The sequence below is a fragment of the Embleya sp. NPDC059237 genome (assembly GCF_042754105.1).
Lineage (GTDB): Bacteria > Actinomycetota > Actinomycetes > Streptomycetales > Streptomycetaceae > Embleya.
On record NZ_JBHZAE010000007.1, the window covers coordinates 389,636 to 504,978 of the forward strand.

The window sequence follows — 115,343 nt, forward strand, 5'->3', positions numbered from 1 at the left end:
GGCCCGCCGCCGCGTGCGTCTCCGCCCCGGCCCGCCGCCGCATGCGCCTCCGCCCATGGTCCATGCCCCGGCGGCCAACACCCCATCGCCGCCTCCCCCCGCGCACCACAAAAGCGCCGCCCCCCAGGTGGGGAGCGGCGCCCTTTTAGGTGTGCTGAGCGCGGTGCGCTCGGGTGTCACGCCATGGTGACCGGTGTTGCGAGTCAGGCCTTGGCCGTCGCGACACGCTTCGCCAGGGCCGACTTCTTGTTGGCGGCCTGGTTCTTGTGGATGACACCCTTGCTGACGGCCTTGTCGAGCTTGCGGGCCGCGAGGCGGGTCAGCGCCTCGGCCTGCTCGACGTTGCCGGCCTCGGCGGCCTCGCGCGCCTTGCGCACGAAGGTCTTCAGCTCCGACTTGACGGCCTTGTTGCGCTGGCGCGCAATCTCGTTCGTCTTGTTGCGCTTGATCTGGGACTTGATGTTCGCCACGAAAGAGCCTTCTGAGTACTAGGTCGGGATCCGATCCAGGGAGAGGGCCCGTCCGGACGTTGACTTGCGTGGCAGAGACACGTACGCCACACGCGATCCATCAGATTACCAGCAGCCGGCGGTCGGCAAGGACACGGCCCACATTCCGACCCCGCCCGGACCCCACCTCGACCCCGCCCCGACCCGCCGAACACCCCCGACCCCCGCCGCCAACGCGGCGTACCCATGCCGCATGGGACGATATGGAGGACACCTGTGCTCCGGCGCGTGATCCGATCACGATCACCCGCGGCCCGCACAGGGCACTCGCGACATCCGAGCTTGACCTTTGCTTGACCTTCGCCCGACCCTCGCCAGTCCACCCGATCGAGAATCTGGAAGCCCGCGTGCCCGCGACCCCGCCAGTGAACGTGCCGGAGCCCAGCCGTACCGACCCGGCGCTGATCCGGAACTTCTGCATCATCGCCCACATCGACCACGGCAAGTCGACGCTTGCCGACCGGATGCTTCAGATCACCGGCGTGGTCGATGCGCGGCAGATGCGCGCGCAATACCTCGACCGCATGGACATCGAGCGTGAGCGCGGCATCACCATCAAGTCGCAGGCGGTGCGGCTGCCGTGGACGGCCCCCGACGGGCAGATCCACATCCTCAACATGATCGACACCCCCGGCCACGTGGACTTCACGTACGAGGTGTCCCGCTCGCTCGCGGCCTGTGAGGGCGCGATCCTGCTGGTCGACGCGGCTCAGGGGATCGAGGCGCAGACGCTCGCCAACCTCTACCTGGCCCTGGAGAACGACCTCCAGATCATCCCGGTGCTGAACAAGATCGACCTCCCGGCCGCCCAGCCCGAGAAGTACGCGGCGGAGCTCGCGCACATCATCGGCTGCGACCCCGAGGACGTGCTCAAGGTCTCCGGCAAGACCGGCGTGGGTGTGCCCGAGCTGCTGGACGAGTGCGTACGCCTGGTGCCGCCGCCGATCGGGGTCAAGGACGCGCCGGCCCGCGCGATGATCTTCGACTCGGTGTACGACTCGTACCGCGGCGTGGTCACCTACGTCCGCGTGGTCGACGGCGACCTGAAGAAGCGCGAGCGCATCCAGATGATGTCGACGGGGGTGACCCACGAGCTCCTGGAGATCGGCGTCATCTCGCCCGAGCCCAAGCCGTCCGACGGCCTGAGCGTCGGCGAGGTCGGCTACATCATCACCGGCGTGAAGGACGTTCGGCAGTCCCGTGTCGGTGACACCATCACCTCCCTGCACAACGGCGCCACCGAGGCCCTCGGCGGGTACAAGGACCCGAAGCCGATGGTGTTCTCCGGCCTGTATCCGCTGGACGGCTCCGACTACCCCGAGCTGCGCGACGCGCTGGACAAGCTCCAGCTCAACGACGCCGCGCTGGTGTACGAGCCGGAGACCTCGGTCGCGCTCGGCTTCGGCTTCCGCTGCGGCTTCCTGGGGCTGCTGCACCTGGAGATCGTCCGGGAGCGGCTGGAGCGCGAGTTCAACCTGGAACTCATCTCGACCGCGCCGAGCGTGGTGTACCGGGTCGTCATGGAGGACGGCACCGAGCACACCGTGACCAACCCGAGCGAGTTCCCCGGCGGCAAGATCGCCGAGGTGCACGAGCCGGTGGTGCGGGCCACCATCCTGGCCCCGAGCGAGTACATCGGCACGATCATGGAGCTGTGCCAGACCCGGCGCGGCGTCCAGATCGGGATGGACTACCTCTCCGAGGACCGGGTCGAGCTGCGCTACACGCTGCCGCTCGCGGAGATCGTGTTCGACTTCTTCGACGCGCTCAAGTCCAAGACGCGCGGTTACGCGTCGCTCGACTACGAGACCACGGGCGAGCAGCAGTCCGCGCTGGTCAAGGTCGACATCCTGCTCCAGGGCGAGGCCGTCGACGCGTTCAGCGCGATCGTGCACAAGGACAAGGCGTACAACTACGGCGTCGAGATGACCAAGAAGCTGCGCGAGTTGATTCCGCGTCAGCAGTTCGAGGTGCCGATCCAGGCCGCCGTCGGGGCGCGGGTGATCGCCCGCGAGAACATCCGCGCGATCCGCAAGGACGTGCTCGCCAAGTGCTACGGCGGTGACATCAGCCGTAAGCGCAAGCTGCTCGAGAAGCAGAAGGAAGGCAAGAAGCGGATGAAGATGGTCGGCCGGGTGGAGGTGCCGCAGGAGGCCTTCATCGCGGCGCTGTCCACCGACGACAGCGGCGGACGGAAGTAGGGCCGGGGTAGGGCTGTGGGTCGGCCTGTGGTCAGGGTCGTGGTTGTGGCTGCGGTCAGGACCGAGACAGGGCTGAAATAGGACATCCGGGCGACCTCGGTCGCCCGGGAGGAGAATCGATTACTCGATTCAGCAACTGATCCGAAAAAGCTACTACCGCGTAGCCCTCGAGCAGCGTACGTTGCGGGTGCATCGGGCAGAATCGATGCACCCGCTTCGTGTTTTGCCCGCGCTGTACCGAACCTGTCGGCCGAGCCGCGCACCCGAACCAACCACGCTCCATCGTCTGATTCCTTCATCGACATCTTCCGCAGACCGGTTGGTCGGTTTCGATGCTCACCCCGGTCACGCGCATACCGGTACCGATACGGGTATGCGATCGCGACACCGCTCGGCACCACCACCACACCCCGGAAACCGCCCTGGACACGGAGGCCGAAGTGAGTTCAGAGTCCGCCGCCATCGAGAACCGTTCGCCGTCCATCGCAGTGGACTTCCTGGAACGGATTCGGGCCACGCCCGACAACGAGGCGTACCGCCACCCGGTCGCGGTGGGCGACGGCGACCGCGAGGAGTGGCGTTCGGTCACCTGGGGGCAGGCGGGCGAGCGGGCCAAGGCGATCGCCGCCGGGCTGGTGGCGCTGGGGGTCGAGGCCGAGGATCGGGTCGCGATCGTGGCCGAGACCCGGCTGGAATGGGTGCTGGCCGACTTCGGGGTGATCTGCGCCGGCGCGGCCACCACCACCGTGTACCCGACCACCAACGCCGACGAGGCCGCCTTCATCCTGACCGACTCCGGCAGCGTGATGGCGTTCGTGGCCGACGACATCCAACTCGCCAAGCTGCGCGGCGCGCGGGCCGACCTCGCCGCGATACGCAAGGTGGTCGTCTTCGACCCGCCGAAACCCGGGCCCGAGGGTGAGCCCGCCGACGACTGGGTGATCACCCTCGCCGAACTGGAGGACCTCGGCCGCGCCCGGCTGGTCGAGGAGCCCGACCTGGTGGAGACCCGGGTCGCCGCGATCACCCGGGACCGGCTCGCGACCCTCATCTACACCTCCGGCACCACCGGTCGGCCCAAGGGCGTCCGGCTCTCGCACGACACCTGGGCGTATCAGGCCGCCGCGCAGGCCGCGATCGGAGACAACGACGCCGACGAACTCCAGTACCTGTGGCTGCCGCTCGCGCACTGCTACGGCAAGGTGATGGTCTGCGGACAGATCCGGATCGGCTATCCGACCGCCATCGACGGCCGGATCCCCAAGCTGATCACCAACCTCCCGATCGTGCGGCCGACGTTCATGGCCGCCGCGCCGCGCGTGTTCGAGAAGGTGTACAACTCCGTGCACATGACGGTGCGCGCCGAGGGCGGCCTCAAGTACCGCGTCTTCCGCTGGGCGATCGGCGTCGGCCGGGAGATGTCGCAGGTCAGGCAGGCCGGCCGGACCCCGTCCGCGGTGCTCGAGGCGAAGTATCGGGTGGCCGACCGGCTCGTCTTCGACAAGCTGCGCGCGTTGTTCGGCGGTCGGCTCAAGGGCTGTATCTCCGGCAGCGCGGCGCTCTCGCCCGACGTCGCCGAGTTCTTCGACGCGATCGGCATACCGATCCTGGAGGGCTACGGTCTCACCGAGGCCAGCGCGGGCAGTTCGGTCAACCGCTTCGACCGGCACCGGATCGGTACCGTCGGCCCGGCGCTGCCCGGCTCGGAGATGCGCATCGCCGAGGACGGCGAACTGCTGGTGCGCAGCCCGGCCGTGATGCAGGGCTATCACAACAACCCCGAGGCGACCGCCGACGTGCTCACCGAGGACGGCTGGCTGCGCACCGGCGACATCGCCGTGATCGAGGACGGCTATCTGCGGATCACCGACCGCAAGAAGGACCTGATCAAGACCTCGGGCGGCAAGTACGTCGCGCCCAGCGAGATCGAGGGCCGGTTCAAGGGCCTGTGCCCGTTCGTGAGCAACATCCTCGTGCACGGGGAGGGCCGCAACTTCTGTTCCGCGTTGATCACGTTGGACCCGGACGCGCTCCTTGGCTGGGCCGCGGGGCAGCCGGCACTGCGGGGCAGGTCGTACGAGGAGCTGGTCGGCGCCGAGGAGGTCCGGGCGCTCGTCGCGGACTACCTCGACCGGCTCAACGCCGACCTGCAGCGGTGGCAGACGGTGAAGAAGTTCGCCATCCTGCCGCACGACCTGAGCGTCGAACGCGGTGAGCTGACGCCGAGCCTGAAGGTGAAGCGGCGGGTGGTGGAGAAGGAGTACGCGGCGGTCCTGGACGACATGTACAAGGGCACGCTGGTCACCTGAGGGCGGTTGCCCGCGGCGGGTCGGTCGCGTGCTCGTGGACAATGGGGAGATGCCCTCCGCACCCCCCGACGGTCTGCCCGTGCCCGAAGACGGCTCGCTGCCCGCGTCCGCGCTCGCCGAGTTCGCCGGCGCGAGCCGTCCGTTCGGCTTCTATGTGCACGTGCCCTACTGCGCGTCGCGCTGCGGCTACTGCGACTTCAACACCTACACCGCGACCGAACTGGGCGGATCGGCCTCGCAGGGGTCCTACGCGGACGACGCGATCGCCGAGATCCGGCTGGCCCGGCGGTTGCTGGGGGACGTGGATCGGCCGGTGGAGACGGTGTTCTTCGGCGGCGGTACGCCCACGCTGCTGCCGGCCGCCGACCTGGCCCGGATCCTGGGGGCGATCCGGGACGAGTTCGGGCTCGCGGCGGGGGCGGAGGTGACCACCGAGGCCAATCCCGAGTCGGTGGATCCGGCCTACCTGGACACGCTGCTCGCGGGTGGGTTCAACCGGCTGTCGTTCGGCATGCAGAGTGCGCGCGAGCACGTGTTGCGGGTCCTGGACCGGCGGCACACCCCGGGGCGGCCCGAGCGGTGTGTGGCCGAGGCGCGCGCGGCCGGGTTCGAGCACGTCAACCTGGACCTGATCTACGGCACGCCGGGGGAGTCGGACGACGACTGGCGGGCCTCGCTGGACGCGGTGCTCGGTGCGGGGCCGGACCATGTCTCGGCGTACGCGCTGATCGTCGAGGACGGTACGCGCCTGGCCGGGCGGGTGCGGCGGGGCGAACTGCCGATGCCGGACGACGACGTGCTCGCCGACCGCTACCTGATGGCGGACGAGGCGTTCGGGGCGGCGGGGCTCGGGTGGTACGAGGTGTCCAACTGGGCGACCGACGCGGCGGCGCGGTGCCGGCACAACGAGCTGTACTGGACCGGGGCCGACTGGTGGGGGGCGGGGCCGGGGGCGCACAGCCATGTGGGGGGTGTGCGGTGGTGGAACGTGCGGCATCCCGCCGCGTATGCGCAGCGGTTGGCGGCGGGTTCGTCTCCTGGGCAGGGGCGTGAGTTGCTCGGCGCGGAGGATCGGCGGGTCGAGCGGATCCTGCTGGAGCTGCGGCTGGTGGAGGGGGTTCCGCGCTCGCTCCTCACGGAGGTGGGGAGAAAGGCGGCGGATCGGGCGGTGGCGGATGGCCTGCTTGTCCGCGACGCGGGGGATCGGGTCGTGTTGACCTTGCGGGGGCGGCTGTTGGCCGACGCGGTCGTGCGGGATCTGGTCGACTAGCGACCGTCCGGCCGGCGGGGTTGGTTCGCCTCAAGCGCCGGCGGGGCTGTTTCGCCTCAAGCGCCGGCGGGGCTGTTTCGCCTCAAGCGCCGGCGGGGCTGTTTCGCCTCAAGCGCCGGCGGGGCTGTTTGGCCTCATGCGCCGGCCGGGCTGTTTCGCCTCAAGCGCCGGCGGGGCTGTTTGGCCTCATGCGCCGGCCGGGCTGCTTCGCCTCAAGCGCCGGCGAGGCTGCTTGGCCTCAAGCGCCGGCCGGGCTGTTTCGCCTCGAACGTCGGCGAGGCTGTTTTGCCTCCAGCGCCGGTCCGGCTGCTTGGCCTCAAGTCCGTGCGGTTGCTTGGGCTCGAGCGCCGGCCTGGCTGGGGCTGCGGGTCGTTTACATGGCTACGTCCATGATCAAGTCGGCCAAGGACTCGTCTACTCGGTTCAGTTCCTGGGCGTAGCGGCGCATTTCGGTGCTTTCGCGCTTTGCGTCTGATTCGCCCTGTTCCTTCGTGCGCAGGGCCGCGCCGACCTCGTCGCGGATCGACTTGATTTCCGCGTCCAGGCCCTGGGCGATCGCGTCGCGCATCTTGCGGAGTTGTTTGACGACCTCTTCGCCCAGGTTGGTGACGTCGGTGTCGGCCTGCTTGCGCAGTTCCAGCTGGACCTGCTCCGCCACCTGTTCCTTGAGCCGGCGGTTGGCCTTGTTCAGTTGCAGCGCGCCCTTGAACACGGTCGAGCCGAGTACCGCGCCCAGGATCACGAACGGTCCGAGGCCGACCAGGAACGCCGCCGTGCCGACCGCGATCTGCGGGAGCAGCGCGGTGAGCATCGAGCGCAGGTTGAACTTGCCGCCGGAGATCGCGGTCGCCGGGTCGAGCACGAAGCTGACCGCGTCGGCGAGCAGTCGCTCGATCGGCGTCGAGGGTTTGCCGTCCTCCTCCGTGCCGACCGGGCCGGCGGTGAGCGAGGCCCGGATCTCGTCGATGCGCGTGACGAACTGCTTCACGTCGTCGTCGATCATCCGCTCCATGTCCTCGACACGGCGCGCGACGAGCGGTTTGAGTTCGTTCTCCTGCCACTGCGCGAACTCGACCTGGACCCGCCCGGAGAGGTGGTCGGTGATCTCCTTGACCGCCGCCTCCATCTTCTCCCGCGCGTTGAACGGGTTGGCGCCGATGGTGTTGCTCGGGTCGTATTCCTGCGCCCAGGTCGGGATGTTCGCGGCAACCCGGTCCATGAACCGCCGGGTCGCGCCCTCGACCTCGCCGCGGGTCTCGCGCAGGTGTTCCTCCATCTGCGCGACGATCACCCGTCGGTTCTGCTCCAGGCGGGTCAGCGGACCCTGGACCCGCTCGTAGGTGGCGCGCAACTCCTCCACGTCCTGGGTGAGCAGCGCCTCCTTGCGGTCGATCTGCTCGCGCGCCTCGATCAGCAGATACTTGAGCTCCCGGGCGGGGGACAGGATCTTGGCCCGTCCGCGCTCGCGGGTCAGGAACTCCTCCAGGCCGCGTTCGAGTTCGGGCATCCCGGACCCGGCCAGCAGGTCCGGGTCGCCCTTTTGCCGACCGGTCAGCGCGGCCCGGGCGTTGACGAAGAAGACCCGGTCCGGGCGGGAGAGGTAGGGCGAGAGGCGCTTGCGGATCTCCCGCTGCACGTCCTCGCGTTCCTCCTCCTCGACCAGGTTGATCTTGTTGCCGACGTAGAAGACGTCCTCGTGGCCGCGCGCCTTGACGTGCACGTCGAGGAACAGCTGCTCGCTGCGCGACATCGCGGCCTGACAGTCCACCACGAACACCAGCACGTCGGCCTGTTCGAGGTAGTTCAGGGTGACCTTCTCCCGCTCCGGTGCCTCGTTCAGGCCGGGGGAGTCGACCACCACCACACCGTTGCGGCACAGTTCGAGCGGCCAGCGCACCACCGCCCGCTCGTACGGGTTCGGAGTGTTGTCGTCGTCCGCGCCGATGGTGACGTAGTCGGCGATCTCGTCCACGCCGACGGTCAGCGGCTCACCCGCGCTGCCGTCCGCCTCCAGCGGGTAGATCAGCGCCGAGCGGGTGTCGCCCCACGTCACCTCGTTGATGATCGCGGTGCACGGTCGGGCGAAGGAGGGCAGCACCTTCTCGCCGAGCATCGAGTTGATCACGGTGCTCTTGCCGCGCTTGAACTCGCCGACGATCATCACCTTGAACGCCTCGGACGCGGCCCGCTGCTTCAGCGAGTCCAGCTTCTTGACGCCCGCGCCGATGCGCAGTCCGGCCACGATCGGCGTGAGCCGATCGATCAGGCCGACCAGGGTCTCCTGCCGTGCCCGCCACGCGCCGTACCCCGCGTAGGCCCCATCGGCCGCCCCGTGACCCGTGTCCACCTGACCGCTCCCCTCCTCGACGGCTGCCCGATGCCGGGACCTGTTCCGGTCCCGGCATCGGCGTCCGGCACTAGCCTCTGGCGCCCAGCATGGTGTTGAGCTGAACCCCGAGCTGCTCGCTGCGCGAGACCAGATCCTGCCATGCGGGTCCATCGGCGCCGACCTTGGCCAGCGCGGTCTGCCGATCGGTGCGCCAGGCCCGCTGGCCGCGCACCGCCTCGTCCATCACTCCGGCGTACAGCGTGTGCAGCCGCTTGGAGACCTCCTCGGAGAAGCCGCCGAGGACCTCCTCGACCATCGGCTCCAGGGCCTTCATCGCCTGTGCGCGCTGTGCCTCGGTCAGCGAGGTCGACTTGACCTCGCCGAGCACCATGCCGCCGGCCGACGCCGCCATGCTCGCGCCCATCGGCAGCGCGGCGACGCCGCCGGTGAGCGGGATCAGCAGCGCGCCGAGCACGGCGAGACCGGTCGGGCCGATCCGCCAGGCCAGCTTGCGGCTCTTGAGGTCCTTCAGGCCCAGCGACTCCGCCTCGCCGAGTTCGAACTCGGTGGACAGCTGCTCGACCTTCTCCAGGCGGTAGCCGCTGCCGCGCCCGAAGTGCAGCTTCATCTTCGCGTCCAGCCACTGCACGTCGGCCTGCACGCTGGAGTGCAGCTGGGCCTCGAACTTCTTGGCCAGCGCGGTCAGTTCGCGGCGCAGTCGGAACGGCAGGTCGCGCTCCCACCAGGTCCGGGCGTCGGGCGCGCGCTCGAGTTCGTAGCGCAGCGTGTCCAACAGGTCCCCGCGCGAGAGTTGCAGGTGCTCGCGGAACTTCTCCGACGTCTGCGTGCGGCGCTGCTGGAGCTCGACCCGGACCCGGCCCCATTCGCCGGCCATGCGGTCGATCTCCACCTCGGACTCCTCGACGGCACGCCGCCGTTCCACCTCGCCGAGCGCCGCGGTGGCCAGTCCGTCCCGGCCCAGGCCCGCCATCTCGTCGAGCAGCGCGAGCAGTTGGCCCGCCGTCTGGCGCGAGCGCATGCTGCGCCGGCCGCCGGAGGTGGTGTATTCGGTGATCCGCGCGTACACGCCTGCCGCGGGCGAGGCATCCTCGCGATGCGGGCCGGCCAGTACCTGCAGGGTCGGCGAGATGCGGCGCACCCGGCCGCCGAGGTAGTCGACGATGTCCTCGCGCTCGTCCTCGTCGACGGTGTCCAGCTTGGACACCACCACGGTGATCCGCGGCACGTGCCGGGCGATCACCTCCTCCTCCAGGAACGCGGTCTCGGACAGGCCGAGCGGCGCGCTCGCGGAGACCACCATCAGCACCGCGTCGCTGGCCGCGACCGTACGCCGGACCAGGTCCTCGGTCCGGCGGTCCAGATCCTCCGCGTCCTCGCCCTTGCCCCGACCCGCGTTGACCCCGGGGGTGTCCACCAACTCGACGTCCAGGCGGGCCAGTTCGGGTTCGGCCACGAGCACGCGCACGCCGACCAGGCGGGGTGCGTCCGAGTCGTGCTCCTCGCTCAGCCGATACACCTCGTCCCAGGCCGCGGCCACCGCCGGACGCGGCTCGGCGCGCCCGTCGGCGAACTGCAGCTCCAGGCGCGGCTCGGGTCCGGCCACGACCACCAGGGGCACCGGGGTGTGCCGGCCCTCGGGCAGCACGGGGGCGCCGAGCAGCCGGTTGATCAGCGACGTCTTGCCGCGGCCGAACTCGCCGACCACCGCGATCCGCAGCCCCGGTCGGCGCATCCGCGCCCGCAACCGGTCCAGCTCGGCGGCGATCGCGTCCAGGCCGAAGTCGGTGGCGATCGTGTGTGCGTCGTTGATCCGCCGGCCGAGCGTGGTCGCCGAGGGGGCCTGCCGGACCAGGCTCGTCACCGAGCCGGGAGGCGTGGCGGCGGGTGCTGCGGCGGGAGCGGGGGCGGGCGGCGCCGACACCGGTGCGGCGGAGGCCTCGGCGGCCGGCCGCGGCGCCGGCGGCCGAGGCGCGACCGGCGCACCCGCGCCGCCCGCGCCGGGCCCACCCCCGAGGCGCCCCGCCCACCCCTGGTTCGGCCCCGGTATACCGGAAGAGTCGTCGCCCGCCGGGCGCGGACCCGGAGCCGGGGCCTGCCTCCGGTCCGCCGTCTGCCCCGACGGGCCGGGTCGGCCGCTGGGCGAGTCGCCCGAGTCGCGCCGCGCGCCCGCCTCACGCGGTGCGCCCGCGCGCAGCCACGAGGCGGTCGACGGCACCAGCCGGTGATACGCGGCCACCGCCCCCACGGGCATCACCCGCGCGTAGAGCCCGGCGAGGATCTTCGGTCCGCCGCGCGCGTCCGCCTCCGGGTCGGCCAGGAATCGGCCCAGCGACTGGAAGAAGCGGGCCCGCTCCGCCAGCGCGTCCGGCTGCATCGACAACGTCCAGGCGGACACGTCCGAGATGGTGCCCTCCACCGATGCGGCGACCTCGGGCAGCTCGCTCAGCTTGACGTGGCGCAGCACGTTCTCGCTCGGCCAGGCCCACTGGACCGCGCCCCAGACCGGGTGGATCGGCAGCTCCCGCCGTCCCGGGGTGGCCTTGCCGACCCCGATCAGGCTCCACAACGTCCAGCCGTCGGCGGTTCGCTCCGGCACCGGCGGCAGTGCCACCGACTCCATGGTGATCCAGCCGCGCAGCTCGTCGCTGCGGTGGATCCCGCTCAACAGACCCGCGACGCCCGGACGGCGGCGTGGTTGTACCTGCGCGGCCTGGCGCAGCACGTGTTCACGATCGAACGACATGTGTGGTCCCTACTCCCGTCGAATGTGTGCTGGTGTCGAACGATCAGGCGTGCGTGGGGTGGGCCACGATCATCGTGGTGTCCCGGTCCTGCCACGCGTTGACGAAGTCGGCGAGCGGAATCGGCTCGACCTTGCCGAACGGCGCGCCCGGGTCGTTGAGCAGCACGTACGTCGACCCGTCGGGCCGGGTGTCGACGCCGGTCACCCACACCGCGTGTCCCATCGTGGGGTCCTGCTCCAGCGGCGCGCCGGTGGTCGCGTCGTGCAGCGGCGACCAGATCTCCTGCGCGTCGAGGGCGACGATCACCTGGTCGCCCTTCTGCAGGGCGTCGAGCATTTGGCGCATGTCGGCGCCCGGGACCATGTCGGTGTCCACGCCGTGCATTTCGAGCAGCTTGCCGATGTCGCCGGTCATGGTGCCGTTGGCGGGGTCGTAGATGCCCGCCTGCTGGGCCTCGGTCACCAGCGCGTTCTCGTCCATCGGGATGCCGGTGAGCTTCTCCAGGATCATGCCCTGGGAGACCACCGCGCAGCTGGTGTTGCCGGCCTGCTGGTGCCAGTACTTGGCGTCGCCGACCGGGTCGCCGGTGCCATGGAACTGCTCCGGAGCCCAGTCCGGCGCGTGGTAGGTCCAGTTGCCCTGGTCGTCGTAGACCGCGCCCCATGAAGCGGGCGTCGCCTCGGCGTAGGTGCTCGGGTCGTACGAGGCCGGGTCGGCGTACGGGTCGGTGCCGTAGGGGTCGCCGTACGGATCGCCGTACGGGTCGCTGCCGTACGGGTCGCCGTAGGGATCCGTGAACGGGTCGCCGTACGGGTCCAGGTACGGGTTGTTGACCTGGTCGTCGTGCCACTGCTGACTGGGCGTGGGCTGGTTGCCGTCGGTCGGGTCGAACGCCTTCGGGTCCCACGCGTCGACCTTGCCGTCGCCGTCGCTGTCCGCCTGGAACGGGTCGTAGTTGGGGTCGTGCAGCGGGTCGAAGTTGGGATCCGTGTACGGAAGGGTGGAGTTCGGGTAGGTGCCGATGGATCCGCCGTTCGCGTCGGTCTCCCACAGTGGTGCCGCCCCGACGCTTCCCCCGTCGGCGGTGTCCACTGTGTCGATGGTGTCGTCGGAGACCACCGCGAACAGGTCGTCGTCGTGCGTGTAGTCGCTCATCTGCCGAAATCCCCCCGGTGCGTGAGGCGTTCGCGTTGGCTGTTCACCGTGGCGCGACGCCGTTCCGTCTGCCTGTCCGCGTCCTGCAACAGGTTTCTGCGAGCCGCGAGAATATCCTCACGGCGTTGATGTTCGGCCACCAGTTCGGCGACCGTCGCCTCGTAGGTGGCCCGGTAGCGGTCCACGTGTTGCGAGACGTCCTGCGAGTAGTGCGTGGTGGCCGTGCGCACGGCCTCGTCGATCTGTCCGGACAAACCGTCCGCGACGGTTCGCAGTGTCTGATGCATTTCGGTGCGCGCGTGGTTCCGCAGGGCCGTCATGTCGGTGGATGACAACGAACCGGCCACTTTGGCGATGAATCCGCCGAATCCGATCCGTCCGGGAGGGGCGCCCTGGGAGCCGTTGCGGGTGCCGCCGAACCACTGGTCCAGAGCGCCGCCGATCCGCGCGCCCGGGGTTTTGGGCGCGGTCGGGTCGAGTCGGACGGCCCGGATCTGCTGGGTCACCCCTGTGACGGAGTTCTCGTACGCCCGCATCGCCGCGTCCGCGAGTTGATGCCCGGTCAGCACCGTGACCGCCTCCGATCCGGCCGGTCGGGCCACCGCGCCGAGGCGGGCGTAGGCGGCGGCGAACGCGGTGTCGGCGGCGGCGCGCGCGGTCTCGGCCGCGGTCGACAGCGCGCCGGTGACCGCCTGTTGCACGATGTCGCCGATCCGGGGCAGGCCGCGCCGGATCAGTTCGGGGGCCTGTTCGGCGAGCACCGCGCGCAGTTCGTCGGGGGTGTTCGCGCGCTCCAGGGCCCGATCGATCTCGTCCCGGGTGTAGCCCCACCACTGCGGGGCCATGCCGCCGACCGCCTGCTGGGCGCGCTGGGCGCCGGCGCCGAGCAGGCGCGCGGTCTCGCCGTGTTGGGCTCGGACGAAGGCGGCCATGTCGGCGATCCGCGCCTCGGACAACTCCGCCTCCTCGGCGTCGAGCCGCTGTTCGGCCAGCGTCACCTCGCGGCGCAACTCGTCGAGCAGGTCCTCGAGGAGTCGCAGCAGGTGGTCGGAGACCGCGACGATGCGCTGGCGCTGCATCAGGTCGCGCAGCCGGGCCACGGTGCGCGGAAACTCCTCCGCCCAGTGCTCCTGTTCGGGGCCGCGCAGCGGCCGTCCGGTGGCCAGTCGCACCACCGGTTCGGCGGCGACCGGTTCCAGGACCGGGTCGGGCACACCGAGCATCCGGGCGAACCGCTGTCGGACGTGGGCGAGCAGATCGTCCCGTTCGTCCTCGTCGATGTGGTCCATCTTGGTGACGAGGATGATGCAGCGGCGCAATTGCCCCGGATCGAGCGCATCGGTGAGGAATTCGGTCAGCGACACCGGCGACGGCGACGTGGACGCGGTCAGTACGGCCGCCACGTCGGCGACGTCGCGCATCACCGCGCGCGTGATCTCCGTGTGACCTGCCCGAGCGTTGGTTCCGGGCGTGTCGATGATCACCAGGCCGTCGCGCAGCGCCGGCGCGGGGTGGCGGACCTCCAGGCTCTGCACCCGCGGGGCGATTGCCTCGTCGGCGGTGAGCAGGCGCAGGATGCCGGCGGTGTCCTCGGGGATCGGGGTGTCCGGCGCGAGGTGCGTGAGCATCCGGCCGAGCGGGCTGTCCGCCCCGGTGTAGCGCCCGGAGGGGTACACGTAGCGGATCCCGTGGCCGGTGAATCGCACCTCGACGGAGAACTCCTCCCCGTGGGTGATCCTGGTCGCGGCGCCGGTGGTCGGCAATGCGGAGGTGGGCAGCAGGTCGTCGGCCAGCAGCGCGTTGACGAAGGTGCTCTTGCCGGCCGAGAACTCGCCGATCACCGCGAGGTAGTAGCGGTCGTCCCGGAGCCGGGTCTCGATCTCGCGGATGCGGGCGGTCAGTTCCCCGAGCCGTTCCTGGTCGCCGACGATGCGGCGGACCATCGCCAGTGCGAAGTCGAGATGGTCGGAGGTCTCGGTGAGTGCCTCGACCACCTCGCGTCGCCTCGCCCGATCCCCGGCGATGCCCTGTGAATCCACCACCGCGCGCCCCCTCTCGACGGTGCCCTCCCCGATGTACGGGCGATCCTGTCACGCGGGCGGGAATCGCGTCTCGATCTGTGGACGGTGCATTTGGTGCGGCCGTCTGCACTCCTGTGCCCCTTGTGTGACGCCCGTCCGGATGATGCGATAAAGGCGTCGAGGCGATCCCTCGCAGCTGATTTCCGTTGCCGTGGCCCCCGACCCGATCGGTCTGAAAGGCATGAAAACGGCGCATACTGGTTGCGTGGGTGCCGCGACTTGTCCGGCGAGTCGATTCCGATGCGATCAGGAGATGGCATGTTCGAGGAGGCCCAGTATCTGGCCCCGGTCACCCGTAGGGCCGACGGCGGAGTCGAGGTCGAGCTGTCCCGCAGCCACCCGGGGTTCGCGGACGAGGTGTACCGCGAACGCCGGAACCGGATCGCGGCGCTGGCGCTGGACCACCACCGCGGCGACCCGATCCCGGCGGTCGAGTACACCGACGAGGAGCACGAGGTCTGGCGCCTGGTCTCCCGCGAGTTGTCCGCCTCGCACGCGGAGTACGCGGTCGCCGACTACCTGGACGGCGCCGCGCGCCTGAAGCTGCCGACCGAGCGGATCCCCCAGTTGGAGGAGGTCAGCGAGGCGCTGCAGCCGCTCACCGGCTTTCGCTACCTGCCCGCGGCCGGCCTGGTTCCGCTGCGCGACTTCTACGGGTCGCTGGCCGACTCCTACTTCCACTCCACGCAGTACATCCGCCACCACAGCGTGCCGCTGTACACCCCCGAGCCGGACGTCGTGCACGAGGTGATCGGCCACGCCAACATGCTCGCCTCGGACCGCTTCGCGGCGCTGTACCGGGTCGCGGGCGAGGCGGCCCGCCGGGTGGAGAGCCGCGAGGCGCTGGAGTTCGTTTCCAAGGTCTTCTGGTTCACCCTCGAATTCGGCGTCATGCACGAGGGCGGCGCGCTCAAGGCCTACGGCGCCGGGATCCTGTCCTCCTACGGCGAGATCCGCGAGTTCCGCACGGTCGACATCCGCGACCTGGACCTGGTCGCGATGGGCACCATGCAATACGACATCACGCACTACCAGGACATCCTGTACGCCGCCCACTCGATGACCCAGTTGGAAGAGGTCGTCGGCACCTTCTGGGCGGACTGCACCGACGACTCCATCGCCGCCCTGTCGGCCTCGGCAAAGGCCCCGTAACGCCGCTTCACGTAGTCGTTCACCCGTGCGGGTGACCGGAACGGAAACGTTCGGTCACCCGCACGACGCGTCCCTATGCTCGCCTCGACTACGGAAGGGGTTGAGAATGTCTGTCATGGCACACGAGATCCCCGCGCAGGAAGACGTCATGCTCGACGGCTTCCTGGCGTTGGACACCCCCTTGGGCTTCCGCGCCGAGTTCATCGAGGGGGACATCGTCGTGACACCACCGCCGATGGGGAATCACGAGCGCATCATCAGTGCCGTGGTTCGCCAGATCCTCAGCGGATCGGCCGTGCCGATGGATTTCTCCGGCGGCAAGGGATTGGTGGTGGCCACCGGTGGGGGACTCGCCCGCAACCACGTCATCCCGGACGGCACGTTCGCGCCCGAGGACCTGGACCTGTTCCTGGACGCCGAATCGTGGATGCCGTGCGCCGGGGTTGCCCTGGTCCTGGAGGTGACGTCGTATCGCGCCGGTTTCGATCGTGAACAGAAACGACGGGCCTATGCCCGCAGCGGCATTCCGCTGTACCTGCTGGTGGATCGAGAGCAGAGCAAGGTCACGCTCTTCCTGACGCCGAAGGGTGACGACTACCTGGAGGGTCACACCGGTCCCTTCGGTAAGCAGATCGATCTTCCCGCGCCGTTCTCGATGACGTTGAGCACCAGCAGATTCGTCTGACGAACCATGGGCTCGGGCGTCACCGTTCGAGTGGCGCCGTGTCGAAGCCGACGGGTTGTTCGGCGCGCCCGGGCGGATGCCCTACACCCGGCGGACGAAGACCCGGCCGAAGTCGCCGCCCGTGGCCAGGAGGGTGCCGTCGGCGGAGAAGGCCAGGCGGCGCACGCGTTGTTCGTCGTGGCCGGGGAGGGCGACGGCGTCGCGCTCGCGCAGATCCGCGTCGTACACGCGCAGGGCGCTCGTACGATGACCGCCCACCGCGATCCGCCGGCCGTCCGGCGAGTAGGCCCACGCGTAACAGGTTGCCCAACCGTTCGGGTGATGCGGATCGGCGAGGTGCCAGGCCGGCTCGCCGGTGTCGATCGAGATCGCGAACGGCCCGTGCACCCGGCCCCGGTTGACCAGGAGCAACGTCTCGTTCGGATCGAAGCCGAGGTCGCCGATCTCCCACTCCAGGGGCACCCGCGCGACCGGCCGGCCGGCCTCCACGTCCCACACCTCGACCTCGTTGGTCGGATCGGCGCTCGCGTCGCGGTGCCCGTACACCAGCCCGCGACTGACCCGCCACACCGCGAGCAACCGACCCGAGGGGGACAGCGCGGCGCCCCGGCACTCGGTGGTCGGCGATCGGGTGGACACCTCGCAGACCGGGGCGCCGGCCGCGTCCAGGACCCGCACCCGGTCGTCGGCGTCGAAGACCACCAGGCGCCGCCGGGCCGCGTCCCAGGCCGGCTGCACGGTGTGCGGATTGAACAGAGCGTTCTCGAACTGCCGGTAATCGGCCAGCGGTTCCTCGTGCAGCGTGCCCAGGTTCAGTCGCCGGGTCGAGCCGCCGACGGTGTAGACCACGGCCGATCCGGTCGCGTCGAACAGCGCGGTGTCGATGCCGGTCAGCCGCTCGGCCGCGGGCACCGCGTGCACCGTGCGGCGGACCCCGGTCGCCACGTCCACGAGCCGGATCGCGCCGTCGTAGGCGATCAGCACGGTGCGGCCGTCCGGATGCAGGTCCATGGCCCGGGACGAGGTCTTGCCCGGCGGCATGAACTCCAGCACCACCGGGTCCTCGGCCCCGCCCAGACGCACGAACCCGGCGCGCATCGCCTTGCCCACCTCCCGGCGCAGCGCGATCACGGCGGCGGCCGGGTCGGCGAAGTCCTTGCGCGTCTCCCGTGCCGCCCCGTCACCCGAGCGGGCGGACCGGACGAACGTGGTGTCGAAGACGCCGAACGTCCGATACTTCGGTCCGGCCGAGTCCGGCAATACGAGGGTGATCTCTTCCTGCGCCATCGCCGTACGGTAGCGCCGCAGGTCGCGCGGTGAGGGCCGGCCATCGCGTCGACCGGGGCCTCACCCCTCGGGCGGCGCCGTCACGAAGTCGATGAGTTCCTCGACCCGCCCGAGCAGGGCCGGTTCCAGGTCGCGGTACGAGTCGACCGCCGCGAGGATGCGGCGCCAGGCCGCGGGCGGGTTCACCGGCCAGCCGAGGGCCGCGCAGACGCCCTCCTTCCACGGGACACCGCGCGGGACGTCCGGCCAGGCCGCGATGCCGACGGAGGCGGGGCGTACCGCCTGCCAGACGTCGATATAGGGGTGTCCCACCACCAGCACGTGGTCGCCGCTCACCCGGCCCGCGATCCGGCTCTCCTTGGAACCCGGCACCAGGTGGTCGACCAGCACGCCCAGGCGGCGACCCGGGCCCGGCGCGAACTCGCGGACCACATCCGGGAGATCGTCGACGCCCTCCAGATACTCCACGACCACGCCCTCGATCCGCAGGTCGTCGCCCCACACCCGCTCGACCAACTCGGCGTCGTGGCGGCCCTCGACGTAGATCCGCCCGGCGCGGGCGACCCGGGCCCGGGTGCCCGGTACCGCGATCGAGCCCGACGCGGTGCGCCCCGGGGCACGGGCCGGACCGGGGGCGGCCGGTCGGACCAGGGTGACCACCTCGCCGTCGATCAGGAACCCGCGCGGATCCATCGGGAACACCCGCAGCCGCCCGTGCCGATCCTCCAGCGTGACGGTGTAGCCCTCGGGGGTCTTCTCCACCCGGACCACCGCGCCGCAGAAGCCGGTGGATGCCTCCTCCACCACCAGGTCGCGGTCGGCCGCGACCTCCGGGACGGGCTTGTCCTTCTTCCATCCCGGGATCAGCGACTCGGGTCCATAACTGCGCATGACCACGACGCTAGCCGGGTGACGGTACGTCAGTCCGGTACGACGCGCCCGGCGGCCACCTCGGCCAGCCAACGGTTTTGCCGGATCACGAACTCCTCGTCGACCACCGCGCCGTGTCCGGGCAGCCAGACACTGGCGTCCAACGCCCGCACCCGGGCCAGCGAATCACTCCACTCGGCGGCGAACGCGTCCGAGCCGAAGACCGGCGGCCCGCTCTCCTCCACCATGTCCCCGGCGATCAGCACGCCGCAGTCCGGTACGTGGACGACCACATCGTGGTCGGTGTGTCCACGACCGGGCGCGAACAGCACCACCTCGCGCCCGCCCAGATCCACCGTCACCGGCGTGCCCGTGGACACCGGTCGGGTCGGCGGCACGATCCGCGCCGCGCGCATCAGCTCCGGGTCGAACCCGTGCGCGACGCCGCTCGCCCGACCGGCCTCGGCCCACCGCTCCAGATACCGCGGCAGGTCCGCGTGTCCCCAGATCTCCGCGTCGGGGAAGGCGCGCAGCACCTCGTCGTTGCCGTAGCAGTGGTCGAAGTGACCGTGGGTGTTCACCACCGCGACCACCCGGTCGGGCAATCCGTGCCCAGGCAGTTCGCGGGCCAGCGAGGCCAGGATGTCGGCGGCCTCGTGGTCGTGCGAACCGGTGTCCACGAGCAGGATCCCCTCCCGCCCCGTGACGACCGCCACATTCAGTTCGAGGCCGGGCAACCGACGACGCAGTACGCCCGGCCCGATCGGCTCCCATGTGGCGTGTTTCGGCTGTTCGGCGCGTAGCATGCGTCAACCTTGGCACGGACTCAGGGGTACGGTCCGGATCGGGTGACCCGTACACTGGCACTCGGCGGGACGGAGTGCCAACCAGTGGGACGAACCACCGCCTACGCGACACGGCAACGGGTGGAAGAACGGGTCAGGGAGGTGCGCACCATGCTCGACGATCGGAAACAGGACGTGTTGCGTGCCATCGTGCAGGACTACGTGGCGACCCAGGAGCCGGTCGGCTCCAAGGCGCTCGCGGACCGACACAACCTCGGGGTCTCCCCGGCCACCATTCGCAACGACATGGCCGCGCTGGAGGAGGAGGGCTACATCACGCAGCCCCACACCAGCGCCGGCCGGGTGCCCACCGACAAGGGCTACCGGTTGTTCGTCGACCGCCTCGCGGGCGTCAAGCCGCTGTCCGGCGCCGAGCGCCGGGCGATCCAGACCTTCCTGGCCGGCGCGGTCGACCTGGACGACGTGGTGGGCCGTACGGTCCGGCTGCTCGCGCAGCTGACCCATCAGGTCGCCGTCGTGCAATACCCCTCGCTGACCCGCTCGACGATCCGGCACGTCGAGCTGCTCACCCTCGCGCCCACCCGGGTCATGTTGGTGCTGATCACCAGCACGGGCCGGGTCGAGCAGCGGGTGATGGACACGCCGGGCCCGGTCGGCGAAAACCTGCTCGCCGACGTCCGGGCGCGGCTGAACAGCCGCATCACCGGCAAGCGGTTCGCCGATGTGCCGTTGCTGGTCCAGGATCTCGCCGAGCCGTTCACCGCCGAGGAACGGCCGATCGTGGCGGGCATCCTGGCCACCCTGCTCGACACCCTGGTCGAGCACAAGGAAGAGAAGGTCGTCCTGGCCGGGACGGCCAACCTGACCCGTTTCGGCATGGACTTCCCGAACACGATCCGCCCGGTCCTGGAAGCGCTCGAGGAACACGTCGTATTGCTGCGGCTGTTGGGCGAGGCGACCGACCCGGGCATGGTCGTGCGGATCGGACACGAGAACATGCACGAAGGACTGGCCGCGACCTCGGTGGTCGCCGTCGGATACGGCAGTGGGCAGGAAACACTGGCGAAGCTCGGGGTACTCGGGCCGACCCGGATGGACTACCCCGGAACGATGGGAGCGGTGCGCGCCGTGGCACGGTACGTCGGACAGATCCTCGCGGAGTCGTAGAGTTGGCTACCGATTACTACGAGGTCCTCGGGGTACGGCGCGACGCCACCCCGGAGGAAATCAAGAAGGCCTTCCGCCGGCTCGCTCGGGAGCTGCACCCGGACGTCAATCCGGACCCGAAGACGCAGGACCGGTTCAAGGAGATCAACAACGCCTACGAGGTCCTTTCGGACCCGCAGAAGCGTCAGATGTACGACCTCGGCGGCGACCCGCTGTCCTCCGGGGGCGGCGGGGGCGGTGGTGGCTTCGGCCAGGCCGGCTTCGGGTTCAGCGACATCATGGACGCGTTCTTCGGCCAGGCCAGCCAGCGCGGACCGCGCTCGCGCACGCGCCGCGGCCAGGACGCGATGATCCGGATCGAGATCACCCTCGAAGAGGCCGCTTTCGGCACCACCCGGGAGATCCAGGTGGACACCGCCGTCACGTGCAACACGTGCAACGGCGAGGGCGCGGCCCCGGGCACCACGGCGCAGACCTGCGACATGTGCCGCGGGCGGGGCGAGGTCAGCCAGGTCACCAAGTCGTTCCTGGGCCAGGTCATGACGTCGCGGCCGTGTCCGCAGTGTCAGGGCTTCGGCACCGTGGTCCCGCACCCGTGCCCCGAGTGCGCGGGCGACGGCCGCATCCGCGCGCGGCGCACGCTCACCGTCAAGATCCCGGCGGGCGTGGACAGCGGTACGCGGATCCAGCTCGCGGGCGAGGGCGAGGTCGGCCCCGGCGGCGGCCCGGCGGGCGATCTCTACGTGGAGATCGTCGAGGTCGCGCACGCCACCTTCCAGCGGCGCGGCGACGACCTGCACTGCACGGTCACCATCCCGATGACGGCGGCGTCGCTCGGTACGAAGGTGCCGCTGCAGACGCTGGACGGCACGGAGGAGATCGACATCCGCCCGGGCACCCAGTCGGGCCAGTCGATCCCGCTGCACGGGCGGGGCATCACCCACCTGCGCGGCGGCGGCCGAGGCGACCTGGTCGTGCACGTCGAGGTGCAAACGCCGAACAAGCTCGACCCCGAGCAGGAGGAACTGCTCCGCCGCCTGGCCAAGCTGCGCGGCGAGGAACGCCCGTCGGGACAATTCACGCCGGGCCAACAGGGCCTGTTCTCGCGCCTGAAGGACGCCTTCAACGGCCGGTAGCGGGCGGCGGCGCGTCGTGACGTCGTCCTCAGGCGCCGGACGGGCTGCGATTCGGCCGCGTCCGGCGCCCGATCGCGCCCTCGGGCCGCCTGCGGCGAGCGCCCTCGAACGCCGGACGGGCTGCACCCGACCGCGCCCGACAACGCGAAGCGGTCACGGCATGCCTTGACCGAGTGACGCCGAGGCCGCCCCGAGCCGTGGGCTGAGCCGCCGCCGGCCGGCGTGCGGGGCTCGGGTACTGCGGGGCGTCGGCGGGGCGGGTGCGCTGCTCGGCGAAAACCGGCCGGCAGCGGGGGAGTGGGAGGGCGGTTGGGATGGGTCCTCTGGGGGCCCTTCCGAGTGGGTTGAGCAGGGCATTTCGCGGTGTGGTGAGCGTGTGTGGGAGCGAGAGGCACGAAACCGGACGGCGTTGGGTGCCGTGGCCTCGGGGTGGGAGAAAACCGCAGGTCAGCGCGGAGGGGAGAGCGTTTGAGGTGTCTCGGGATCCGGTTTCGGCTACCGCTGGGCACTTTCGGTCTTCTTGACCGCCTCTGTGGGGCCGCAGTGCTCGAAGCCAACTCCGAGTGAGCGGTTTTGGTCTCCGCTCCGGTGCTGAGGGGGTCGGAGCGCACGAAACCGGCACTCGTCGCCCGACTTCCCGCCTCGATCTCGCAAAACCGCAGGTCACCGAAGCTCGAAGCCCACAACCACCCACCGCGATCCGGTTTCGAACCCCAACACCCGTCCAAAAACCCTGAAACACCCCGGCTCACTCGTAAGGCCCTCCGGAGGACTCGACCCGACCGCCCTCCTGCTCCTCGCTGCCGGCCGGTTCCCGCCGAGCAACACGCGCGTCTCGCCGGGAAACCCAGGTTCCGGAGCCCCGCACGCCGGCGGCGGCCCACCACCGACTCGGACCAGCCCCGCACCAGCTACCCGCAACCACAAGCGCAACCCCCGCCGGGGAACACCCGACCCACTCAAAAACGCACGCCCGGCGAACCCAACCCGAGCACCCACCCCGCCCGCCGCTGCCGGCCGCTTTTCCCCCAACCAACACGCTCGTCTCGTCAGGACCTCGAAGTCTCGGAGCCCCGCACGCCGGCGGCGGCCCACCACCGACTCGGACCGGTCGCACCGGCCATCCGCAACCAAAGGTGTGACGTGACCGCTCCCGGTCCCCGCGTCCCCGCGTTCGTTTATCGGCCGCGATCGAGCCGCCCGGCGGCGTGTTGGTGGGTCCGTGGGTGGGACTCGATTCGGGGGGCTCCGGGGGCGCCTAGGCTTGGGTGGGTTGCGGGTGTGCCGTCGATCGAGGGAACGGGGAGCATGATGGCGACGAACGTCGATCCGACCCGGCTGACCGAACTGCCGATCGTGCAGGCGCCGATGGCCGGAGCGAGTGGGCCCGCGTTGGCGGCGGCGGTCACCCGTGTCGGGGGGCTCGGGTTTTTGGCGGCCGGGTATCGGTCGGCCGCGGCCTTGGGTGCCGAGATCGAGGAGTTGCGTTCGCTGGTCGGTGACGTGCCGTTCGGGGTCAACGCGTTCATGCCGCAGCCGCCGCCCACCCGCGCCGAGGACGAGCTCACCGCGCGCTACGCCCGCTCGCTGGCCCGGGCCGCCGCGCGCTACGGCGGCAGCGTCGGTACCCCCGCGCCGGGCGTCGAGCGCGACGACTGGGACGCCAAGCTCGACCTCCTCCTGGCCCGCCCCGTCCCCGTGGTGAGCTTCACCTTCGGCCTGCCCGACATCGAGGCGGTGGCCGCACTCCGGGCGGCCGGGACGCTCACCGTCGCCACCGTCACCACCCCCGAGGAGGCCCGGCTCGCCGTCGCGCACGGCGTCGACGCGCTGTGTGTCCAGGGCGGCGAGGCCGGCGGCCACCAGGGCAGCTTCGACAACCCCGACGCCCCCGCCCCGTACGGCCTGCTCACGCTGCTCACCCTGATCGCCGCCGAGACCGACCTCCCGCTGATCGCCGCCGGCGGCCTGATGACCGGCCGACAGGTCGAGGCGGTCCGGCTCGCCGGGGCGAGCGCCGCCCAACTGGGCACCGCCTTCCTGCGCTGCCCGGAAAGCGTCGCCTCGACCGCGCACAAGGCCGCGCTCGGCGACCCCGCCTTCGAGCGCAGCGTGCTCACTCGCGCCTTCTCCGGCCGCTGGGCGCGGGGGCTGCACAACGGCTTCGTCGCCCGGCACGAGGCCGAGGCCCCCGGGGTCTACCCGTACGTCCACCACCTGGTCGCGCCGATCCGCAAGGCCGCCGCCGCGCGCGGCGAGGCCGACGGTCTGGCCCTGTGGGCCGGTCAGGGCCGGCGCCTCGCCCGCGAGGAGCCGGCCGCCGAGGTGATCCACCGGCTCGTCGACGAGATGGCCGCAGCCCGAAAGGCATCCGCTTGAGCGCCCCCGTCTTCCTCGCCCCCGGCGACACGATCCGGCACGGCCGGCAGGTGGTCCTGGACGGCGCCGAGGGCCGACACGCCGTCACGGTGCGCCGGCTCGCGGCCGGTGAGCCGATCGTCCTCGCCGACGGCGCCGGACTGGCCGTGTACGGCACGGTCAACCGCACCGAGGGCAAGGACACGCTTTACATCGACGTCGACTCGCGCACCGAGGAACCCGCCCCCGCGCCCCGGATCGTGGTGGTACAGGCGCTGCCCAAGGGCGATCGCGGCGAACTCGCGGTGGAGACGACCACCGAGGTCGGCGTCGACGTGATCGTGCCCTGGACCGCCGCCCGCTGCATCACCCAGTGGAAGGGCGAGCGCGGGGCCAAGGCGCTGGCCAAGTGGCGCGCCACCGCGCGCGAGGCGGGCAAGCAGGCCCGTCGGCTGCACCTGCCCGAGGTCACCGAGCCGATGAGCACCCGGCAGGTGACCGCGCTCCTCGAGGCCGCCTCGTTCGCGGGCGTCCTGCACGAGGCGGCCACCGAGCCGATCGCGACCGCCGCCGTCCCGAGCGAGGGCGACCTGGTCCTGGTGGTCGGCCCCGAGGGCGGGATCACCCCGGACGAACTGGCCGCGTTCACCGCCGTCGGCGCGACCGCCTACCGACTCGGCCCGACCGTACTGCGCACCTCCACGGCAGGCGTCTCGGCCGCCTCGGTCCTGCTGGCCCGCTCCGGCCGCTGGAGCTGAGCCGCCCCGCCGACGAGCGCGAGCGAGGGGTTCGGCCCACTACGATCGACGGCGACCGCTCGTGATCGACCCGGACCCGATGGAGGCACCCATGGCTGCGGGGGAACCCCAGGCCGACTGCCTGTTCTGCAAGATCCTCGCCGGCGACGTCCCGGCCACGATCGTCCACGAGACCAAGGACGTGGTGGCCTTCCGCGACATCAACCCGCAGGCGCCCACGCACATCCTCGTCATCCCGCGCGCGCACTACGCCAACGCCGGCGAACTGGGCGCCGAGGCCCCCGAGCTGGCCGGCGCGCTGCTGGCCGAGGCCGCGGTGATCGCGGCCGCCGAGGACATCACCGACTCGGGCTACCGGATCGTCTTCAACACCGGCGCCGGCGCCGGCCAGACCGTCTTCCACGTACACGCGCACCTCCTCGGCGGTCGCGGGCTGAGCTGGCCTCCCGGTTAGGCGTACGTGAGCACCAGGGAGTTCGTCGTCCTCGGCACCGCGAGCCAGGCCCCGACGCGGCAGCGCAACCACAATGGCTACCTGCTGCGCTGGGACGGCGAGGGGCTGCTGTTCGACCCGGGCGAGGGCACCCAACGCCAGATGTTGCACGCCGGCGTGGCCGCGCACGACATCACCCGGATCTGCGTCACGCACTTCCACGGTGACCACTGCCTCGGCCTGCCCGGCGTGCTCCAGCGACTCTCGCTCGACCGGGTCCCGCACCCGGTGACCGCCCACTTCCCGGCGAGCGGGCAACACTGGTTCGACCGACTGCACCACGCCACCGCGTTCCACGAGGCCGCCGTGCTGGTCGAGCACCCGCTCGCGGGCGAGCACGTACACACCCCCGCCGGGCCCTTCACGCTGGAGGCCCGCCGCCTGTCCCACCCGATCGAGTCCTACGGCTACCGCGTCGTCGAGCCGGACGGCCGCCGGATACTGCCCGAGCGACTCGCCGCACACGGCGTGACCGGTCCCGACGTGGGCCGGCTCCAGCGTGAGGGCCGGATCGGCGCGGTGACCCTGGAGCAGGTGAGCGTGCCCCGACCCGGGCAGAAGTTCGCCTTCGTGATGGACACCCGGCGCTGCGCGGCCGCGGTCGAGCTGGCCCGCGACGTCGACCTGCTCGTGTGCGAGTCCACCTTCGCCGACGCCGACGCCGACCTCGCGCACGAGGTCGGCCACCTCACCGCCCGCGAGGCGGCGACCATCGCGGCCGAGGCGGGCGCGCGGCGACTGGTGCTCACCCACTTCTCGCAGCGCTACCCCGACGTGGGCCCGCTCCTGGACCAGGCCCGCGAGGTGTTCCCGGACACCGTCGCCGCCCACGACCTGGACCGGATCACGATCCCGCGCCGCCGGCCGGCGCCGGAATAATCCCGAAGTTCGCGGGGGCCGGAGAGTTACCATTGAGCAGCATCGAACCGCTTCCCGAGCACGGAAATGAGGCGTGATCAGGCCGCCAAGGCCGCCCATGGCTCCCACGACGAACGCGCGAGGCGCGAGCTCCGAGAACACCCCGCGGGCCGACTCCCGGGCAACTCCGACCGCGCAGGCCCAGGCGAAGATCACGATCCCCGCCAAGCATCCGATGGTGGCGCTCCTCGGTTCCGGCGACTCGTTCCTGCGAGTGGTCGAGCAGGGCTTCCCCGAGGTCGACATCCACGTCCGCGGCAACGAGGTCACCGTCTCCGGCAACGAGGCCGAGGTCGCCCTCGTCCGCCGGCTCTTCGACGAACTCCTGGTCATCGTCCGCACCGGTCAGCCGCTCAACGAGGAGGCCGTGGAGCGCTCGGTGGCGATGGTCCGCTCGAACGACGGACACGGTCCCGCCGAGGTGATGACCCTCAACATCCTGTCCAACCGCGGCCGCACGATCCGTCCCAAGACGCTCAACCAAAAGAGCTACGTGGACGCGATCGACGAGCACACCATCGTGTTCGGGCTCGGCCCGGCGGGCACCGGCAAGACCTACCTCGCGATGGCGAAGGCCGTCCAGGCCCTGCAGTCCAAGCAGGTCACCCGGATCATCCTGACCCGGCCCGCGGTCGAGGCGGGCGAACGCCTCGGCTTCCTGCCCGGCACCCTCTACGAGAAGATCGACCCGTATCTGCGCCCGCTCTACGACGCGCTGCACGACATGATCGACCCCGACTCCATCCCGCGCCTGATGGCCGCGGGCACCATCGAGGTCGCTCCGCTCGCATATATGCGCGGCCGCACACTCAATGACGCGTTCATCATTCTCGACGAGGCGCAGAACACCTCGGCCGAGCAGATGAAGATGTTCCTGACCCGCCTCGGGTTCGGTTCGCGCATGGTGGTCACCGGGGACACCACCCAGGTCGACCTGCCCGGCGGCACCCAGTCGGGGCTGCGCGTGGTGCAGGAGATCCTGCGCGGCGTGGACGATATCGCGTTCTGCACGCTCACCAGCGATGATGTGGTCCGACACAAGCTCGTCGGCCGGATCGTGGACGCGTACGCGCGCTACGACATCCAAGTCGAGGCGGACGCGCGGCCGAACGGCAACGGCTCCGGAAACGGTGACGTGCCCAGGTCGCGCGGCCGGCGGCCGATCGACAAGAACGGCCGCGGCAAGCACACAGTGAACATGCAGACAGTGGAACGGGAAGTGAACTGAGGGCCATGTCCATCGACATCGCCAACGAGTCCGGCACGGGGGTGGACGAACACGCGATCGTGGACGTCGCCCGATGGACCCTGGACCGTATGCGCATCCATCCACTGGCGGAACTGTCCGTGGTCATCGTGGACGAACCCGCGATGGAGCAACTGCACATCCAATGGATGGACCTGCCCGGTCCGACCGACGTGATGTCCTTCCCGATGGACGAACTGCGTCCGGGCAAAGCCGACGAGGATCCCCCGCAGGGGCTGCTCGGCGATGTCGTGCTGTGCCCGACCGTCGCCGAGCGCCAGGGTGCGGCGGCCGGCCACACCATGGACGACGAGCTGCATCTGCTCACCGTGCACGGCGTGCTGCACCTGCTCGGCTACGACCACGCGGAGCCCGACGAGGAGCGCGAGATGTTCGCGCTGCAGAAGGAACTGCTCGAATCCTGGCGGGAGGCCCGCCGCGCCGCGGACGACCGCGGATGAGCCGGCCACGGGATATCCCCGCCCCCGGCCGAGCGCGCGTCGGGGGCGGCAGTGCCCGCTGACAGCGTGGTGCGCCTCGTGGTGGGCGCGATCGTCCTGGTCGTGGTGGCCGGTCTCTTCGCGTGCCTGGAGGCGGCCCTCTCGCGCATCTCGCGCGTCCGCGCCGAGGAACTGGTCCGCGCCGAACGCCGGGGCGCCAAGCGACTGCTGGCGGTGGTTCAGGACCCCGCCCGATATCTCAACCTGGCCCTGCTCGTGCGGGTCGCGTGCGAGTTGTCGGCGGCCGTACTGGTCACCGTGGTGTGCGTGGACGACTTCGACGAGACCTGGCAGGCCGTACTGGTCACCATCGGCATCATGGTCGTGGTGTCCTACGTCGCCGTCGGGGTCTCCCCGCGCACCGTCGGTCGGCAACACCCCGTCATGGTGGCCACGATCGGCGCGCCCGTGCTGTTCGGGCTCGCGCGTGTGCTCGGGCCGCTGCCGAAGCTGCTGATCCTGCTCGGCAACGCGCTCACCCCCGGAAAGGGTTTCCGCGAGGGGCCGTTCGCCTCCGAGGCGGAGCTGCGCGCGTTCGTGGACCTCGCCGAGAAGGACTCGCTGATCGAGGACGACGAGCGCGAGATGTTGCACTCGGTGCTGCAACTGGGCGACACGATCGTGCGCGAGGTGATGGTGCCGCGCCCGGACATGGTCTTCATCGAGCGGCACAAGACGCTGCGGCAGGCGATGTCGCTGGCGCTGCGCAGCGGCTACTCGCGGATCCCGGTGATCGGCGAGAACGAGGACGACGTGGTCGGCATCGTCTTCCTCAAGGACCTGGCCCGGCGCAGCACGATGGGCGATCCGGGCTGGGCCAAGGAGAGCGTCGACTCGATCATGCGCTCCGCGACCTTCGTGCCGGACAGCAAGCCGGCCGACGACCTGCTGCGCGAGATGCAGTTCGAGCGCACGCACATGGTCGTGGTGGTCGACGAGTACGGCGGCACCGCCGGCCTGGTCACCATCGAGGACATCCTGGAGGAGATCGTCGGCGAGATCACCGACGAGTACGACACCGAGACCGCGCCGGTCGAGCCGCTGCCCGACGGCGCGTTCCGGGTCACCGCCCGGCTGCCCGTGGACGAGTTGGGCGAGCTGTTCGGGCTCGAACTCGACGACGAGGACGTGGAGACCGTGGGCGGCCTGCTGGCCAAGGCGCTGGGCCGGGTGCCGATCCCGGGCGCGACGGCGGTGGTCGAAGGGCTGCGGCTGGTCGCGGAGAGCCCGTCGGGGCGGCGCAACCGGGTCGGCACGATCGTGGTGCGCCGGACCGAGCGGGGCGAGGAGCGCCCGGCGGCGCCCGCCGAGGGGGGTTCCGCGGCCGAGCGGAACCGGTGACGCCGGGCCCGGCGGGGGCGGTGATGTCGACCCGGTCGGCCTCCTGGGCCGGTTCGGACCGGTACATCGCGCGTCGGCGGCGGCAAGTTACTGTGTCGGCATTCGTACCGCGCCGAACAGGAGAGCCCCCGTGAGCGCCGAGACGCCCGAGTTCGTCGTCGACCCCGAGGACGCCAAGATCGTCACGCTGGCCCGGGCCACCCGGGCGCGCAACGGGGCGAGCGAGGGGGCCGCGGTACGGGACGAGACCGGGCGCACCTACACCGCGTCCACGGTCGCGCTGCCCTCGCTGGAGTTGTCCGCGCTGCGCACGGCGGTCGCGATGGCCGTCGCAGGCGGCGCGCGCGGCCTGGAGGCGGCGGCGATCGTCGGGGCCGACGACACCGTGACCGAGGCCGATCGGGACGCGGTGCGCGACCTCGGCGGCGCCGGCACGCCGATCCTGTCCGCCGGTCCGGACGCGGTCGTACGCACCATCGTGACGGTCTGAGGCCGCCCCCGGGCCCGCCTCCCCAGGCCGGCGCGACCACGACCGACCCGCGCGGCGAGGAACGCTCGCGGCTTGAGCGACAATGTCACCCATGAGTGATCGCCCCAACCCCTCCGCACCCGTCCACCGCTCGGGCTTCGCGTGCTTCGTGGGCCGCCCCAACGCCGGCAAGTCCACCCTGACGAACGCGCTGGTGGGCACGAAGGTGGCGATCACGTCGGGCCGCCCCCAGACCACCCGGCACACGGTGCGCGGCATCGTGCACCGCCCCGACGGCCAGCTCGTCCTGGTCGACACCCCCGGCCTGCACAAGCCGCGCACCCTGCTGGGACAGCGGCTCAACGACCTGGTCCGGGCCACCTGGGCGGAGGTCGACGTGATCGGCTTCTGCATCCCGGCCGACCAGAAGGTCGGTCCCGGCGACCGGTTCATCGCGGCCGAGCTGGCCGAGGCCAAGCGCACGCCCAAGGTCGCGATCGTCACCAAGACCGACCTCGTGGACCCGCAGACGCTGGTCCAGCAGTTGCTCGCGGTGCAGAAGATGGGCGAGGACGTCGGCATCGAATGGGCCGAGATCATCCCGGTCTCCGCGGTCGGCGACAGCCAGGTGACCCTGGTCGCCGACCTGCTGATGCCGCTGCTTCCGGCCGGCCCGCCGCTGTACCCGGACGGCGAGCTGACCGACGAGCCCGAGATGGTGATGGCCGCGGAGCTGATCCGCGAGGCCGCGCTCGAAGGTGTGCGCGACGAGCTGCCGCACTCGCTCGCGGTGGTCATCGAGGAGATGATCCCGCGCGAGGACCGCCCCGCCGACAAGCCGCTGCTCGACGTGCACGCGAACCTCTACGTCGAGCGCCCCAGCCAGAAGGCGATCGTCATCGGGCACAAGGGCGGGCGGCTCAAGGACGTGGGCACGCGTGCCCGCAAGCAGATCGAGGCGCTGCTTGGGACGCCCGTCTACCTGGACCTTCACGTGAAGGTGGCCAAGGACTGGCAGCGCGACCCCAAGCAGCTCCGCAAGCTCGGCTTCTGACCCCGAGCCCACCCCCGAGACCCGACCCGAAGGGGCGGGTCAGCGGCCGTAGGGGCCGGACTGGTTCCGCTTCGAGGTGATCAGGACGAAGGCGGCGGCGGCGATCGCGATCACCGCACCGGCGAGCGCCATCCACAGGCCCGCCTCGACCTTGAGGGTGATGCCCGAGTGTTCGAGCAACTGCTTGTAGCGGTCCTTCTTGTCGCTCGGGACGTCGTCCTTCTGCATGGGTAGCCGGTACTTGTCCGCGACGTTCCAGACGGCGAAGCCGAGGGCGACCAGGGCCGGGATACCGGCTCCGGCCGCGGCCACGGCCTTACGCGTGGCGATGCCGGCGACGAACAGCAGTACGGCCACGATCCCGGCGGCCAGCGTCCACTTGCCGTCACCGTCCAGGCCCTTGATCGCGTCGCTCTTGCCGTCGGCGCCGATCCAGGCCAGGCACGAGCCGATCACCACGATCACCGCGCCGATCGCCCCCGCGATCGCACCCGGCCCGAACGACGGAAGTCCGCCGCCCATGCCGCCTCCGCCCGGCGCGGGCGGCGGGTATCCACCGGGCTGCTGACCGTACGGGGTCGGCGGTTGGCCGTATGCGGGCGGCTGCTGGCCGTACTGCGGGGGCTGCTGTCCGTACTGCGGCGGAGGCGGCTGCTGTCCGTACCCACCCTGCTGGGGTTGCTGTCCGTAGCCCGGACCGCCCTGCTGGGGGTATCCGCCGGGGCCGCCCTGGCCCGGCTGCGGTCCGTAGGGACCCTGGTTGTAATCGCTCATGGGGAGTGAGCGTAGGAGCATCGCGCCCGTCGGGGGGAGGGGGCCGGCCGAAAAGATCACATGTGTTCGTATGACGGACGCCGTCTCGACCTATTCGACCCGTCGGGTATGGTTGCCGACATCATGCGTCAGTGGCTGCTTCTCCTTAGCCGCCGCGCCGGGGGCTCATCCCTCTGACAGAGGTCAGACCGGCTCCCCCGTCGCGGGGATAGAGGCATGTCCGCACGTCGGAGCCTCCGGGATGTCGTTCCTCCCGTCGCCGGCCCATCTGCTCTCGCCGCAGTCCTTCCTCGCGTTCAGGAGACCCGCCCGCATGCCTTCCGTGAATCGCTCCACCCCGATCACCGCCGCGTCCGTGACCCAGCAGCCGTCCGGGATGCCGATCCACAAGTACCAGCCGTTCCGGGGCGTCGACCTGCCGGACCGCACCTGGCCGTCGAAGACGATCACCGTCGCCCCGCGCTGGCTGTCCACCGACCTGCGCGACGGCAACCAGGCGCTGATCGACCCGATGAGCCCGGCGCGCAAGCGCACCATGTTCGACCTGCTGGTGCGGATGGGCTACAAGGAGATCGAGGTCGGCTTCCCGGCCGCCTCGCAGACCGACTTCGACTTCATCCGCTCGATCATCGAGGAGGGCGCGGTACCGGACGACGTCACCATCTCGGTACTGACCCAGGCCCGTGAGGAACTGATCGAGCGCACCGTGGAGTCGCTGGTCGGCGCGCCCAAGGCCACGGTCCACCTCTACAACGCGACCGCGCCGACCTTCCGCCGGGTGGTCTTCAACGTCGACCGCGACCAGTGCAAGGCGATCGCGGTGACCGGCACCGAGCACGTGATGCGCTACGCCGAGAAGCACCTGGGCGAGGAGACCGCGTTCGGCTACGAGTACTCGCCCGAGATCTTCATCGACACCGAGCTGGACTTCGCGCTGGAGGTCTGCGAGTCGGTGATGGATGTATGGCAGCCGGAGACCGGTCGCGAGATCACGCTGAACCTGCCCGCGACGATCGAGCGTTCGACGCCGAACGTGTACGCGGACCAGATCGAGTGGATGAGCCGCAACCTGACCCGCCGCGAGTTCATCGCCCTGTCGGTGCACCCGCACAACGACCGCGGCGCCGCGGTGGCCGCGACCGAGCTGGCCGTGATGGCCGGCGCCGACCGGGTCGAGGGCTGCCTGTTCGGGCACGGCGAGCGCACCGGCAACGTGGACCTGGTCACGCTGGGGATGAACCTGTTCAGCCAGGGCGTGGACCCGATGATCGACTTCTCCGAGATCGACGAGATCCGGCGCACGGTCGAATACTGCACGCAGCTGCCGGTGCACCCGCGCCACCCGTACGCCGGTGACCTGGTCTACACCGCGTTCTCCGGCTCGCACCAGGACGCGATCAAGAAGGGCCTGGAGATCCTGGAGCGGGACGCGGCCGCGGCGGGCAGGTCGGTCGAGGAGATCGAGTGGGCGGTGCCGTACCTGCCCATCGACCCCAAGGACGTCGGCCGCACCTATGAGGCCGTGATCCGGGTGAACAGCCAGTCCGGCAAGGGCGGCGTCGCGTATGTGCTCAAGGCCGACCACCGGATGGACCTGCCGCGGCGCGCGCAGATCGAGTTCTCCCGGATCATCCAGACCAAGACCGATGCCGAGGGCGGCGAGGTGACGCCGGCTCAGATCTGGGCGGTGTTCCAGGACGAGTACCTGCCCACCCCCGACGCCCCGTGGGGTCGGCTGGCGCTGCTCGGCCACCGGACGGTTTCCGGCGCGGACGGCAAGGACGTGCTGACCGTCGAGCTGAGCGTGGACGGCGAGGTACAGACGCTGGAGGCGATCGGCAACGGTCCGATCGACGCCTTCGTCCGGGCCCTGGGCGGACTGGGCTTCGACACCCGGGTGCTGGACTACAGCGAGCACGCGATGAGCGGCGGCGAGGACGCGCGGGCCGCGGCCTACGTCGAGTGCGCGGTCGACGGCCGGGTGCTGTGGGGCATCGGCGTCAACGAGAACATCGTGCGCGCGTCGCTGGAGGCAGTGGTGAGCGCGGTGAACCGGGCCGCCCGCGGGTGACCTCGACGCGGTGAGGCGAGACGACGGCGGTTCCCGGGCGACCGGGGACCGCCGTTTCGCTGCTCCCGACCGGTCCGACGCCATTCCCCATTTAACTCGACTGGGTTAATGTGCGGCCCTCTACTCCAGGGAGGGCTCTGCCATGACGTCATCCACCGCCCCCGGTACACCCGGCGCATCCGGTACGCCCGCCGCCCCCGGGCGTAGTCGGATCGCCGACCGCGGTCTGATGCCGGGGTCGCGACCGCTGCGCCGGTTGCCCGAGGGCGTCGACTCCGAGCCGTACACCCGGTTCGAACTCGTTCCGTACGGCGACCTGATCGGCGCCGAGATCCGCGGCGTCTCGCTCGCCGAACCGGTGGGCCCCGAACTGTTCGCCGAACTCGACCGCGCCCTCCTCGAATGGAAGGTGCTGTTCTTTCGGGACCAGCCGATCACCCCGGCGCAACACTGCGCCTTCGCCCGCCTCTGGGGCGAGTTGGAGGTGCACCCCTTCCTCGGTCAGGGGGACGTGCCCGAGGTGGTGCGATTCGCCAAGGACGCCGCCTCGGTGGGCGTGGAGAACATCTGGCACACCGACGTCACCTGGCGCGAACGGCCGGCGCTCGGCTCGGTGTTGCGCGCGATCGAGGTGCCCGAGCGGGGCGGTGACACGGTCTGGGCGGACATGGGCGCCGCCTACGACGCACTGCCGGCCCACCTGAAGGAGCGGGTGGCCGGTCTGACCGCCGTGCACGACTTCACCCTGGCCTTCGGGCACGGTCTCGACCCCGAGCAACTGGCGGCCAGGCGCCGCGAGTTCCCGCCGGTGGAGCACCCCGTGGTGCGCACCCACCCGGTGACCGGTCGGCGCACCCTGTTCGTCAACGGGATCTTCACCGACCACATCGTCGGACTGCCCGAGGCGGAGAGCGAGGAGCTGCTCGGGGTGCTGTTCCGGCAGGCGATGACGCCCGAGTACCAGGTCCGGCTGCGCTGGGCGCCGGACACGGTCGCCTTCTGGGACAACCGGGCCACCCAGCACTACGCGGTCAACGACTACCACCCGCACGTGCGGGTGATGGAGCGCGCGGCGATCCTGGGCGACCGGCCCTACTGACGCCCGGCCGTCCTGTCCGCGCCTGCCGGAACCTGCCGCCCCCACCGGCTCCGATGCAGGTCGGCCCCGTTCCAGGCCGGGAAAAAGTAACCATCTGTCCGCTTTCGATGACGCTTCGTGAAATTCGTGGCAGCATCGAAGCAGGCGGACAGAAGGCTCTCCGCCGCGCGGGACGCAGGGGGCGGCACCATGTTCTTCGTCGTGGGCATCCGGACCATCCGATCGGCGATCGGTGACGGCGAGTTCCACTGTCCGGCGTGCGGAGGCGATCGGCGCTTTCGCAAGGGCGGCGGTCGGCGTCGGCTCGTGTTGTTCGGCGTCGCGCTGATCCCGCTCGGGCGGGCCGGTTCCGGCGTCGAGTGCGCGGTGTGCTGTACCCGGCACGACGTCGCGGTCCTCGAGACGCCGACCGCCCGGGCGCTGACCCTGCTCCTGCGCGAGGCGGTGCGCACGCTGGTGGTGGCCGTGGTGGCCGCCGTCGACGACGAGCCGCAGGAGGGGGACGCGGTCCGCGCGGCGGCGGTCGAGGCGGTCCGGGCCGCGGGCATGCCGAGTTACGACGCGTGCGCGCTCGCCGTCGACGTCGGCGCGCACCTGGCCCAGGACACCGCGTGGGCGCTCGCCGAGATCGCCCCGCACCTCGCCGTCGCCGGGCGCGAGCACCTGGTCGGCGTCGCGGCCCGGGTGGCGCTGGCCTGCGGGGCGTACGACCCGGCGCATCGGGTGATCCTGTACCACGCCGGCGACCAGCTCGGGCTCGGCCGGGCCCGCGTCGACCACGTGCTCGCGGGCCCGTGACCCGCGGGCACGAGGGGACCGGCCGACGCGGCACGTCGGCCGCGCGCGGCACAATGGGAGCATGAGCCTCCTCCGTGACGAGGGTGTCGTGTTGCGAGCCCAGAAGTTGGGTGAGGCCGACCGCATCATCACCCTGTTGACCCGCGACCACGGGATAGTGCGCGCCGTGGCGCGCGGGGTGCGCAAGACCAAGTCCAAGTTCGGCGCCCGGGTGGAGCCGTTCGCGCACGTCGACGTGCAGTTCTTCACCCGGGGCAGCGACTTCCCCGGGCGCGGCCTGCCGATCATCACGCAGGCCGAGACCCTGGGCGCGTACGGCGGTCGGCTCGCGCTCGACTACGCCGCGTACACCTCGGGTACGGCGATCCTGGAGACCGCCGAGCGACTGACCGACCACGAGCGCGGCCAGCCCGCGCTGCAGCAATACCTGCTGCTGATCGGCGCGCTGCGCACGCTGGCCTCGGGCGCCCACGAGCCCGGTCTGGTCCTCGACGCGTTTTTGCTGCGCTCGCTCGCGGTGGCCGGCTACGCGCCGAGTTTCGCCGACTGCGCCCGCTGCGGCCTGGACGGACCGAACCGGTTCTTCACCGTCCAGGGCGGCGGGACGGTGTGCGGCGACTGCCGGCCGGCCGGATCCGTCGTACCCTCACCCGAGACCCTTTCCCTGCTCGGTGCGCTGTTGACCGGCGACTGGGGCCGAGCCGACGCGAGCGAGCCGCGGCACCGGCGCGAGGGCAGCGGCCTGGTGGCCGCGTATCTGCAATGGCACCTGGAGCGGGGTATCCGCTCGTTGAGATTGGTGGAGAGATCGTGAGTCAGTCGCGTGGCCGCTTCGGCCTGTTCCCCCGCCGTCGGCGGGCCGAGTCGGCGCCCGCCCGGGCCGCTCGCGAGCAGCGGCACTACCGCGACCCCAAGCCGCACGCCGAGGGCGCGCTGCCGCCGGACATCCCGGCCGATCTGGTGCCGAAACACGTCGCGCTGGTGATGGACGGCAACGGCCGCTGGGCCAAGGAGCGCGGCTTGGCCCGCACCGACGGGCACACCGCGGGCGAGGCGTCGTTGTTCGACGTGGTCGAGGGCGCCGCCCAGATCGGCGTCAAGTACGTCTCCGCGTACGCGTTCTCCACCGAGAACTGGAAGCGCTCGCCCGAGGAGGTGCGCTTCCTGATGGGCTTCAACATCGACACGATCCACCGCCGGATCGACGAGATGGACGAACTCGGCGTGCGGATCCGCTGGTGCGGCCGGCGGCCCCGGTTGTGGGCGAGCGTGATCAAGGAGTTGGAGATCGCCGAGGAGCGCACCAAGGACAACACCCGCCTGACCCTGGCGATGTGCATCAACTACGGCGGCCGGGCCGAGATCGCGGACGCCGCCGCGCTGATCGCCGAGGACGTCAAGGCGGGCCGGCTCGACCCGAAGAAGGTCGACGAGAAGACGTTCGCCAAGTATCTCGACGAGCCGGACATGCCGGATGTCGATCTGTTCATCCGCTCCTCCGGTGAGCAGCGCACCTCGAACTTCCTGCTGTGGCAGTCCGCCTACGCCGAGATGGTCTTCCTCGACGTGTTGTGGCCGGACTTCGACCGGCGGCACATGTGGCAGGCCTGCGAGACGTACGCGTCGCGCGACCGCCGCTACGGCGGCGCGCTGCCGAACGCGGTCGCCGAGCCGGAACCGGTGCCGTCGGGCTCCTGAGGCCGCCAAGGCCCGGGGGCCCGAAATGTCGGCTCTCGGTGGGCCGGCTCCCGAAGTCGCGGCTCCCGAAGCGTGAAAGCTTCGCAAAGCGGGGTGTGGAGCGAGCGGCGGCGCCGCGATCGATGCGAACATGACCATCATGTTCGAAAAGAGCGCGCCGCCGCGCCCCGCTGCCGCCGCTCGGGTGGCGCCCCCGCCACCCCGCGGCGCCGAGTCGCCGGCCGCGACCGCCGGGTCCGCGGCACACGGTCGCCCACCCGCCGAGCGGTGGCGGCCGGGCCAACTCGAATTCTTCGTACTCGCCCTGCTCGTGCTGCTGTTCGCGCAGCCGTGGATCGTGGACCGGCTCGGCACGCCCGCGGTGCAGACCTGGGCGACCGTGTTCGTGGCGATCTCCGTCCAGGCGCTGCCGTTCCTGGTCCTGGGCACCCTGCTGTCCGCCGCGATCACCGCGTTCGTACCACCCTCGGTGTTCACCAAGGTACTGCCCAAACGGCAATCCCTCGCAGTACCGGTCGCGGGCGCCGCCGGGGCGATCCTGCCGGGCTGCGAGTGCGCGTCGGTGCCGGTGGCCGGCGGACTCATGGCGCGCGGGGTCGCGCCCGCCGCGGCGCTGGCGTTCCTGCTGTCCTCGCCCGCGATCAACCCGATCGTGCTGACCGCGACCGCGGTCGCCTTCCCCAAGCAGCCCGAGATGGTGCTCGCCCGCTTCGTCGCCTCGCTCGGCACGGCGGTGTTGATGGGCTGGTTGTGGGCCCGGTTCGGCCGGCCCGAGTGGATCAAGCCCATGCGCCGTCCGCACGATCACGGCGGCAACGGCAAGTGGGAAAACTTCCGGCTCGCGCTCCAGCACGACTTCCTGCATGCGGGCGGCTTCCTGGTGATCGGCGCGATCACCGCCGCGACGCTCAACGTCACGGTGCCCAAGCACGTGATCGACGCGGTCTCCGGCTCGCCCTGGTTCGCGGTGCTCGCGCTGGCCTTCCTGGCCGTGGTGCTCGCGGTGTGCTCGGAGGCGGACGCGTTCGTGGCGGCGAGCCTGCTCGGCTTCTCGCCGACCGCGAAGCTGGCCTTCATGGTGGTCGGCCCGATGGTGGACGTGAAGTTGATCGCGCTCCAATCGGGCACCTTCGGGCGCGGATTCGCGGCCCGGTTCTCCTCGGCGACGTTCGTGGTGGCGATCGTCGCGAGCTACGTCGTCGGATGGTGGTTGTTGTGAGGCGGGACGTCCAGGCGGTGTTGTTGATCCTGATCGGCGGTGCGTTGCTGCGGATCTCGTTGACCGACATGTACCTGCGCTACGTCAAGGACGGCCTGCGGCCCGCGCTGATCGCGGCGGGCGCGATCCTGCTCCTGGTCGGCCTGGTCTCGGCGGTCCGGGACGGGATCCAGCGGCGGGCGGTGGAGCCGGCGGCGGACGCCGGGCACGCACACGCGGCGGACGGGGAACCCCCGGCGGTCGACGACGCCGGACACGGGCACGACCACTCGGCGGGCCCGCGCGCGGCCTGGCTGCTGTGTCTGCCGGTGCTCGCGCTGTTCCTGATCGCACCGCCGGCGCTCGGGTCGTACACCGCCTCGCGCTCGGACAACGTGGTGGCGAAGCCGGCCGCCGCGAACAACGACGCCGGCTTTCCCGCGCTGCCGCCGGGGGACCCGCTGCCGATGACCCTGGCCGACTTCCTGATCCGCTCGGTGTGGGACACCGCCGCGCCGCTGAAGGACCGCGACGTCCAGCTCACCGGCTTCGTCACACCCGGCAAGAGCGCGGGCACCTGGTACGTGACCCGGATGGTGATCAGCTGCTGTGCGGCGGACGCGTTCGCACGCAAGATCGAGGTGCACGGCGTCGCGGCCCCGCCGACCGACTCGTGGGTGACCGTCACCGGCCGCTGGCTGCCCAACGGCCAGGTCCAGGCCGACGACGCGATGCCGGCCCTGACCGCGACCAAGGTCGATCGGGTGCCGACGCCGAAGGAGCCGTACGAATAGGCACATGGTGCCGATTGGCCGCGTTGTGACGATGTCACCGTCCGGTCACCGCCGCGTTCGTGTCCTGCGAGCGCGGCGGTGCAGCAAGATCCGTTCCCCTAGCGTGAGTTCACGGACGGATCGCCTGGGGAGGACGATCCGCCGAACCATCGGGGGGAATCGTCATGGGATGGGGAATTCGTCGTGCCGTCGTCGCGGCGGCCGTTGTGGGCGCACTCGTATCGGGTGCCACCGCGTGCCAGAAGGAGGACCGGGGAGCGGACGCCGACCGGAAGGGACAGACGAGCGAGCCGGTCGGGACCGCCGACGCGGACGGCAAGGCCGGCGACGGGGACCTCCGGGTCAAGGGCGTGTTCCTGACCGTCACGCCCGGCACGCTGGCCGGCGTCCGGTGCCGGACCGCGTTCATGGAGACGTACATCGGCACGATCACCTTCGCCGACGGACACCGGGGCGGCCGGATCACCATCTCCTACGGCGGATCCTCCGGCGGCATGAAGCAGGAGGAGATCGACGTGCCCGCGGGTAAGAAGTCGATCACCAAGACGTTCGCCTACTCGGAGTTCCTGTCCGGCGGCTCGATCGCGGCCGGGCAGCTCAACGTGCTGAAGCCGAATGCGGTCGGCTCGGCCACGGTGCGGCCCACGGGCACGTGCTCGGAGGGCGGGACGTGGGGCGGCACCACGACCGGCGCGACCGGGGGCGGCAGCTGGTAGGCGACGCCGACGCCGACACGGGCGAGGTCAGCCCGGCGTGCCGGCGCACTGGGCGCACGTGCCGAAGATCTCCAGTTCGTGGGAGACGTCGCCGAAACCGTGTTCGGCGGCGATCCGGTTCGCCCAGCGCTCGACCGCCGGGCCCTCGACCTCGACGGTGCGGCCGCAGGAGCGGCAGACCAGGTGATGGTGGTGCCCACGGCTACATCGACGGTAGACCGACTCGCCGTCCTGGGTGCGCAGGACGTCGACCTCGTCCGCGTCCGCCAGAGCCTGGAGGGTGCGGTACACCGTGGTCAGACCGACCGCCTCGCCGCGCTGCTTGAGCAGGTCGTGCAGATCCTGCGCACTGCGGAAGTCCTCGATCTCGTCGAGGAGCGCGGAGACGGCGGCACGCTGCCGAGTGGACCGACCCCGAACCGGGCTCGTGCCGTGGGCGGTGGTCACCTGGGTGCCTCCTCGATGGGTGCGGGCCGGACGACGACGCCGGGTGCCTGCCCCGCCATTGTGCCGGCGCCGGGGGCCTGCGCGTCCACACGCACGTCGTCGATCCGAGGCGCGTCCACCTCCCCCGCCGCCGCCTCCGCGCGTCGGGCCCGGCGCCGATTCAACGGCGTCGCGAGCACTCCCACCAGAACGAACAGCCCGATCGCGAGCAACACGATGGTGGCCCCGGGCGGCGCGTCGACGTAGTACGTCAGCGCGGTGCCGGAGACCGAGACCAGCACGCCGACCACGATCGCGAGCGCCGCGGTCATCGAGAACGTGCGGGAGACCTGCTGCGCGACCGCGACCGGGACCACCATCAGTGCACTGACCAGAAGCAGGCCCACCACCCGCATCGCGACCGTGACGGTGACCGCGGCGGTGACCGCGAGCAGCAGGTTCAGCGCGCGCACCGGCAGCCCGGTGACCCGGGCGAAGTCCTCGTCCTGGCACACGGTGAACAGCGCGCGACGCAGTCCGAGGGTGACCGCGAGCACGGCCGCGGCCAGGATCGTGATCACCCGGATGTCCTCGGGCGAGACCGAGGTCAGCGAGCCGAACAGGTACGACTGGAGATTGGCGTTCGAGCCCTCGGGGGCCAGGTTGATCAGCATCACCCCGCCCGCGATGCCGCCGTAGAACAGCACCGAGAGCGCGACGTCGCCGCTGACCCGGCTGCGTTCGCGGATCAGTTCGATCAACACCGCACCGACCGACGCGGTGAGCACCGCGGTGAGCACAGGGGAGGTGCTGAGGAGAAAGCCGAGACCCACGCCGGTGAGCGCGACGTGCCCGATGCCGTCGCCCATGAACGCCTGCCGGCGCTGCACGAGGTATACGCCGACGGCGGGCGCGGTCATGCCCACGAGCAGGGCCGCGAGCAGCGCGCGCTGCATGAAGGGGAAGTCCAGGATCGTCACGAGAGCAGTCCCATCCCGGCGTGGCGCGCGGTGTGATCGTCGTGCGGATGTACGTGGTCGTGGCCGGGCAGCGCGTGCTGGCCGACCGCGCGCGGCGGCGGTCCGTCGTGGCACACGCAGCCCTCGCGCAGCACCACCGCGCGGTCGATCAGCGGCTCCAGCGGGCCGAGTTCGTGCAGGACGAGCAGCACCGCCCGGCCCTGCTCCTGCTGGCCGCGCAGGGTGCCGGCCAGCACCTCCTGGCTGCGCAGGTCCACGCCGGCCATCGGCTCGTCCATGATCAGCAGGTCGGGGCGGCGGGCCAGGGCGCGGGCGATCAGCACCCGCTGTTGCTGGCCGCCGGACAGGTGGGCGATGCCGTCGCGGGCGCGGTCGCGCATGCCGACCGCGTCGAGCGCCGCGTCCACCGCGGCCCGCCCCTCGCGGCCCGGCCCGAACAGCCGGCGGCCGTCGAGCAGACCCGAGGTGACCACCTCGCGCACGCTCGCGGGCACACCCGCCGCGGCCGTGGTGCGCTGCGGTACGTAGCCGATCCGGGACCAGTCGCGAAAACGCGCGAACGGGGTGCCGAACAGCTCGATCGTGCCGCCGGTGAGCGGGACCAGGCCGACCAGGGAGCGCACCAGCGTGGACTTGCCCGAGCCGTTGGCGCCGAGCAGCGCGACCACCTCGCCGGGGCGCACGGTCAGGTCCACTCCGCGCAGCACCGGTCGGCCGCCGAGGGACGCGGTGCCGCCGGTCAACCGGGCGACCGGGGTCCGAGAATCCGTCATGAGCAGCCCAGCCCCTTCCGCAGCGCGTCCAGGTTGGCGCGCATCACCGAGAAGTAATCGTCGTGCGCCTCGTCTTTTATGCCCTCGAGCGGATCCAGGACCGCGGTCTGCACGTGCAGGTCCTCGGCGAGCGTCTTGGCGGTCTTGGGCTCGGCCAGGGTCTCGAAGAAGATCGTGGTCACCCCCCGGTCCCGGGCCAGACGCTGGATGTCGGCCCGCCGGGCGGGGGAGGGCTCCGACTCCGGGTTGACGCCGTTCACCCCGATCTGGTTCAGGTGGTAACGCTCCGCGACGTAGCCGAAGGCGGCGTGGCTGGTCACCACGTCCCTGCGGGCGCAGGTGGTCAGGCCGGCGGTGAACTCGGCGTCGAGGGTCTTCAGCCGGGTCACCAGCGCCGCGGCGCGTTCGCGGTAGTCGGCCGCGTTGGCCGGGTCGGCGCCGGCGAGCGATTCGCCCACACCGGTCGCGATCGCGGACAGCCGGATCGGGTCGAGCCACACGTGCGGGTCGCCGTGTTCGGCGTCGGCGTGGTCGTGGCCCGCGTGCTCGTCCTCGGCGCCCTGTACCTCGGTGCCGTGCTCCTCCAGCGGTGCGAACCGGCTCGCCTCGGCGATGTGCTTCGGCTTGTTCTGCGAGATCGCCTTGTCCACGGCGGGCTGCAGGCCCTTGAGATAGACCACCAGATCGGCCTGCGAGACGGCGCCGACCTGCTTGGGGGTCAGCTCCAGGTCGTGCGGCTCGGCCCCGGCCTTGGTCAGGTTGGTCACCTTCACATGCGGGCCGCCGACCTGCTGTGCGACGAATTTCATCGGGTAGAACGCGGCGATCACCCGCACCTTCGCACCCGCCCCGGTGTCCGCCTTCGCGTCGTCGGTGCCGGCGCATCCGGAGAGCAGCAGCGCGGATGCGGCGGCGGTCGCGAGCAGGGCGACCGGGGCGGAGCGGCATATCTTCATGACAATGATTCTCAACTAGAATGACAATCGTTGTCAATAATACGGGTTTGGGCCAACCGTGGCGGACCCGGGCCGGCAGTTATCGATTTACGGGGGTGACCAGCGCGCCGGTAGCCTGTGCCGACACTGTCACTGCCCGCATCGTCGCACCGAAGAGAGCATTGTGGCCGCCGACAAGATCGACACCATCGTCAGCCTGAGCAAGCGCCGAGGCTTCGTTTACCCCTGTAGTGAGATCTACGGCGGCCAGCGGGCCGCCTGGGACTACGGTCCCCTCGGCGTGGAGCTCAAGGAGAACATCAAGCGCCAGTGGTGGCGCACGATGGTCACCTCGCGTGACGACATCGTCGGTTTGGACTCCTCGGTCATCCTCGCCCGCGAGGTGTGGGAGGCGTCCGGTCACGTCGAGGCGTTCGTCGACCCGCTGACCGAGTGCACCTCGTGCCACAAGCGCTACCGCGCCGACCACCTCGAAGAGGCGTACGAGGCCAAGCGCGGCCGGCTGCCGGAGAACGGCCTCGCCGACATCACCTGTCCCAACTGCGGGAACAAGGGCACCTTCACCGAGCCCAAGATGTTCAACGGTCTGCTGCAGACCTTCCTCGGCCCCACCCAGGACGAGTCCGGCCGCGCCTACCTGCGCCCGGAGACCGCCCAGGGCATCTTCGTCAACTACAAGGCCGTCGAGCAGACCTCGCGCAAGAAGCCGCCGTTCGGCATCGCCCAGACCGGCAAGAGCTTCCGCAACGAGATCACGCCGGGCAACTTCATCTTCCGCACGCGCGAGTTCGAGCAGATGGAGATGGAGTTCTTCGTCAAGCCGGGCGAGGACGAGCACTGGCAGGAATACTGGATGCAGCAGCGCTGGGACTGGTACATCGGTCTCGGCCTGAACCCGGACAACATGCGCTTCTTCGAGCACCCGAAGGAGAAGTTGTCGCACTACTCGAAGCGCACCGTCGACATCGAGTACCGCTTCAACTTCGGCGGCACCGAGTTCTCCGAGCTGGAGGGCATCGCCAACCGCACGGACTACGACCTGCGCACCCACTCGGAGAAGTCCGGCACCGACCTGTCGTACTTCGACCAGGACGCCAACGAGCGCTGGTTCCCGTACGTCATCGAGCCCGCCGCGGGCCTGAACCGGGCGATGCTCGCGTTCCTGCTCGACGCCTACTTCGAGGACGAGGCGCCGAACGCCAAGGGCAAGCTGGAAAAGCGCACCGTGCTGCGGCTCGACCCGCGCCTGGCGCCGGTCAAGGCGGCCATCCTGCCGCTGTCGCGCAACGCCGACCTGTCGCCGAAGGCCCGGAGCCTGGCCGCCGACCTGCGGCAATACTGGAACTGCGACTTCGACGACGCCGGTGCGATCGGCCGTCGCTACCGCCGCCAGGACGAGATCGGCACGCCGTTCTGCATCACCGTCGACTTCGACACGCTCGAGGACAACGCGGTGACCGTGCGCTCGCGCGACACGATGCAGCAGGAGCGGGTGTCGCTCGACCAGGTCGTGGGCTATCTCGCGGCACGCCTGCCGGGCTGCTGACCCGAAACCGGCCGTGGGCCGGGTGAACGCCGTGAGGGGCGCCGTCTCGGACGGCGCCCCTCACGTGTGTCCCGGGCCGGATCGGAACTACTTGAAGACGCCCGCCACGATGCGGTCGGCCATCCGGAAGTTCAGGTCGTTCAGTACGTTGCCCGCGGCCTTCGAGGCGTCCTCGCCCTGGCCCTTCATCGGCCCGCCGTCGGCCCGGCCGATGTCCAGGATCAGGACGTAGTGCCCGGTCGTGGTGGCGATCGCCGCGTGCTCGGAGCCGTCCTTGAAGGTGACCCCGCTCGACGCCGGCGGCTGGAGCCAGGCGATCGGGGAGTTGGACAGCGCGATCGTGCCCAGCCCCTTCTTCACCGCCTCGGCCTTCTCCTTGTTCGGCATCGAGATCAGCGACAGCGTCACCGCGTACTTCCCGGCCGAGTCCTTGTACGACCCGCGCAGCACACCCACGCAACCGTTCTGGGTGACCGCCGAGCCGCCGGCCGTGATCACCTTCGAGCAGTCCTTGGCCGCCGAGTCGTCGCTGCTCAGCTGCCGATACTTCGCGCCGGTGCGGCCCTGGAACTCGGCGGTGTCCTTGAAGAAGTAGTCGGTGGTGAAGGACAACTTGTCGGTCGACAGGTCGTCGATGGCCGAGTTGTTCGGCGGCGGCGCCGACTGGAACCCCTTGGGCTCGTCGGCGCTCGGCCCGGGCGAACCGCCGGTCGCGGGCAGCGAACCGCCGTTGACGGGGGCGGTCGGGGACGTCTGGGCGGCGGGCTTCTTGTCGTCGTCCTTGTCCTTGGACAGGAAGAAGAACGCCCCGCCGCCGATCACCGCGAGCGCCACCACCGCCGCCGCCGGCACCAGCCACTTCGGCCGGCCCGACGGCGGGGGCGGCGGCTGGCCGTAACCCTGGCCGTACTGCTGGGGGTAGGGCTGCTGTCCATACGGCTGTTGCCCATACGGTTGTTGTCCGTACGGCTGTTGCCCGTAGGCCGGTTGACCCTGGGGCTGTTGCCCGTGGGCCGACTGGCCGTTGTTCGGTTGTCCGTACGGCTGTTGCCCGTGGCCGTAGCCGGGCCCGTTCGGGGGCTGCGGGGGCGGGAAGGCACTCATGTGCGGAGGTTAGTTCATCCGGACGACGGCGCAGGAGCGGATTCCGACACCGCGTGATCGTGCCCTCCGGCCGATGTGGTCGAGCCGATCGAGCCGGGCGAAGTGCCGGCCCCGGCCGCGTCGGCCAGCCGGGCGCGGGCCGCCATCAGCGCGAAGCCGAGCAGGTTCAGCCCGCGCCAGCGCTCGGGGTCGCCCGCCCGCTCGTCGTCGGCGGCCAGCCCGATGCCCCAGATCCGGTCCAGCGGACTGGCCTCGACCAGGATCCGCCGCCCGGTGCCCAGCAAAAAGGTGCCCATGTCCGGGTGCTGCCCGAACTTGGCCACGTTGCCGCGCACGATCAGCTCGAACCGCTCCTCCACCCACCGCTGCTCGTCGAAGCCGCGCACCTGGCGCCCGATCGTCTTGGCCGTCTTGGGGTGATCGGCCGCCAGCACCCGGCGCTCCGCGTCGGCGTCGGCGAACATCCGGGCCTTGCCGGCCATCATCCAGTGCTCGGCGGTGCGATAGGTGATCCCGTCCACCTCGAACGGCGACGGATACCACTGACTCAGACAGCTCGCGTCCACGCCCCGGATCGGCTCGCGGTGCCCCCAGAAGTAGACGTACTTCAGCCGGGGCTGCCGCCGGGCCCGCAGGATCAGGGACGCGACATCGAGCGGCTCACGGTCGGACTCGGCGGCGGACCCGGCGGACGCCGGCAGGGAATCGGAGGTCATGCCGGCGATGCTGCCAGGACCCGGCGACACCCGGAAACCACTTTTCCCGGTGGGGGACAATGGATCGGATCCATCCCCGCACCCCTCCTGGAGCACCGTCCATGGCACCCGCCGACGCACCCACGCCCGACGCCACCGGCAGCCCGTGGCCGCCGCTGCGCCTGGGCGCCTTCGGCGGCGCGCGGATTCGGCCGCCCGTGGTGCTGGCTCCCATGGCCGGCATCACCAACGCGCCGTTTCGCACGTTGTGCCAGGAGCAGGCCGAGGCGGCCACCACCGCGCGCCCGGCCGGGTTGTACGTCAGCGAGATGATCACCACCCGCGCGCTGGTCGAGCGGGACGCCAAGACGCTGCGGCTGATCCGCTTCGCCGAGACCGAGCGCCCGCGCAGCATCCAGCTGTACGGGGTCGACCCGCACATCGTCGGCCGTGCGGTCGCGATGATCGTGGACGAGGGCCTGGCCGACCACATCGACCTCAACTTCGGCTGCCCGGTGCCCAAGGTGACCCGCAAGGGCGGCGGTTCCGCGCTGCCCTACAAGCGCAACCTGCTGCGCGACATCCTGCGCTCGGCGGTCAAGAACGCGCGGGGCGTGCCGGTCACCATCAAGATGCGCAAGGGCATCGACGACGACCACCTGACCTACCTCGACGCGGGCCGAATCGCCGTGGACGAGGGCGTCACCTGGGTCGCCCTGCACGGCCGCACCGCCGAGCAGCACTACGGCGGGACCGCCGACTGGTCCGCCATCGCGCGGCTGAAGGAGGTCGTCACCGACATCCCGGTGCTCGGCAACGGCGACATCTGGGACGCCGAGGACGCGCTGCGGATGATGCGCGAGACCGGCTGCGACGGCGTCGTGGTCGGCCGCGGCTGCCTGGGCCGCCCGTGGTTGTTCCGCGATCTGGTCTCCGCCTTCGAGGGCAGCGCCGACCGGGCCCGGCCGACCCTGGGCGAGGTCACCACGATCATGCGCCGGCACGCGGTGCTGCTCGCCGAGTGGATCGGCGACGAGACCCACGGCGTCACCGACCTGCGCAAGCACGTCGCCTGGTACATGAAGGGCTTCGCGGTCGGCGGCACCATCCGCCGCGGCCTGGCCACCGCGAGCAGCCTGGCCGAACTCGACGACTGGTTCGGGCAGCTCGACCTGGACCAGCCGTGGCCGATCGGCGCCGACGGCCCGCGCGGGCGCACCGCGGGCGGCAAGCGCGTCGTGCTGCCCGAGGGCTGGCTCGACGACCCCGAGTGCGCGCTGCCCCCGGTCGACGCCGAACTGGACCACTCCGGCGGCTGACCAGGGAATTGGTCAAGCTCCCCGATGACACGCACGGTGACGTCGTAGAGTGAGGGAATGCCCAAGATTCGAGCCTCCTCCGTCGCCGAGCACCGTGCGATGCAGCACGCCGCGCTGCTCGACGCCGCCCGGAGCCTGCTCGACGAGGGCGGCTTCGCCGCGCTCACCTTCCCCGCCTTGGCCGAACGCACCGGCCTGGCCCGCTCCTCGCTCTACGAATACTTCGCCTCGCGCGCGGCCGTGGTCGAGGAGCTGTGCGCCGTCGACCTGCCGGCGTGGGTGGCCGAGGTCGAGGACGCGATGGGCGCGACCGACGACCCGGCGCACAAGATCGCGGCCTACGTCGAGCGCCAGTTGGAACTGGTCGGTGATCGTCGTCATCGCGTCGTCGTCGCGATCTCCACCGGCGAGCTCGACGCGAACGCGCGCGAACGCATCCGGGCCGCCCACGGGCGGATCGTCGAACTGGTGGTGGACGCGCTGTCCGCGCTCGGCCACCGGGACCCGATGCTGGTCGCCACGCTGGTCCAGGGCATGGTCGACGCGGCGGTCCGGCGGATCGAGTGCGGCGCCGACCCCGCCGAGGCCGCGTCCGCCACCCTGGCCCTGGTGCTCGGCGGCGTCGCCCGGGTCGCATAGCCCGCCGAACCCGACGGGCCCGAGCCCGGGCGGTTCGGGTACAACCGCACCCGCGCCCGACGCAGCAGCGTGAGCGGGTCGTGATACCCCGGCACCAGCAACCCCCAGTGCAGACACGGCACCGGCAGATGGAACGGCCCCGGCGCCAGCACCCCGATCGGTTCGCCCGCCGCGACCACCCGACCCGCCGCCACCGACGCGAGCACCGGCTCGTAGGTGGTGCGCACATCGCCGTGCCGCACGGTGACCACCCCGCGCCCGGCCACAGCGCCGGCGAAGACCACCACCCCCGCGCCCGCCGCGCGCACCGACTGGCCCACCGTCGCGGCCAGATCCACCCCGCGATGCCCGGCCAGCCACGCCGCCGCCGGCGGCTCGAACCCGCGCAGCACCACCGGCCGGGGATCCAGCGGCCACACCCAGCGCCGCACCTCCGGAGCGGCCCGCGCCGCCCCCGACGCGAGCGGCGCCGGGGAGGCGAGGGGCGATGCGACCGTCGACACCACGGCGGTGAGCAACAGCAGACCCATCACGGCGGGTCCACGAACCGACCTCGAATCGTTCATGCGCCCAGACTCACCGCCCGCGCCCGCCACACGCGCCGATCCGCGTCGGCCTGTGGACAAACAGCCGCCCCGTGCGTGTAGACAACTTTTTCGTCCACAAGCGGTCGCCGATCGTCGAAGTGCGATACGCCGCGAAAAGCCGGCATACAAGCGGACGAGGCGGCAGAAAAGGGTGGCCGGAAGGCGAGTCGCCCGGCCGCGTACCGGTCCCGTACACTTCCCGGAGCGGCCCGGCCTTCCGGGTCGACTTCGCGCGCCCACCTTCGAGCCGCCGACGTCCCGCATGGCGAGACGCCAGTGAGCGGGACTCGATGGGGACACCTCTCGGTCCGGGAATCCGCAAGGACCTCGGCGTGGTGTCGCGGGCGCCAGGCGTGACGGCGACCCGTCGTCACGACACAACCGAGAGTCCCGGGCTCGATCGCCGGGACGAGAGTCCAAGGAGCGTACGGCCATGGCCGTCGTCACGATGCGGGAGCTGCTGGAAAGCGGCGTCCACTTCGGTCACCAGACCCGCCGCTGGAACCCGAAGATGAAGCGCTTCATCTTCACGGAGCGCAACGGCATCTACATCATCGACCTGCTCCAGTCGCTGTCGTACATCGACCGCGCCTACGAGTTCGTCAAGGAGACCGTCGCCCACGGCGGCACGATCCTGTTCGTCGGCACCAAGAAGCAGGCGCAGGAGGCGATCGCCGAGCAGGCGACGCGCGTGGGCATGCCCTACGTCAACCAGCGCTGGCTCGGCGGCATGCTGACCAACTTCTCGACCGTCTACAAGCGCCTCCAGCGCCTGAAGGAGCTCGAGCAGCTGGACTTCGACGACGTGGCCGGCTCGGGCATGACGAAGAAGGAACTGCTCGTCCTCAAGCGCGAGAAGGACAAGCTGTCGAAGACCCTCGGCGGCATCCGCGACATGCAGCGCGTGCCCTCGGCCGTGTGGATCGTGGACACCAAGAAGGAGCACATCGGCGTCGGCGAGGCCCGGAAGCTGCACATCCCGGTCGTCGCGATCCTCGACACCAACTGTGACCCCGACGAGGTCGACTACAAGATCCCGGGCAACGACGACGCGATCCGCTCGGTCACGCTGCTCACCCGCGTGATCGCCGACGCCGTCGCCGACGGTCTCATGTCGCGTGCCGGTGGCGCCGCCGCCGACACCAAGGCCACCGCCGGCGAGCCCCTCGCCGACTGGGAGCGCGAGCTGCTCGAGGCGGGCAAGAAGGACGAGGCCGCCGAGGCCGCCCCCGCCGCCGAAGAGGTCGTCGAGTCCGGCTCGGTCACCGAGGCCGACGTCGCGGCCGAGCCCGTCGAGGCGCCGGCCGTCGAGGCCGCCGCTGCCGAGGCGCCGGCCGCCGAGGCCGACCCGCAGGCCTGACCCTGGAACGAGGGGTACGACGGCCAGGCCGGCGTACCCCTCGCCCTGTGCCGGGACCCGATCACGGTGCGTACGCATCCCGTACGTCCCGTATGTGTCGGAATACCGCACGGACCCTTGACCTTCATCGGGTGGGGCGACACCCTCACCCGCAGTCGCTCGGGCAACCGGGCCGCTGACCGAGAGACGAGAGAATCAGGACATGGCGAACTTCTCCGCCGCGGACGTGAAGAAGCTCCGTGAGCTCACCGCCGCGGGCATGATGGACTGCAAGAAGGCCCTCGAAGAGGCCGAAGGCGACGTCGACAAGGCGGTCGAGATCCTTCGCGTCAAGGGCCAGAAGGGCGTCACCAAGCGCGAGGGCCGCTCGGCGTCCAACGGCGCCGTCGTCGCGCTGCTCGATGGCAACGCCTCCGGCGTCCTGGTCGAGCTCAAGTGCGAGACCGACTTCGTGGCCAAGAGCCCGAAGTTCATCGAGGCCGCCAACGCGATCGCCGCGCACGTCGCCAAGACCGCGCCCGCCGACATCGCCGCGCTGCTCGCGAGCGAGATCGAGGCCGGCAAGAGCGTCCAGCAGTTCGTGGACGACGCGAACGTCACGCTCGGCGAGAAGATCGTGCTCGACCGCTTCGCGCAGTACGCCGACGGTTTCGTCGCTGCGTACCTGCACAAGACCAGCCCCGACCTGCCCGCGCAGATCGGCGTGCTGATCGAGCTGGACGGCGCCAACGCCGAGGTGGCCAAGGACGTCGCGCAGCACATCGCCGCGTTCTCGCCCACCGTGCTCGCCCGCGAGGACGTGCCGGCCGAGACGGTCGAGACCGAGCGTCGTGTGGCCGAGGCCACCGCGCGCGAGGAGGGCAAGCCCGAGGCCGCCCTGTCCAAGATCGTCGAGGGCCGGGTGACCGGCTACTTCAAGGACAACGTGCTGCTCGACCAGGCGTTCGCCAAGGACAGCAAGAAGTCCGTGGGCAAGGTCCTGGACGAGGCCGGCGTCAAGGTCAAGCGCTTCACCCGCTTCAAGGTCGGCGTCTGATCGCCACTTGTGGCACCGCCCCGACCGGAAAGTGAACGCGGCCGGGGCATGTAGTAGGCATGAACGCAGTGAAAAGCAGTATGGCGAGGAGGCCGCAAGGCGTGGAGGGAACCGTGCAGGAAACCGAAACGAAGGCGGCCTCCTCGTCGTCCGCCGAGGGCGACGAGCCGAACCCCTACGCGCGCCGGGTGCTGCTCAAGCTCTCCGGTGAGGCGTTCGCGGGCGGCGGGGCCCTCGGTGTCGACCCCGACACCGTGCAGACCATCGCGCTCCAGATCGCCGACGTGGTCCGCCGCGGCACCCAGGTCGCCATCGTGATCGGCGGCGGCAACTTCTTCCGCGGCGCCGAGTTGCAGATTCGCGGCATGGACCGCGCCCGCTCGGACTACATGGGCATGCTCGGCACCGTGATGAACTGCCTGGCGCTCCAGGACTTCCTGGAGAAGCAGGGCATCGACACCCGCGTGCAGACCGCCATCACGATGGGTCAGGTCGCCGAGCCGTACATCCCGCGACGCGCCGTGCGACACCTGGAGAAGGGCCGCGTGGTCATCTTCGGCGCGGGTATGGGCATGCCCTACTTCTCCACCGACACCACGGCCGCCCAGCGTGCGCTCGAGATCGACGCGGTCGCGCTGCTCATGGCCAAGGGCGTCGACGGCGTATACGACTGCGACCCGAAGTCCAACCCGGACGCGGTCATGTTCGATCGTCTGGATCACGCCGAGGTGCTCGCCCGCGGGCTCAAGGTCGCGGACGCCACCGCGATCAGCCTGTGCATGGACAACGAACTGCCGATCGTCGTCTTCAACCTGCTCGTCGAGGGCAACATCGCCCGCGCCGTGCGGGGTGAGAAGATCGGCACCCTGGTCAGCCGTACCGACGGCTGATCGACGGCGACAGGACCGGGACAGGAGCCGACATGATCGACGAGATTCTCCTCGAGGCCGAGGAAAAGATGGAGAAGGCCGTCGTGGTCGCCAAGGACGACTTCGCGGCGATCCGCACGGGCCGGGCCACCCCGGCCATGTTCAACAAGATCCTCGTGGACTACTACGGCTCGCCGACCCCGGTGAACCAGCTCGCGTCGTTCACCACCCCCGAGCCGCGGATGGTCCTGGTGACCCCGTTCGACGGCGGTTCGAGGAACGCGATCGTCAAGGCGATCCGCGACTCCGACCTCGGGGTCAACCCGACGGATGACGGCAAGGTCATCCGGGTCGTCTTCCCGCAGCTCACCGAGGAACGCCGCAAGGAGTTCATCAAGGTGGCGCGGAGCAAGGGCGAGGACGCGAAGATCTCGCTGCGGTCGATCCGCCGCAAGGCCAAGGACACGCTCGACAAGCGGGTCAAGGACGGCGAGTCCGGCGAGGACGAGGTGCGTCGCGCCGAGAAGGAACTCGACGACACGACCCACAAGTACGTCGCGCAGATCGACGAGTTGCTCAAGCACAAGGAAGCCGAGCTGCTCGAAGTCTGATGAACGACTCGACCTGGGGCGGTACGCCGCCGGCCGATCCGCCCGCGGGAGCGCACCCCGATCTGCCGCCCGGCCACGACCCGTACGGGTCGTACGGCGCGTGGCCGGAGCAGGTCCCGGACGCGCCGAACGGTCAGGAACCGGCCCACTACGATGCGGCACGGTCCGGCGGCCACGGCGGCGGCGCCACTCGTGCGCAGCAGCACTTTCCCGCCGGCGTCGGGGTACGGACACAGGATGACCATACGCAGGTGCTCTCACCGATCGCGGGTCACGACCCGGACGACGGGTCGCAATCCGACGCGGGCGGGCGGTTCCACGAGGAGCCCGTTCGACGGGATCCGGCGTACGCCGAGGTGCCACGCGAGGGCCGCGGGGTGACCGGGGACCGACCCGCGAAACCGGTCGGCAAGGCCGGACGCAACCTGCCTCAGGCGATCGGCGTCGGCGCCGCCCTCGGCGGGGTGATCGTGGCCTCGCTGCTCACCGTCCAGGTGTTGTTCGTGGGCGTCGTGCTGCTCGCGGTCCTGGTCGGACTGTGGGAACTGGCGGGCGCTTTCGGCCGGGCCGAGGCGGTCGCCGACGCGGCCGGGCGGACCGCGCAGGGCGCCACCGTCGGGCGCGGTATCAAGATTCCGGTGATCCCGCTGGCGGTCGGCTCGGCGGCGATGTTGATCGCCGCCTACGCGCGCGGTGCGCAGGGGTTGGCCGTGGCGACCGCGCTGACCGCCGTGGCGGTGATGATCTGGCGGATGACCGAGGGCCCCGAGGACTTCCTGCGGGACATGACGGCGGGTGTGTTCACCGTCTTCTACCTGCCGTTCCTGGCCGGCTTCGCGGTGCTCATGCTGGGCGACGACGACGGCGCGAAGCGGGTGCTGACCTTCATCATCCTGGTGGTGTGCGCCGACACCGGCGCCTACGCGGCCGGGGTGATCTCCGGCGGCCGGCACAAGATGGCGCCCACGATCAGTCCCGGCAAGAGCTGGGAGGGCTTCGCCGGCGGCGTGATCCTGGCCGCCGCCGCGGGCGCGCTGTGCGTGGTGTCCATGCTGGACGGCGCGTGGTGGCAGGGCGCCGTGGTGGGCGTCGCGGCCGCGGCGGTGTCCGCGCTCGGCGACCTCGCCGAGTCGATGATCAAGCGCGACCTCAAGGTCAAGGACATGGGCAGTCTGCTGCCCGGTCACGGCGGCGTGATGGACCGCCTCGACTCGCTGCTCGCCGCCGCCCCGGTGGTGTGGCTGCTGCTCGCCGTATTCGTATGACCCGGACCTGATCCGGCCCTTTCCGGACAGGCCCGGCAGACGCACGGAGCGGGGCCGGGCGGGTCTTCGGAACCCGTCGGATCCGGCCCCGCCCGTACACCTGCGACACTGGACGAGCCATGCCCAAACCTGGAGAACTCACCTTCACCGCGCCGCCGCGTCGTTCGAAGCCGCCGCGCCACCTTGCCGACCTCACCCTCGCCGAGCGCCGCGAGGCGGTGGCCGAGCTGGGCGAGAAGCCGTTTCGCGCGGCCCAACTGTCCAAGCACTACTTCGGTCACCTCTCGGACGACCCCGAGCAGTGGACCGACATGCCCGCCGCGACCCGGGCCAGGCTCGCCGAGGCGCTGCTGCCCTCGCTGATGACCTCCGTACGGGACATCTCCTGCGACGACGGGGCCACCCGCAAGTCGTTGTGGAAGCTCTTCGACGGCACCCTCGTCGAGGCCGTCCTGATGCGCTACCCCGACCGGGTCACGATGTGCGTGTCCTCGCAGGCGGGCTGCGGGATGAACTGTCCGTTCTGCGCCACCGGCCAGGCGGGCCTGACCCGCAACCTGTCCACCGGCGAGATCGTCGAGCAGGTGCTCGCCGGCGCGCGGGCCCTCGCGCGCGGCGAGGTGCCCGGCGGTCCGGGCCGGGTCAGCAACATCGTCTTCATGGGGATGGGCGAGCCGCTGGCCAACTACAAGGCCGTGGTCGGCGCGGTGCGCCGGCTGGTCGACCCGAGCCCCGAGGGCCTGGGCATCTCCGCCCGCTCGGTGACCATGTCCACGGTCGGCCTGGTCCCGGCGATGTACAAGCTCGCCGAGGAGCGGATCCCGGTCACCCTCGCCCTGTCCCTGCACGCGCCGGACGACGAGCTGCGCAACACGCTCGTCCCGGTCAACACCCGCTGGGACGTGCGCGAGGTGCTGGACGCCGCCTGGCACTACGAGGGCGTCACCGGTCGCCGGGTCTCCATCGAGTACGCGCTGATCAAGGACATCAACGACCACGGCTGGCGAGCCGACCTGCTCGGGCGTCGGCTGAAGAACCACAACGCGCACGTCAACCTGATCCCGCTCAACCCCACCCCGGGCTCGAAGTGGACCGCCTCCACGGCCGAGCGCCAGGAGGAGTTCGTCCGGCTGCTGACCAAGCACGGCGTGCCGGTCACCGTCCGGGACACCCGGGGTCGCGACATCGACGGTGCGTGCGGGCAACTCGCCGCCGCCGAGGTCTGATTCCGCGGCGCGATCGGCGGGCGGCCCACGCCGGCCCGCCGATCGCCGGGGACACAGCCGGCAAGCGGGACAATCGGTGCAGGTCACGGGTGCGCGGCGCGGCGATATAGAACGGGTAACGAATCCTTATCGGATCCTTAGGCCGCACAGGGCAGACTGATCTCAGTGCCAGGCCGTCGGATCCTTTGATCCCCCCGTTCGAATGATCCGACGGTGGCACGCCCAAGCCGCCGGTCGAAGGGACACGATCCGGCGCACGGCTCGGGGTCGCGTGGCCCCCGAGACGAGAAGCACTTCGAGCCCGTCGCGGAAGGGGACGCCGCGCCGGGCTCGGAGTGTTTTCGCATGTCCGAGGGTCTCCCGCATCCGAGCGTTTTCCGATGGCCGGGGCTCAGGCCCGGCGGCGGCGCCGCCGGGGTCGTTCGTCGCGCAGGATCACCGCCGCCGCCGCGATCAGCGCGGCCACCAGCAGGCCGACCGCCCAGACCGTGCCGAGCAGCGCGGTGCGGGTGGAGACCGTCGGGAACGGATTGGCGCCCTCGTGCGCGGGCCAGGCCGCCAGTGCGCCGACGGTGATCGCCGTCGGCACGCAGACCAGAACCGGGACGGCGAGGGCGACCAGGGCCGCGCGGCGATCCGTCGGCGTGGCCGCGCCGATCGAGTGCAGGGTCCGTGAGGTCTCCCGGCGGGCCGGGCCGTACTCGACCACCACCGCGAACAACATCGCCGCCGCGCACAGCGAGACGGTGGCCACCGTCAGGAACAGCGGCGCGTCGGCCATCCGAACCGGCGTGCGCTCGCCCGCGAGCCGAGCGGTGGTGACCACCGCCAGCGCGATCGTGGTCAGTCCGAGCGGCAGCGCCAGGCCGTGCGCGGCGGCCTCCATCCGCCGGGCCGCGCACAACGTCCAGACCCGACCGGCCCGGGCCGCCCAGCCGCCGCCGAGCCGGGCCACCAACCACGGCACGGTCAGCGCGGCCCCGATCAGCACCGCGGCGTATCCGCCCACCGCCGCCGGCAGCGCGCCGTGCGGCAACTGTTCCGGACGGGCCGGGTCGGCGATCAAGTACTGCGCGAGCAGCCCGGCGAGCACCAGGAGCGGCCCGACGTACGGCGGCACCCGGGGCAACGACCGGGCCGACGGCCCCGGCACCGCGCTCGCCGCCGCGATCGCCGTGATCGTGGGCACCACCACGAGCAGCGCCGCCAGGCCCGGCCAGTGCACCTCGGCGCCCACCGCGAGCAGTCGGCGAACCGCGGGCGGGAGCGAATCCCGCACCGAGCGCAGCACCAGGTGTGCCTGCATCCCGGCGATCGTGCCGACCATGGCCGTGATCGCCGCCTCGGTCGCCACCGTCGCCCGGCCCGTTCCGGGCCCCGTTCCAGGCCCGGTCCCGTGCCCTGGGACCGGCGGCCCCTCGGTGACCTCGGCGTGCGCGTGCCGGGCCCGATCGGCCCGGTCGTGCCAGTGCAGGACCGCGAGCCGGGTGCCGACCGCGGTCAGCACCGCCACGGCGGCCAGCACCGGCAGCGCCGCGAGCAGCGGACCGGTCGGCGCCGGTGCCGCGCGCCCGCTCGGGCGGGCCCAGGCCAGCAGGCACAGCAGCACGATCGTGGCACTGCCCGCCAGCGCCGCGCCGGCCAGCACCCGCACCGCGTCGACCCGGGACGCGCCGTGCCACGCGTCGCGCATGACCCGTGCGTCGGCCTCGGACATCGGCCTACCACCCCTCCGCGCGCGGGTCGCGACGACCCTCGCGCAGGACCAGGCCGCGGTCCGCGTGCGCGGCCACCCGCCGATCGGCGGTGGCCAACACGAGGGTGATCCCGTGCGAGCGCACGGCGGAGACCAGGATCCGCATCAGATGGTCGAGTTCGGCGCCGGCCAGGCCGTGCGCCGGCTCGTCCGCGAAGACCACCGCCGGTCGGGTGACCAGCGCGCGGGCGACCGCCGCCCGACGCAGCAGCGCCGGTCCCAGGCCCGGCGGCCGGGACTCGGCGTGCTCGGTGACGTCGAGCCGATCCATCCAGTGCCGGGCGATCGCGAACGCCTCGGTGCGGCGCATGCGATCCAGCAGCAGCGGCAGCGCCACGTTCTCCGCGACGGTCAACTCCGGCAGCAGCCGGGTGCGGCCGTCGACCAGGCCGAAGTGCCGGCGCCGCAGCGCGATGCGGCCCTTCTCGTCGAGCACGTGCATCGGGCCGCTGTTGAACCAGACCTCGCCGGTGTCGGGGGCGACCACGCCGGACAGGCACGCGAGGAGCGCCGACTTGCCGGCGCCGTCAGGCCCGGTGATTGCGAACGTCTCGTCGGCGCGGACCGCGGCCGAGACGTCGCGCAGCAGCGTGCGCGACCCCTGGGTGAGGGTCAGTCCGTGAGCGCGCAGCACGTCGTTGTCGGGTGGGGCGCTCGGCGCGTCGGCGACGGCGCGCCGGTCGGCGGGTCTGGTCTCGCGGGACGACAGGGACATGGCACACCTCCCGCAGAGTTACGTTCGTTGCCACCCGTTCTCCTCCAACGAGCGTCGCGGCACGTGGTTTCGGCACGGGCGACAAACCCCCTCGGTCGGGGAGCCCTGTCGGCGGCGGGAGTTCGCACACATCATGATGAGGCGAACAGGTGTCTCGAACGCGTTCCGAACGGGGTGCACATGAACCGCCGACTCGATCTTCCAGATCTGCTCAATGCCCGCGACGTCGGCGACCTACCGCTGATCGGCGGCGGTGTCACTCGAACGGGGGTACTGATGCGGTCCGAGACCCCGGATCTGCTCACCCCCGAGGGGGTCGACCGATTGATCCACACCTATCGCGTGCGGCACGTGCTCGATCTGCGTTCGGACCACGAGGGGTTGCCCCCGACCGAGTGGGCGGGCGTGGTCCGGCACCGGCTGCCGCTGCTGGGTCGCCGCTCCGCGCTGGCCGCCGACCGGGCCGCGATCGGTGACGTGTCGGCCGGGCAGACCCAGGGCCTGGAGTTGGACGACGACATCGACCTGGGCAGCGTGGACGAGTTCGGGGCCGGGCTGCTCTACATGCGGATGGCGGAGCGCGGCGCCGAGTCCTACGTACGCTCGCTGGAGATCCTGGCCGGCGACGGCGGGGTGCCGGCGCTGGTGCACTGCACCGCCGGCAAGGACCGGACCGGGATCCTGGTCGCCCTGCTCCTGTCGGTCGCCGGGGTCGAGCGCGAGGCGATCATCGCCGACTACACCGAGACCGAGACGCATCTCGTGGAGATGTTCGAACGTATCGACCGATTGCCGCGCCAGCCCCGGATCGACCCGTCGCATCCGGTCGCGCCCGCGATGCGCGGTGCGGCGCGGGCGTCCATCGACACCTTCCTGCGGGTGCTGGAGGAGCGGCACGGCTCGGCGGCGGAGTTCCTGCTCAAGGCGGGTGCGGCGCCGGACCACCTGGAGTCCTGGCGCCGCACCATCCGAGGGGGGACGGGGTGACCGGTCCGGCTCAGTGACCGAGGAACCGGCCGAACGCGTGCGCCAGGCGCGACTCGCGCCCGGTGCGCCGCTCCTCGACGTCGGCGCCCGCCATCACCCGCAGGCCCACGTTGGTGCCGATCCAGCGCAGCGGCTCCGGCTCCCACCGGGGCGAGCGGTGGCGGACCCAGGGCAGCCGGGTCAGGTCGGTGTACTCGTCGCGGATCAGGTCGGCCAGGGTGCGGCCGGCGAGGTTGGCGGTGCCCACGCCGTCGCCGACGTAGCCGCCGGCCCAGGCCAGTTTGCGGGCGCGGTCCAGGCCGCAGCTCGCGTACCAGTCGCGGGCCACGCCCAGCGGGCCGCCCCAGGTGTGGGTGATCCGCGCGTCGGCGACGGCCGGGAACAACTCGGTGATCACCCGGCGCAGTTCGGCGAAGACCTTTTCGTCGCGGTCGAACTCGGGCCGCACCTTGGAGCCGAAGTGGTACGGGGCGCCGCGTCCGCCGAAGGCCAGGCGGTCGTCGGCGGTGCGCTGGCCGTAGATGATCAGGTGCCGCATGTCGCTGAAGCTCTCCCGGCGGGCCAGGCCCACCTCGTCCCAGAAGGCCTTCGGCAGCGGCTCGGTGGCGATCATCAGCGAGTAGACCGGCGCGAGGTCGCGGTGGAAGCCGGCCAGTTCGGGGGTGTAGCCCTCGGTGGCGCGGACCACCACGTCGGCGCGGACCCGGCCGTGCGGGGTGACGGCGACGCCGTCCTCGATCGAGAGCACGGGGGTCCGCTCGTGGATGCGCACGCCGAGGCCGGCCACCGTCACGGCCAGGCCGCGGGCCAGCTTGGCGGGGTGGAGCACCGCGCAGTGCGGGGTGTAGGTGCCGCCGAGCACGTCGGTGGCGCCGACCATCGCGCGTGCCTCGGCGGCGTCGAGCAGCCGGGCGTCGGAGGTGTCGAAGCCCCACGCGTGTTCCCCGGCGACCGCCTCGCGCGCGCGGGCCAGCTGTACCGGGGTGCGGGCGAGCACGACCGTGCCGCCCTTGTCGAAGTCGCAGTCGATGCCCTCGGCGGCGACCACCCGGCCGACCTCGTCGACGGTCGCGTTCATCGCCCGCTGCTGGGCGATCGCGCGTTCCCGGGTGCTGTCGCGGGCCACCTTGGCGATGGACGCGGGGAACAGCGCCGAGCACCAGCCGCCGTTGCGGCCGGACGCGCCGAAGCCGGCGACCTCGCGCTCCAGCACCACGATCCGCAGCGAGGGGTCGGCCCGGGCCAGGTAGTACGCCGTCCACAGGCCGGTGTAGCCGGCGCCGACGATCGCCACGTCGACGTCCAGGTCGCCCGCGAGCGCGGGGCGCGCGGTGACGTCCTCGCCGAGGGTGTCGAACCACAGGGACACGTCGCGGTAGTCGCCCGTCATCGGGTCCACGTCCTCAGGTAGTCCGGCGCGGGGAGGTCGAAGCGCAGGTCGGGGGCGGGCACGGGGGTGCCGAAGTGCTCGGTGATCGGGACCGTGCCGGCCCAGATCGGCGCGTCGAGGTCGGCCTCGTCGTCGTCGGGCGGTCCGGCCGAGATCTTTACCGATGTCTCGTCCAGGGACAGCGCGAGGACGAGCGTCGCGGCCAGTTCCTTGGTCGAGTGCGGGCGCAGGTCGCCGCGGCGGCCGGGGAGCAGCCGGTCGGTGAGCAGGTCCAGGGCGGTGACCTTCTCAACGTCCGGGAGCACCGTGCACGAGCCGAGCACCATCGCGCTGCGGTAGTTCATCGACGACTCGAAGGCGGATCGGGCCAGCACCAGGCCGTCGAGCAGGGTCACGGTCAGGCAGGTCGGCGCGCCGGCGGCCAGGCCGCGGAAGAGTCGGCTGCCGGTCGAGCCGTGGATCAACACCCGCTCGCCGTCCCGGGCGTAGGCGACGGGCAGGACGAACGGCTGACCGTCCTCGCCGGTGATGGCGAGGTGGCCGACCAGGCCGGCGTCGAGCACGGCGTGCAGCGCGGCCCGGTCCCGGGCGGCGTGATCGGGCAGGCGGCGTATGCGAGTTCGGGGGGTGGAGCCGGGAACGGGGTGACTCATCGGGCCTCTTCGGGGATGTCGGTGGTGCCGATGGTGCCGGTGGTTCGAGGTGTTTCGGGGGATTCGGCGCCGGATATGAGTCTGCCGCCGTCGCGCACGGGTGTGTGCGCGACGGCGGCAGCCTCACTGAGGGTTCGTCGAAATGCCGGTGCCCACCGTCGAGTCGGGCGTCGAGTCGACGGCGTGTGTTACAGCTTGGTCCAGGCCTCGGTCAGCACTCCGCGCAGGATCTGCTCGATCTCGTCGAACACACCCTGGTCCGCGACCAGCGGCGGGGAGAGCTGGATGACCGGGTCGCCGCGGTCGTCGGCGCGGCAGTACAGGCCGTTGTCGTAGAGCGCGGTGGACAGGAAGCCGCGGAGCAGGCGCTCGGCCTCGTCCTCGTTGAACGTCTCCTTGGTGCCCTTGTCCTTGACCATCTCGATGCCGTAGAAGTACCCGTTGCCGCGCACGTCGCCGACGATCGGCAGGTCCTGGAGCTTTTGCAGGGTGGCCAGGAACTTGGCTTCGTTGTCCAGCACGTGCTGGTTCAGGCCCTCGCGCTCGAAGATGTCGAGGTTGGCCAGCGCCACGGCGGAGGACACCGGGTGCCCGCCGAAGGTGTAGCCGTGCATGAAGACGTTGTCGCTGCCGTTGTAGAACGGCTCGGCGATGCGGTCCGAGACGATCATCGCGCCGATCGGGGAGTAGCCCGAGGTCATGCCCTTGGCGCAGGTGATGATGTCCGGCACGTAGTCGAACTTGTCGCACGCGAACATGGTGCCGAGCCGACCGAACGCGCAGATGACCTCGTCCGAGACGAGCAGCACGTCGTACTGGTCGCAGATCTCGCGCACACGCTGGAAGTAGCCGGGTGGCGGCGGGAAGCAGCCACCGGCGTTTTGCACCGGCTCCAGGAAGACCGCGGCGACGGTGTCGGGGCCCTCGTTGAGGATCGCCACCTCGATCTGGTCGGCGGCCCAGCGGCCGAACGCCTCGGGGGAGTTGTCGGCGAGGAACTCCGGCTTGCGGTACTGGTTGGTGTTGGGCACCCGGAAGGTGCTCGGCACCAGCGGCTCGTACGGCGCCTTGTAGTCCGGCAGGCCGGTGATCGACAGCGCGCCCTGCGGGGTGCCGTGGTAGGCGATCGCCCGCGAGATGACCTTGTGCTTGGTCGGCTTGCCGGTCAGCTTGAAGTAGTGCTTGGCCAGCTTCCACGCGGACTCGACGGCCTCGCCGCCACCGGTGGTGAAGAAGACCTTGTTCAGGTCGCCCGGGGCGTAGTTCGCCAGACGCTCGGCCAGCTCGATGGCCTTGGGGTGGGCGTAGCTCCACACCGGGAAGAAGGCCAGCTGCTCGGCCTGCTTGCGGGCGACCTCGGCCAGCTCGGTGCGGCCGTGTCCGGCCTGTACCACGAACAGGCCGGCGAGGCCGTCGATGTACTTGCGACCGTTGGTGTCCCAGATGTAGCTGCCTTCACCGCGCACGATGGTCGGCACGGGAGCGTTCTCGTACGACGACATGCGGGTGAAGTGCATCCACAGGTGGTCGTAGGCGCTCTTGGAGAGGGCCGCGTTGTCGTACTGCTGTGTCATCGAGTACCCCACTGGTAGGTCTGCTTCCGGAGCTTCAGGTAGACGAAGCTCTCGGTGCTCCGTACGCCCGGAATCGCTCGGATCCTCTTGTTGATGATGTCGAGCAGGTGGTCGTCGTTCTCGCATACGAGTTCCACGATGAGGTCGAACGAACCCGCCGTGATGACGACGTAGTCCACTTCCTTCATCGTGGCCAGTATGTCCGCAACGGGTTCGATGTCGCCTTCGACCCGAACCCCGACCATGGCCTGGCGATGGAAGCCGACGGTCAGCGGATCGGTCACCGCGACGATCTGCATCACGCCCTGGTCGAGCAGGCGCTGTACGCGCTGGCGCACGGCGGCCTCCGAGAGACCGACGGCCTTGCCGATTGCGGCGTACGAGCGGCGTCCGTCCTCCTGGAGCTGCTCGATGATCGCCTTCGACACGGCGTCGGCCGGCGCGCTCGGGTTTCTGTCTCGACCGGCCATGTGGTCACTCTGCCTCATCAGATGGGCCTTTCGCAAGGGAATCCGTTGACATTGCTCAGTCAGACAACTGATTCAGTTGTTGGTGCGTGATGGGGATGCGGATACCGACAGCAATCCGGTTAGGCTGGGATCGCGGCCCAGGTCGGGAATCGACCCCCTCGCCGTCCTGCCGGCGCCGCCCCGTTTTCGAAGGAGACTTGGGACATGAGCGACCTGCGTACTCTGCGCAACTACATCGACGGCACGTTCACCGACGCCGCGGACGGCGGCACGCTCGACATCGTCGATCCCGCCACCGGCGAGGTCTACGCGACGTCCCCGCTCTCTCGCGAGCGGGACGTCGACGCGGCGATGCGCGCGGCGGCCACGGCGTTCGAGAGCTGGAGCGAGACCACGCCCGCGGAGCGCCAGCTCGCTCTGCTCAAGATCGCCGACGCGGTCGAGAAGCGCGCCGACGAGTTGATCGACGCCGAGTGTCGCAACACCGGCAAGCCCCGGGCGCTGACCGCGTCCGAGGAGATCCCGCCGATGGTGGACCAGATCCGCTTCTTCGCGGGTGCCGCGCGCATGCTGGAGGGCAAGTCGGCCGGCGAGTACATGGCGGGGCACACCTCCATGGTGCGGCGGGAGCCGGTCGGTGTCTGCGCCCAGGTGGCGCCGTGGAACTACCCGATGATGATGGCGGTGTGGAAGTTCGCGCCGGCCCTCGCCGCGGGCAACACCGTGGTGCTCAAGCCGTCCGACACCACTCCGGCGTCCACCGTGCTGCTCGCCGAGATCATCGGCGAGATCCTGCCGGCCGGCGTGTTCAACGTGATCTGCGGCGACCGCGACACCGGTCGGCTGATGGTCGAGCACAAGACCCCGGCGATGGCCTCGATCACCGGTTCGGTACGGGCCGGCATGTCGGTCGCGGAGAGCGCGTCCAAGGACCTCAAGCGGGTGCACCTCGAACTCGGCGGCAAGGCGCCGGTCGTGGTCTTCGAGGACGCCGACATCGCCGCCGCGGCCGAGGGCATCGCGGGGGCCGGTTTCTTCAACGCGGGCCAGGACTGCACCGCCGCCACCCGGGTGCTCGTGCACTCCTCGATCCGCGAGGAGTTCGTCGCCGCGCTGGCCGCCGCCGCGAAGGCCACCTCCACCGGCCCGCAGGACGACGCCGACTACGGCCCGGTCAACAACGTCAACCAGCTCGCCCAGGTCTCCGGCTTCATCGACCGCCTGCCCGGACACGCCAAGGTCGAGGCCGGCGGGCACCGGGTCGGCGACAAGGGCTTCTTCTACGCGCCGACCGTGGTCTCCGGACTGAAGCAGGACGACGAGATCATCCAGAACGAGGTCTTCGGCCCGGTGATCACCGTCCAGGCGTTCGAGGACGAGGCCGAGGCGTTGGCCAACGCCAACGGCGTGCAGTACGCGCTCGCCTCCTCGGTGTGGACCAAGGACCACGGCCGGGCGATGCGGATGGCCAAGCGGCTCGACTTCGGCTGCGTGTGGATCAACACGCACATCCCGCTGGTCGCCGAGATGCCGCACGGCGGCTTCAAGCACTCCGGCTACGGCAAGGACCTCTCCGGCTACGGCTTCGAGGACTACACCCGGATCAAGCACGTGATGACCAACTACGACGCCTGATCCGCCCCGCCGCGTGAGCGGCACCCCGGCGCCACCCGCACGCACCCTGTCAACTCCGCTTCGCGAGGGTTGACAGGGTGCGTGTTGCCGTCCGGGGCGGGACCCGGCCACGATGCGGTGGGCCGTCCGTACGCCCGGCGCGTCCCCGCGCCCAGGGAGCAGGCCCCGTTCCGTACCGCCAAGGAGTCGCCGATGATCCGCGCCCGCACGCGCGCCCAGTCCCCGCCGCGGATCGCCGGACACCGGGTGGACCGGCGGATGTTCCTGCGCGGCACCGGCGCGGCCGCGGCTGTGGGCGCGCTGGCCGCGTGCGGTGTGCCCTCGGCGTATGTCGAGGAGTCCAAGCGCGGCGGAACGGACCGGTCGGAGCGCGAGAAGGTGGTCCGCTTCTCCAACTGGGCGCTGTACATCGACGTCGACGACGAGGACGAACAGCGCCACCCCACGCTCGACGCGTTCACCGACAGGACCGGGATCAAGGTCCGGTACTCGGAGGAGATCAACGACAACGACGAGTTCTTCGGCAAGATCCACCCGGCCATCCAGGCGGGCAAGGAGCCGGGGCGCGACGCCATCGTCATCTCCGACTGGATGTGCACCCGCTTCGTCCGGCTCGGCTGGGTGCAGAAGCTGAACAAGGCCAACCTGCCGCGCGTGGGCGCCAACCTCGCCGAATCGTTGCGCAGCCCCGGCTACGACCCGGGGCGCGAATACACCGTGCCGTGGCAGAGCGGGATGACCGGCATCGCGTACAACAAGAAACTGGTGGACCGCGAGATCCGGTCGGTGAACGACCTGTGGCGGCCCGAACTCAAGGGCCGGGTCACCGTGTTCGCCGGCTTCATGGAGGCGGTCGCGCTGCTGATGCTCGGCGAGGGCTCGGACATCCGTACCTTCACCGACGCGGACGTGGACAAGGTGATGGAGCGGATGCAGAAGCTGGTGGACAAGGACCACATCCGCAGCTTCACCGGCAACGACTACACCTCGGGCCTGGCCAGTGGCGACATCCTGGCCTGCCAGGCGTATTCCGGCGACGTGGGTCAGCTCAAGCTGGACAACCCCGACATCGAGTTCGTGGTGCCCGAGGAGGGTGCCGAGCTGTGGTCGGAGAACCTGATGGTGCCGAACAAGGCCGCGCACAAGACCAACGCCGAGAAGCTGATGGACTTCTACTACGACCCCGAGATCGCCGCGGAGCTGGCGCACTACGTGGCGTACGTGTGTCCGGTGCCGGCCGCGCAGCAGGTGCTGGCCGAGTCGCCGGACCAGGAGATGCGCGCGTCGGCGACCAACCCGCTGATCTTCCCGGACGCGGAGATGACCGCGAAGCTGCACGGGATGCGGGAGACCACCGAGGACGAGGAACGGCGCTGGGAGAAGGCGTGGGGGAAGATCATCGGCCTGTGAGCCGGCGGCCGGGGCCGCGCGGGCGGTCGGTGCCTGTCGGGCGGTCCGCGGGCCTCGGTTCGCGGTGCCGCGCTCAGCGCTCCGCCATGGCCGGGTCGGCGGTCCGGGCCCTGCGGTAGGCGCGCAGACCGAGCAGCGGGAACACCAGCACCGAGACCATGCCGGCGCCGACCATCGCGGCCGCGGTGCCCGCCCGCAACTCGCCCTCCTCCACGCCGATCCCGGTGATCACCACGATCAGCGGCAGGCCGGCCGAGGCGAACAGGGCCAGGCCCAGGCGTACCGCGACCGGGGAACCGCGCTCCACCAGGTAGGTCGGCACGCCGCGGACCAGCAGGAACAGCGCGAGGAACAGCGGGAGCAGGGCCACCGTCCCCAGGTCCGCGAACAGCGCCCGGCCGTCGAAGCGCACGCCGCTGATCACGAAGAACACCGGGATGAACATCCCGAATCCGATCGCGTCCAGCTTGGCCGCCACCGTCTCGCGGATCTCCGCCGGCATGTCGGACAGCAGCAGCCGGATGATCAGGCCGGCCGCGAACGCGCCGAGCAGCGCGTCGAGGCCGAGTTCGTCCGCCGCCCAGACCAGCGCGGCCAGGACCAACACGGCCAGTCGGATGGCGAGTTGGCCGCTGGAGTGCAGGGTGGCCCGGACCACCCGGTCCAGCGCCGAGGGCAGCGGCCGGCGCGCGAACGCCAGCACCACCAGCGTCACCGCGGCGAAGCAGGCCAGCGCGACCGCCGAGGCGTCCGCGTTGCGCCCGCTCAGCAGCAGCGAGACGGCGACGATCGGACCGAACTCGCCGAGGGTGCCGATCGCCATCACCTGCGCGCCGAACCGGGTGGGCAGCGCCCCCGCGTCGCGCAGGATCGGCAACAGCGTGCCGAGCGCGGTGGTGGTCAGGGCCAGGCCGACCACCAGGCGCGACATGGTCGAACCGGACCACACCAGGAGCAGCCCGACCACCAGGCCGAGCACCAGGGACACCACCCAGCCCAGCGTGGCCAGGCGCAACGGCCGCCCGTTGAGCCGGGACGGGTCGATCTCGAAGCCGGCCAGGAACATCAGGAAGGCCAGCCCGAAGTTGGCGGTGAAGGAGAGCACGGTCGTTTCGTGTACCCAGTCCAGGACGGACGGTCCGGCCAGTACGCCGAGCAGGAGTTCGAGCACGACGGTGGGTACCGGGATCCGTCGCCCGAGCAGATCGGCCGCCGGCGGCGCGACGAAGGCCAGGGCCAGGACGATCAGGAACGGCGCGCTGTCGTGGGGCACCGGCGGAGCATAAGGCGCATTCGCCGGCGATTCGGGCAGACGCGCGGGCGGGGGTCGCACGTGCGGGCGGGAGCCGCCCGGACGGGGGCACGGCGTCGGGGCACTAGGGTCGATTTCCATGACTAGCAGCTCCTCAGAGGCCACCGCCGTGCCCGCCGTCGCAACGCCCGCCGACCCCGCCGACGATCCCGGTGAGCCCTCGGGTTGGGACGTCGTGGTGATCGGCGCGGGCCCCGCCGGCGCGTCGGCGGCGCTGGCCGCGGCGCGCGCCGGACGCCGCGTGCTGGTCCTCGACCGGGCCGAACTCCCGCGCTACAAGACGTGTGGCGGCGGCATCATCGGCCCGTCCAAGAACGCCCTCCCGCCGGGCTTCGAGCCGCCGGTGGAAGACCTGGTGCGCGAGGTCGAGTTCACCCTGCGCGGACGCCGCCGCCGGGTCCGCTCGGCCCGGACCACGCTGATCGGACTGGTCGACCGGGCCCGCTTCGACGAGGCGCTGACCCGGGCGGCGGTGGCCGCGGGCGCGGTGCTGCGCGAGGGCACGGCGGTCTCCCGGATCGTCGAGCACGACGGCCTGGTGGAGTTGACCCTCGCGGGCGGCGAGACGGTGCGCGCGAACGCGGTGGTCGGCGCGGACGGCAGCGCGGGGCGCAGCTCGGCCTACGTCGGGGTCACCTTCGAGCAGGTCGATCTGGGCCTGGAGGCGGAGATCCCGGTGCCGCCGGAGGTCGCCGCGCACTGGCGGGGGCGGATCCTGCTCGACTGGGGCCCGCTGCCGGGCTCGTACGGGTGGGTGTTCCCCAAGGGCGACACGTTGACCGTCGGGGTGATCTGCGCGCGCGGCGAGGGTGAGGCCACCCGTGCCTACCTGCGCGACTTCATCGGCCGGCTGGGTCTGGCCGGGTTCCGGCCGGCGGTGGAGTCGGGCCATCTGACCCGGTGCCGCAAGGAGAGCGCGCCGCTGTCGCGCGGCCGAGTGCTGGTCGCCGGGGACGCGGCCGGGCTGCTCGAACCGTGGACGCGCGAGGGCATCTCGTACGCGCTGCGCTCGGGCCGGTTGGCGGGGGAGCGGGCCGCGCAGGTGGCCGGGGTCGACACCGTCGCCGAGGTGGACAAGATCGGCGCGGACTACCACGCCGACGTGGACGCGGTGCTCGGGCGCGAGATGCGCGCCGGGCGCATCCTGCTCGACGTCTTCGAGCGGCACCCGGCGATGTTGCACCACGCGGTGACCACGCTGCCGCAGGGCTGGCGGGTGTTCCGCAAGGTGGTCCAGGGGCGCACCACGTTCGCCGACCTGCTCGAACGGCCCGCCGCCCGGCGGGTGTTGGCGCTGACCGGCCACTGATCGAAGGTCCGCCGGTCGTCGATCGGCGGGGTGGGACCGGGCGCGGCCCCGGGTCCGCGGTGCGCGGGCCCGGGGCCGTGTTCGTGGGGTGTGCCGCCGGCCCGGGTGCTGCGGTGCCGGAGTGCTGCGGTGTCGCCGTGGGCCGGGTCGGGCTTCGGGTCAGTCCTGCTCCGGCTCCTCGTCCTCGGCGGAGTGGATCCGGCGCAGCCGCGCGCCCTGGAACAGCGCGTTGCCGACGAGCAGCAGGCCGACCGCGCCGCCCGCGAGCGACAGGGTGTCGTCGTCGGGTCCGGTCTTGGGCAGGGTGCTCGGCGGCGTTTGGTCGGCGCCACCGGTGGAGGTGCCGCCCGTGGCTCCGCCGGTGCTTCCACCACCCGTGCTGCCGGCGCCGGTGCTCCCGCCACCGGTGGATCCGCCGCCGCTCGTGCCGCCACCGGATGTCCCGCTGCCCGACGTGCCTCCGCCGGAGGTCCCGCCCGGGAAGCTCGGCAGGGGTGTGTCGACGGTGTAGCCGATGAACGACGGGTCGTTGTTGTCGGCCCGGCCGACCAGGGTCAGCGGTCCGGCCCGACCCAGGATCACCGAGGTGTCCGTGGCGCCCTCGGGTACCACCAGGGCGCAGAACGTGGAGATGTCGGTCTCCGGCGCGAGCGGGAGCCGTACCTCCGCGCGGGCCGCGCGCGGCGACCCGGCCACGGCGGGCGGGTATTCCACCGACGCCGTCCAGCGCTTGGTCTCGTGCGGCCGGAGCGAGCCCGGTGAGCACTTGAACGTGGTCACCCACGCCGGGCCCGGATCCCGCAGCGCGGGTGCGGCGGAGCAGCCGCCCACCGAGGTGATTCGCAACTGCCCCGTGCTGTAGGCGTACACGTCCCGGGCGGGCTGGGCCTTGTCGGTGTCGTTGGTGACGGTGAACCAGATCGTGCCCCGACCCCGGGCATCGAAGGTGATCTGGAGGGCGGTCGCCACCTCGAACCGCGTGGCCGGTGGTGGCGTGGTCGACGGCCGGGTGGACGACGACGTGGTGCTGGGCCGCCCGGTGGTCGGTGGTGTCGTGGTCGGCGGCCCGGTGCTGCTCGGCGGCCGGGTGGTGGGCGGCTCGGTGGTCGGCCGGTGGGTGCCCGGTGGCGACGTCGTGGCCGGCTTCGTGCTCACCGGCGGCTTGGTGGTGACCGGCGGCCTGGTGCTCTCGCCGGTCGGGGGTCGGGTATGCGTGTGCCCCTCGCCGCCGCCTCGCGGTACCGACCCGCTCGCGTCGGTATCCGCGACGGCCAGGCCCGCGTTCAGAATCATTCCTATTCCGATCGGAACAGAAATGATCAGTGCGGCTCGCTTGACATTTTCTGATCGAAGTTTTCTCCGTAGGAACATGCGGTATCCCCCTCCCGCTATGCGTGACGATTCGTTCTACCATGTCCGTCCTAAGCTTTAGGACGGCTTTTGGGGGATAACCCTGGTAAAGCTGAAATAGTCTGATCTTGAAAAGCGGCGAACCTGGGGGAAAGCCGATGTCGGGCGCGCCTGGTGACGGTGGGACGGGCTTCGTGGTCGGAGCCCGCTACGAGCTGGTGAGCGTGCTCGGCAGCGGCGGAATGGGCACCGTGTGGCGGGCCCGCGACCGCCTGCTCGACCGACCCGTGGCGGCGAAGGTGATCAGCACGGGCTGGGGGCGCAACGCGTCGCAGTCCTTCCGCGAGCGAAGTCTGCGCGAGGCCCAGGCGACCGCCCGGATCAACCACCCCAACGTGGTGCGGGTCTACGACTACGTCGAGGACGACGACCGGTTGTGGATCGTCATGGAACTGCTCGACGCCCGCTCGCTGGATACGATCCTCGCCGAGGACGGGCCGCTCACCCCGCACGCCGCCGCGGCGATGGCGGTACAGATCGCCCGCGCGCTCGGCGTCGTACACGCACACGGGGTGATCCACCGCGACGTCAAGCCGGGCAACGTCCTGATCGAGCGGGACGGGCACGCGGTGCTCACCGACTTCGGCATCGCCGCCCTGGAGGGCGTGAGCGGACTGACCGGGACCGGCGCGATCCTGGGCTCGCCCGAGTTCATGGCGCCGGAGCGGATCGAGAGCGAACACCCGGGACCGGCCTCGGACCTGTGGTCGCTGGGCGTCACGCTGTGCGCGGCGGTCACCGGCGCCTCGCCGTTCCGACGGGCCACCCCGGTGGCCACGATGCACGCGATCGTGATCGCCGAGCCCGAGGTGCCGGAGGAGATCGGGCCGCTGGAGCCACTGGTCCGCGACCTGTTCCGGCGCGATCCGACGCTGCGCCCGAACAGCGCCGAGGTGGAGGCGCGGCTGAGCGCGGTGGTCGCCGCCGAGGGCCGCCGGCGCGCGGGCGATCCGACCCGGCCGATCCGGCCCACCCTGCTCGGGTGGACGTCGGCGCCCGGGGCGGTGGAGGCGGGGGAGCCGGCCGTGACCGTCCCGCACCCGACCGACTCGTCCGCGACGGACCCGCACCGGACGGACCCGCACGGAGGCGACCCCGACACGACCGACCCGGACGTGACGCTGGTGCCCTCCTCGCACCGGCAACCGCCGCTGCGCGACCTGCTGCCCACCGCGCGGCCCGCCCCCGACGACGCCGGATCGTTCGACCCGCTGCCCCGGGTGCCCGCCGCGCCGCTGCCCGGACGCCGACCCGGCGGTTTGCCGGGGGGCGGGGATCCGCCGACCTTCCCGCTGCCCTCCCGCGGCCGGCGGCCAGGCCGTTCGCGTCGTCGGTTGTTGGCGGTCCTGCTCCCGATCGTCACCTTCCTCGTCGCGGGCGCGATCGTGGCAGCGGTGCTGCTCGCCCGCGCCGGCGGCCGGGGCGGCGACGCGGGCGGGGCGTCGTCCCGGCCGAACCCGCCGACGGTCACCGGGTCCGGCTCGCGACCGGCCGCCGATCCGCTCGCCGGCCTGGCCGCGTATCCCACCGCGCCGCCGGGAGGCGCGCCGATCCCGGTGCGCCGGGTCGACGAGAGCACCTTCGCCTGGCAGGTCCCGCAGGGCTGGACCCGCAAGGAGCAGAACCAGAGCGTGATCTACACCGACCCGGCCGGCCCGACCGTGTTGACCGGGCGGACCGCCTTCCAGCAGACCAGCGACCTGCTGGAACAGTGGCGCGACGACGAACAGAACGCGGCCCGGGTATTTCGCGACTATCGGAAAGTGACCTTCGAGTCGCGTGCCATTCACGGCCGGAAAGGCGTGGTCTGGGAATACACCTGGACCGAGTCCGGTATTGCCCGGCACGCGATGTTGGCGTCGGTGATCATCGACGGGATCTACGTCGAGGTCGACGTGTTCGGCACCGAGCAGCTGTGGCCGCGCGACTCGATCCTGCACGCGCTCGCGATGAACGACTTCACCCTCGCCGGCACCCGGCCGGCCGCCTGAGCCGCGGTCAGCGCCGGAGCGCCTCCAGACCGAGCAGCGCCACGTGCAACGACAGGCAACTCTCCACCTGGTCCAGGTCCACGCCGAGCACCCGCTCGATCCGGTGCAGGCGCTCGTAGAAGGACGGCCGGGACAGGTGCGCGGCATCCGCTGCGGCGGACTTGTTGCGCCCGTGCTCCAGATAGATCCGGAGCATCGGGACCAACTGGGTGCCCTGCTGCGCGTCGTAGGCCAGCAGCGGCCCGAGTTCCCGCTCGACGTAGGTCTGCAGCCGCGCGTCGTCGCGCAGTAGGTGCAGCAGACCGCGAAGCCGCACGTCGGGCAGCCGGTAGAACGCGGCCTTGCCGCCTTGGTGCAGCGCGGCGTCGGCGACCTGGGTCGCCTCCAGGAGCGAGCGCCGCGCGTCGCGCGCCGCGCCCACCGAGGAGCCCACCGCGACCACGATGTCGTCCGCGAGGTCCGGCGCGAGCCGGCGGATCGCGGCGGAGAAGCCCTCCAGCGCGCCGTCCTCGGTGTCCTGCGAGGCGAGCGCGACGAGCAGCCCGACGTTGTCGTCGTCGAGCCCGCCGACCAGCGCGGCCAACCGGCGCTCGCGCACCGCGGCGGCGGCGATCTCGGTGAAGTCGCGCAGCCGCGCCTGGGATTCCAGCGCGGCGGGGGTGCTGTTGCGCCGCAGTCGCAGCACCACCCCGACCAGACGCCGGCCCTCCAGCGGGATGCCCAGGGCACGGGCGCGCAGGGTCACCTCGGCCACCGTGTACGAGTGGGTCAGGATCCCGGACAGCAGCGTGCGGTGGGTCTGCCGCTCCAGGCTCTCCCGGTCGCGCACCACCAGCCGGTTCAGCGCCAGCGTGGAGGCGGCCCGCTCCAGGAGCATGGTCTGCTGCGCCGGCGGCGGGGCGCCGTCGCCCACCAGTACCAGCCGGCCCCAGTCGTGCCCCCGGGCGCCCACCGTGGTCACCAGCCACCCGGTGCGCTCGTCGAAGGCGGTGCGGCTGGACAGCCGCAGCTGCCGGGAGCGGTCCTCCCAGTTCTCCAGCAGCGTCTCGGCCGCCATCCCCGCCGCGTCGTAGGCGAGCACCTGGTGCGCCAGGTTCTCCAGGATCACCGGCCGCCCGGCCATCCGGGACGCCTGGCGGACCACCTCGGCGGGCTCGGCGCCCTCCACGGCCAGCTCGTTGAACGCCTGGTGTACCGCCTCGGACGCCTGCAACTCGGCCAACTGGGCGTCGATGATCAGCGCGTGCACGGCCTCGGTGATGCCGATGAACCGGGTCTCGTTGCGCAGCGTGATCACCGGCAGGCCGGCCTGTTCGGCCGCGGCGACCAGTGCGCGCGGCAGTTGTTCGGTGTAGCGCCGGCCCAGTTCGAGCACGAGCCCGGCGGCGTCCACCTCGGCCAGATCGCGGATGTAGCGCTGCAACCCCTCACGCTCCTCCGGGAGCGCGATGCCGGTGGCCATCACCAACTCGCCCCCCTTGAGCAGGCGCGTCACGTCGGGCAATTCGCTGATGTGCACCCAGCGCACCGGACGGGCCAGGCCACGCTCGCCCGCCACCACCTGCGGGCGGCCACGCCGGACGATATCGAGGGCCAGTACGTCGGAAACGGTGGGGAACATTCGACAACCTCCGCGTGCTGACTACGACCCGACCGCGGGGCGGTCGGTTCCCGAGGGGAAGGCGAGGGGAACCCGAGGGATCCTGAGAGAAGGAGACCCGCGAGCAAACCGTGAGCAAGCTGTAAACGGCTCGGCAGGCGGTGCTTCCATGGTGACAGGTCGTCGGGGGCTTCGACCTCTCGCCCCGGGGTTCGTCCCGAGGATTCACGACCTGTAAAGGCCATGGCCCCCTACCTGTCGATGTGCCTGTTGCGGCACCCCGTGTCGAAACGGCATCGTCCTACGCTGACGCGGCTCACGCGCATAACCACCACCCGCGACGCCCCGTCGGCTCATCGAAATTCCCTTGGAGGGCTCCCATGCCTATGCAGGACTTCGGCAACGGTCATCAGTACGTCGGGGGACAACTGCGGCAGGGCTCGTCCGGGGAGACGTTCGACGTCGTGAACCCCGCCACCGGCGACACGGTCGAGACGCTGACCCTCGCGGACCCCTCGGACGTGGACGCGGCCGTCGCCGCCGCCAAGGGCGCCTTCCCGCAGTGGTCGGGCGCCACCCCGGGAGAGCGGGCCGGCGCGCTGAACACGTTGGCCGCGCTGCTCGAGGAGCGGGCCGAGGACTTCGCCCGGGTGGAGAGCGCGCAGGCGGGCAAGCCGATCCGGCTGACCACCGAGTTCGACGTACCGGGCACGATCGACAACACCGCGTTCTTCGCGGGCGCCGCGCGCAACCTGGAGGGCAAGGCGGCCGGGGAGTACGCGGCCGGCTCCACCTCCATGGTGCGCCGCGAGGCGATCGGCGTGGTCGGCTCGATCGCGCCGTGGAACTACCCGCTGCAGATGGCCGCCTGGAAGATCCTCCCGGCGATCGCCGCGGGCAACACCATCGTGCTCAAGCCGGCCGAGATCACCCCGCTCACCTCGCTGATGTTCGCCCGGGCATGCACCGACGCGGGCATCCCCGACGGCGTGGTCAACGTGGTCACCGGCAAGGGACGGACCGTCGGCGAATACCTGATGGGCCACGCCGACGTGTCGATGGTCTCCTTCACCGGCTCCACCGGGGTGGGCAAGCGGGTCGGCGAGGTGGCCCTGCGCACGGTCAAGCGGCTGCACCTCGAACTGGGCGGCAAGGCCCCGTTCGTGGTCTTCGACGACGCCGACCTCGACGCCGCGATCAACGGCGCGGTCGCCGCGTCCCTGATCAACTCCGGCCAGGACTGCACCGCCGCCACCCGCGCCTACGTCCAGCGCCCACTCTTCGACGCGTTCGTCGCCGGGGTCGCGGAGCTGTACGAGGGGGTGCGCCTGGGCGACACGACGGACCCCGCGACCGACCTCGGCCCGCTCGTCTCGCGCCGCCAGCAGGAGTCGGTGGCCGGCTTCGTCGAGCGGGCCCGCGGCTACGGCGCCACCATCGTCACCGGCGGCGAGATCCCCGGCGGCGACCTGGCCAAGGGCGCCTTCTACCGGCCGACGCTGGTCACCGGGGTCGCCCAGGACAGCGAGATCGTGCAGGACGAGATCTTCGGCCCGGTCCTGGTGGTGCTGCCGTTCGACAGCGACGACGAGGGCATCCGGCTCGCCAACGACACCCCGTACGGCCTGGCCGCGTCCGCGTGGACCCGCGACATCTTCCGCTCGCTGCGCGCCACCCGGGAGATCCAGGCCGGCTGCGTGTGGGTCAACGACCACATCCCGATCATCAGCGACATGCCGCACGGCGGCTACAAGGCCTCCGGCTTCGGCAAGGACATGTCGCAGTACTCCTTCGACGAGTACACCCAGGTCAAGCACGTCATGTACGACGGCACGGGCATCGCCCGCAAGGACTGGCACCGGACCATCTTCGGAGCTCGGTAGACACCCCCCACCTTCCGGATCGGCGGCCGAGAGCGAGAGCTCCCGGCCGTCTCGTGTGGCCGGCGGACGGGCCTTCACCCGTCCCGGGCGGCGAGAGGAAACATGACTGAGCAGCAGCGGGCCGGCGCCTCCGGCGATGTCTCCTTGGCGGGTCTGAGCAAGCACTACGGTGACTTCACGGCCGTCCGCCCCATGGACCTGACCATCCCCGCGGGATCGTTCTTCGCCCTCCTCGGCGCCTCGGGCTGCGGCAAGACCACGACGTTGCGGATGATCGCCGGACTGGAGCAGCCCTCGACGGGCACCGTCCACATCGGCGATCGCGACGTCACGGCGCTGCCGCCGTACAAGCGTCCCGTCAACACGGTGTTCCAGAACTACGCGCTGTTCCCGCACCTGAGCGTGGCCGACAACGTCGGCTTCGGGCTGCGCCGTCGCGGCGTCAAGGACACCGCGGGGCAGGTGAAGGACATGCTCGACCTGGTCGAGCTCGGGCACCTGGCCAAGCGCAAGCCGACCCAACTCTCCGGCGGCCAGCAGCAGCGGGTCGCGGTGGCCCGGGCGCTGATCAACACGCCGCAGGTGTTGCTCCTGGACGAGCCGCTGGGCGCGCTGGACCTCAAGCTGCGCCGGCAGATGCAGCTCGAACTCAAGCGCATCCAGACCGACGTGGGCATCACTTTCGTGCACGTCACGCACGACCAGGAAGAGGCCATGACGATGGCCGACACCATCGCCGTGATGAACGGCGGCCGCATCGAACAGCTCGGCTCACCCGTCGAGTTGTACGAGTCGCCGCGCACCACCTTCGTGGCCAACTTCCTCGGGCAGTCCAACCTCGTCGAGGCCAAGGTGACCGGGCGCGCCGACGGTGATCTGCTGCTCGACGCGCAGGGCAACCGCCTCGTGCTGCCCGCCGCGCGCTCCGCCGCCGACGGCGACCGGCTGGTGATGGGCATCCGCCCGGAGAAGATCACCATCGTGCACGCGGCCGACGCGAAGGTCGCGGACGGCCGCAACCGGCTCGACGGCGGGGTGATCGTGGACGCCGCGTTCATCGGCGTCTCCACCCAGTACGTGGTGCGGATGCCGTGGGGCCAGGAATTCACCGTCTTCGAGCAGAACATGGAGCGCGACCGGCGCCTGATACCCGGCGCCGGCGTGCTGCTGCACTGGAACCCGGAGCACGGCTTCGGGCTCGAATCGGGCGACCTCACCGCGGGCATCGCCGAGGCGAGCGAGGACGCCGCGTGAGCGCGCTCGGCACCCTCGGCACGGGCACGACGGGAGGTGCGGACACCACCGACAAGGCGGGCAACGAGCCGGCGCGGCGCGGCAGATGGGTGCCGTACGCACTGCTCGCCCCCGGCCTGTTGTGGCTCGTGGTGTTCTTCGCCATTCCGATGGTGGTCCAGGGCTCCACCTCGCTCCAGACCGGCAACCTGACCAAGGGCTACGACCTCACCTGGCACTGGGCCGGCTACTGGGACGCGATCGAGCAGTACTACCCGCAGTTCCTGCGCTCGTTCGGCTACGCCGCCGCGGCGACCGTGATGTGCCTGGTGATCGGCTACCCGCTCGCCTACGCGATCGCGTTCAAGGCGGGCCGGTGGCGCGGCATGTGGCTGGTGCTGGTGATCGCGCCGTTCTTCACCAGTTTCCTGGTGCGCACCCTGGCCTGGAAGACGATCCTCGCGGACAACGGGATCGTCGTGGACGTGCTCAACACGCTGCGCTTCACCGACGTCACGGCGTTCCTCGGACTCACCCAGGACGACCGGGTGTTGGCCACGCCGCTCGCGGTGATCTGCGGGTTGACCTACAACTTCCTGCCGTTCATGGTGCTGCCGCTGTACGCCTGCCTGGAGCGGATCGACCCGAGGCTGCACGAGGCGGCCGGCGACCTGTACGCCTCGCCGCGCACCACGTTCGCCAAGGTCACCTTCCCGCTGTCGCTGCCGGGCGTGGTCTCCGGCACGCTGCTCACCTTCATCCCGGCCTCCGGCGACTACGTCAACGCGCAGTGGCTCGGCTCGCCGGATACCGGCATGGCGGGCAACGTGATCCAGACCCAGTTCCTGCGGGTCCTGGACTACCCGACCGCCGCCGCCCTGTCGTTCATCCTGATGTTGCTGATCGTGCTGATGGTGACCGCGTACATCCGCAAGGCGGGGACGGAGGACCTGGTCTGATGGCCGTCGTCAACTGGTTGCGTCGCAACGTCATCGTTCTGGTCGGCCTGCTCGCGCTGGGCTACATGACGCTGCCCAACATCGTCGTGCTGATGTTCTCGTTCAACGACCCGAACGGGCGCTTCAACTACACCTGGAACGGCTTCACCACCGACGCGTGGGAAAAGCCGTGCGGGGTCGCGGGCATCTGCGACTCGGTCGAGGTCAGCATGAAGATCGCGGTGTTGTCCACGCTGATCGCCACCGCCCTCGGTACCGCGATCGCCTTCGCGCTCGGCCGCTACCGGTTCCGGGCCCGGGGCGCGATCAACACGCTGCTGTTCCTGCCGATGTCGATGCCCGAGGTGGTGATGGGCGCCTCGCTCGGCACGCTGTTCCTGAACATGCGGATCAACACCGGCTTCGTGACCATCCTGATCGCGCACATCATGTTCTGCCTGAGCTTCGTGGTGGTCGCGGTCAAGGCCCGGGTGCTCGGCATGGATCCCAAGCTCGAAGAGGCCGCGCAGGACCTGTACGCGTCACCCACCCAGGTGTTCCTGCGGGTGACCCTGCCGCTCGCGGCACCCGGCATCGGAGCCGGCGCGATGCTCGCTTTCGCGCTCAGCTTCGACGACTTCGTGATCACCAACTTCACGTCGGGCAACACGGTCACGTTCCCGATGTTCGTGTACGGCGCGGCCCAGCGCGGCACCCCGCCGCAGATCAACGTGATCGGCTCGGCGATGTTCGTGATCGCCGTACTGATCGTGATGATCGGGCAGATCCGCGCGTCGCGGCGGGCCAGGCAACGCGCCTAGCCACGCCTGTTGGATGATGAACACTCCCAGATCCGTAGCTATGCGGTGAAACCGCCGGGGTCCGACCAGGGACTCCGGCGGACATCGCGAAAGTGGTGAAACCCCATGGGTCCCCGGAACACGTCGGATCCTGCCCCCTCCGTCGAGGCCGTCCGCTCGCTCGCGGACGCCGCGCCGGTCCCCTTCTGGCTGGACCAGCCGGACCGCCCCGCGCCGCACGCGGCCCTGATCGGCGACGACCACTGCGATCTCGCGGTGGTCGGCGGCGGGTACTCGGGTCTGTGGACCGCGCTGATCGCCAAGGAGCGCAACCCCTCGCGGGACGTGGTCCTGATCGAGGCGCACGAGATCGGCTGGGCGGCCTCGGGCCGCAACGGCGGATTCTGCGCCGCGAGCCTGACCCACGGCTTCTACAACGGTCTCGACCGCTGGGAGGGCGAACTCGCCCGGCTGGAACGGCTCGGCGAGGAGAACCTCGACGAGATCGAGGCGGCGATCGAGCGCTACGGCATCGAGTGCGACTTCCGCCGCACCGGTGAACTCAACGTGGCCACCCAGCCGCACCAGGTCGAGGAACTGCGCGAGGAGATCGACCTCGCGGCGAAGTACGGCACCGAACTGACCTTCCTGGACCGGGACGAGGTGCGGGCCGAGGTGGACTCGCCCACCTACCTCGCGGGCGTCTGGGACAAGACGGGCTGCGCGATCGTCGACCCGGCCCGGCTGGCCTGGGGCCTGAAGGCCGCGTGCGAGTCGCTCGGCGTACGCGTCTTCGAGCGCACCAAGGTGACCGAACTGGCCGAACACGGCTCGGGGATGATGCTGAAGACGCCCTATGGGCGGGTCTTCGCGGGCCATGTGGCGCTGGGCACCAACGTCTTTCCCTCGCTGGTCAAACGACTGCGGCCGTTCGTGGTCCCGGTCTACGACTACGCGATGATGACCGAGCCGCTGAGCGCCGGGCAGTTGGCGGCGATCGGCTGGAACAACCGCCAGGGCATCGGCGACACGAACAACCAGTTCCACTACTACCGGCTGAGCGCGGACAACCGGATCCTGTGGGGCGGTTACGACGCCGTCTACCACTACGGCTCGCGGATGTCCCCGGAACTGGACCAGCGTCCGGAGACCTTCGCGAAGCTCGCGGGGCACTTCTTCGAGACGTTCCCGCAGCTCGAAGGTCTGCGCTTCACCCACACGTGGGGTGGCGCGATCGACACGTGCAGCCGGTTCTCGGCGTTCTTCGGCACGGCGTACAAGGGCAAGGTGGCCTACGCGATGGGCTACACGGGCCTCGGCGTGGGCGCCACCCGGTTCGGCGCCGAGGTGATGCTCGACAAGCTCGACGGCCGCCCGACCGCGCGCACCGAGCTGGAGATGGTCCGCACCAAGCCCCTCCCGTTCCCTCCGGAACCGATCAAGTGGGCCGGCGTCACGATGACGAAGTGGTCGATGGACCGAGCCGACAAGAACGCCGGCAAGCGCAACCTGTGGCTCAAGACCCTCGACAAACTGGGCATGGGCTTCGACAGCTAGGACCGCGCTGCGCGCGGGGCAGCGGCCTCCGGCCGCTCTCCTCGCACGCTCGTCGATCACCGCACGCGATCACGTCGTGGGCACTGACGCGCCGTCGGGCAGCCGGGTGAGCAGGCACCTCACTCGGCTTCCGGCATGTCCCCGACGCGGGCCGCGGGGCCACGATCGGCCCACCTCGCCGCGGTGGATCCGCAGCCTGCACACACAACGCAACGGGCGGTGCGGGTGGGCACCAAAAAAACCCGACCGAGACGGTCTGTAAGCCAAAAGCCGGAACCGCCGACAACCTGAAGGTTGAGCCGCCCGCATCGGACCACGCAGACTGGCGAAACCACATCCCCTCGGAAGGTCGGACCCGTGACGAACCACGTAACCCACTGGATTGCCAACGCGGAGTGGACGGGGACGTCCGAGCGTCGTGGCGACATCCACAACCCCGCCACCGGCAAGGTCACCGGCACGGTCGACTTCGCGTCCGTGGCCGAGGTCGACGAGGCCGTCTCCGTCGCCGTCCGGGCCTTCGCGACGTGGCGCAACGCCTCGCTGGCCAAGCGCTCCCAGGTGCTCTTCAACTTCCGCGAGTTGCTCAACGCCAAGAAGGACGAGCTGGCCGCGATCATCGTGGCCGAGCACGGCAAGGTGCACTCGGACGCGCTCGGCGAGATCGCCCGCGGCCAGGAGGTCGTGGAACTCGCCTGCGGCATCCCGCACCTGCAGAAGGGCGGCCACTCCGAGCAGGCGTCGACCGGCATCGACGTCTACTCGATCCGCCAGCCGCTCGGCCCGGTCGCGATCATCTCGCCGTTCAACTTCCCGGCGATGGTCCCGATGTGGTTCTTCCCGATCGCGATCGCCACCGGCAACACGGTGATCCTCAAGCCGAGCGAGAAGGACCCCTCGACCGCGAACTTCCTCGCCGAGCTGTGGAAGCAGGCCGGCCTGCCCGAGGGTGTGTTCAACGTCGTGCACGGCGACAAGGTCGCGGTGGACCGCATCCTGGAGCACCCCGACATCAAGTCGGTCTCCTTCGTCGGCTCGACCCCGATCGCCAAGTACGTGTACGAGAACGGCACCCGCTACGGCAAGCGTGTGCAGGCCCTGGGCGGCGCCAAGAACCACATGCTGGTGCTCCCGGACGCCGACCTCGACCTGGTCGCCGACGCCGCGGTCAACGCCGGCTTCGGCGCGGCCGGCGAGCGCTGCATGGCGATCTCCGCCCTGGTCGCGGTCGAGCCGATCGCCGACGAGCTGATCGGCAAGATCAGGGAGCGCATGACCAAGCTCCAGGTCGGTGCGGGCAACGACGCCGCGTCCGAGATGGGCCCGCTGGTCACCCGGCAGCACGCCGACAAGGTGCTGTCCTATGTACAGGCCGGCGTGGACCAGGGCGCGACGCTCGTGGTCGACGGCCGCACCCACCCGATCAACGGGGACGACACGGCGGACGGCTACTGGGTCGGCCCGACCCTGTTCGACAACGTCACCCCCGAGATGTCGATCTACACCGACGAGATCTTCGGCCCCGTGCTCTCCGTGCTCCGGGTCGACTCGTACGACCAGGGCCTGGCCCTGATCAACGCCAACCCGTACGGCAACGGCACCGCGATCTTCACCAACGACGGTGGCGCGGCCCGCAAGTTCCAGAACGAGGTCGAGGTCGGCATGATCGGGATCAACGTGCCGATCCCGGTCCCGGTCGCCTACTACTCGTTCGGCGGCTGGAAGAACTCGCTGTTCGGCGATCTGCACGCGTACGGCGCCGACGGCGTGCAGTTCTTCACCCGGGGCAAGGTCGTCACCCAGCGCTGGCTCGACCCGAGCCACGGCGGGATCAACCTGGGCTTCCCCACCAACGACTGATCACCTCCTCGCCTCGGCGAGACTTCACGGCGAGCCCGCCGGACCCCGACGACGTGGTCCGGCGGGCTTCGCCATTTCCTCCACGCGCCTTCCCTGGCAGCATGCGTGACGGGTCGTCAGATGATCAGTCGACGGCCGTTACGGACGTGACAGGGGAACGGCGCATGCCCATCCAAGACAGTCCGGCCGGCGACACCGCCGTCCGGTTGATCCAGATCTCCGACGTGCACTACCGGGACGCCCCGGGCACCCACGGATTCGTACGGCACGACCCGGACGCGGGATTGGCGGCCACCCTGGAGGGCGCCGCCGACGCGCTCGCCGCGGCGGACGTACTGGTCGCCTCCGGCGACCTGGCCGACACCGGCGAGCCGGGCGCCTACCGGCGGCTCGGGGACGTGCTCCAGGCGCTGCCGGTGCCGGTGTACTGCCTCCCGGGCAACCACGACAGCCACGACGCCTACACCGCCGGCCTGCCCCGCACCGGCGTGCACCTGGAACCCGCGGTACGGATCGGGTCCTGGCTGCTGCTGATGGTGGACACCAACGCGCTGGGTCGCGAACACGTCGGGGACGGGGTGTACCGCGACCTCGACGACCGCATGACACGTGCCGACGGGCCGGAGCTGAGCGCGCCGGAGGCTGCCCGGATCCGGGAGATCCTGGCCGGCTCGGACGCCGAGCACGCGCTGCTGTTCCTGCACCAGCCGCCGCTCGCGGAGATCTGTCCGAACCTGGACCCCTCCGGCCGACTCGGCGCGCTGCTGCGCGACTTCCCGCGGATCCGGGCGATCTCCGGCGGACACCTGCACGGCTCCCTGGAGGGCGAGTTCGCGGGTGTACCGGTGTTCGTGGCGCCCTCGACCACGTACAGCATCGACTACGAGGGCAGGCACTTCGACGGCCCCGGCTACCGGACCTTCACCCTGCACCCGGACGGCCGGGTGGAATCCGCCGCGCACACCGTGCCCGGGCCGATCACCGACGCGATGCGGGCCAGGCCCGCGCCGCGCTTCCTCACCGAGCTGATGATGGGCCTGGTGACGGTCGAGGACATGCGCGCGCTGAGCGACGAGCAGTTCGAGGAGCGGTTCGGCGAGCCCCGGCCGGTACGGGGCGCCTGAGCCCGACGCACAGCCCGCGCGGCGGCCCGATCGACCCCGACCGATCGACCCCGGCCCCGGATATCGCGGTTGTTCCCATCCCGGCCCGACCAGCACGAGGAGACACGTGACACAACATCAGGCGCACGCCGGAGTCGCTCTCGAAGGCGTCCGCAACTTCCGCGACATCGGCGGTCTGCCCACCGTCGACGGCCGACACGTCCGGGCCGGTCGCTACTTCCGCAGCGGCCACCTGGCCACGCCCACCGACGCCGACCGGGCGAGCCTGGCCCGACTGGGCATCCGGCTCGTGGTCGACCTGCGCAGCCCGGCCGACATCGAGCTGGACGGCGCGGACGTGCTGCCCGAGGGCGCGCGGTGGCTCAACCTGTCGATGTCCGACCCGGCCCGGGGCGCGGAGTTCTGGCGCGACATGCGCTCGGCGGACCTCGACGTGCTGCGCGAGCGGCTGGGCGACGGGCGGGCGGAGAAGTCGATCGCCGCGGACTACCGCGACCAGGTGGTGAGCCGGGTCGACAAACACGCGGCACTGGTGCACGCGCTGATCGAGGCCGACGGCCTGCCGGTGGTGGTGCACTGCTCTGCCGGCAAGGACCGCGCGGGCATCGCGGCGGCCCTGGTCCAGCGCCTGCTCGGCGTCGGCGTCGACGACGTGGTGGCGAACTACCTGATCAGCAACGACCCGGCGCACCGCTACACGCCCAACAGCGACCGGCTCGCGATGCGCCCGGGCCTGCTGGAGCTGTTCCGGCCGTTCCTGGAGGTGCGCGAGGAGTACCTGCGCGGCGCGCTGGAGGTGATGGACACCCACTGGGGCGGCTTCGACGCCTACCTGGAACGCGGCCTGGGCCTGGACGCGGACCGGCTGGAGCGGCTGCGCGCGGCGCTGCTGACCGACTGACCGAGGGCCGAGCCGTACCGGCCCGGAACACACCCGAGGGCGGTGCCCACAGGAGGAGGCACCGCCCTCGGGCGGGTGGTCACGGAAGACGGGAGGGGTTCAGGAGTCGTCGGCCATCAGCTTGATGTTCCAGCGGGTCTCCTGGCGCGGACGCAGGTAGAGCACCCAGTACAGCGCGGCCACCACGACGATGCCGCCGGTGATCTCCAGCGCGCGCATCGGTTGTTCGGTCAGCACGTAGATCATCGCCGCGATCAGCAGCACCGGGATCACCGGCCACAGCGGCATCCGCCACGCCTGACCGCTCTTGTGCACACCCCGGCGGGCGACCAGTACGGCCAGCGCCACGGTCAGGTAGAGCGCGGCGACCGCGACGCCGGTGACCTCGCCGAGGATGTCGAGGTTGACGAAGCACAGCAGCGCGCCCGGCACGCCGACCACCAGCGTGGACACCCACGGCGAACCGAACCGGTTCACCTTGCCGAAGGCCCGGTTGATCGGTTCGGGCCAGGCCTTGTCCCGCGCCGAGGCGTAGACCACACGCGAGTTCTGGATCACCATGACCACGCCCGCGTTGATGATCGCCAGTGCGATGCACAACCCGATGAACGTCGCCATGCCGTGGTTGGACCAGCCCTCGACCAGGCCGAGGATGTCGCCCTCGGCCAGTGCCGCCTGGGACGGCGCGCCCAGCGAGATGGCGATGGTCGGCACGATCAGGATCACGCCGCCCAGACCCAGGGTCCACAACACCGTGCGCGAGACGGTGCGCCGCGGGTTCTCCATCTCCTCGGCCAGGTAGACCGCGGTGGAGAAGCCCTGCAACGCGAACAGCGCGCCGGCCATGCCCGCGATCAGCAGGCCCATCTTCAGCGGGTCGGTGGTGCCGGCCGCGGCGTCCGCGACCACCTCGGGCTTGACCAGCGTCGAGGCGGACTGGTGCACGTTGCCGAACCCGAGGAAGGCCACGATCGCCGCGGCGACCACCTCCAGGGCCAGGAACACACCGGTCACCCACGCGTTGGCGCGCAGGTCGAGCAGGCCCATGATCGTCGCCAGGATCATCACCGCGGCGCCGGCCCACATCGTGTCGACCGTGGCGATCGAGGTCAGGTAGTCGGCGGTGCCGAGCGCGATGATCGGCGGCACGATCATCACCACGATGGTGGCGATGATGAAGACCAGCCAGCCCATGAAGCGCCCCATCAGGGTGCCGACCATGGCGTACTCGCCGCCGGCGCTGGGGATCAGCGTGCCCAACTCGGAGTAGCAGAACGCCACCCCGATACACAGCACGGCGGCCACGACCAGGGCCAGCGAGGTCCCGGACCCCAGATCCGCGAACATGCCCGGCACGATCACGAACAGGGACGACGCGGGGGTCAGACAGGACAGGGTGAGCAGTGTGCCGCCGACGACACCGATGGATCGTTTGAGCGGGGCGGGTGTGCCACCGACGTCTTCGAGCGTGACTGGAGTCAGGGTCCCGGACGGCGGTGGGGTGGTTTCTACAGCCATGAGCGCTACCTCTGCGGACAGAGCGGGGTGCGGTTTATCGCCTCCGGGACGGATGTGAGCCGTTCGCACGTTCCGAACGGTGCGGCGTAATACAAACGCCCGTTTGATCACGCGTCAAGGTTCCGATACCAACTGATTCCGTAGGTTGTGCCCTCGGATTTCGTCGAATAACGCTCCAAGCTGGCAGGTGATGGTGCGTAATCCGCAGATCGGCCTGCGGGAAAAGTTCTCCGACCGTTCACCTGGCGAGACGGTCGCCGGATCCGGTCGTCGTCCGGTCCGCCGGGCCGTGCGTCGGGTGGATCGCCATCCGGGCCGTCAGGTGCGCCGCCGCCCACAACACGATCCCGCACAGGGCCCACGCGGCAAGCACATCCGCCAACCAGTGGTAGTCGCACCACAACAGGGAGAAGCCGATCGCCGCGCACGACACCACCGCGCCGCGATGCCACCACCGGGCCGCGCGCGCGGAGCCGACACGCCCGAGCAGCAGCGCGGCCGTGCCGTAGCAGATCGTCGAGGTGGCGGTGTGGCCCGACGGGAAGAAGCCCCACTGGTCGGCGGGCAGCGGCGACTCGCTCGGCCCGGTCCGGCCGATCAGGTCCTTGCCGCCGATCACCGCGACCGTCACCACGAGCACCGCGCCCGCCGCGATCGTGATCGGGTACGCCCGGCGCAGCCGCCACGCGGCGAACAGCGCCGCCGCGGCGAGTGCGAGGCCGGCGGGGAGCGGTCCGCCGAGGTCGGCGAGGGTGTGCATGGGTCCGTCGAGCCAGGCCGCGCCCGTGGCGTCGGCGAGGTTTCGCGTGCCGTCGCGGACGATCCGGTCCAGCGTGATCGAGGGTCCGCTTTCGGCCATCACCTGCACGGTGAGCGCCAGGAGCACGACGGCGAGAATCAGCGGCGCTGCGAGGCGGCGCGTGTACTGTGAGTGAACAGACCACCGCCCCGGAACGGGGGGCGTTGTCCCGGGGCGGCCACCGGCTTGCTCAGGGCCGGTGTCGGAGGAAGGTCTGTGCATCTCACTCGAAGATACGCGGAGAAGGGGTCGTCGAGTTCCCGACGCGCGGCCTCCTCACAAACCCTGCACACGTTCTCCACGGTCTGGAAGGTGGGACATACACGCTGTACGTTGGAGCATTGAAGGGTGTGAGCGGGGTCACAGCGCGTGTCGCGTGACTCCGGACACCCCGGAGAGTCCAAGTACGCGGAGAACATCCGTAAGCAGGGCAAATCGACGGTGGCTCGAGTGACGTGGCATTGACGCAATGTCGTCGATCGCCCCTCTGCTGTCAGCACGCAAAGGTAGGGTTGGCCAGGTGGTTGAAGAGTCCGATTACTCGACATACCGCGTGCCGTGCATCCCGGCCCCTGCGGGGAGCGGGCGCGTCCGCCGGATCGAGGCTCCGGTGGTTTCCAAGGGCGTCAAGGCGGGCGGTGCCGTGTTCGATTCCTCGGTGGAACCCCGGCCGGGTCGCGGCGCGGGTGCGATGGGCGTGGTCCTGACCAGCGACCGCCAGCTTCGCGTCGTGCGCACCACCCGACCGCGCGGCCTCCGGCTCGAAGGCGAGATCGACCTGGCGAACGTGGACGTGGTGCGCCGTGTCCTCGGCGCCGCCGCGCGCGACGGTGGCGACGTCCGGGTGGACGTGAGCAAGCTCGTGTTCATCGACGTCGCGGGTCTGCGCGTGTTCGTCGACCAGGCCGGCGCGTTGGCGCGGCGTGGTGGGCACATGGTTCTGGTCGGCGCGAGCCGACAGATGGTGCGCGTGCTCGCCCTGTGCGGGTGGGACGCCGTTCCGGGCCTGACCATGGTCGAGCGGATCGCTCCGGCGCCGCGCCGACCACGGATCTGATCGCCCGAACCCGATCGTTCGATCCCGATCCCCGAATCCCGAATCCCGATCATCCGGGTCCGAGGCATCCGGATGTGATCGCCCGCCGAGCGCGGGTCCGATCCTCCGACCCGATTTCCCGACACGACGCCGAACCCCCGGTCGCCGGAGCATTCCGGTGACCGGGGGTTCGTGGTGTTCGGACCGTTCGGGGTGTCGCCCGACTCAGACCGTGGCGGCGAAGGCCTGCTCCAGCAGGTCCAGGCCCTCGACGAGCAGGTCCTCCGGGATCACCAGCGGCGGCAGGAAGCGCAGCACGTTGCCGTAGGTGCCGGCGGTCAGCACCACCAGGCCCTGGGCGTGGCACGCCTTGGCGAGCGCGCCGGCCAGCTCCGGGTTCGGCTCCTTCGAGCCGGGCTTGACCAGCTCGATCGCGATCATCGCGCCGCGCCCGCGGACGTCGCCGATCTCGGCGAACTTCTCGCTCATCGCGCCCAGTCGGCCCAGCATGATCTCGCCGATCCGGCGGGCCGCGCCGTTCAGGTCGAGCGCGCGCATGGTCTCGATCGCGCCGAGTGCCGCGGCGCACGCGACCGGGTTGCCGCCGTACGTGCCGCCCAGACCACCCGCATGGGCGGAATCCATGATCTCGGCGCGCCCCGTCACCGCGGCCAGCGGCAGGCCGCCCGCGATGCCCTTGGCGGTGGTGATCAGGTCGGGCACGATGCCCTCGTCCTCGCACGCGAACCACTGGCCGGTGCGGCAGAACCCGGTCTGGATCTCGTCCGCGACGAAGACGATGCCGTTGTCCCGGCAGAACTCCACGATCCTGGGCAGGAAGCCCTTGGCCGGCTCGATGAAGCCGCCCTCGCCCAGGATCGGCTCGATCACCACAGCGGCGACGTTGTGCGCGCCGATCTGCTTGGTGATCGCGTCGATCGCCTGCGCGGCGGCCTCCTCGGCGCAGTTCTCCGCGCCGGTGAGCCAGCGGTAGGGGTAGGCGACCGGGACCCGGTACACCTCGGGCGCGAACGGGCCGAACGACTCCTTGTACGGCATGTTCTTCGCGGTCAGCGCCATGGTCAGGTTGGTGCGACCGTGGTAGCCGTGGTCGAACACCACGACGGCGGGGCGCTTGGTGTGGGCACGCGCGATCTTGATCGCGTTCTCCACCGCCTCGGCGCCCGAGTTGAACAGTGCGGTGCGCTTGTCGTGGTCGCCGGGGGTCAGCTCGTTCAGCTGCTCGGCGACGGCCACGTACGACTCGTACGGGGTCACCATGAAGCACGTGTGGGTGAAGCGCTGCAACTGCTCGGAGGCGCGACGCACCACGCCCTCGGCCGAGTTGCCGACGCTGGTCACCGCGATGCCGGAGCCGAAGTCGATCAGCGAGTTGCCGTCCACGTCGACGACCACGCCGCCACCCGCCTGGGTCACGAAGACCGGCAGGGTGGTGCTGACGCCGCGCGGGACCGCCGCGTTGCGGCGGTTCATCAGCTCGGTCGACTTCGGGCCGGGGATGGCGGTGACGAGCCGGCGCTCCTGCGGGAGCGAGGGCCCGCCGGGCTGCGAAGCGCCCATGCTGGTCTCCTGTGGGGTCGAGGTGGGTCGGCGCGGTGGCACCGTGGTCCTCTTCGCAGGCTAGGCGCCGGGTGGTGTTCGCCGCATGCGCCGCATCGGTGAGTCGCCCGGTTGCTTGTGTCCGGGATGGACAAATGCCGATCGGGCAGAACAACTCCGAACGGATTGCGGAACGGATTGCGGACTCGCCTCGGAATGATCGTCACGAGCGCGGGTTCCGCGCCTAGATTGAGTCCCGGCCGAAGGTGTGGTTCCGGAAGGGCGAGGCGTGAACGTGGAACGGTCGGATTCCCCTGCGTCGCGGGCCGTCGAGGCCGAGGCCCTTCGCGGTGATCGCAGCCGCGGTGATCGCGGCCGAGATGATCGCGGCCGAAGCGATCGCACCCGCGCCGACGAGCCGCCGGGCCGTCGCCCGCCGGCGGGCCGGGCCCGGGTGCCGGCGCCGGCCTCGCCCGGACGCGGCCTCGATCCCGACGGCTTCGACCTGCGCGGCTGGCTGCGCGGGCCGCGACACCGCGAGGCCCCCGGCATCTACGGGTTCGGGCGCGACGAGCGGGAGATCCGGCTGCGCGCGGCCGAGCGCGACGCCCGCACCCGGCCCGAGGCCGCGCTGGTGCGCAGGGCCGTGCTGTGGCTGGTGATCGCGATCGCGAGCCTGAACTGGGTGATCCTCGCCTACGTCTGGCTGGTCCGGAAGATCCTGCCCGAGTTCCTGTGGCCGCTGCTGTTCAACAACCTGCTCTACGTCCTGGTGTTCGCGCTCTTTTGCTACCTCGGCCGCTGGTACGAGATCGCCTGGCCGTTCCTGCGCCCGTGGTGGCAACGACTGGACCGGCGCGCCGAGCTGAACGGGCGTCCGCGCCCCGAACAGTGGCGCCGGGCCGCGCTGTTCCTGGTGCTCGGCTTCGTCGCCTGGATCGTGCTGATGCGGCCGTTCGTCGCGCTGCTCCTGCTGATCTTTCCGCGCGGGGCGCTGCACGACCTGCAGTGGCTGGTGCGTCTCGTCTACAACGGCGGCTTCGTCTACGCCGCCGCGGTGCTCGGCCGGTGGCGCGTGGTGGTCGAGCCGTACACCCGCACCCCGCGCGAGCACGCGACGCCCGAGGACGAGGAGGCGCCCGTCGACGCCGACCTGTGGCCCGAGTTGCGCAACGCGGGGCAGCACGAGGCCGCCGACGTGCTCGACGACGAGGTGGCGGCGGGGCGCTTGCGGGACGTGGACTACCTGCGGCTGCGCCGGGTGATCGAGGCGGGCGACCGGGACCCCGAGTATCTGGCCGACGTGGCCGAGGAGATCGTCGATCACGGCGCTGCGGCCTGTCGGCACGGCTCCGGGCAGCGCGACGTGCGGCCGCGGCGGGCCGAGCACGATCTGCTGACCGGGCAGGTACGGATCGGGGCGGGCACCGACCACGCGCGCAATCCGGCGCTGTACCGCGCCGCCGACTTCGCCTTGGACCCGGACGTGCTCGGCGCCTCGATGCTGGTGGTCGGCGCGTCCCGGGCCGGCGAGCCGGGGCGGCTGCTCGAACCCGTCGTGGAGGCGATGAGCCTGCGCGCGCTCACCGGCACCGCCTCGCTGCTGGTGATCGACGCCAAGGGCGACGAGTTCGAGCGCCCCGGCGGCTACGACCGCGAAGTGATCGTCGGCGACCGCGACTCGCCGTGGGGCCTGGACCTGTACGGCGGCGCCGGCACTCCCGAGGATGCGGCCGATCGGCTCGCCGCCGCCGCGCTGCCGCCGAGCGCGCTGGGCCTGGGCGAGGGCGCGAGCAACGCGCTGCGCCAGGTGCTGGGCGCGTATGTGGCCGGGCACGACCGCTATCCCGACGTGGGCACGCTGCTCGACCTGCTCGACGGCACCGAGGCGGCGCTGGCCGCGTTGGAGGAGGCGCTGCGCGCGGCGGGCCGCTACCCCGAACACGAGCGGGCGCTGCGGGCGATGGCGCGCGGCGACGACGACGCGCGGATGCTGGTGCAGCGGCTCGCGGTGCTGGAGAGACCCGGCGTCGCCGAGCTGTTTCACGCGGACCGGGAGCGGTTCGGCGCGGGCGAGATCGACCGGCCGCTGCGGGTGCGGATCGCGCTGAACGAGGCGGCGCACCCCGAGGCGGCCCGGCTGATCGGCCGGCTCGTGCTGGCCCAGTTCGTCCAGGCGATGGCCACCCCGCGGCGCGAACGCGGACCGCGCCGGGTGTTCGCGTGCCTGGTCGCCGACGACGCGGGTCGGCTGATCGACGAGTACGCGGCCAAGGGCCTGCAGTGGGCCCGCAACCGCCGGGCGGGCCTGGTCCTGTCGGTGCGCTCGCTCGATGACCTGGCCCCGGCGCTGCGGCACGGCGTGTTCGCCGCGGCCGGCTGCAAGGCGATCGTCCCGGGCGCCTCCCGCGCCGACGCCGAACTGTTCGCCGAACACTGGGGCATGACCAAGGAGCAGGAGCGCTCGATCACCATGGGCTCGCCGGAGGGCGGCCTGGTCAAGCGGCTGCGCTACTCGGTGCTCGGCGCGCTGTTCGGCGAGAAGGCGAGCGGACGCTCCGAGCGGGTGACCACCCGCACCGTCGAGCGTTATCGCTGGTCGCCGGCCGAACTCACCAGCGACCTGCCCACCGGGCACGCCGTGCTCAGCCTGACCACCCGGAAAGGCGAGCGCACGCCTCCCGTGCTGATCGATCTCGGCCGCTGAGTCACACTGGAGACCTCTCCCACTCCAGTTTGGACAAACCGACATGCCGCCCACCCTCGCCTCCCTGGTCCGCGCGCCCGCCCTCGACCTGCGCGTGCTCGCGGGCAAGGGCGGCCTGGAGCGCGAGGTGCGGTGGGTGCACACCAGCGAACTGGCCGACCCCACGCCCTACCTGGAGGGCGGCGAACTGCTGCTGACCACCGGGATGAAGCTCGGCCGCAACAACGCCGAGCGGCGCGCCTACGTCGAGCGGCTGGCCGCGGCCGAGGTGGCGGGCCTGGGCATCGGCGTGGGACTGACCCTGGACCGGGTGCCCGCGGTGATCGTCGAGACGGCCGAGAGCCACGGCTTCCCGGTGTTCGAGGTGCCCCGACCGACCCCGTTCATCGCGATCAGCAAGGTGGTCTCCTCGGCGCTCGCGGCCGAGCAGTACGAGACGGTCACCACCGGATTCGCGGTGCAGCAGGAGCTGACCCGGGCCGCCGCCGGGCGCGAGGGCGCCGCGACGCTGATCCGCCGACTCGCGGGCCGGCTCGACGGCTGGGCCGCGCTCTACGACGCCGATGGCACGCTGCGCCAGGTGGCACCTGCGGCTGCCCGCCCGCGTACCGAGGCGCTGCGCGCCGACATCGACAAGCTGCGCCGGATGCCCGCCCCGTCCTCGGCGTCGCTCCAGGAGGACGAGGACGGCGGGCGGGTGGTGGTGCAGTCGCTGGGCGCCGAGCGACGGATCAGCGGGTTCCTGGCGGTGGGTACCGACCGGCCCGCGCGTACCGCCGACCGGCAGACCCTGGGCACCGCCGCGTCGCTGCTCACCCTGGCCCTGGAGCAGTCCCGGGCGGGCGCCGACGCCGGCGCCCGGATGCGGACCGCGTTGCTGCGGCTGCTGCTCACGGGGGAGCGGGCGACGCCCGCCGAACTGGCCCACGACATCGCGGCCGATCTGCCGCCGGGGCCGTGGCGGATGGTGGTGGCCACCGGACCGGACGCGGTGGTGGCCGCGTTCACGGAGCGGCTGTGCGCGCGGGCGGCCCGGGCGGGCACCCCGGCACTGACCGGCGAACTGGCCGGCGCGACGGTGCTGGTGCTGCCGGAGTCGGTCGACCCGGTCGAGCCGGTCGACCTGCCGGGGCTGGTCGCGGGCGTGTCCGGTCCGGTCGAGCCGGACCGGGCGGGCGACGGCTATCGGCAGGCGCTGGGCGCGCACGCGGTGGGCCTGCGCTCGGAGAAGGCGCTGACCGTGCACGGCCGGGACGCGGGCGGCCTGCTGCCGCTCCTGGACGGCGACGCGGTGCACGCGTGGGCCGATCAGGTGCTCGCGCCGCTGCGCGCGCACGACGCGGGCGGTCGGGGCGACCTGATCGTCTCGCTGCGCGCGTGGCTGGCCCGGCACGGGCAGTGGGACGCGGCGGCGGGCGATCTGGGCGTACACCGGCACACGCTGCGCTATCGCATCCGCCGGGTCGAGGAGATCCTCGGCCGCACCCTGGACGATCCGGACACCCGCGCGGAACTGTGGTTCGCGCTGCGCGACACGACCGGCACCGCCGAGGACAAGTCGTAGCACCGGCGGGCCGGGATTGGCCGGCATGGACAAAAACTCGCCCGCCCGATCGACGTACCGTGGACGACACCGGGATCATCGGCGCCCGTTGACGGAGAAGGAGCAGCAGTGACCACCACCCACGCGTTCTGGCTGGCGGGCCGCCAGGCCACCGGCGAGTCGACCTTCGACGTCACCAACTCGTACGACGGCCGGCTGGTCGGCCGGGTCTTCGAGCCCACCGACGCGCAGATCGAGGAGGCCGTCGCCGCCGCCCACGCGAGCGCGCACGAGTTCGCCGCGCTGCCCGCGTACCGCCGCGCCGCGGCCCTGGACCACGTCGCCCGGCGCCTGGGTGAGCGCACCGAGGAGATCGCCCGGCTGATCACCGCCGAGAACGGCAAGCCGATCAAGTGGGCGCGCGGGGAGGTCGGCCGCGCGGTGTCGGTGTTCCGCTGGGCCGCCGAGGAGGCCCGCCGGTTCAACGGCGAGGGCATGCGCCTCGACACCGATGCGGGCGGCACCGGCCGCTACGCGCTGGTCCGGCGGATCCCCAAGGGTGTGGTGCTCGGCATCGCGCCGTTCAACTTCCCGCTCAACCTGGTCGCGCACAAGGTCGCCCCCGCGATCGCGGTCGGCGCGCCGATCATCCTCAAGCCGGCGCCGGCCACCCCGCTGTCCGCACTGGTCCTGGGCGAGATCCTGGCCGAGACCGACCTGCCGGCCGGCAGCTGGAGCGTGCTGCCGGTGCCCAACGACCGGATGCCGGCCCTGGTCGAGGACGAGCGGCTGCCGGTCATCTCGTTCACCGGCTCGGGCCCGGTGGGCTGGAGCATCATGGACGCGGTCCCGCGCAAGCACGTGACCCTGGAGCTGGGCGGCAACGCCGCCGCCGTCGTGCTCGCCGACTGGTCCTCCGAGGCCGACCTGGAGTGGGCCGCGCAGCGGATCGCGACGTTCTCCAACTACCAGGGCGGCCAGTCCTGCATCTCGGTGCAGCGGGTGATCGCCGACACGAGCGTGTACGACCGCCTGGTGGAGAAGGTCGTGGCCAAGGTCGCCGCGCAGGTCACCGGCGACCCCGAGGACGACGCGGTCGACGTCGGCCCGCTGGTCAGCGTGGCCGCCGCCGAGCGGGTGCAGGCGTGGGTGGACGAGGCCGTGCAGGCCGGCGCCAAGGTGCTCACCGGCGGCACCCGCGACGGCGCGAACTACGCGCCGACCGTGCTCAGCGAGGTCCCGGCGGGCGTCACCATCGCCTGCGAGGAGGTCTTCGGCCCGGTGCTCACGCTGACCCGGGTGGACGGCACCGACGCCGCCTTCGCCGCGGTCAACGACTCCGAGTTCGGCCTTCAGGCCGGCGTGTTCACGCACGACATCCAGACCGCGTTCCGGGCCCAGCGCGAACTGGAGGTGGGCGGCGTGATCATCGGCGACGCCCCGTCCTACCGCGCCGACCAGATGCCGTACGGCGGCGCCAAGAACTCCGGCGTCGGCCGCGAGGGCGTCACCTACGCGATGACCGACTTCACGTACGAGCGCGTGATGGTCCTCACCGGCCTCGACCTGTAGGCCCCACCGACGAAGGGCCCGGCCACCTGGGGTGGTGCCGCCGGGCCCTTTCGCATGCCCGGGATCGACGCGGCGGGTGCCCGGGATCGACGCGGCGCACGCCTCGGATCAACGCGCGCATGTCTTGACGTCGGCGGTGGCATAGCTCTGGACAAAACCCCGTTACCCGGCATTCAGTGGACGTGCACGGGCAGGTAACACCGGTCGGTAACAACGTCGGTTCCGCTGCGAGTCCGCGAGGAGTCCGCCATGCCCCCTGTCAGCGAACGCGAAGCGCGCAAGGTCGCCGAGGAAGCGCGACAGCAGGACTGGGACAAGCCCAGTTTCGCCAAGGAGTTGTTCCTCGGCCGCTTTCGGCTCGACCTGGTCCACCCGCACCCCGAGGCGGACGCGGAGGAGATCCGTCGGGGGGAGGACTTCCTCGCGGTACTGCGCGAGTTCCTGACCACCCGGGTGGACGCGACCGTGATCGAGCGTGACGCGCAAATTCCCGACGAGGTGATCAAGGGCCTCGCCGAGATCGGCGCGCTCGGGATGAAGGTCGACACCGAGTACGGCGGCCTCGGCCTGAGCCAGCTGTACTACAACAAGGCGCTGGTCCTGGTCGGTTCGGTCAACGCCGCGCTCGGCGCGCTGCTGTCCGCGCACCAGTCGATCGGGGTGCCGCAGCCGGTCAAGCTGTTCGGCACCGACGACCAAAAGCGCGAGTTCCTGCCGCGCTGCGTGCGCGAGGTCAGCGCGTTCCTGCTCACCGAGCCCGACGTCGGCTCCGACCCGGCCCGCCTGGCCACCTCCGCGGTGCCCACCGAGGACGGCGACGCGTACATCCTCGACGGGGTGAAGTTGTGGACCACGAACGGCGTGGTCGCCGGACTCCTGGTGGTGATGGCCCGGGTGCCCAAGGCCGAGGGCCGGCGCGGCGGGATCACCGCGTTCGTCGTGGACGCCGACAGCCCCGGGATCACCGTGGAGAACCGCAACGCCTTCATGGGCCTGCGCGGCATCGAGAACGGCGTCACCCGCTTCCACCGGGTCCGGGTGCCCGCGGCGAACCGGATCGGCGCCGAGGGCGCGGGCCTGAAGATCGCGCTGACCACGCTCAACACCGGCCGGCTCTCGCTGCCCGCGATGTGCGCCGGCGCCGCCAAGTGGTCGCTGAAGGTCGCGCGCGAATGGGCGGGCGAGCGCGAGCAGTGGGGCCGCCCGATCGCCGCACACGAGGCGGTCGCGGGCAAGATCGCCTACATCGCGGCCAACGCCTTCGCGCTGGAGGCGGTCCTGGAGCTGACCGCCCGAATGGCCGACGAGGACCGGCGCGACATCCGGATCGAGGCGGCGCTGGCCAAGCTGTACTCCTCCGAAGTGGGCTGGCTGGTCAGCGACGAACTGGTGCAGATCCGCGGGGGACGCGGCTACGAGACCGCCGCCTCGCTGCGCGCCCGCGGCGAACGCGGAGTGCCGGCCGAGCAGATGTTGCGCGACATGCGGATCAACCGGATCTTCGAGGGCTCCACCGAGATCATGCACCTGCTGATCGCCCGCGAGGCGGTGGACGCCCACCTGGCCGTGGCCGGCGACATCATCGACCCCGACGCGGACCTCAAGGCCAAGGGCAAAGCCGCCGCCGACGCGGGTGTCTTCTACGCCAAGTGGCTGCCCAAACTGGTCGCCGGCAAGGGGCAGGTGCCCACGTCCTACCGCGAGTTCGCCCCCGCCGGGCTGCCGAGCCTGGCCGCGCACCTGCGCTTCGTCGAGCGCACCTCGCGCCGGCTGGCCCGCTCGACGTTCTACGGCATGGCCCGCTGGCAGGGCGCGATGGAGCGCAAGCAGGGCTTCCTCGGCCGGATCGTCGACATCGGCGCCGAGCTGTTCGCGATGAGCGCGGTGTGCGTGCGGGCCGACATGCTGCGCCGCCGCGACGCCGAGCAGGGCCGGGCCGCGTACGAGCTGGCCGACCTGTTCTGCCGGCAGGCGCAGATCCGGGTGGACGAGCTGTTCGGCCGGTTGTGGACCAACACCGACACGCTGGACGGGCGAGCCGTCGAGGGTGTGCTGGCGGGCCGCTACCTGTGGCTGGAGGAGGGTGTGCTCGACGTCTCCACCGAGGGCCCCTGGATCGCCGACGCGACGCCGGGACCGTCCAAGGTGGAGAACGTGCACCGACCCGTCGGCTGAGCCACGCGCGGGGGCCCGCGGGCGGGTACCGCAGGCTCCCGCGCGCCGACTCGCGCCGTCCGGGGCGGTCACCGCGGGCAATCGGCCGACCTGTGCTCGGCGCCTCGTCGGCGCGGGCCACAATGGACGGATGGACTCCCTGGCCGATCCGTACGCACCCTTCGCCGCCCCCGACCAGCCGCCCGGCCGACGGGACGTCGTCCTGCTCGGTTCCACCGGGTCGATCGGCACCCAGACCATCGACGTGGTGCGCGCCCACCCCGAGCTGTTCCGCATCGTCGGCCTGTCCGCCGGCGGCGGCCGGGTCGACGAACTGGCCCGGCAGGCGCTCGAACTCGGGGTCGAGGTGGTCGCCGTGGCCAAGGCGTCCGCCGCGCAGGACCTGCAACTGGCCTTCTACGCCGAGGCGCAGCGCCGCGGCTACGCCAAGGGGCAGTACAAGCTGCCGCGCATCCTGGCCGGCCCCACCGCCGCCACCGAACTCGCCGAACACCCGTGCGACGTGGTGCTCAACGGCATCACCGGCTCGATCGGCCTGGCCCCCACGCTGGCCGCGCTGACCGCGGGACGCACCCTCGCGCTGGCCAACAAGGAGTCGCTGATCGTCGGCGGCCCGCTGGTCAAGGCGATCGCCAAGCCCGGCCAGATCGTCCCGGTCGACTCCGAGCACTCCGCGCTGATCCAGGCGCTGCGCGGCGGCCGGGCCGATCAGGTCAAGCGGCTCGTGGTCACCGCCAGCGGCGGCCCGTTCCGCGGTCGCACCCGCGCCGACCTGGTCGACGTCACCCCCGCGCAGGCCGCGGCACACCCGACCTGGGACATGGGCCCGGTGATCACGATCAACTCGGCGACCCTGGTCAACAAGGGGTTGGAGGTGATCGAGGCGCACCTGCTCTACGACATCCCCTTCGACCGGATCGACGTGGTGGTCCACCCGCAGTCGATCGTGCACTCGATGGTGGAGTTCACCGACGGCTCGACGCTGGCCCAGGCGTCCCCGCCGGACATGCGGCTGCCGATCGCGCTCGGCCTGTCCTGGCCCGACCGGGTGCCCGACGCGGCGGCCGGCTGCGACTGGACCAAGGCGGCCACGTGGGAGTTCTTCCCGCTCGACCACGAGGCCTTCCCGGCGGTCGGGCTGGCCTGCGCCGCGGGCCGCGCCGGCGGCACCGCGCCCGCGGTGTTCAACGCGGCCAACGAGGAGTGTGTGGACGCGTTCGTCGCGGGACACCTGGGGTTCAACGGCATCACCGACACGGTCGCCGCCGTGGTGAGCGAGCATGATGTACGTGGGGACGGCAACCGGTTGACACTGGAAGACGTCCTCGACGCGGAGGACTGGGCGCGCCGACGGGCACGCGAGATCATCGCCCACGGAGGAGAACCCCGTTGACCCTGTTCATGACGATCCTCGGCATCGTCGTCTTTGTCGTGGGCCTGCTGTTCTCCATCGCCTGGCACGAGGCGGGCCACCTGGTCACGGGCAAGATGTTCGGCGTTCGGGTGCCGCAGTACATGGTCGGCTTCGGCAAGACGTTGTGGTCGAAGAAGATCGGCGAGACCGAATACGGCCTCAAGGCGATCCCGGCCGGCGGCTACTGCCGGCTGATCGGGATGTTCCCGCCCGACGCGTCGGGCAAGGTCCAGGCCCGCAGCACCTCGCCGTGGCGCAGCATGATCGAGGACGCCCGGGAGGCGTCCTACGAGGAGGTCGGTCCCGGCGACGAGGACCGGATGTTCTACCAGCGCAAGCCGTGGCAGCGCACGATCATCATGCTCGCGGGCCCGTTCATGAACCTGATCCTGGCCATCGGTCTGCTCGCGGTGTACCTGATGGGCTTCGGGATCAACAAGACCACCTCGACGGTGAGCACCGTCTCCGAGTGTGTGGTCAGCGCCGACGCGAAGACCGACAAGTGCCCCGAGGGCGCCAAGGCGGCACCCGGCAAGGCGGCGGGTCTGCTGCCGGGCGACCGCATCGTCTCGTTCAACGGGCAGAAGATCGGCGACTACGACAAGCTCCAGGGCCTGATCCGCAAGTCGTCCGGCGAGGTCACCCTCGTGGTCGACCGCAAGGGCCAGAAGCTGACCCTCAAGCCGGTGCTCGAACAGAACAAGATGATCAAGATCGACGGCGACGGGCGGGCCGTGCCCAACCAGTACGTCACCACCGGCTTCCTGGGCATCAGCCCCGCGACCGGGATCCAGCGCCAGAGCGCCGCCGAGTCCGTCGAATTCACCGGTGACATCGTCAAGAACGCCTTCCACGGCCTGCTGCGCATCCCGCAGAAGGTCCCCGCCCTGTGGGGCGCGGCCTTCCAGGGCGACAAGCGCGATCAGGACTCCCCGGTCGGCGTGGTCGGCGCGGCCCGGGTCGGCGGCGAGGTCGCCGCGCTGGACGTGCCGCCGTCCCAGCGGGTCGGCCTGATGATCTTCATCATCGCCGGCTTCAACGTGTCGCTGTTCCTGTTCAACATGCTGCCGCTGCTCCCGCTCGACGGCGGCCATGTGATCGGCGCGTGGTGGGAGTCGATCCGTCGCCGGATCGCGAGCCTGCGCAAGCGTCCGGACCCGGGCCCGTTCGACGTGGCCCGGCTGATGCCGGTCGCCTACGTCGTGGCCTCGATCTTCATCGCCTTCACTGTCCTGGTGTTGATCGCCGACCTGATCAACCCCGTGAAGGTCACCTAGCGTCGAGAGCGCGCCCGTATCCGGGCCGGGCCGGCCCGGCGTGTGTCGATCAGGCAACAGGTGGGACGGCACAGGGGTACGGGCGCGTCCGTACCGGTGGGCGGTGGCGTAGCGTTGACGACGACCTACCCCGCCGAACCCACGGGACTCAAGCGAACATGACCGCGATCCAGCTCGGAATGCCGTCCGTACCTGCCCGGCCCCTCACGCCGCGCCGCAAGTCACGGCAGATCATGGTCGGCAACGTGGCCGTCGGCGGAGACGCCCCGGTGTCGGTGCAGTCCATGACGACCACCCTGACGTCCGACGTCAACGCCACGCTTCAGCAGATCGCCGAGCTGACCGCGTCCGGCTGTCAGATCGTCCGGGTCGCGGTCCCCTCGCAGGACGACGCCGACGCGCTGCCCGCGATCGCGCGCAAGTCGCAGATCCCGGTGATCGCGGACATCCACTTCCAGCCGAAGTACGTCTTTGCCGCGATCGACGCCGGTTGTGCCGCGGTGCGGGTCAACCCGGGCAACATCAAGCAGTTCGACGACAAGATCGCCGAGATCGCCAAGGCGGCCTCCGCGGCCGGCACCCCGATCCGGATCGGCGTCAACGCCGGATCGCTGGACAAGCGACTGCTCGCCAAGCACGGCAGGGCCACCCCCGAGGCGCTGGTGGAGTCCGCGCTGTGGGAGTGCTCGTTGTTCGAGGAGCACGACTTCCGCGACATCAAGATCTCGGTCAAGCACAACGACCCGGTCGTGATGATCGAGGCATACCGGCTGCTCGCCGAGCGCTGCGAATACCCGCTGCACCTTGGCGTCACCGAGGCCGGGCCCGCCTTCCAGGGCACGATCAAGTCCGCGGTCGCGTTCGGCGCGCTGCTGTCGCAGGGCATCGGCGACACCATCCGGGTCTCCCTCTCCGCCCCGCCGGTCGAGGAGATCAAGGTCGGCAACCAGATCCTGGAGTCGCTCGGACTGCGGCAGCGCGGCCTGGAGATCGTCTCCTGCCCGTCCTGCGGCCGGGCCCAGGTCGACGTGTACAAGCTCGCGGAGGAGGTCACCGCGGGCCTGGACGGGCTCAAGGTGCCGCTGCGGGTGGCCGTCATGGGCTGCGTCGTCAACGGCCCCGGCGAGGCCCGCGAGGCGGACCTGGGTGTGGCGTCCGGCAATGGCAAGGGGCAGATCTTCGTCAAGGGCGAGGTGATCAAGACCGTGCCCGAGTCGAAGATCGTCGAGACGCTGATCGACGAGGCGCTCAAGCTGGCCGAGCAGATGCAGGCCGACGGTGTGATCAGCGGCGAGCCGATCGTCGACATCGCCTGAGTCGGTCGCCCGAAGCGGTCGCCGGGCGGGGCGTCGCCGGGGGCGGATTTCGGCCGGTGCCCGATCCGGCTGCGGTCGGTCTTGATCGAGGCGGGTCCGCGCGGATCCACCCCGGTCCGGGCGGGTCCACCCCGGTCCATCCCGATCCGGGCGGGTCCACCCCCATCCACCCCGGTTCGAGCCCGACCGGATCAATCGGCTCGCCCACGCGAGTGACATATCGTTGATGCGCCCCGACCCCAGGTAATCGACCCCGATCATCGAGACACATGATCGGGGCGTCGCCCCCGGGGGAGGGGCGTCGCGCGTGGGACGCATCGTCGTGGCCGTAGTGGCCGTCGCCGCCATGATCGCGGGCACCGCCGCGGGACCCGCGAGTGGTCCCGACACGGCGCACCCGGCCGTCGGGAGCACGCCCGGCGTCGTGTGGGGCGGCTGCCCCGACGATGTCGCCGAACCGGGACTGCGCTGCGGCACGCTGGCCGTGCCCGTCGACCACGCGCGCCCCGACGGGCCCACCACCACGCTGGGTCTGTCGCTCGCGGCGGCGACCGGAGGGCGGGCCCGGCGCGGCACGATCGTGGTCAACCCCGGCGGACCGGGCGGCGGCGGGATGTGGTTGGCCGGGCTGGTCCGCCGCGCCCTGCCCGAACGGGTGCGGCAGAGCTACGACATCGTCGGCGTCGACCCTCGCGGCAACCACCACAGCGACCCGATCTCGTGCGTCGACGCGAGCTTCGACCGGGCGCCCAGGCCCGACCCGGTGCCCCCCACGGCGCGGGACGAGGAACGGCTGATCGAGCGCGCCCGCACCTATGCCGGCGGCTGCGCCGAGCGCGCCGGCCACCTCCTGCCGCACCTGGGCACCCTGGAGAACGCCCGCGACCTGGACCTGGTCCGCGCGGCGCTCGGCCGGCCGAAACTCTCCTTCATCGGCTGGTCCTACGGCACCTATCTGGGCGCGGTCTACGGGCAGTTGTTCCCCGAGCGAGTCGACCGGATGATCCTGGACAGCATCGTCGACCCCCGCCCCGACCAGGTCTGGTACGGCTCCAACCTGCGTCAGGACATCGCCTTCCAGGGCCGTTGGCGCGACTTCCTCGACGCCTCCGGCGCCGATCTGGACCCGATCTTCACGCGTGTGCTCGCCGCCGCCCGAACCCGCCCCCTCGCCGACGCGGTCGGCCCGGCCGAGCTCTACGACCTCGCCACGCGGACCCTGTACAGCTCGCAGCACTGGCCCGGCTTCGCCGACGCCCTGCGCGCCTGGGACCGCGGCGACCCGGCCCCGCTCGCCGCGCTGTACACGCCGCCCACCGCGCAGGACGCCAACGGCACCGCGATCTACACCGCCGTCGAGTGCCACGACGGGCCGTGGCCGCGCGACTGGGCGGTGTGGGACCGCGACGCGCGCGCCGTACACGCCACCGCCCCGCTCACCGCCTGGTCCAACACCTGGCTGAACGCGCCCTGTGCGTTCTGGCCGGTGCCGGCCCGGACCCCGATGCGGATCGACGGCCACGACCTGCCGCCGGTGTTGCTCATCCAGGGCACCCGCGATCCGGCGACCCCGCCCGCCGGGGCGAACGCGCTGCACGACGCGCTGCCCTCCTCGCGCCTGATCACCGTGCTCGGCGAAGGCGACCACGGGATCCTCGCGTTCCAGCCCAACGACTGCGTCCTGGCCGCCGCCGCGGCCTACCTGACCGACGGCACGCTCCCGGCGGGCCGCGACACCACCTGTGAGGAATCGTGACCCGCGCCGTCCGCGCCCTCCTGGCCGGCGCGCTCACCGCCGCCGCGCTCACCGCCGCCCCCGCACCGGCCCGCGCGGGCACCGAGCCGATCACGTGGGGCGGCTGCCCGACGGGCACCGCGCCGGGCGAGCGCTGTGGCAGCATCGGCGCGCCCCTCGACCACGCCCGCCCCGACGGCGCCCGGATCCGGGTCGGCGTCTCCCGGGTGCCGGCCACCGGGAGCCGGGCCGAGTATCAGGGCGTCCTGGTGGTCAACTTCGGCGGCCCCGGCGCCTCCTCCGTCGGCTCGATGGCCGCGCTGGCCGGCGGCCTGCCCGAGCGGTTGCGCCGGGCCTACGACCTGATCGGCTTCGACCTGCGCGGGCGCGGCACCAGTACGCGGGTCGTCTGCACCGACCCGGTCACCTTCGGCCGCGGGCCCAGGCCCGATCCGGCGGTTCCCGCCGGTCGCGCCGCGCACCTGGCCGCGACCCGCGCGTTCGCCGACGGCTGCCGGGCCTCCGCGCCCGACCTGCTGCCGCACCTGACCACCCGCGACATCGCCCGCGATCTCGACCTGGTCCGGGCCGCGTTCGGCGCGGAGCGGCTGAGCTTCCTGGGCTACTCGTACGGGACCTACCTGGGCGCGGTGTACGGGCAACTGTTCCCGCGGCGGGTGCACCGGATGCTCCTGGACAGCGTGGTGGACCCGACCGAGGTCTGGTACGGGACCGGCTTCCTCCAGGCCCGCGCCTTCTCCGCGCGTCAGCGCGACTGGGCGGCCTGGGCCGCCGACCGCGACGACCGCTACCACCTGGGCACGAGCGCGGCCCGGGTGCTGGCCGGCTGGGACGTACTGCGCGCCCGCCTCGTGGCGCAGCCCGCCGACGGCGCCTTCGGCGGCGTCGAACTCGACCAGTTCACGATCGGTTCGCTCTACACCGACCGGGACTGGCCCCGGCTGGCCGGCGCGCTCGCCGACTACGCCTCCGGCGACCCGGCGGCGCTGGTCGCGTCCCGGCGGGCGGCGACCACCGAGGAGGTCAACTTCGAGTCGGTGTTCCAGACCGTCTCCTGCGCGGACGCCCCCTTCCCGGCCGACGAGCGGGTCTTCGACGCGGACATGGTCCGACTGCGGACCCGCGACGGCGCGCTCGGCGCGGCGATCGCCTCGCCCGGGGCGTGCCTATACCTGCAGACCAACACCGCCCCGCCGACCCGGATCGACGGGGCGGGCCTGCCCGGTGTGCTGCTGATCCAGTCCGTCGGCGACCCGGCCACTCCCTACGAGGGGGCGCTGCGCATGCACGACGCGCTGCCCTCCTCGCGGCTGTTGACCGTGCGCGGCAACGGCAACCACGGGCACTACCTCGTCGACGGCCCGTGCGTGGACGACCGGGCCACGGGGTACCTCGTCGACGGGACCCTGCCCGCGAACGACATCGAGTGCGACGCCGCCGCGCCGGAGGGCCCCGTGACGCGCCGACCGGGGGTGCCGAGGCTGCCGCGCTGATCCGCCCGCCGATCCCCCTACCTCCCGGGCGGCACATACGGCCCGGACCTGCATAGGGTGGTGCCGCAACAACCGGCATTTCCCCAAGGTCCGCCCGATGGCATGGTGAGGCACGTGCTGAGCTCGGTTTCCACCAAGGTCCTGGACGGGACCGACCTGTCCGCCGTCCAGGCGCTGCTCGACCGCGACCCGGTCACCAACGTCTTCGTCGCGTCCCGGGTCCGGCTCGCCGGTGTCGATCCGTGGCGTCTGGGCGGCGAGCTGTGGGGCTACTACGAGGGCGGCCTGCTCACCTCGCTGTGCTACGCGGGGGCGAACCTGGTTCCGGTCGAGGCCGGGCCCGACGCGATACGTTCCTTCGCCGAACGTGCCCGGCGCCAGGGTCGGCGCTGCTCGTCGATCGTCGGCCCCGCCGAGGCGGCGGCCGGTCTGTGGCGGCTGCTCGAACCCGCCTGGGGACCCGCCCGCGACGTACGCCCGGTGCAGCCGCTGATGGTCGCCGGCCGGCCCTCGACCGAGGTGCCCGCGGATCCGCTGGTGCGCCGGGTGCGGCCGGACGAGCTGGATCTGGTGATGCCCGCGTGCGTGTCGATGTTCACCGAGGAGGTCGGAGTCTCGCCCCTGATCGGCGACGGTGGCACGCTGTATCGCGCACGGGTGTCCGAACTCATCGCCGGTGGCCGTGCGTTCGCCCGGATCGAGGACGGCAGGGTGGTGTTCAAGGCGGAGATCGGCGCGGTCACCCGGCACGCGTGCCAGATCCAGGGTGTGTGGGTGGCCCCGGAGCGGCGCGGTGAGGGGCTGTCCGAGATCGGCATGGCGGCGGTGCTGCGGCACGCGCTCGCCGAGGTCGCGCCGGTGGCCAGCCTGTACGTGAACAGCTACAACGGCCCCGCCCGCGCGGCTTATCGGCGGGTCGGCTTCGCCGAGACCGGCGCCTTCATGAGTGTGTTGTTTTGAGGCAGCATGAGTGTGTTGTTCTGATGCGGCGCCGGCGGCTCGTCCCGATGGAGTGCGTGTGCTGATGGAGTGGACGTGCCGGGTCGTCGACCTCGCCGCGTACGCGGACGAGGCGGTCGAGGTACAGGCGCACGCGTTCGGGCTCGCCGACGACGAGATCGCGATCCGGCAGCGGATAATGCGCCGCCACGCGGCCTTCGCCGGGGTGCGCTCGCTCGGCGCGTTCGACGGCGCCGGTCGCCTGGTCGGTTTCGGCTACGGCTATCCCAACCTCACCGACCAGTGGTGGAGCCTGGTGATCGAGCCGCACCTGGCCCGGGAGGGCCATCGGGCCTGGCTGGACGAGTCGTTCGTGGTCGGCGAGTTGCACGTGCTGCCGCGCTGGCAGGGGCACGGCATCGGCCGCACCCTGATCGGCCTGCTGTGCCGGGGCCAGGACCGCTCGCACATCCTGCTCTCCGCGATCGACGAGCAGACCCCCGCGCGCCGGCTCTATCGCGGCCTGGGCTTCGTCGACCTGGCCCGCCCGGTGCTGTTCCCGGGCAACAACCGGCCCTACACCGTGATGGGCGCGATCCTGCCCTTCGCGTGATGCCGCCGCGCCCGATCCCGCCGCGTCCGACGGCGCCGCCGCGCGCCGGTAGCCGGGGCACGGCTCAGGACAGCCACTCCGCGACCGACAGCAGGTCCTCGCCCGCCGGGTCGTCCACCGACAGGCACCACAGGCCCAGTGCCAACGCCTGCACCAGCGCCCACCCGCGCACCCGCTCGGGGTCCAGGTCCAGCGCGTTCGCCAACCACGTCACCCGCCGCCGCACCAGCGCCTGCGGACGCGGCTCGGCGACCACCGTGGCCATCCGGTCCCGGACCAGCGGCCCCAGGTCGAAGGCCCGCTCGCCGAGCATCGGCCGCGGATCGATGGCCAGCCACTTCGCCCGAGTGCCCGCGAGCACGTTGCCGTGGTGGCAGTCGGTGTGCAGCACCACCACCTCCGGCTGCGACGCGGCCAGTTCGCCACACAGCGCCACCGCCTCGTCGACGAGCGCCTTCGGGCACGGGCCGGCGAGCTCCGCGTAGCGCCGCGGGATCGATGCGCCCCAGTGCCCGGCTCGCTCCGCGACCGGCTCGATCGGGCAGTCGGCGGGCGGGGCCACCCACAACCGGCGGACCACCTCCGCGGCCTCCAGCATCGCCCGATCCTCCGCCAACGAGCGCAGCGAGACGTCCGGTTGCAGCCGCTCCAGCAACAGCGCGCCGCGCGCCGGATCCGCCTCCAGCAACCGCACCGCGCCGGCGCCGTCCCACAGCGCGAGCGCGGTCGGCTCATGCGCGGTGTAGCGATCCACGAAGCCCAGCTTGAGCGTGGCCGGCGTGTCGTCCGCCCGGCGGACCAGGAAGGTCAGGCTCAGCGCGCCGCCGGGAATGATCGGCCGCTCCACGGTCAGCCCCCAGCGCGCCGCGTACTCCGCGACCGCGTCCGGCAGCCCCGCGAGCCACCCGCGCGCGGCCTCCTCGCCACACCAGCGCAGCGCGGTCCGCGTCAGCCGTTCCGGTACCTCGACCCGATCGTTCACGTGCGGCCCCCCGCCGTCGCCGTCCCCGAACCACCCTCCTCGGGCACCCCCGGGAAGGGCGTACTCGCCCCCCGCCAGCGCACCCCCCACACCGCGGCCTCGCGCAACCAGCCGGCCGCCTCCGCCCGCAGCGGCGCCCCGGCCGCGGCCACCAGTGCGCCGAGGTGCAGCGCGACCCCGTCCTCCAGGTACACCGCGAGCCGGGTCGCGTCCGCCGGCGTGGCCACCGGGAAGGGCACCGTGTACGCGGGCGCCGCCGGCGGCGCGGTCGCGCCCCGGTCGGCGATCAGCCGGGTGATCGTGTCCCGCCGGGCCCGATGCGCGTCCAGCGCGGTCCGCGCCTGGGTCCGGGCGGCGCCGGTCAGCCGCCCGCCCGCGATGCCGTATCCGTAGACCGCCGCGTGCTCTGCGTCCAGCGCGTCGCGCAGCGCCTTCACCTCGACGGCGGCGGCCCCCGACGGGGTCGGACGCGGCGTACTCACGATGCGCTCCGAAACAGTTGGGCGTGTCCCGCCAGACACGCCGAGGTGGCCGCCAGTCGGCGGGCGAGATCGGGGGAGACCCGGTCCAGGTCGACCAGTCGCTCGTCCGAGGCCTGCTGCGCCCGGTCGGCGATCGTGGTGGTCGCCGCGGCGAGGTCGTCGGGCGCGGCCCCGGGGGGCGGCGCGGGGTGTGTCGCGCGACCGGCGAAGGCCGTCAGGTGTTGCCGCAACTCGACCGACAGCGGCCGGATCCGCTCGGCCAACGGGGCGTGTCGCGCGGCCACCGCGTCGTAGTGCGCCAACAGCGCCCCGGTCGCCGCGTACGCCCGGTCGCGCGCCGCGTCGTCGGCCTTGCGCCGCCCCTGGTCCGAACCTCCGCCGTCGTCGCACCCGGCGACCGCGGCGGCGATCGTCGCCGCGGTCACGGCGCCGAGGACGGCCCGTCGCGTCGGCCCCGCGTCGCGCATGCGTCCCGCTCCTGAACCTCGTCCGTGATGTCCGTGCCGCCTCCGGCCGTGTCGGACGCTACCGCATGGCCGGGCCTGTGGAGCCCGCCGGACATCCGGCGGACAACCCGTGTACGCCGGGTGGACGTGCGCGAGATGGCTCCCGGACCGGATACTGTTGTCCTCCCCCGACCCGCCCTCCGGCGGTCGACGCACCTGAGACAACAGCACACGCAGCCGAGGAGTCACCCGGATGAGCACCACCACGTTGGACCGGCTGCGGGAGTTGCTGGAGCCGGTGGTATCGACCCTGGGCGTGGATCTCGAGGAAGTTTCCCTCACTCCCGCCGGAAAACGGCGTGTGCTGCGCGTGATGGTGGCCGCCGACGGCGGCGTCGACCTGGACAAGGTCGCCGAGGTCAGCCGCGCGGTCTCCGACGTGCTCGACCCGAGCGACGTGCTCGGCTCGCTGCCCTACCTGCTGGAAGTCACCACCCCCGGTGTGGACCGCCCGCTGACGCTGGAGCGGCACTGGCGCCGCGCGGCCGATCGGCTGGTCCTGGTGCAGCTGCACGACGGCGGCACGGTGACCGGCCGGATCGGCGCGAGCGACGCGGAGGGTGTGGAACTGGACGTCGACGGCACGCCACGACGGTTGACCTGGGACGAGGTGGCCAAGGCCGTCGTACAGGTCGAGTTCAACCGCAAGGGCAAGGATTCGGCGACGAACGCCGAGACCGAAGAAGACGACGAGGACGACGACACCGGTGTCGAGCACGACACCGACGCGGACGACACCATGGACGAGGAGGCGTAGGACGTGGACATCGACATGAGCGCCCTGCGCGGGCTCGAGCGCGAAAAAGAGATCAAGTTCGACCTCCTGGTCGAGGCCATCGAGTCGGCCCTGTTGATCGCCTACCACCGCACCGAGGGCAGCCTGCCCAAGGCGCGCGTGGAGCTGGACCGGGCAAGCGGTCACGTCACCGTATGGGCGACCGAGACCGACGAGGCCGGTCAGCGCGTGCGCGAGTTCGACGACACCCCGGACGACTTCGGCCGGATCGCGGCGACCACCGCCAAGCAGGTGATCCTGCAGCGGCTGCGCGACGCCGAGGAGGAGATCACGTTCGGCGAGTTCGCCGGTCGTGAGGGCGAGATCGTCGCCGGTGTGGTCCAGCAGGGCAAGGACAACCGCAACGTCCTGGTGGACCTGGGTCGCATCGAGGCGATCCTGCCGCCCCAGGAGCAGGTGCCGGGCGAGCGGTACGCGCACGGCATGCGCCTGCGCTGCTATGTCGTACAGGTGCGGCGTGGGCCCAAGGGGCCGTCCATCACGCTCTCGCGCACCCACCCCAACCTGGTGCGGAGGCTGTTCGCGCTGGAGGTCCCGGAGATCGCCGACGGCAGCGTCGAGATCGCCGCGATCGCCCGCGAGGCCGGCCACCGCTCCAAGATCGCCGTCTACTCCACGCGCGCCGGGCTCAACCCCAAGGGCGCGTGCATCGGGCCGATGGGCGCGCGCGTGCGCGCCGTGATGGCCGAGTTGAACGGCGAGAAGATCGACATCGTCGACTGGTCGGACGACCCCGCGCGGATGGTGGCCAACGCGCTGTCGCCGGCGCGGGTGAGCAAGGTCGAGATCGTGGATCTCGCCGCGCGCTCCGCCCGGGTGACGGTGCCCGACTACCAGCTCTCGCTGGCGATCGGCAAGGAGGGGCAGAATGCCCGACTTGCCGCGCGATTGACCGGATGGCGCATCGACATCCGGCCGGACACCGAGACCACCGATTCGGACGACCGGACCCGGTCGACCGAACCAGGTCGCGGTGAGGAGCGGTAGACTTGAACATGTCTGGTCGCAGGCGTGCCCGAGCATGCCCTCGTACAAGGTCGGAGAAGCGGGAAATCACCGCTTCCCCGTGCCGAACGTGCGTAGGTTGTCGGCAGCGTGCGGCCAAGGCCGACCTATTGCGGGTCGTGGCGGTCGAGGGCGTTTGTGTCCCCGATCCCCGCGGCCGAATGCCCGGGCGGGGAGCGCATCTGCACCCCGATCCGGAGTGCCTGGCCCAGGCGGAGCGCCGCAAGGCGTTCGTTCGGGCTTTGCGCGTGCCGGGGCCGCTGGACTCGGCACCACTGCGTGCTTTTTTGAGCGGTGATGGGTTGTCAGAGGTCGGTCGGACAGGTCCAGCGAAGCGGTACCTCGCGAGTCGGAAGTAGGTCGAGATTGCGATGAGCACTCGATGAGTACGCGATGAGTACAGACATGCGGTAGTGACGGTCCGGCGGACGACCAACCCCGGACCAGAAGGAGCGACGTGGCAAAGGTCCGGGTATACGAACTCGCCAAGGAGTTCGGAGTCGAGAGCAAGGTCGTCATGGCCAAGCTCCAAGAACTCGGTGAGTTCGTTCGTTCGGCGTCCTCGACGATCGAGGCGCCGGTTGTTCGCAAATTGACGGAAGCACTCAAGACGGAAGGCGGGCCCGCCCGCCGCGCCCCGCGTCCGCCGGCCTCGTCCGGTGCGTCGCAGGGTGCCCCCTCCCCGCAGGGCGCCTCGCGCCCTGCCCCCGCTCCGGGCCCGCGCCCGGCGGGTGCGCCGACGCCGGGCCCGCGCCCGACGCCGCGCCCGGCCCCCCAGGGCAGCACCGCCCCGCCCGTGGTGCCGGCCGCGCCGGCCGCGGAGGCGGCTCCGGCCGCCCCGCGTCAGGCGGAGCGTCCCGCGGCACAGTCGGGTCCGCGTCCGGGCGGCGCGCCCGCTCCGGGTCCGCGTCCGGCCGCACGTCCCGCCGAGCGCGGTCCGGCCGAGCGTGGCCAGGGCGACCGCGGTCCCGCCGAGCGCGGTCCGCGTTCGGACCGTCCCGCCGCGGCCTCCTCGGGTCCGGCGGCGGGCAGCCGTCCGGGTCCGCGTCCGGGTGGTCCCGGTCAGGGCGGCCCCGGTGGTCGTCCCGAGCGCGGTGACCGTCCCGAGCGCGGCGAGCGCTCCTCCGGTCCGCGTACCGGCGGCGCACCGTCCGCCGGTGGCCCGCGTGCCGGTGGTCCCGGTCAGGGTGGTGCCCCCCGTCCGGGTGGCGCGCGTCCGGCCGGTCCGCGTCCGGGCAACAACCCCTTCACCTCGGGCAGCACCGGTATGCCGCGGCCGCAGGCCGCCGGCGGCGGTCGCCCCACCCCGGGCGGCATGCCGCCGCGTCCGCAGGGTCCTGCGGCCGCCGGCCCGCGTCCGGGTGGTTCGGGTGGTCCCGCGGGTCCGCGTCCGGGCGGTAGCGCAGGCCCCGGTGGCCCGCGTCCGAACCCGGGCATGATGCCCAACCGTCCGGCGCCCGCGCGTGGCCCGGGTGGTCCCGGCCGTCCGGGCGGTGCGCCCGGTCGTCCCGGTCCCGGTGGCGGCGGCGGTCGTCCGGCGGGTGCCGGCGGCGGTGGCGGTCGTCCCGGTGGTGGCGGTGGCGGCTTCGGCGGTCCCCGTCCCGGCGGTGGTGGCGGCGGCGCTCCGGGTCGTCCCGGTGGTGGCGGCGGCTTCGCCGGTCGTCCCGGCGGCGGCGGTCGTGGCGGCCCGGGTGGTCGCGGCGGCACGCAGGGCGCGTTCGGTCGTCCCGGTGGGCGTCCGGGCCGCGCGCGCAAGTCGAAGCGTCAGCGTCGTCAAGAGTTCGACCAGATGCAGGCTCCGTCCGCCGGTGGCGTGATGGCTCCTCGCGGCAACGGGCGCGTCGTCCGGATGTCGCGCGGTGCCTCGCTCACCGACTTCGCGGAGAAGATCAACGCGAACCCGGCGGCACTGGTCCAGATCATGTTCAACCTGGGCTCGATGCTGACCGCGACGCAGTCGGTGAGCGACGACGAGCTGCAGACCCTCGGGGCCGAGCTCGACTTCGTGATCCAGATCGTCTCCCCGGAGGAGGAGGACCGCGAGCTGCTCGAGTCCTTCGACCTCGAATGGGGCGAGGACGAGGGCGACGAGGACGACCTCGAGGCGCGTCCGCCGGTGGTCACCGTCATGGGTCACGTCGACCACGGCAAGACCCGCCTGCTCGACGCGATCCGCAAGACGAACGTGATCGCGGGCGAGGCCGGTGGCATCACCCAGCACATCGGTGCCTACCAGGTCGCGACCACGGTCAACGACGTCGACCGCAAGATCACCCTGATCGACACCCCCGGTCACGAGGCGTTCACCGCCATGCGTGCCCGCGGCGCCAAGTCGACGGACATCGCGATCCTCGTGGTCGCGGCGGACGACGGCGTGAAGCCGCAGACGATCGAGGCGCTCAACCACGCGCAGGCCGCGGGCGTGCCGATCGTGGTGGCGGTCAACAAGATCGACAAGGAGGGCGCGGACCCGACCAAGGTGCGCGGCCAGCTCACCGAGTACGGGCTCGTGGCCGAGGAGTACGGCGGCGACACGATGTTCGTCGACATCTCGGCGAAGCAGGGCATGGGCATCGACGACCTGCTCGAAGCGGTCGTGCTGACCGCCGACGCGGCGCTGGAGCTCACCGCCAACCCGCACCAGGAGGCCCAGGGCATCGCGATCGAGGGTCACCTCGACAAGGGCCGCGGCCCGGTCGCCACCGTCCTGGTCCAGCGCGGCACGCTGCACATCGGCGACGCCATCGTGGTCGGCGAGGCCTACGGCCGCGTCCGCGCGATGATCGACGAGAACGGCAACAACCTCACCGAGGCCACGCCGTCGCGTCCGGTCATGGTGCTCGGCCTGACCTCGGTGCCCGGCGCCGGTGACAACTTCCTCGTGGTCGAGGAAGAGCGCACCGCGCGGCAGATCGCCGAGAAGCGGGCGGCCCGGGAGCGCAACGCGGTCCTGGCCCGTCGGTCGAAGCGGGTCTCGCTGGAGGACCTGGACAAGGCCCTCAAGGCCGGCGAGATGCAGCAGCTCAACCTCATCCTCAAGGGCGACGGCTCCGGTTCGGTGGAGGCGTTGGAGGACGCGCTGCTCAACCTGGACGTCGGCGAAGAGGTCGAGCTGCGGATCATCGACCGCGGCGTCGGTGCCATCACCGAGTCCAACGTCACTCTGGCGATGGCCTCGGACGCGATCATCATCGGCTTCAACGTCCGGCCGGAGGGCCGGGCGCGGACGATGGCCGACCGCGAGGGCGTCGACATCCGCTTCTACTCGGTGATCTACCAGGCCATCGAGGAGATCGAGGCCGCGCTCAAGGGCATGCTCAAGCCCGAGTTCGAAGAGGTCCAGCTGGGCACGGCGCAGATCCGCGCGGTGTTCCGCTCCTCCAAGCTCGGCAACATCGCGGGCTGCATGGTCACCGGCGGGACGATCAAGCGCAACACCAAGGCGCGGATCATCCGGCAGGGGGCCGTGGTCGCCGACAACCTCAACGTCGAGGGCCTGCGCCGCGAGAAGGACGACGTCACCGAGGTCCGCGAGGGCTTCGAGTGCGGTATCAACCTCGGTTCGTTCAACGACATCAAGGTCGAGGACATCATCGAGACGTTCGAGATGCGGGAGAAGCCGCGAGGCTGATCCGGTAGGGCGTTCGAGCGCCTCCGGCCGCCGATCCGGTGGTCGAAGGCACTCGAACCCGCCGAGACGAGGCGGCGGATCCGCCCGGTGCACACCGGGTGGATCCGCCGTGTCGCGAAGCAGTGTGGTGGTATCCGGGCCGCGACGTGCGTGCCCGGCTCTTTTCGTCGGCGGCCCCGGTGGCCCCGACCCGAGGCCTCCCGGGCCGGCCAGGCCCGTCGCCTATGTTTGTGGGAACGATCAGCCTCGATGTGTTGTTCGGCGATGTGCACTCGTTGAAGGAAAAACGATCTTTGATCCGCCCCATCCTGGCGGACCTTCAGCGCAAGAATGCCGTTGCCGCCGCCGAGGTGGAGCATCAGGATTTGCATCGGCGCAGCGTGATCGGGGTCGCGGTGGTCTCCGCGACCGTCGAGCGGTGCGCCGAGGTGTTGGACAGCTGCGAGCGGCTCGTCGCGGGCCGGCCCGAGTTGGATCTGCTCTCCGCACGCCGCAGGGTGTACGGGGACGACGACTGACGGACCGGCGGCGACGGCGGTCGCGGTCGCCGTGGCCGCGACCTCCGGTCGCGACCCCGGCCGTGGTCGTCGCAGTCGCAGGGAAGAAGAACGAGAGCGGCTCCCGCGCCCGGTGACCCCGGGCGCGGGGGACCCCGCCGAAATGCCGAGCAATCGCAGGAGGATCAGTGGCCGACACCGCGCGGGCGCGCAAACTCGCGGACCGCATCCAGGTCGTGGTCGCGGAGACCTTGGAGCGCCGGATCAAGGACCCCCGTCTGGGGTTCGTGACGATCACCGCCGCACGAGTGACGGGTGACCTCCGTGAGGCGACCGTGTTCTACACGGTCTACGGCGACGAGATCGAGCGCGCGGCGACCGCCGCCGCGCTGGAGAGCGCCAAGGGCGTGCTCCGCAGCGAGGTGGGCCGGCAGACCGGCGTGCGCCACACCCCGTCGCTGACGTTCGTCGCCGACGCCCTTCCGGACAGCGCCAAACTCATCGACGATCTCCTCGCCCGGGCGCAGCAGGCCGATGCGGCGGTACGCTCAACCGCCGCGGGCGCCGGCTACGCCGGTGACGCGGACCCCTATCGGACCCCGGCCGCGGGCGACGCCGACGACTCCGACGACGAGTCGACGGCGCAGACCAAGGCGGACACACAGGAGGGCGACCGACCTTGACACCAGGCGTGGCGGCGGACCGGGACTCCGGTCCGGCCGCGGGAGCGAAGCCGCGGACCGGCGGTGGTTCCGACGCGGAGACGAGGCCGCCGACCGCGCCGGGTGCGGCCGACTGGGACGAGGCGGTACGCCTGCTCCTGACGGCCGAGGACATCACCCTGCTGGCACACGTCAGCCCCGACGGCGACGCGCTGGGTTCGGCGCTCGCCGTCGGGCTCGCGCTGCGCGAGCTGGGGCGGAGCGTGCGGGTCTCCTACGGCGACGATCCCCTCGTGGTGCCGTCCTCGTTGGAGTTCCTGCCCGGTCAGGACCTGCTGGTGCCGCACACCGAGGTCCCCGAGGAGCCGGAGCTGGTCGCGGTCTTCGACGCGGCCGGTTCGGCCCGGCTGGGCCTGCTGGAAGGCAAGGCAAAGGCGGCCGGAGCGCTCCTGGTGGTGGACCACCACGCTTCCAACACCCGGTTCGGCACCCACCACCTGATCGACATCGACGCGCCCGCCACCGCGGTGCTCGCCGACGAGTTGATCACCCGGCTCGGCGCCACGCTGACCGCCGACATCGCCACCGCGCTGTACACCGGTCTGGTCACCGACACGGGCTCGTTCAAGTACGTGGGGACCACGCCGGAGACGCACACCTTCGCGGCCCGGCTGATGGCCACGGGGATACGGCACGACCTGATCCAGCGGGCGATCTGGGACACCTGCCGGTTCGGCTACCTCAAGGTGCTCGCCGCCGCCCTCGCCGGGGCCCGGCTCGACACCGGCGCGGCCGGCGGCCTGGGCTTGGTGTCCACGGTGATCACCCGCGCCGAGCGGGCCGCGCACGGGATCCGCCTGGACGAGATCGAGGGCGTGATCGACGTGGTCCGCAAGAGCGGCGAGGCCGAGGTCGCGCTGGTGCTCAAGGAGGACGACGACGGCGCGCTGCGCGCCTCCGCGCGGTCCAAGGGTGCGGTGGACCTGGGACGGGTCTGCGGGGCCTTCGGCGGCGGTGGACACGCGTTCGCGGCGGGTTTCACCGCATACGATCCACCGGCCGAGGTGGTGGCCCGATTCCGGGACCTCCTCGCCGACGCACTACTGCCGGTCGCCCCGGCGCAGGCAACCCCGGGAGACGACGCGTGAAGCGCCGCA

General features: G+C 71.4%; 96 protein-coding genes and 1 pseudogene (1 of these 97 cut by a window edge). 66 read left to right on the forward strand and 31 right to left on the reverse strand.

Annotated elements, in window-relative coordinates; all coding sequences use genetic code 11:
• Positions 1-203 precede the first annotated feature (203 nt).
• Complete coding sequence (gene rpsT, locus ACFXKZ_RS24000; RefSeq protein WP_078977364.1) at positions 204-470, reverse strand: 30S ribosomal protein S20; 267 nt, start codon at positions 468-470, stop codon at positions 204-206.
• A 386-nt stretch (positions 471-856) separates the two neighbouring features.
• On the opposite strand from rpsT, the gene lepA reads away from it, so the two are divergent.
• The 3 genes from lepA to hemW all read left to right on the forward strand — a co-directional run bounded on the left by lepA (position 857) and on the right by hemW (position 6,289).
• Entirely contained in the window at positions 857-2,710 is a 1,854-nt protein-coding gene (lepA, locus tag ACFXKZ_RS24005; RefSeq protein ID WP_126638507.1) for a translation elongation factor 4, read from the forward strand.
• 440 nt (positions 2,711-3,150) lie between these two features.
• Positions 3,151-5,019, forward strand: coding sequence for an AMP-dependent synthetase/ligase (locus ACFXKZ_RS24010; protein ID WP_380003001.1), 1,869 nt, complete (start codon positions 3,151-3,153; stop codon positions 5,017-5,019).
• Between the two features lie 49 nt (positions 5,020-5,068).
• Positions 5,069-6,289, forward strand: a complete 1,221-nt coding sequence (gene hemW, locus ACFXKZ_RS24015) for a radical SAM family heme chaperone HemW (RefSeq protein WP_380003003.1) — start codon at positions 5,069-5,071, stop codon at positions 6,287-6,289.
• A 373-nt stretch (positions 6,290-6,662) separates the two neighbouring features.
• On the opposite strand, the gene ACFXKZ_RS24020 is transcribed toward hemW, so the two are convergent.
• The 4 genes from ACFXKZ_RS24020 to ACFXKZ_RS24035 all read right to left on the reverse strand — a co-directional run bounded on the left by ACFXKZ_RS24020 (position 6,663) and on the right by ACFXKZ_RS24035 (position 14,580).
• The gene (locus ACFXKZ_RS24020; RefSeq protein WP_380003005.1) at positions 6,663-8,636 is read right to left on the reverse strand and encodes a dynamin family protein; all 1,974 of its coding nucleotides are present in this window, start codon (positions 8,634-8,636) and stop codon (positions 6,663-6,665) included.
• A gap of 70 nt (positions 8,637-8,706) precedes the next feature.
• On the reverse strand, positions 8,707-11,382 hold the full coding sequence (locus tag ACFXKZ_RS24025; RefSeq protein WP_380003006.1) for a dynamin family protein: 2,676 nt from the start codon (positions 11,380-11,382) through the stop codon (positions 8,707-8,709).
• 43 nt (positions 11,383-11,425) lie between these two features.
• On the reverse strand, positions 11,426-12,538 hold the full coding sequence (locus ACFXKZ_RS24030) for a hypothetical protein (protein ID WP_380003007.1): 1,113 nt from the start codon (positions 12,536-12,538) through the stop codon (positions 11,426-11,428).
• Positions 12,535-14,580 (reverse strand): dynamin family protein, encoded by a 2,046-nt coding sequence (locus tag ACFXKZ_RS24035; protein ID WP_380003009.1) that lies wholly within the window; start codon positions 14,578-14,580, stop codon positions 12,535-12,537. Before ACFXKZ_RS24035 ends, ACFXKZ_RS24030 begins: the two co-directional genes overlap by 4 nt.
• A gap of 297 nt (positions 14,581-14,877) precedes the next feature.
• Between ACFXKZ_RS24035 and ACFXKZ_RS24040 the strand changes: the two genes are divergently transcribed.
• Together ACFXKZ_RS24040 and ACFXKZ_RS24045 are read left to right on the forward strand one after the other, a co-directional pair.
• Entirely contained in the window at positions 14,878-15,771 is an 894-nt protein-coding gene (locus ACFXKZ_RS24040) for a phenylalanine 4-monooxygenase (protein ID WP_380003010.1), read from the forward strand.
• A gap of 115 nt (positions 15,772-15,886) precedes the next feature.
• Positions 15,887-16,456 carry a Uma2 family endonuclease gene (locus ACFXKZ_RS24045; RefSeq protein ID WP_380003012.1) on the forward strand — a complete coding sequence of 190 codons (570 nt, stop codon included), beginning with the start codon at positions 15,887-15,889 and terminating at the stop codon, positions 16,454-16,456.
• 81 nt (positions 16,457-16,537) lie between these two features.
• On the opposite strand, the gene ACFXKZ_RS24050 is transcribed toward ACFXKZ_RS24045, so the two are convergent.
• The 3 genes from ACFXKZ_RS24050 to ACFXKZ_RS24060 are packed head-to-tail and all read right to left on the reverse strand — an operon-like array spanning position 16,538 to position 19,419.
• Positions 16,538-17,743: a WD40 repeat domain-containing protein gene (locus ACFXKZ_RS24050; protein WP_380003013.1), complete on the reverse strand. Its 1,206-nt coding sequence runs from the start codon at positions 17,741-17,743 to the stop codon at positions 16,538-16,540.
• Positions 17,744-17,803: 60 nt separating this feature from the next.
• Positions 17,804-18,634 (reverse strand): DUF3097 domain-containing protein, encoded by an 831-nt coding sequence (locus tag ACFXKZ_RS24055; protein WP_380003015.1) that lies wholly within the window; start codon positions 18,632-18,634, stop codon positions 17,804-17,806.
• A gap of 29 nt (positions 18,635-18,663) precedes the next feature.
• Positions 18,664-19,419, reverse strand: coding sequence for an MBL fold metallo-hydrolase (locus ACFXKZ_RS24060; protein WP_380003016.1), 756 nt, complete (start codon positions 19,417-19,419; stop codon positions 18,664-18,666).
• Positions 19,420-19,569: 150 nt separating this feature from the next.
• On the opposite strand from ACFXKZ_RS24060, the gene hrcA reads away from it, so the two are divergent.
• The 11 genes from hrcA (at position 19,570) to era (ending at position 30,859) form a co-directional block, all read left to right on the forward strand.
• Positions 19,570-20,586, forward strand: a complete 1,017-nt coding sequence (gene hrcA, locus ACFXKZ_RS24065) for a heat-inducible transcriptional repressor HrcA (RefSeq protein WP_026218791.1) — start codon at positions 19,570-19,572, stop codon at positions 20,584-20,586.
• Positions 20,587-20,588: 2 nt separating this feature from the next.
• Positions 20,589-21,722, forward strand: a complete 1,134-nt coding sequence (gene dnaJ / locus ACFXKZ_RS24070; protein WP_078977376.1) for a molecular chaperone DnaJ — start codon at positions 20,589-20,591, stop codon at positions 21,720-21,722.
• 1,308 nt (positions 21,723-23,030) lie between these two features.
• A complete protein-coding gene (locus ACFXKZ_RS24075; RefSeq protein ID WP_380003017.1) occupies positions 23,031-24,101 on the forward strand; it encodes an NAD(P)H-dependent flavin oxidoreductase in 1,071 nt (356 codons plus the stop codon).
• Entirely contained in the window at positions 24,098-24,838 is a 741-nt protein-coding gene (locus tag ACFXKZ_RS24080; protein WP_380003019.1) for a 16S rRNA (uracil(1498)-N(3))-methyltransferase, read from the forward strand. Before ACFXKZ_RS24075 ends, ACFXKZ_RS24080 begins: the two co-directional genes overlap by 4 nt.
• Before the next feature lie 91 nt (positions 24,839-24,929).
• Entirely contained in the window at positions 24,930-25,292 is a 363-nt protein-coding gene (locus tag ACFXKZ_RS24085) for a histidine triad nucleotide-binding protein (RefSeq protein WP_380003020.1), read from the forward strand.
• Positions 25,293-25,298: 6 nt separating this feature from the next.
• Positions 25,299-26,210 carry a ribonuclease Z gene (locus ACFXKZ_RS24090; RefSeq protein WP_380003021.1) on the forward strand — a complete coding sequence of 304 codons (912 nt, stop codon included), beginning with the start codon at positions 25,299-25,301 and terminating at the stop codon, positions 26,208-26,210.
• Between the two features lie 214 nt (positions 26,211-26,424).
• Positions 26,425-27,477 carry a PhoH family protein gene (locus ACFXKZ_RS24095; RefSeq protein ID WP_380003159.1) on the forward strand — a complete coding sequence of 351 codons (1,053 nt, stop codon included), beginning with the start codon at positions 26,425-26,427 and terminating at the stop codon, positions 27,475-27,477.
• 5 nt (positions 27,478-27,482) lie between these two features.
• The gene (gene ybeY / locus ACFXKZ_RS24100; protein ID WP_078977380.1) at positions 27,483-27,956 is read left to right on the forward strand and encodes an rRNA maturation RNase YbeY; all 474 of its coding nucleotides are present in this window, start codon (positions 27,483-27,485) and stop codon (positions 27,954-27,956) included.
• A 51-nt stretch (positions 27,957-28,007) separates the two neighbouring features.
• The gene (locus tag ACFXKZ_RS24105; protein ID WP_380003022.1) at positions 28,008-29,336 is read left to right on the forward strand and encodes a hemolysin family protein; all 1,329 of its coding nucleotides are present in this window, start codon (positions 28,008-28,010) and stop codon (positions 29,334-29,336) included.
• 130 nt (positions 29,337-29,466) lie between these two features.
• Positions 29,467-29,826 carry a cytidine deaminase gene (locus ACFXKZ_RS24110; RefSeq protein WP_078977382.1) on the forward strand — a complete coding sequence of 120 codons (360 nt, stop codon included), beginning with the start codon at positions 29,467-29,469 and terminating at the stop codon, positions 29,824-29,826.
• Positions 29,827-29,908: 82 nt separating this feature from the next.
• The gene (era, locus tag ACFXKZ_RS24115; RefSeq protein ID WP_126638490.1) at positions 29,909-30,859 is read left to right on the forward strand and encodes a GTPase Era; all 951 of its coding nucleotides are present in this window, start codon (positions 29,909-29,911) and stop codon (positions 30,857-30,859) included.
• Positions 30,860-30,898: 39 nt separating this feature from the next.
• Here the strand turns inward: era and ACFXKZ_RS24120 are convergent, their stop codons facing one another.
• Positions 30,899-31,633: a hypothetical protein gene (locus ACFXKZ_RS24120; RefSeq protein WP_380003023.1), complete on the reverse strand. Its 735-nt coding sequence runs from the start codon at positions 31,631-31,633 to the stop codon at positions 30,899-30,901.
• Positions 31,634-31,946: 313 nt separating this feature from the next.
• Between ACFXKZ_RS24120 and leuA the strand changes: the two genes are divergently transcribed.
• The 8 genes from leuA (at position 31,947) to ACFXKZ_RS24160 (ending at position 40,007) form a co-directional block, all read left to right on the forward strand.
• Positions 31,947-33,704, forward strand: a complete 1,758-nt coding sequence (gene leuA / locus ACFXKZ_RS24125) for a 2-isopropylmalate synthase (RefSeq protein WP_380003024.1) — start codon at positions 31,947-31,949, stop codon at positions 33,702-33,704.
• A 229-nt stretch (positions 33,705-33,933) separates the two neighbouring features.
• On the forward strand, positions 33,934-34,803 hold the full coding sequence (locus tag ACFXKZ_RS24130) for a TauD/TfdA dioxygenase family protein (RefSeq protein ID WP_380003160.1): 870 nt from the start codon (positions 33,934-33,936) through the stop codon (positions 34,801-34,803).
• Positions 34,804-34,929: 126 nt separating this feature from the next.
• Positions 34,930-35,601, forward strand: a complete 672-nt coding sequence (locus tag ACFXKZ_RS24135) for a TerB family tellurite resistance protein (RefSeq protein WP_380003025.1) — start codon at positions 34,930-34,932, stop codon at positions 35,599-35,601.
• 61 nt (positions 35,602-35,662) lie between these two features.
• The gene (recO, locus tag ACFXKZ_RS24140; protein ID WP_380003026.1) at positions 35,663-36,415 is read left to right on the forward strand and encodes a DNA repair protein RecO; all 753 of its coding nucleotides are present in this window, start codon (positions 35,663-35,665) and stop codon (positions 36,413-36,415) included.
• Positions 36,416-36,438: 23 nt separating this feature from the next.
• On the forward strand, positions 36,439-37,299 hold the full coding sequence (locus tag ACFXKZ_RS24145) for an isoprenyl transferase (protein ID WP_380003161.1): 861 nt from the start codon (positions 36,439-36,441) through the stop codon (positions 37,297-37,299).
• A 130-nt stretch (positions 37,300-37,429) separates the two neighbouring features.
• Positions 37,430-38,518, forward strand: coding sequence for a permease (locus tag ACFXKZ_RS24150; RefSeq protein ID WP_380003027.1), 1,089 nt, complete (start codon positions 37,430-37,432; stop codon positions 38,516-38,518).
• Entirely contained in the window at positions 38,515-39,291 is a 777-nt protein-coding gene (locus ACFXKZ_RS24155) for a TIGR03943 family putative permease subunit (protein ID WP_380003028.1), read from the forward strand. The genes ACFXKZ_RS24150 and ACFXKZ_RS24155 overlap by 4 nt, the downstream gene beginning before the upstream one ends.
• A gap of 164 nt (positions 39,292-39,455) precedes the next feature.
• Positions 39,456-40,007 carry a hypothetical protein gene (locus ACFXKZ_RS24160; protein WP_380003029.1) on the forward strand — a complete coding sequence of 184 codons (552 nt, stop codon included), beginning with the start codon at positions 39,456-39,458 and terminating at the stop codon, positions 40,005-40,007.
• A 27-nt stretch (positions 40,008-40,034) separates the two neighbouring features.
• Here ACFXKZ_RS24160 and ACFXKZ_RS24165 read toward each other — a convergent pair whose 3' ends face one another.
• From ACFXKZ_RS24165 to ACFXKZ_RS24180, 4 genes are read right to left on the reverse strand one after another with little or no spacing between them, the layout of a single operon-like run.
• A complete protein-coding gene (locus ACFXKZ_RS24165; protein ID WP_078977389.1) occupies positions 40,035-40,454 on the reverse strand; it encodes a Fur family transcriptional regulator in 420 nt (139 codons plus the stop codon).
• Positions 40,451-41,413 carry a metal ABC transporter permease gene (locus ACFXKZ_RS24170; protein WP_380003030.1) on the reverse strand — a complete coding sequence of 321 codons (963 nt, stop codon included), beginning with the start codon at positions 41,411-41,413 and terminating at the stop codon, positions 40,451-40,453. Before ACFXKZ_RS24170 ends, ACFXKZ_RS24165 begins: the two co-directional genes overlap by 4 nt.
• A complete protein-coding gene (locus ACFXKZ_RS24175; RefSeq protein WP_380003032.1) occupies positions 41,410-42,186 on the reverse strand; it encodes a metal ABC transporter ATP-binding protein in 777 nt (258 codons plus the stop codon). The genes ACFXKZ_RS24170 and ACFXKZ_RS24175 overlap by 4 nt, the downstream gene beginning before the upstream one ends.
• On the reverse strand, positions 42,183-43,142 hold the full coding sequence (locus tag ACFXKZ_RS24180) for a metal ABC transporter substrate-binding protein (RefSeq protein WP_380003033.1): 960 nt from the start codon (positions 43,140-43,142) through the stop codon (positions 42,183-42,185). Before ACFXKZ_RS24180 ends, ACFXKZ_RS24175 begins: the two co-directional genes overlap by 4 nt.
• 163 nt (positions 43,143-43,305) lie before the next feature.
• Here ACFXKZ_RS24180 and ACFXKZ_RS24185 point away from each other — a divergent pair, with 163 nt between their 5' ends.
• Complete coding sequence (locus ACFXKZ_RS24185; RefSeq protein WP_380003034.1) at positions 43,306-44,688, forward strand: glycine--tRNA ligase; 1,383 nt, start codon at positions 43,306-43,308, stop codon at positions 44,686-44,688.
• Positions 44,689-44,775: 87 nt separating this feature from the next.
• On the opposite strand, the gene ACFXKZ_RS24190 is transcribed toward ACFXKZ_RS24185, so the two are convergent.
• Both ACFXKZ_RS24190 and ACFXKZ_RS24195 read right to left on the reverse strand, forming a co-directional pair.
• A complete protein-coding gene (locus ACFXKZ_RS24190) occupies positions 44,776-45,792 on the reverse strand; it encodes a hypothetical protein (RefSeq protein WP_380003035.1) in 1,017 nt (338 codons plus the stop codon).
• 14 nt (positions 45,793-45,806) lie between these two features.
• A complete protein-coding gene (locus tag ACFXKZ_RS24195; protein WP_380003036.1) occupies positions 45,807-46,508 on the reverse strand; it encodes an NADAR family protein in 702 nt (233 codons plus the stop codon).
• 101 nt (positions 46,509-46,609) lie between these two features.
• Here ACFXKZ_RS24195 and dusB point away from each other — a divergent pair, with 101 nt between their 5' ends.
• Together dusB and ACFXKZ_RS24205 are read left to right on the forward strand one after the other, a co-directional pair.
• A complete protein-coding gene (dusB, locus tag ACFXKZ_RS24200) occupies positions 46,610-47,806 on the forward strand; it encodes a tRNA dihydrouridine synthase DusB (RefSeq protein ID WP_380003037.1) in 1,197 nt (398 codons plus the stop codon).
• Between the two features lie 57 nt (positions 47,807-47,863).
• Positions 47,864-48,445 (forward strand): TetR/AcrR family transcriptional regulator, encoded by a 582-nt coding sequence (locus ACFXKZ_RS24205; protein WP_380003038.1) that lies wholly within the window; start codon positions 47,864-47,866, stop codon positions 48,443-48,445.
• Positions 48,446-48,555: 110 nt separating this feature from the next.
• On the opposite strand, the pseudogene ACFXKZ_RS24210 reads toward ACFXKZ_RS24205, so the two are convergent.
• Positions 48,556-49,467 (reverse strand): annotated as a pseudogene (locus ACFXKZ_RS24210) (M23 family metallopeptidase); the annotation flags it as partial.
• Between ACFXKZ_RS24210 and rpsB the strand changes: the two are divergent.
• From rpsB to rlmN, 6 genes are all read left to right on the forward strand, one after another.
• Positions 49,466-50,392 (forward strand): 30S ribosomal protein S2, encoded by a 927-nt coding sequence (gene rpsB, locus ACFXKZ_RS24215; protein WP_380003039.1) that lies wholly within the window; start codon positions 49,466-49,468, stop codon positions 50,390-50,392. The pseudogene ACFXKZ_RS24210 and the gene rpsB sit on opposite strands and share 2 nt — an antisense overlap.
• Before the next feature lie 202 nt (positions 50,393-50,594).
• A complete protein-coding gene (gene tsf / locus ACFXKZ_RS24220) occupies positions 50,595-51,428 on the forward strand; it encodes a translation elongation factor Ts (RefSeq protein WP_380003040.1) in 834 nt (277 codons plus the stop codon).
• A gap of 80 nt (positions 51,429-51,508) precedes the next feature.
• On the forward strand, positions 51,509-52,318 hold the full coding sequence (gene pyrH, locus ACFXKZ_RS24225) for a UMP kinase (protein ID WP_078977400.1): 810 nt from the start codon (positions 51,509-51,511) through the stop codon (positions 52,316-52,318).
• Between the two features lie 32 nt (positions 52,319-52,350).
• Complete coding sequence (gene frr, locus ACFXKZ_RS24230; protein ID WP_380003041.1) at positions 52,351-52,908, forward strand: ribosome recycling factor; 558 nt, start codon at positions 52,351-52,353, stop codon at positions 52,906-52,908.
• Positions 52,908-54,173 (forward strand): phosphatidate cytidylyltransferase, encoded by a 1,266-nt coding sequence (locus ACFXKZ_RS24235; RefSeq protein WP_380003042.1) that lies wholly within the window; start codon positions 52,908-52,910, stop codon positions 54,171-54,173. The genes frr and ACFXKZ_RS24235 overlap by 1 nt, the downstream gene beginning before the upstream one ends.
• 119 nt (positions 54,174-54,292) lie before the next feature.
• On the forward strand, positions 54,293-55,399 hold the full coding sequence (gene rlmN, locus ACFXKZ_RS24240; protein WP_380003043.1) for a 23S rRNA (adenine(2503)-C(2))-methyltransferase RlmN: 1,107 nt from the start codon (positions 54,293-54,295) through the stop codon (positions 55,397-55,399).
• 391 nt (positions 55,400-55,790) lie between these two features.
• Here rlmN and ACFXKZ_RS24245 read toward each other — a convergent pair whose 3' ends face one another.
• Positions 55,791-57,116 carry a hypothetical protein gene (locus tag ACFXKZ_RS24245; protein WP_380003044.1) on the reverse strand — a complete coding sequence of 442 codons (1,326 nt, stop codon included), beginning with the start codon at positions 57,114-57,116 and terminating at the stop codon, positions 55,791-55,793.
• 4 nt (positions 57,117-57,120) lie between these two features.
• Positions 57,121-57,870, reverse strand: a complete 750-nt coding sequence (locus ACFXKZ_RS24250) for an ABC transporter ATP-binding protein (protein ID WP_380003046.1) — start codon at positions 57,868-57,870, stop codon at positions 57,121-57,123.
• Positions 57,871-58,050: 180 nt separating this feature from the next.
• Between ACFXKZ_RS24250 and ACFXKZ_RS24255 the strand changes: the two genes are divergently transcribed.
• Entirely contained in the window at positions 58,051-58,857 is an 807-nt protein-coding gene (locus ACFXKZ_RS24255) for a tyrosine-protein phosphatase (protein WP_380003047.1), read from the forward strand.
• Positions 58,858-58,867: 10 nt separating this feature from the next.
• Here ACFXKZ_RS24255 and ACFXKZ_RS24260 read toward each other — a convergent pair whose 3' ends face one another.
• The 4 genes from ACFXKZ_RS24260 to ACFXKZ_RS24275 all read right to left on the reverse strand — a co-directional run bounded on the left by ACFXKZ_RS24260 (position 58,868) and on the right by ACFXKZ_RS24275 (position 62,944).
• Entirely contained in the window at positions 58,868-60,247 is a 1,380-nt protein-coding gene (locus ACFXKZ_RS24260; protein ID WP_380003048.1) for an NAD(P)/FAD-dependent oxidoreductase, read from the reverse strand.
• Positions 60,244-60,900: a pyridoxamine 5'-phosphate oxidase family protein gene (locus ACFXKZ_RS24265; protein WP_380003049.1), complete on the reverse strand. Its 657-nt coding sequence runs from the start codon at positions 60,898-60,900 to the stop codon at positions 60,244-60,246. Before ACFXKZ_RS24265 ends, ACFXKZ_RS24260 begins: the two co-directional genes overlap by 4 nt.
• A 188-nt stretch (positions 60,901-61,088) precedes the next feature.
• Positions 61,089-62,474, reverse strand: a complete 1,386-nt coding sequence (locus ACFXKZ_RS24270) for an aspartate aminotransferase family protein (RefSeq protein ID WP_380003050.1) — start codon at positions 62,472-62,474, stop codon at positions 61,089-61,091.
• Positions 62,471-62,944, reverse strand: a complete 474-nt coding sequence (locus tag ACFXKZ_RS24275) for an Lrp/AsnC family transcriptional regulator (RefSeq protein WP_101897326.1) — start codon at positions 62,942-62,944, stop codon at positions 62,471-62,473. Before ACFXKZ_RS24275 ends, ACFXKZ_RS24270 begins: the two co-directional genes overlap by 4 nt.
• Positions 62,945-63,148: 204 nt before the next feature.
• Between ACFXKZ_RS24275 and ACFXKZ_RS24280 the strand changes: the two genes are divergently transcribed.
• Both ACFXKZ_RS24280 and ACFXKZ_RS24285 read left to right on the forward strand, forming a co-directional pair.
• Entirely contained in the window at positions 63,149-64,579 is a 1,431-nt protein-coding gene (locus tag ACFXKZ_RS24280; RefSeq protein ID WP_380003051.1) for a gamma-aminobutyraldehyde dehydrogenase, read from the forward strand.
• Positions 64,580-64,771: 192 nt separating this feature from the next.
• A complete protein-coding gene (locus ACFXKZ_RS24285) occupies positions 64,772-65,989 on the forward strand; it encodes a spermidine/putrescine ABC transporter substrate-binding protein (RefSeq protein ID WP_380003052.1) in 1,218 nt (405 codons plus the stop codon).
• 73 nt (positions 65,990-66,062) lie between these two features.
• On the opposite strand, the gene ACFXKZ_RS24290 is transcribed toward ACFXKZ_RS24285, so the two are convergent.
• Positions 66,063-67,262: a cation:proton antiporter gene (locus tag ACFXKZ_RS24290; protein WP_380003053.1), complete on the reverse strand. Its 1,200-nt coding sequence runs from the start codon at positions 67,260-67,262 to the stop codon at positions 66,063-66,065.
• A 118-nt stretch (positions 67,263-67,380) separates the two neighbouring features.
• Here ACFXKZ_RS24290 and ACFXKZ_RS24295 point away from each other — a divergent pair, with 118 nt between their 5' ends.
• On the forward strand, positions 67,381-68,610 hold the full coding sequence (locus tag ACFXKZ_RS24295) for a geranylgeranyl reductase family protein (protein WP_380003054.1): 1,230 nt from the start codon (positions 67,381-67,383) through the stop codon (positions 68,608-68,610).
• 159 nt (positions 68,611-68,769) lie between these two features.
• Here the strand turns inward: ACFXKZ_RS24295 and ACFXKZ_RS24300 are convergent, their stop codons facing one another.
• Positions 68,770-69,903 carry a hypothetical protein gene (locus tag ACFXKZ_RS24300; protein WP_380003055.1) on the reverse strand — a complete coding sequence of 378 codons (1,134 nt, stop codon included), beginning with the start codon at positions 69,901-69,903 and terminating at the stop codon, positions 68,770-68,772.
• 215 nt (positions 69,904-70,118) lie between these two features.
• Between ACFXKZ_RS24300 and ACFXKZ_RS24305 the strand changes: the two genes are divergently transcribed.
• Entirely contained in the window at positions 70,119-72,011 is a 1,893-nt protein-coding gene (locus ACFXKZ_RS24305) for a protein kinase (protein ID WP_380003056.1), read from the forward strand.
• Positions 72,012-72,018: 7 nt separating this feature from the next.
• On the opposite strand, the gene ACFXKZ_RS24310 is transcribed toward ACFXKZ_RS24305, so the two are convergent.
• The gene (locus ACFXKZ_RS24310; RefSeq protein WP_380003058.1) at positions 72,019-73,632 is read right to left on the reverse strand and encodes a PucR family transcriptional regulator; all 1,614 of its coding nucleotides are present in this window, start codon (positions 73,630-73,632) and stop codon (positions 72,019-72,021) included.
• A 365-nt stretch (positions 73,633-73,997) separates the two neighbouring features.
• Here ACFXKZ_RS24310 and ACFXKZ_RS24315 point away from each other — a divergent pair, with 365 nt between their 5' ends.
• The 8 genes from ACFXKZ_RS24315 (at position 73,998) to ACFXKZ_RS24350 (ending at position 83,907) form a co-directional block, all read left to right on the forward strand.
• Positions 73,998-75,494 carry a gamma-aminobutyraldehyde dehydrogenase gene (locus ACFXKZ_RS24315; protein WP_380003162.1) on the forward strand — a complete coding sequence of 499 codons (1,497 nt, stop codon included), beginning with the start codon at positions 73,998-74,000 and terminating at the stop codon, positions 75,492-75,494.
• A 102-nt stretch (positions 75,495-75,596) separates the two neighbouring features.
• A complete protein-coding gene (locus ACFXKZ_RS24320) occupies positions 75,597-76,748 on the forward strand; it encodes an ABC transporter ATP-binding protein (RefSeq protein ID WP_380003059.1) in 1,152 nt (383 codons plus the stop codon).
• The gene (locus tag ACFXKZ_RS24325; RefSeq protein ID WP_380003060.1) at positions 76,745-77,686 is read left to right on the forward strand and encodes an ABC transporter permease; all 942 of its coding nucleotides are present in this window, start codon (positions 76,745-76,747) and stop codon (positions 77,684-77,686) included. The genes ACFXKZ_RS24320 and ACFXKZ_RS24325 overlap by 4 nt, the downstream gene beginning before the upstream one ends.
• The gene (locus tag ACFXKZ_RS24330) at positions 77,686-78,486 is read left to right on the forward strand and encodes an ABC transporter permease (RefSeq protein ID WP_078977419.1); all 801 of its coding nucleotides are present in this window, start codon (positions 77,686-77,688) and stop codon (positions 78,484-78,486) included. The genes ACFXKZ_RS24325 and ACFXKZ_RS24330 overlap by 1 nt, the downstream gene beginning before the upstream one ends.
• Before the next feature lie 105 nt (positions 78,487-78,591).
• Positions 78,592-80,022, forward strand: a complete 1,431-nt coding sequence (locus ACFXKZ_RS24335) for an NAD(P)/FAD-dependent oxidoreductase (protein WP_380003061.1) — start codon at positions 78,592-78,594, stop codon at positions 80,020-80,022.
• Between the two features lie 357 nt (positions 80,023-80,379).
• Entirely contained in the window at positions 80,380-81,882 is a 1,503-nt protein-coding gene (locus ACFXKZ_RS24340) for a CoA-acylating methylmalonate-semialdehyde dehydrogenase (RefSeq protein WP_380003062.1), read from the forward strand.
• 164 nt (positions 81,883-82,046) lie between these two features.
• The gene (locus ACFXKZ_RS24345; RefSeq protein WP_380003063.1) at positions 82,047-83,006 is read left to right on the forward strand and encodes a metallophosphoesterase; all 960 of its coding nucleotides are present in this window, start codon (positions 82,047-82,049) and stop codon (positions 83,004-83,006) included.
• Between the two features lie 106 nt (positions 83,007-83,112).
• On the forward strand, positions 83,113-83,907 hold the full coding sequence (locus ACFXKZ_RS24350) for a tyrosine-protein phosphatase (protein ID WP_380003064.1): 795 nt from the start codon (positions 83,113-83,115) through the stop codon (positions 83,905-83,907).
• A 99-nt stretch (positions 83,908-84,006) separates the two neighbouring features.
• On the opposite strand, the gene ACFXKZ_RS24355 is transcribed toward ACFXKZ_RS24350, so the two are convergent.
• Together ACFXKZ_RS24355 and ACFXKZ_RS24360 are read right to left on the reverse strand one after the other, a co-directional pair.
• Entirely contained in the window at positions 84,007-85,425 is a 1,419-nt protein-coding gene (locus ACFXKZ_RS24355; RefSeq protein ID WP_380003065.1) for an APC family permease, read from the reverse strand.
• A 238-nt stretch (positions 85,426-85,663) separates the two neighbouring features.
• Positions 85,664-86,311, reverse strand: coding sequence for a phosphatase PAP2 family protein (locus tag ACFXKZ_RS24360; protein WP_380003066.1), 648 nt, complete (start codon positions 86,309-86,311; stop codon positions 85,664-85,666).
• A gap of 382 nt (positions 86,312-86,693) precedes the next feature.
• On the opposite strand from ACFXKZ_RS24360, the gene ACFXKZ_RS24365 reads away from it, so the two are divergent.
• Complete coding sequence (locus tag ACFXKZ_RS24365) at positions 86,694-87,281, forward strand: STAS domain-containing protein (protein WP_380003067.1); 588 nt, start codon at positions 86,694-86,696, stop codon at positions 87,279-87,281.
• 204 nt (positions 87,282-87,485) lie between these two features.
• Here ACFXKZ_RS24365 and gabT read toward each other — a convergent pair whose 3' ends face one another.
• On the reverse strand, positions 87,486-88,841 hold the full coding sequence (gabT, locus tag ACFXKZ_RS24370; protein ID WP_380003068.1) for a 4-aminobutyrate--2-oxoglutarate transaminase: 1,356 nt from the start codon (positions 88,839-88,841) through the stop codon (positions 87,486-87,488).
• A 433-nt stretch (positions 88,842-89,274) separates the two neighbouring features.
• On the opposite strand from gabT, the gene ACFXKZ_RS24375 reads away from it, so the two are divergent.
• The 11 genes from ACFXKZ_RS24375 to ACFXKZ_RS24425 all read left to right on the forward strand — a co-directional run bounded on the left by ACFXKZ_RS24375 (position 89,275) and on the right by ACFXKZ_RS24425 (position 105,625).
• Complete coding sequence (locus tag ACFXKZ_RS24375) at positions 89,275-91,527, forward strand: hypothetical protein (RefSeq protein WP_380003069.1); 2,253 nt, start codon at positions 89,275-89,277, stop codon at positions 91,525-91,527.
• A 43-nt stretch (positions 91,528-91,570) separates the two neighbouring features.
• Positions 91,571-93,091 (forward strand): PucR family transcriptional regulator, encoded by a 1,521-nt coding sequence (locus tag ACFXKZ_RS24380; RefSeq protein ID WP_380003070.1) that lies wholly within the window; start codon positions 91,571-91,573, stop codon positions 93,089-93,091.
• 108 nt (positions 93,092-93,199) lie between these two features.
• Positions 93,200-94,642 (forward strand): aldehyde dehydrogenase family protein, encoded by a 1,443-nt coding sequence (locus tag ACFXKZ_RS24385; protein WP_380003071.1) that lies wholly within the window; start codon positions 93,200-93,202, stop codon positions 94,640-94,642.
• 249 nt (positions 94,643-94,891) lie between these two features.
• Positions 94,892-96,817: an acyl-CoA dehydrogenase family protein gene (locus ACFXKZ_RS24390; RefSeq protein WP_380003072.1), complete on the forward strand. Its 1,926-nt coding sequence runs from the start codon at positions 94,892-94,894 to the stop codon at positions 96,815-96,817.
• A 130-nt stretch (positions 96,818-96,947) separates the two neighbouring features.
• Entirely contained in the window at positions 96,948-98,210 is a 1,263-nt protein-coding gene (gene dxr / locus ACFXKZ_RS24395) for a 1-deoxy-D-xylulose-5-phosphate reductoisomerase (RefSeq protein WP_380003073.1), read from the forward strand.
• Positions 98,207-99,508 carry a M50 family metallopeptidase gene (locus ACFXKZ_RS24400; protein ID WP_380003074.1) on the forward strand — a complete coding sequence of 434 codons (1,302 nt, stop codon included), beginning with the start codon at positions 98,207-98,209 and terminating at the stop codon, positions 99,506-99,508. Before dxr ends, ACFXKZ_RS24400 begins: the two co-directional genes overlap by 4 nt.
• Positions 99,509-99,666: 158 nt before the next feature.
• Entirely contained in the window at positions 99,667-100,824 is a 1,158-nt protein-coding gene (ispG, locus tag ACFXKZ_RS24405) for a flavodoxin-dependent (E)-4-hydroxy-3-methylbut-2-enyl-diphosphate synthase (protein ID WP_380003075.1), read from the forward strand.
• 307 nt (positions 100,825-101,131) lie between these two features.
• Positions 101,132-102,580, forward strand: a complete 1,449-nt coding sequence (locus tag ACFXKZ_RS24410; protein ID WP_380003076.1) for an alpha/beta hydrolase — start codon at positions 101,132-101,134, stop codon at positions 102,578-102,580.
• Positions 102,577-104,073, forward strand: coding sequence for an alpha/beta hydrolase (locus tag ACFXKZ_RS24415; RefSeq protein ID WP_380003077.1), 1,497 nt, complete (start codon positions 102,577-102,579; stop codon positions 104,071-104,073). The genes ACFXKZ_RS24410 and ACFXKZ_RS24415 overlap by 4 nt, the downstream gene beginning before the upstream one ends.
• Before the next feature lie 102 nt (positions 104,074-104,175).
• Entirely contained in the window at positions 104,176-105,033 is an 858-nt protein-coding gene (locus ACFXKZ_RS24420; RefSeq protein WP_380003078.1) for a GNAT family N-acetyltransferase, read from the forward strand.
• Between the two features lie 64 nt (positions 105,034-105,097).
• Positions 105,098-105,625 carry a GNAT family N-acetyltransferase gene (locus tag ACFXKZ_RS24425; RefSeq protein WP_380003079.1) on the forward strand — a complete coding sequence of 176 codons (528 nt, stop codon included), beginning with the start codon at positions 105,098-105,100 and terminating at the stop codon, positions 105,623-105,625.
• Between the two features lie 64 nt (positions 105,626-105,689).
• On the opposite strand, the gene ACFXKZ_RS24430 is transcribed toward ACFXKZ_RS24425, so the two are convergent.
• Genes ACFXKZ_RS24430 through ACFXKZ_RS24440 form a run of 3 tightly spaced genes read right to left on the reverse strand, consistent with a single transcriptional unit; the run spans position 105,690 to position 107,556 of the window.
• Positions 105,690-106,607, reverse strand: a complete 918-nt coding sequence (locus tag ACFXKZ_RS24430) for an aminoglycoside phosphotransferase family protein (protein WP_380003080.1) — start codon at positions 106,605-106,607, stop codon at positions 105,690-105,692.
• Complete coding sequence (locus ACFXKZ_RS24435; protein ID WP_380003081.1) at positions 106,604-107,089, reverse strand: ferritin-like domain-containing protein; 486 nt, start codon at positions 107,087-107,089, stop codon at positions 106,604-106,606. The genes ACFXKZ_RS24430 and ACFXKZ_RS24435 overlap by 4 nt, the downstream gene beginning before the upstream one ends.
• The gene (locus tag ACFXKZ_RS24440; protein WP_380003082.1) at positions 107,086-107,556 is read right to left on the reverse strand and encodes a hypothetical protein; all 471 of its coding nucleotides are present in this window, start codon (positions 107,554-107,556) and stop codon (positions 107,086-107,088) included. Before ACFXKZ_RS24440 ends, ACFXKZ_RS24435 begins: the two co-directional genes overlap by 4 nt.
• Positions 107,557-107,788: 232 nt before the next feature.
• On the opposite strand from ACFXKZ_RS24440, the gene rimP reads away from it, so the two are divergent.
• The 8 genes from rimP to truB all read left to right on the forward strand — a co-directional run.
• Entirely contained in the window at positions 107,789-108,352 is a 564-nt protein-coding gene (gene rimP / locus ACFXKZ_RS24445; RefSeq protein WP_380003083.1) for a ribosome maturation factor RimP, read from the forward strand.
• Between the two features lie 3 nt (positions 108,353-108,355).
• Positions 108,356-109,378, forward strand: coding sequence for a transcription termination factor NusA (nusA, locus tag ACFXKZ_RS24450; protein ID WP_078977439.1), 1,023 nt, complete (start codon positions 108,356-108,358; stop codon positions 109,376-109,378).
• Between the two features lie 8 nt (positions 109,379-109,386).
• A complete protein-coding gene (locus tag ACFXKZ_RS24455) occupies positions 109,387-109,755 on the forward strand; it encodes a YlxR family protein (RefSeq protein ID WP_380003163.1) in 369 nt (122 codons plus the stop codon).
• A 98-nt stretch (positions 109,756-109,853) separates the two neighbouring features.
• On the forward strand, positions 109,854-113,027 hold the full coding sequence (infB, locus tag ACFXKZ_RS24460) for a translation initiation factor IF-2 (RefSeq protein ID WP_380003084.1): 3,174 nt from the start codon (positions 109,854-109,856) through the stop codon (positions 113,025-113,027).
• Between the two features lie 224 nt (positions 113,028-113,251).
• Positions 113,252-113,545, forward strand: a complete 294-nt coding sequence (locus ACFXKZ_RS24465) for a DUF503 domain-containing protein (RefSeq protein WP_078977441.1) — start codon at positions 113,252-113,254, stop codon at positions 113,543-113,545.
• Between the two features lie 167 nt (positions 113,546-113,712).
• The gene (gene rbfA / locus ACFXKZ_RS24470; RefSeq protein WP_380003085.1) at positions 113,713-114,207 is read left to right on the forward strand and encodes a 30S ribosome-binding factor RbfA; all 495 of its coding nucleotides are present in this window, start codon (positions 113,713-113,715) and stop codon (positions 114,205-114,207) included.
• A complete protein-coding gene (locus ACFXKZ_RS24475) occupies positions 114,204-115,334 on the forward strand; it encodes a bifunctional oligoribonuclease/PAP phosphatase NrnA (protein WP_380003086.1) in 1,131 nt (376 codons plus the stop codon). Before rbfA ends, ACFXKZ_RS24475 begins: the two co-directional genes overlap by 4 nt.
• Positions 115,331-115,343 carry the 5' portion of a tRNA pseudouridine(55) synthase TruB gene (gene truB, locus ACFXKZ_RS24480; RefSeq protein ID WP_380003087.1) on the forward strand. The gene runs 881 nt beyond the window's last position, so 13 of the gene's 894 nt are visible here — the first part of the coding sequence; its start codon is at positions 115,331-115,333; its stop codon lies beyond the right edge, outside the window. Before ACFXKZ_RS24475 ends, truB begins: the two co-directional genes overlap by 4 nt.

Excerpts from the sequence above, each read along its gene's own strand:
- hemW (WP_380003003.1), top strand. The coding sequence starts at position 5,069 with ATGCCCTCCGCACCCCCCGACGGTCTGCCCGTGCCCGAAGACGGCTCG.
- ACFXKZ_RS24025 (WP_380003006.1), bottom strand. The coding sequence starts at position 11,382 with ATGTCGTTCGATCGTGAACACGTGCTGCGCCAGGCCGCGCAGGTACAA.
- ACFXKZ_RS24030 (WP_380003007.1), bottom strand. The coding sequence starts at position 12,538 with ATGAGCGACTACACGCACGACGACGACCTGTTCGCGGTGGTCTCCGAC.
- ACFXKZ_RS24040 (WP_380003010.1), top strand. The coding sequence starts at position 14,878 with ATGTTCGAGGAGGCCCAGTATCTGGCCCCGGTCACCCGTAGGGCCGAC.
- ACFXKZ_RS24045 (WP_380003012.1), top strand. The coding sequence starts at position 15,887 with ATGGCACACGAGATCCCCGCGCAGGAAGACGTCATGCTCGACGGCTTC.
- ACFXKZ_RS24050 (WP_380003013.1), bottom strand. The coding sequence starts at position 17,743 with ATGGCGCAGGAAGAGATCACCCTCGTATTGCCGGACTCGGCCGGACCG.
- ACFXKZ_RS24055 (WP_380003015.1), bottom strand. The coding sequence starts at position 18,634 with ATGCGCAGTTATGGACCCGAGTCGCTGATCCCGGGATGGAAGAAGGAC.
- ACFXKZ_RS24060 (WP_380003016.1), bottom strand. The coding sequence starts at position 19,419 with ATGCTACGCGCCGAACAGCCGAAACACGCCACATGGGAGCCGATCGGG.
- hrcA (WP_026218791.1), top strand. The coding sequence starts at position 19,570 with ATGCTCGACGATCGGAAACAGGACGTGTTGCGTGCCATCGTGCAGGAC.
- ACFXKZ_RS24075 (WP_380003017.1), top strand. The coding sequence starts at position 23,031 with ATGATGGCGACGAACGTCGATCCGACCCGGCTGACCGAACTGCCGATC.
- ACFXKZ_RS24085 (WP_380003020.1), top strand. The coding sequence starts at position 24,930 with ATGGCTGCGGGGGAACCCCAGGCCGACTGCCTGTTCTGCAAGATCCTC.
- ACFXKZ_RS24095 (WP_380003159.1), top strand. The coding sequence starts at position 26,425 with ATGGTGGCGCTCCTCGGTTCCGGCGACTCGTTCCTGCGAGTGGTCGAG.
- ybeY (WP_078977380.1), top strand. The coding sequence starts at position 27,483 with ATGTCCATCGACATCGCCAACGAGTCCGGCACGGGGGTGGACGAACAC.
- era (WP_126638490.1), top strand. The coding sequence starts at position 29,909 with ATGTCACCCATGAGTGATCGCCCCAACCCCTCCGCACCCGTCCACCGC.
- ACFXKZ_RS24120 (WP_380003023.1), bottom strand. The coding sequence starts at position 31,633 with ATGAGCGATTACAACCAGGGTCCCTACGGACCGCAGCCGGGCCAGGGC.
- leuA (WP_380003024.1), top strand. The coding sequence starts at position 31,947 with ATGCCTTCCGTGAATCGCTCCACCCCGATCACCGCCGCGTCCGTGACC.
- ACFXKZ_RS24130 (WP_380003160.1), top strand. The coding sequence starts at position 33,934 with ATGCCGGGGTCGCGACCGCTGCGCCGGTTGCCCGAGGGCGTCGACTCC.
- recO (WP_380003026.1), top strand. The coding sequence starts at position 35,663 with ATGAGCCTCCTCCGTGACGAGGGTGTCGTGTTGCGAGCCCAGAAGTTG.
- ACFXKZ_RS24150 (WP_380003027.1), top strand. The coding sequence starts at position 37,430 with ATGACCATCATGTTCGAAAAGAGCGCGCCGCCGCGCCCCGCTGCCGCC.
- ACFXKZ_RS24160 (WP_380003029.1), top strand. The coding sequence starts at position 39,456 with ATGGGATGGGGAATTCGTCGTGCCGTCGTCGCGGCGGCCGTTGTGGGC.
- ACFXKZ_RS24175 (WP_380003032.1), bottom strand. The coding sequence starts at position 42,186 with ATGACGGATTCTCGGACCCCGGTCGCCCGGTTGACCGGCGGCACCGCG.
- ACFXKZ_RS24180 (WP_380003033.1), bottom strand. The coding sequence starts at position 43,142 with ATGAAGATATGCCGCTCCGCCCCGGTCGCCCTGCTCGCGACCGCCGCC.
- ACFXKZ_RS24190 (WP_380003035.1), bottom strand. The coding sequence starts at position 45,792 with ATGAGTGCCTTCCCGCCCCCGCAGCCCCCGAACGGGCCCGGCTACGGC.
- ACFXKZ_RS24195 (WP_380003036.1), bottom strand. The coding sequence starts at position 46,508 with ATGACCTCCGATTCCCTGCCGGCGTCCGCCGGGTCCGCCGCCGAGTCC.
- dusB (WP_380003037.1), top strand. The coding sequence starts at position 46,610 with ATGGCACCCGCCGACGCACCCACGCCCGACGCCACCGGCAGCCCGTGG.
- ACFXKZ_RS24205 (WP_380003038.1), top strand. The coding sequence starts at position 47,864 with ATGCCCAAGATTCGAGCCTCCTCCGTCGCCGAGCACCGTGCGATGCAG.
- rpsB (WP_380003039.1), top strand. The coding sequence starts at position 49,466 with ATGGCCGTCGTCACGATGCGGGAGCTGCTGGAAAGCGGCGTCCACTTC.
- tsf (WP_380003040.1), top strand. The coding sequence starts at position 50,595 with ATGGCGAACTTCTCCGCCGCGGACGTGAAGAAGCTCCGTGAGCTCACC.
- pyrH (WP_078977400.1), top strand. The coding sequence starts at position 51,509 with ATGGCGAGGAGGCCGCAAGGCGTGGAGGGAACCGTGCAGGAAACCGAA.
- frr (WP_380003041.1), top strand. The coding sequence starts at position 52,351 with ATGATCGACGAGATTCTCCTCGAGGCCGAGGAAAAGATGGAGAAGGCC.
- ACFXKZ_RS24235 (WP_380003042.1), top strand. The coding sequence starts at position 52,908 with ATGAACGACTCGACCTGGGGCGGTACGCCGCCGGCCGATCCGCCCGCG.
- rlmN (WP_380003043.1), top strand. The coding sequence starts at position 54,293 with ATGCCCAAACCTGGAGAACTCACCTTCACCGCGCCGCCGCGTCGTTCG.
- ACFXKZ_RS24245 (WP_380003044.1), bottom strand. The coding sequence starts at position 57,116 with ATGTCCGAGGCCGACGCACGGGTCATGCGCGACGCGTGGCACGGCGCG.
- ACFXKZ_RS24250 (WP_380003046.1), bottom strand. The coding sequence starts at position 57,870 with ATGTCCCTGTCGTCCCGCGAGACCAGACCCGCCGACCGGCGCGCCGTC.
- ACFXKZ_RS24255 (WP_380003047.1), top strand. The coding sequence starts at position 58,051 with ATGAACCGCCGACTCGATCTTCCAGATCTGCTCAATGCCCGCGACGTC.
- ACFXKZ_RS24260 (WP_380003048.1), bottom strand. The coding sequence starts at position 60,247 with ATGACGGGCGACTACCGCGACGTGTCCCTGTGGTTCGACACCCTCGGC.
- ACFXKZ_RS24265 (WP_380003049.1), bottom strand. The coding sequence starts at position 60,900 with ATGAGTCACCCCGTTCCCGGCTCCACCCCCCGAACTCGCATACGCCGC.
- ACFXKZ_RS24270 (WP_380003050.1), bottom strand. The coding sequence starts at position 62,474 with ATGACACAGCAGTACGACAACGCGGCCCTCTCCAAGAGCGCCTACGAC.
- ACFXKZ_RS24275 (WP_101897326.1), bottom strand. The coding sequence starts at position 62,944 with ATGGCCGGTCGAGACAGAAACCCGAGCGCGCCGGCCGACGCCGTGTCG.
- ACFXKZ_RS24280 (WP_380003051.1), top strand. The coding sequence starts at position 63,149 with ATGAGCGACCTGCGTACTCTGCGCAACTACATCGACGGCACGTTCACC.
- ACFXKZ_RS24285 (WP_380003052.1), top strand. The coding sequence starts at position 64,772 with ATGATCCGCGCCCGCACGCGCGCCCAGTCCCCGCCGCGGATCGCCGGA.
- ACFXKZ_RS24295 (WP_380003054.1), top strand. The coding sequence starts at position 67,381 with ATGACTAGCAGCTCCTCAGAGGCCACCGCCGTGCCCGCCGTCGCAACG.
- ACFXKZ_RS24300 (WP_380003055.1), bottom strand. The coding sequence starts at position 69,903 with ATGATTCTGAACGCGGGCCTGGCCGTCGCGGATACCGACGCGAGCGGG.
- ACFXKZ_RS24305 (WP_380003056.1), top strand. The coding sequence starts at position 70,119 with ATGTCGGGCGCGCCTGGTGACGGTGGGACGGGCTTCGTGGTCGGAGCC.
- ACFXKZ_RS24310 (WP_380003058.1), bottom strand. The coding sequence starts at position 73,632 with ATGTTCCCCACCGTTTCCGACGTACTGGCCCTCGATATCGTCCGGCGT.
- ACFXKZ_RS24315 (WP_380003162.1), top strand. The coding sequence starts at position 73,998 with ATGCAGGACTTCGGCAACGGTCATCAGTACGTCGGGGGACAACTGCGG.
- ACFXKZ_RS24320 (WP_380003059.1), top strand. The coding sequence starts at position 75,597 with ATGACTGAGCAGCAGCGGGCCGGCGCCTCCGGCGATGTCTCCTTGGCG.
- ACFXKZ_RS24330 (WP_078977419.1), top strand. The coding sequence starts at position 77,686 with ATGGCCGTCGTCAACTGGTTGCGTCGCAACGTCATCGTTCTGGTCGGC.
- ACFXKZ_RS24335 (WP_380003061.1), top strand. The coding sequence starts at position 78,592 with ATGGGTCCCCGGAACACGTCGGATCCTGCCCCCTCCGTCGAGGCCGTC.
- ACFXKZ_RS24345 (WP_380003063.1), top strand. The coding sequence starts at position 82,047 with ATGCCCATCCAAGACAGTCCGGCCGGCGACACCGCCGTCCGGTTGATC.
- ACFXKZ_RS24355 (WP_380003065.1), bottom strand. The coding sequence starts at position 85,425 with ATGGCTGTAGAAACCACCCCACCGCCGTCCGGGACCCTGACTCCAGTC.
- ACFXKZ_RS24365 (WP_380003067.1), top strand. The coding sequence starts at position 86,694 with ATGTCGTCGATCGCCCCTCTGCTGTCAGCACGCAAAGGTAGGGTTGGC.
- gabT (WP_380003068.1), bottom strand. The coding sequence starts at position 88,841 with ATGGGCGCTTCGCAGCCCGGCGGGCCCTCGCTCCCGCAGGAGCGCCGG.
- ACFXKZ_RS24380 (WP_380003070.1), top strand. The coding sequence starts at position 91,571 with ATGCCGCCCACCCTCGCCTCCCTGGTCCGCGCGCCCGCCCTCGACCTG.
- ACFXKZ_RS24390 (WP_380003072.1), top strand. The coding sequence starts at position 94,892 with ATGCCCCCTGTCAGCGAACGCGAAGCGCGCAAGGTCGCCGAGGAAGCG.
- dxr (WP_380003073.1), top strand. The coding sequence starts at position 96,948 with ATGGACTCCCTGGCCGATCCGTACGCACCCTTCGCCGCCCCCGACCAG.
- ispG (WP_380003075.1), top strand. The coding sequence starts at position 99,667 with ATGACCGCGATCCAGCTCGGAATGCCGTCCGTACCTGCCCGGCCCCTC.
- ACFXKZ_RS24420 (WP_380003078.1), top strand. The coding sequence starts at position 104,176 with ATGGTGAGGCACGTGCTGAGCTCGGTTTCCACCAAGGTCCTGGACGGG.
- ACFXKZ_RS24425 (WP_380003079.1), top strand. The coding sequence starts at position 105,098 with ATGGAGTGGACGTGCCGGGTCGTCGACCTCGCCGCGTACGCGGACGAG.
- ACFXKZ_RS24440 (WP_380003082.1), bottom strand. The coding sequence starts at position 107,556 with ATGCGCGACGCGGGGCCGACGCGACGGGCCGTCCTCGGCGCCGTGACC.
- rimP (WP_380003083.1), top strand. The coding sequence starts at position 107,789 with ATGAGCACCACCACGTTGGACCGGCTGCGGGAGTTGCTGGAGCCGGTG.
- ACFXKZ_RS24455 (WP_380003163.1), top strand. The coding sequence starts at position 109,387 with ATGTCTGGTCGCAGGCGTGCCCGAGCATGCCCTCGTACAAGGTCGGAG.
- ACFXKZ_RS24465 (WP_078977441.1), top strand. The coding sequence starts at position 113,252 with ATGTTTGTGGGAACGATCAGCCTCGATGTGTTGTTCGGCGATGTGCAC.